The organism is Cupriavidus sp. MEYA8, assembly GCF_059278825.1.
Genome location: NZ_CM181222.1, coordinates 1915789 through 2031131, shown reverse-complemented (window position 1 = coordinate 2031131; position 115343 = coordinate 1915789). Strand labels below are relative to the sequence as shown.

The 115343-nt window shown below is 69.7% G+C and carries 91 protein-coding genes, 2 tRNA genes and 2 pseudogenes (2 of these 95 only partly in view); 46 read left to right on the top strand and 49 right to left on the bottom strand.

Annotated elements, in window-relative coordinates; all coding sequences use genetic code 11:
• Together treZ and treY are read left to right on the top strand one after the other, a co-directional pair.
• Positions 1-923 carry the 3' portion of a malto-oligosyltrehalose trehalohydrolase gene (gene treZ, locus AC5WJ1_RS26295; RefSeq protein WP_494476704.1) on the top strand. Its footprint begins 1075 nt before the window's first position, so only the last 923 of its 1998 coding nucleotides appear in the window; its start codon lies off the left edge, out of view; the stop codon is at positions 921-923.
• Positions 923-3595: a malto-oligosyltrehalose synthase gene (treY, locus tag AC5WJ1_RS26290; RefSeq protein WP_494476703.1), complete on the top strand. Its 2673-nt coding sequence runs from the start codon at positions 923-925 to the stop codon at positions 3593-3595. Before treZ ends, treY begins: the two co-directional genes overlap by 1 nt.
• A 182-nt stretch (positions 3596-3777) precedes the next feature.
• On the opposite strand, the pseudogene AC5WJ1_RS26285 reads toward treY, so the two are convergent.
• Positions 3778-4302: pseudogene (locus tag AC5WJ1_RS26285) on the bottom strand (malto-oligosyltrehalose synthase); the annotation flags it as partial.
• Between the two features lie 492 nt (positions 4303-4794).
• On the opposite strand from AC5WJ1_RS26285, the gene AC5WJ1_RS26280 reads away from it, so the two are divergent.
• Genes AC5WJ1_RS26280 through AC5WJ1_RS26270 form a run of 3 tightly spaced genes read left to right on the top strand, consistent with a single transcriptional unit; the run spans position 4795 to position 5877 of the window.
• Entirely contained in the window at positions 4795-5166 is a 372-nt protein-coding gene (locus AC5WJ1_RS26280; protein WP_133094494.1) for a BON domain-containing protein, read from the top strand.
• A gap of 35 nt (positions 5167-5201) precedes the next feature.
• Positions 5202-5435, top strand: coding sequence for a hypothetical protein (locus tag AC5WJ1_RS26275; protein WP_133094493.1), 234 nt, complete (start codon positions 5202-5204; stop codon positions 5433-5435).
• Positions 5436-5487: 52 nt separating this feature from the next.
• Positions 5488-5877, top strand: coding sequence for a hypothetical protein (locus tag AC5WJ1_RS26270; protein ID WP_494476702.1), 390 nt, complete (start codon positions 5488-5490; stop codon positions 5875-5877).
• Positions 5878-5941: 64 nt separating this feature from the next.
• On the opposite strand, the gene AC5WJ1_RS26265 is transcribed toward AC5WJ1_RS26270, so the two are convergent.
• The 4 genes from AC5WJ1_RS26265 to uvrA all read right to left on the bottom strand — a co-directional run bounded on the left by AC5WJ1_RS26265 (position 5942) and on the right by uvrA (position 14079).
• Positions 5942-6673, bottom strand: coding sequence for a BON domain-containing protein (locus AC5WJ1_RS26265; protein ID WP_494476701.1), 732 nt, complete (start codon positions 6671-6673; stop codon positions 5942-5944).
• A 42-nt stretch (positions 6674-6715) separates the two neighbouring features.
• A complete protein-coding gene (locus tag AC5WJ1_RS26260) occupies positions 6716-7609 on the bottom strand; it encodes an endonuclease/exonuclease/phosphatase family protein (RefSeq protein WP_195427831.1) in 894 nt (297 codons plus the stop codon).
• Positions 7610-7720: 111 nt separating this feature from the next.
• On the bottom strand, positions 7721-8074 hold the full coding sequence (locus tag AC5WJ1_RS26255; RefSeq protein ID WP_133094489.1) for an endonuclease: 354 nt from the start codon (positions 8072-8074) through the stop codon (positions 7721-7723).
• Between the two features lie 107 nt (positions 8075-8181).
• A complete protein-coding gene (gene uvrA / locus AC5WJ1_RS26250; RefSeq protein ID WP_494476700.1) occupies positions 8182-14079 on the bottom strand; it encodes an excinuclease ABC subunit UvrA in 5898 nt (1965 codons plus the stop codon).
• A 323-nt stretch (positions 14080-14402) separates the two neighbouring features.
• Here uvrA and AC5WJ1_RS26245 point away from each other — a divergent pair, with 323 nt between their 5' ends.
• Complete coding sequence (locus tag AC5WJ1_RS26245; RefSeq protein ID WP_494476699.1) at positions 14403-14681, top strand: type II toxin-antitoxin system RelE/ParE family toxin; 279 nt, start codon at positions 14403-14405, stop codon at positions 14679-14681.
• A 10-nt stretch (positions 14682-14691) separates the two neighbouring features.
• A complete protein-coding gene (locus AC5WJ1_RS26240; RefSeq protein ID WP_133094486.1) occupies positions 14692-15021 on the top strand; it encodes a HigA family addiction module antitoxin in 330 nt (109 codons plus the stop codon).
• Between the two features lie 48 nt (positions 15022-15069).
• Here AC5WJ1_RS26240 and AC5WJ1_RS26235 read toward each other — a convergent pair whose 3' ends face one another.
• The 4 genes from AC5WJ1_RS26235 to AC5WJ1_RS26220 form a co-directional block, all read right to left on the bottom strand.
• Positions 15070-16428 (bottom strand): serine hydrolase domain-containing protein, encoded by a 1359-nt coding sequence (locus tag AC5WJ1_RS26235; RefSeq protein WP_135702851.1) that lies wholly within the window; start codon positions 16426-16428, stop codon positions 15070-15072.
• Between the two features lie 50 nt (positions 16429-16478).
• Positions 16479-16961, bottom strand: a complete 483-nt coding sequence (locus AC5WJ1_RS26230) for a MarR family winged helix-turn-helix transcriptional regulator (protein ID WP_133094484.1) — start codon at positions 16959-16961, stop codon at positions 16479-16481.
• Positions 16962-17161: 200 nt separating this feature from the next.
• A complete protein-coding gene (ribA, locus tag AC5WJ1_RS26225; RefSeq protein WP_133094483.1) occupies positions 17162-17758 on the bottom strand; it encodes a GTP cyclohydrolase II in 597 nt (198 codons plus the stop codon).
• Between the two features lie 203 nt (positions 17759-17961).
• Positions 17962-18432 carry an Lrp/AsnC family transcriptional regulator gene (locus tag AC5WJ1_RS26220; protein WP_133094482.1) on the bottom strand — a complete coding sequence of 157 codons (471 nt, stop codon included), beginning with the start codon at positions 18430-18432 and terminating at the stop codon, positions 17962-17964.
• Positions 18433-18584: 152 nt separating this feature from the next.
• On the opposite strand from AC5WJ1_RS26220, the gene AC5WJ1_RS26215 reads away from it, so the two are divergent.
• Positions 18585-18947: an AsnC family transcriptional regulator gene (locus AC5WJ1_RS26215; RefSeq protein WP_494476698.1), complete on the top strand. Its 363-nt coding sequence runs from the start codon at positions 18585-18587 to the stop codon at positions 18945-18947.
• Between the two features lie 9 nt (positions 18948-18956).
• On the opposite strand, the gene AC5WJ1_RS26210 is transcribed toward AC5WJ1_RS26215, so the two are convergent.
• Entirely contained in the window at positions 18957-19874 is a 918-nt protein-coding gene (locus AC5WJ1_RS26210; protein WP_133094480.1) for a LysR family transcriptional regulator, read from the bottom strand.
• 147 nt (positions 19875-20021) lie between these two features.
• On the opposite strand from AC5WJ1_RS26210, the gene metE reads away from it, so the two are divergent.
• Complete coding sequence (gene metE, locus AC5WJ1_RS26205; RefSeq protein ID WP_135702853.1) at positions 20022-22397, top strand: 5-methyltetrahydropteroyltriglutamate--homocysteine S-methyltransferase; 2376 nt, start codon at positions 20022-20024, stop codon at positions 22395-22397.
• A gap of 88 nt (positions 22398-22485) precedes the next feature.
• Here the strand turns inward: metE and AC5WJ1_RS26200 are convergent, their stop codons facing one another.
• Together AC5WJ1_RS26200 and AC5WJ1_RS26195 are read right to left on the bottom strand one after the other, a co-directional pair.
• Positions 22486-23904 (bottom strand): DUF1254 domain-containing protein, encoded by a 1419-nt coding sequence (locus tag AC5WJ1_RS26200; RefSeq protein WP_135702854.1) that lies wholly within the window; start codon positions 23902-23904, stop codon positions 22486-22488.
• A 263-nt stretch (positions 23905-24167) separates the two neighbouring features.
• On the bottom strand, positions 24168-24545 hold the full coding sequence (locus tag AC5WJ1_RS26195; protein ID WP_133094477.1) for a short-chain fatty acid transporter: 378 nt from the start codon (positions 24543-24545) through the stop codon (positions 24168-24170).
• Positions 24546-24770: 225 nt separating this feature from the next.
• On the opposite strand from AC5WJ1_RS26195, the gene AC5WJ1_RS26190 reads away from it, so the two are divergent.
• Both AC5WJ1_RS26190 and AC5WJ1_RS26185 read left to right on the top strand, forming a co-directional pair.
• Positions 24771-26480 carry an MBL fold metallo-hydrolase gene (locus tag AC5WJ1_RS26190; RefSeq protein ID WP_494476697.1) on the top strand — a complete coding sequence of 570 codons (1710 nt, stop codon included), beginning with the start codon at positions 24771-24773 and terminating at the stop codon, positions 26478-26480.
• Between the two features lie 96 nt (positions 26481-26576).
• Positions 26577-26653, top strand: a tRNA-Arg gene (locus tag AC5WJ1_RS26185).
• 102 nt (positions 26654-26755) lie between these two features.
• Here the strand turns inward: AC5WJ1_RS26185 and AC5WJ1_RS26180 are convergent.
• On the bottom strand, positions 26756-27553 hold the full coding sequence (locus AC5WJ1_RS26180; protein WP_434034685.1) for a hydrolase: 798 nt from the start codon (positions 27551-27553) through the stop codon (positions 26756-26758).
• Positions 27554-27979: 426 nt separating this feature from the next.
• Between AC5WJ1_RS26180 and AC5WJ1_RS26175 the strand changes: the two genes are divergently transcribed.
• Entirely contained in the window at positions 27980-28117 is a 138-nt protein-coding gene (locus AC5WJ1_RS26175) for a hypothetical protein (RefSeq protein WP_240745813.1), read from the top strand.
• An 82-nt stretch (positions 28118-28199) separates the two neighbouring features.
• On the top strand, positions 28200-28415 hold the full coding sequence (locus tag AC5WJ1_RS26170) for a diguanylate cyclase domain-containing protein (RefSeq protein WP_255519722.1): 216 nt from the start codon (positions 28200-28202) through the stop codon (positions 28413-28415).
• Between the two features lie 110 nt (positions 28416-28525).
• Here AC5WJ1_RS26170 and AC5WJ1_RS26165 read toward each other — a convergent pair.
• The 7 genes from AC5WJ1_RS26165 to AC5WJ1_RS26135 form a co-directional block, all read right to left on the bottom strand.
• Positions 28526-28612: transfer RNA gene (locus AC5WJ1_RS26165), tRNA-Leu, on the bottom strand.
• Between the two features lie 123 nt (positions 28613-28735).
• Positions 28736-30022, bottom strand: a complete 1287-nt coding sequence (locus AC5WJ1_RS26160; RefSeq protein ID WP_434034567.1) for an amidohydrolase family protein — start codon at positions 30020-30022, stop codon at positions 28736-28738.
• Positions 30023-30123: 101 nt separating this feature from the next.
• The gene (locus AC5WJ1_RS26155; protein ID WP_240745814.1) at positions 30124-30846 is read right to left on the bottom strand and encodes a TetR/AcrR family transcriptional regulator; all 723 of its coding nucleotides are present in this window, start codon (positions 30844-30846) and stop codon (positions 30124-30126) included.
• On the bottom strand, positions 30846-31556 hold the full coding sequence (gene upp, locus AC5WJ1_RS26150) for a uracil phosphoribosyltransferase (protein ID WP_135702858.1): 711 nt from the start codon (positions 31554-31556) through the stop codon (positions 30846-30848). Before upp ends, AC5WJ1_RS26155 begins: the two co-directional genes overlap by 1 nt.
• A gap of 99 nt (positions 31557-31655) precedes the next feature.
• Entirely contained in the window at positions 31656-32945 is a 1290-nt protein-coding gene (locus AC5WJ1_RS26145) for a URC4/urg3 family protein (protein ID WP_240745815.1), read from the bottom strand.
• Between the two features lie 29 nt (positions 32946-32974).
• Entirely contained in the window at positions 32975-34213 is a 1239-nt protein-coding gene (locus tag AC5WJ1_RS26140) for a GTP cyclohydrolase II (RefSeq protein WP_135702860.1), read from the bottom strand.
• A gap of 233 nt (positions 34214-34446) precedes the next feature.
• Positions 34447-35556: an acyltransferase family protein gene (locus AC5WJ1_RS26135; protein ID WP_135702861.1), complete on the bottom strand. Its 1110-nt coding sequence runs from the start codon at positions 35554-35556 to the stop codon at positions 34447-34449.
• 252 nt (positions 35557-35808) lie between these two features.
• Between AC5WJ1_RS26135 and AC5WJ1_RS26130 the strand changes: the two genes are divergently transcribed.
• Positions 35809-36750: an amino acid ABC transporter substrate-binding protein gene (locus AC5WJ1_RS26130; protein WP_195427839.1), complete on the top strand. Its 942-nt coding sequence runs from the start codon at positions 35809-35811 to the stop codon at positions 36748-36750.
• A 194-nt stretch (positions 36751-36944) separates the two neighbouring features.
• Positions 36945-37253, top strand: coding sequence for an amino acid ABC transporter permease (locus AC5WJ1_RS26125; RefSeq protein ID WP_133094468.1), 309 nt, complete (start codon positions 36945-36947; stop codon positions 37251-37253).
• 92 nt (positions 37254-37345) lie between these two features.
• On the opposite strand, the gene AC5WJ1_RS26120 is transcribed toward AC5WJ1_RS26125, so the two are convergent.
• Entirely contained in the window at positions 37346-38251 is a 906-nt protein-coding gene (locus tag AC5WJ1_RS26120) for a hypothetical protein (RefSeq protein ID WP_135702863.1), read from the bottom strand.
• A 199-nt stretch (positions 38252-38450) separates the two neighbouring features.
• Here AC5WJ1_RS26120 and AC5WJ1_RS26115 point away from each other — a divergent pair, with 199 nt between their 5' ends.
• The 8 genes from AC5WJ1_RS26115 (at position 38451) to AC5WJ1_RS26080 (ending at position 46575) form a co-directional block, all read left to right on the top strand.
• Positions 38451-39014 carry an HdeD family acid-resistance protein gene (locus AC5WJ1_RS26115; RefSeq protein ID WP_135702864.1) on the top strand — a complete coding sequence of 188 codons (564 nt, stop codon included), beginning with the start codon at positions 38451-38453 and terminating at the stop codon, positions 39012-39014.
• Positions 39015-39298: 284 nt separating this feature from the next.
• A complete protein-coding gene (locus AC5WJ1_RS26110; protein WP_494476696.1) occupies positions 39299-41038 on the top strand; it encodes a glycosyltransferase family 39 protein in 1740 nt (579 codons plus the stop codon).
• Between the two features lie 19 nt (positions 41039-41057).
• Positions 41058-41429, top strand: coding sequence for an EamA family transporter (locus AC5WJ1_RS26105; RefSeq protein WP_133094463.1), 372 nt, complete (start codon positions 41058-41060; stop codon positions 41427-41429).
• Positions 41430-41531: 102 nt separating this feature from the next.
• Positions 41532-42704 carry a DegT/DnrJ/EryC1/StrS family aminotransferase gene (locus tag AC5WJ1_RS26100; RefSeq protein WP_133094462.1) on the top strand — a complete coding sequence of 391 codons (1173 nt, stop codon included), beginning with the start codon at positions 41532-41534 and terminating at the stop codon, positions 42702-42704.
• Positions 42683-43678 (top strand): glycosyltransferase, encoded by a 996-nt coding sequence (locus AC5WJ1_RS26095; RefSeq protein ID WP_133094461.1) that lies wholly within the window; start codon positions 42683-42685, stop codon positions 43676-43678. Before AC5WJ1_RS26100 ends, AC5WJ1_RS26095 begins: the two co-directional genes overlap by 22 nt.
• On the top strand, positions 43678-44607 hold the full coding sequence (locus AC5WJ1_RS26090) for a formyltransferase (RefSeq protein ID WP_494476983.1): 930 nt from the start codon (positions 43678-43680) through the stop codon (positions 44605-44607). The genes AC5WJ1_RS26095 and AC5WJ1_RS26090 overlap by 1 nt, the downstream gene beginning before the upstream one ends.
• Positions 44604-45656: a bifunctional UDP-4-keto-pentose/UDP-xylose synthase gene (locus AC5WJ1_RS26085; protein ID WP_133094460.1), complete on the top strand. Its 1053-nt coding sequence runs from the start codon at positions 44604-44606 to the stop codon at positions 45654-45656. Before AC5WJ1_RS26090 ends, AC5WJ1_RS26085 begins: the two co-directional genes overlap by 4 nt.
• A 13-nt stretch (positions 45657-45669) precedes the next feature.
• Positions 45670-46575 (top strand): polysaccharide deacetylase family protein, encoded by a 906-nt coding sequence (locus AC5WJ1_RS26080; protein ID WP_195427840.1) that lies wholly within the window; start codon positions 45670-45672, stop codon positions 46573-46575.
• A gap of 72 nt (positions 46576-46647) precedes the next feature.
• Here AC5WJ1_RS26080 and AC5WJ1_RS26075 read toward each other — a convergent pair whose 3' ends face one another.
• A complete protein-coding gene (locus tag AC5WJ1_RS26075) occupies positions 46648-48798 on the bottom strand; it encodes a heavy metal translocating P-type ATPase (RefSeq protein WP_494476695.1) in 2151 nt (716 codons plus the stop codon).
• A 96-nt stretch (positions 48799-48894) separates the two neighbouring features.
• On the opposite strand from AC5WJ1_RS26075, the gene AC5WJ1_RS26070 reads away from it, so the two are divergent.
• Positions 48895-49026: a hypothetical protein gene (locus AC5WJ1_RS26070; protein WP_256376129.1), complete on the top strand. Its 132-nt coding sequence runs from the start codon at positions 48895-48897 to the stop codon at positions 49024-49026.
• Positions 49027-49120: 94 nt separating this feature from the next.
• On the opposite strand, the gene AC5WJ1_RS26065 is transcribed toward AC5WJ1_RS26070, so the two are convergent.
• The 3 genes from AC5WJ1_RS26065 to AC5WJ1_RS26055 all read right to left on the bottom strand — a co-directional run bounded on the left by AC5WJ1_RS26065 (position 49121) and on the right by AC5WJ1_RS26055 (position 51810).
• A complete protein-coding gene (locus AC5WJ1_RS26065) occupies positions 49121-49531 on the bottom strand; it encodes a VOC family protein (protein WP_135702869.1) in 411 nt (136 codons plus the stop codon).
• A 129-nt stretch (positions 49532-49660) separates the two neighbouring features.
• A complete protein-coding gene (locus tag AC5WJ1_RS26060) occupies positions 49661-51112 on the bottom strand; it encodes a heavy metal sensor histidine kinase (RefSeq protein ID WP_135702870.1) in 1452 nt (483 codons plus the stop codon).
• Positions 51109-51810 carry a heavy metal response regulator transcription factor gene (locus AC5WJ1_RS26055; RefSeq protein WP_133094455.1) on the bottom strand — a complete coding sequence of 234 codons (702 nt, stop codon included), beginning with the start codon at positions 51808-51810 and terminating at the stop codon, positions 51109-51111. Before AC5WJ1_RS26055 ends, AC5WJ1_RS26060 begins: the two co-directional genes overlap by 4 nt.
• Positions 51811-52025: 215 nt before the next feature.
• Here AC5WJ1_RS26055 and AC5WJ1_RS26050 point away from each other — a divergent pair, with 215 nt between their 5' ends.
• Entirely contained in the window at positions 52026-52472 is a 447-nt protein-coding gene (locus AC5WJ1_RS26050; protein WP_133094454.1) for a hypothetical protein, read from the top strand.
• Between the two features lie 77 nt (positions 52473-52549).
• Here the strand turns inward: AC5WJ1_RS26050 and AC5WJ1_RS26045 are convergent, their stop codons facing one another.
• Positions 52550-52864 (bottom strand): H-NS family nucleoid-associated regulatory protein, encoded by a 315-nt coding sequence (locus tag AC5WJ1_RS26045; protein ID WP_135702871.1) that lies wholly within the window; start codon positions 52862-52864, stop codon positions 52550-52552.
• Between the two features lie 292 nt (positions 52865-53156).
• On the opposite strand from AC5WJ1_RS26045, the gene AC5WJ1_RS26040 reads away from it, so the two are divergent.
• Complete coding sequence (locus tag AC5WJ1_RS26040) at positions 53157-53432, top strand: hydroxyquinol 1,2-dioxygenase (protein ID WP_133094452.1); 276 nt, start codon at positions 53157-53159, stop codon at positions 53430-53432.
• A gap of 60 nt (positions 53433-53492) precedes the next feature.
• On the opposite strand, the gene AC5WJ1_RS26035 is transcribed toward AC5WJ1_RS26040, so the two are convergent.
• Together AC5WJ1_RS26035 and AC5WJ1_RS26030 are read right to left on the bottom strand one after the other, a co-directional pair.
• On the bottom strand, positions 53493-54380 hold the full coding sequence (locus tag AC5WJ1_RS26035) for a beta-keto acid cleavage family enzyme (protein WP_135702872.1): 888 nt from the start codon (positions 54378-54380) through the stop codon (positions 53493-53495).
• On the bottom strand, positions 54377-55354 hold the full coding sequence (locus tag AC5WJ1_RS26030) for a 3-hydroxyacyl-CoA dehydrogenase family protein (RefSeq protein WP_494476694.1): 978 nt from the start codon (positions 55352-55354) through the stop codon (positions 54377-54379). The genes AC5WJ1_RS26035 and AC5WJ1_RS26030 overlap by 4 nt, the downstream gene beginning before the upstream one ends.
• A gap of 214 nt (positions 55355-55568) precedes the next feature.
• Between AC5WJ1_RS26030 and AC5WJ1_RS26025 the strand changes: the two genes are divergently transcribed.
• Both AC5WJ1_RS26025 and AC5WJ1_RS26020 read left to right on the top strand, forming a co-directional pair.
• Positions 55569-56507 (top strand): LysR family transcriptional regulator, encoded by a 939-nt coding sequence (locus tag AC5WJ1_RS26025; RefSeq protein WP_133094449.1) that lies wholly within the window; start codon positions 55569-55571, stop codon positions 56505-56507.
• The gene (locus AC5WJ1_RS26020) at positions 56504-56626 is read left to right on the top strand and encodes a hypothetical protein (RefSeq protein WP_255519723.1); all 123 of its coding nucleotides are present in this window, start codon (positions 56504-56506) and stop codon (positions 56624-56626) included. The genes AC5WJ1_RS26025 and AC5WJ1_RS26020 overlap by 4 nt, the downstream gene beginning before the upstream one ends.
• A gap of 180 nt (positions 56627-56806) precedes the next feature.
• On the opposite strand, the gene AC5WJ1_RS26015 is transcribed toward AC5WJ1_RS26020, so the two are convergent.
• The 3 genes from AC5WJ1_RS26015 to AC5WJ1_RS26005 form a co-directional block, all read right to left on the bottom strand.
• Positions 56807-56977 carry a hypothetical protein gene (locus AC5WJ1_RS26015; RefSeq protein WP_165971468.1) on the bottom strand — a complete coding sequence of 57 codons (171 nt, stop codon included), beginning with the start codon at positions 56975-56977 and terminating at the stop codon, positions 56807-56809.
• A 166-nt stretch (positions 56978-57143) separates the two neighbouring features.
• Positions 57144-57815 (bottom strand): GntR family transcriptional regulator, encoded by a 672-nt coding sequence (locus tag AC5WJ1_RS26010; RefSeq protein WP_195427843.1) that lies wholly within the window; start codon positions 57813-57815, stop codon positions 57144-57146.
• Positions 57816-57818: 3 nt separating this feature from the next.
• Complete coding sequence (locus tag AC5WJ1_RS26005; RefSeq protein WP_494476693.1) at positions 57819-59573, bottom strand: IlvD/Edd family dehydratase; 1755 nt, start codon at positions 59571-59573, stop codon at positions 57819-57821.
• A 258-nt stretch (positions 59574-59831) separates the two neighbouring features.
• Here AC5WJ1_RS26005 and AC5WJ1_RS26000 point away from each other — a divergent pair, with 258 nt between their 5' ends.
• The 3 genes from AC5WJ1_RS26000 (at position 59832) to AC5WJ1_RS25990 (ending at position 62281) form a co-directional block, all read left to right on the top strand.
• On the top strand, positions 59832-60866 hold the full coding sequence (locus AC5WJ1_RS26000) for a Bug family tripartite tricarboxylate transporter substrate binding protein (protein ID WP_494476692.1): 1035 nt from the start codon (positions 59832-59834) through the stop codon (positions 60864-60866).
• A gap of 65 nt (positions 60867-60931) precedes the next feature.
• The gene (locus AC5WJ1_RS25995; protein ID WP_494476691.1) at positions 60932-61960 is read left to right on the top strand and encodes an NAD(P)-dependent oxidoreductase; all 1029 of its coding nucleotides are present in this window, start codon (positions 60932-60934) and stop codon (positions 61958-61960) included.
• 144 nt (positions 61961-62104) lie between these two features.
• Positions 62105-62281 carry a glycine zipper 2TM domain-containing protein gene (locus AC5WJ1_RS25990; protein ID WP_029046952.1) on the top strand — a complete coding sequence of 59 codons (177 nt, stop codon included), beginning with the start codon at positions 62105-62107 and terminating at the stop codon, positions 62279-62281.
• Positions 62282-62414: 133 nt separating this feature from the next.
• On the opposite strand, the gene AC5WJ1_RS25985 is transcribed toward AC5WJ1_RS25990, so the two are convergent.
• On the bottom strand, positions 62415-63245 hold the full coding sequence (locus AC5WJ1_RS25985) for a glycosyltransferase family 2 protein (RefSeq protein WP_494476690.1): 831 nt from the start codon (positions 63243-63245) through the stop codon (positions 62415-62417).
• 28 nt (positions 63246-63273) lie between these two features.
• Entirely contained in the window at positions 63274-63534 is a 261-nt protein-coding gene (locus AC5WJ1_RS25980; RefSeq protein WP_133094443.1) for a phosphopantetheine-binding protein, read from the bottom strand.
• A gap of 476 nt (positions 63535-64010) precedes the next feature.
• Here AC5WJ1_RS25980 and AC5WJ1_RS25975 point away from each other — a divergent pair, with 476 nt between their 5' ends.
• The 9 genes from AC5WJ1_RS25975 to AC5WJ1_RS25935 are packed head-to-tail and all read left to right on the top strand — an operon-like array spanning position 64011 to position 73930.
• Positions 64011-64592 carry a COG4648 family protein gene (locus AC5WJ1_RS25975; protein WP_494476689.1) on the top strand — a complete coding sequence of 194 codons (582 nt, stop codon included), beginning with the start codon at positions 64011-64013 and terminating at the stop codon, positions 64590-64592.
• A gap of 22 nt (positions 64593-64614) precedes the next feature.
• Entirely contained in the window at positions 64615-66330 is a 1716-nt protein-coding gene (locus AC5WJ1_RS25970) for an AMP-binding protein (RefSeq protein WP_494476688.1), read from the top strand.
• Positions 66324-67301, top strand: coding sequence for a lysophospholipid acyltransferase family protein (locus AC5WJ1_RS25965; protein ID WP_133094441.1), 978 nt, complete (start codon positions 66324-66326; stop codon positions 67299-67301). The genes AC5WJ1_RS25970 and AC5WJ1_RS25965 overlap by 7 nt, the downstream gene beginning before the upstream one ends.
• Positions 67298-67981 (top strand): LolA-related protein, encoded by a 684-nt coding sequence (locus AC5WJ1_RS25960; RefSeq protein ID WP_218959531.1) that lies wholly within the window; start codon positions 67298-67300, stop codon positions 67979-67981. Before AC5WJ1_RS25965 ends, AC5WJ1_RS25960 begins: the two co-directional genes overlap by 4 nt.
• Positions 67982-67995: 14 nt before the next feature.
• Complete coding sequence (locus AC5WJ1_RS25955; RefSeq protein WP_195427847.1) at positions 67996-70482, top strand: MMPL family transporter; 2487 nt, start codon at positions 67996-67998, stop codon at positions 70480-70482.
• Positions 70479-71363: a polysaccharide deacetylase family protein gene (locus AC5WJ1_RS25950; protein WP_195427848.1), complete on the top strand. Its 885-nt coding sequence runs from the start codon at positions 70479-70481 to the stop codon at positions 71361-71363. The genes AC5WJ1_RS25955 and AC5WJ1_RS25950 overlap by 4 nt, the downstream gene beginning before the upstream one ends.
• A gap of 49 nt (positions 71364-71412) precedes the next feature.
• Positions 71413-72615 (top strand): beta-ketoacyl-[acyl-carrier-protein] synthase family protein, encoded by a 1203-nt coding sequence (locus AC5WJ1_RS25945; protein WP_135702881.1) that lies wholly within the window; start codon positions 71413-71415, stop codon positions 72613-72615.
• A gap of 9 nt (positions 72616-72624) precedes the next feature.
• Positions 72625-73449 (top strand): beta-ketoacyl synthase chain length factor, encoded by an 825-nt coding sequence (locus tag AC5WJ1_RS25940; RefSeq protein ID WP_494476687.1) that lies wholly within the window; start codon positions 72625-72627, stop codon positions 73447-73449.
• A gap of 10 nt (positions 73450-73459) precedes the next feature.
• The gene (locus AC5WJ1_RS25935) at positions 73460-73930 is read left to right on the top strand and encodes a hotdog family protein (protein ID WP_494476982.1); all 471 of its coding nucleotides are present in this window, start codon (positions 73460-73462) and stop codon (positions 73928-73930) included.
• A gap of 18 nt (positions 73931-73948) precedes the next feature.
• Here the strand turns inward: AC5WJ1_RS25935 and fahA are convergent, their stop codons facing one another.
• The 4 genes from fahA to AC5WJ1_RS25915 all read right to left on the bottom strand — a co-directional run bounded on the left by fahA (position 73949) and on the right by AC5WJ1_RS25915 (position 79147).
• On the bottom strand, positions 73949-75211 hold the full coding sequence (gene fahA / locus AC5WJ1_RS25930) for a fumarylacetoacetase (protein ID WP_135702883.1): 1263 nt from the start codon (positions 75209-75211) through the stop codon (positions 73949-73951).
• Positions 75212-75236: 25 nt separating this feature from the next.
• Complete coding sequence (gene hmgA, locus AC5WJ1_RS25925; RefSeq protein ID WP_133094435.1) at positions 75237-76556, bottom strand: homogentisate 1,2-dioxygenase; 1320 nt, start codon at positions 76554-76556, stop codon at positions 75237-75239.
• 42 nt (positions 76557-76598) lie between these two features.
• Positions 76599-78308, bottom strand: coding sequence for an FAD-dependent oxidoreductase (locus AC5WJ1_RS25920; protein WP_494476686.1), 1710 nt, complete (start codon positions 78306-78308; stop codon positions 76599-76601).
• Between the two features lie 452 nt (positions 78309-78760).
• Positions 78761-79147, bottom strand: a complete 387-nt coding sequence (locus AC5WJ1_RS25915) for a helix-turn-helix domain-containing protein (RefSeq protein WP_133094433.1) — start codon at positions 79145-79147, stop codon at positions 78761-78763.
• A 337-nt stretch (positions 79148-79484) separates the two neighbouring features.
• Here AC5WJ1_RS25915 and AC5WJ1_RS25910 point away from each other — a divergent pair, with 337 nt between their 5' ends.
• From AC5WJ1_RS25910 to AC5WJ1_RS25900, 3 genes and pseudogenes are all read left to right on the top strand, one after another.
• The gene (locus AC5WJ1_RS25910) at positions 79485-80090 is read left to right on the top strand and encodes a TetR/AcrR family transcriptional regulator (protein WP_494476685.1); all 606 of its coding nucleotides are present in this window, start codon (positions 79485-79487) and stop codon (positions 80088-80090) included.
• Positions 80091-80277: 187 nt separating this feature from the next.
• Positions 80278-81260, top strand: a pseudogene (locus AC5WJ1_RS25905) (alpha/beta fold hydrolase).
• A gap of 14 nt (positions 81261-81274) precedes the next feature.
• Positions 81275-81604, top strand: a complete 330-nt coding sequence (locus tag AC5WJ1_RS25900; RefSeq protein WP_133094430.1) for a DUF2917 domain-containing protein — start codon at positions 81275-81277, stop codon at positions 81602-81604.
• 121 nt (positions 81605-81725) lie between these two features.
• On the opposite strand, the gene AC5WJ1_RS25895 is transcribed toward AC5WJ1_RS25900, so the two are convergent.
• The 8 genes from AC5WJ1_RS25895 to AC5WJ1_RS25860 form a co-directional block, all read right to left on the bottom strand.
• Complete coding sequence (locus AC5WJ1_RS25895) at positions 81726-82067, bottom strand: DUF3325 family protein (protein WP_135702887.1); 342 nt, start codon at positions 82065-82067, stop codon at positions 81726-81728.
• Positions 82051-83673, bottom strand: a complete 1623-nt coding sequence (locus AC5WJ1_RS25890; protein WP_494476684.1) for a PepSY-associated TM helix domain-containing protein — start codon at positions 83671-83673, stop codon at positions 82051-82053. Before AC5WJ1_RS25890 ends, AC5WJ1_RS25895 begins: the two co-directional genes overlap by 17 nt.
• Positions 83670-83993: an iron uptake protein gene (locus AC5WJ1_RS25885; RefSeq protein WP_135702889.1), complete on the bottom strand. Its 324-nt coding sequence runs from the start codon at positions 83991-83993 to the stop codon at positions 83670-83672. The genes AC5WJ1_RS25890 and AC5WJ1_RS25885 overlap by 4 nt, the downstream gene beginning before the upstream one ends.
• Positions 83994-84062: 69 nt before the next feature.
• Positions 84063-86276 carry a TonB-dependent siderophore receptor gene (locus AC5WJ1_RS25880; protein WP_494476683.1) on the bottom strand — a complete coding sequence of 738 codons (2214 nt, stop codon included), beginning with the start codon at positions 86274-86276 and terminating at the stop codon, positions 84063-84065.
• A 161-nt stretch (positions 86277-86437) separates the two neighbouring features.
• Positions 86438-87853 (bottom strand): lysine N(6)-hydroxylase/L-ornithine N(5)-oxygenase family protein, encoded by a 1416-nt coding sequence (locus AC5WJ1_RS25875; protein WP_494476682.1) that lies wholly within the window; start codon positions 87851-87853, stop codon positions 86438-86440.
• 23 nt (positions 87854-87876) lie between these two features.
• A complete protein-coding gene (locus AC5WJ1_RS25870; RefSeq protein ID WP_494476681.1) occupies positions 87877-88959 on the bottom strand; it encodes a GNAT family N-acetyltransferase in 1083 nt (360 codons plus the stop codon).
• A gap of 53 nt (positions 88960-89012) precedes the next feature.
• On the bottom strand, positions 89013-90692 hold the full coding sequence (locus tag AC5WJ1_RS25865; protein WP_494476680.1) for a cyclic peptide export ABC transporter: 1680 nt from the start codon (positions 90690-90692) through the stop codon (positions 89013-89015).
• On the bottom strand, positions 90689-93916 hold the full coding sequence (locus tag AC5WJ1_RS25860) for a non-ribosomal peptide synthetase (protein WP_494476679.1): 3228 nt from the start codon (positions 93914-93916) through the stop codon (positions 90689-90691). The genes AC5WJ1_RS25865 and AC5WJ1_RS25860 overlap by 4 nt, the downstream gene beginning before the upstream one ends.
• Positions 93917-94276: 360 nt before the next feature.
• Here AC5WJ1_RS25860 and fhuF point away from each other — a divergent pair, with 360 nt between their 5' ends.
• Entirely contained in the window at positions 94277-94930 is a 654-nt protein-coding gene (gene fhuF, locus AC5WJ1_RS25855) for a siderophore-iron reductase FhuF (protein WP_167884543.1), read from the top strand.
• 12 nt (positions 94931-94942) lie between these two features.
• Here fhuF and AC5WJ1_RS25850 read toward each other — a convergent pair whose 3' ends face one another.
• The 4 genes from AC5WJ1_RS25850 to AC5WJ1_RS25835 all read right to left on the bottom strand — a co-directional run bounded on the left by AC5WJ1_RS25850 (position 94943) and on the right by AC5WJ1_RS25835 (position 114565).
• On the bottom strand, positions 94943-100996 hold the full coding sequence (locus tag AC5WJ1_RS25850) for an amino acid adenylation domain-containing protein (RefSeq protein ID WP_494476678.1): 6054 nt from the start codon (positions 100994-100996) through the stop codon (positions 94943-94945).
• Between the two features lie 35 nt (positions 100997-101031).
• Complete coding sequence (locus tag AC5WJ1_RS25845) at positions 101032-104109, bottom strand: non-ribosomal peptide synthetase (RefSeq protein ID WP_494476677.1); 3078 nt, start codon at positions 104107-104109, stop codon at positions 101032-101034.
• The gene (locus AC5WJ1_RS25840; protein WP_494476676.1) at positions 104102-113365 is read right to left on the bottom strand and encodes an amino acid adenylation domain-containing protein; all 9264 of its coding nucleotides are present in this window, start codon (positions 113363-113365) and stop codon (positions 104102-104104) included. The genes AC5WJ1_RS25845 and AC5WJ1_RS25840 overlap by 8 nt, the downstream gene beginning before the upstream one ends.
• A 126-nt stretch (positions 113366-113491) precedes the next feature.
• A complete protein-coding gene (locus AC5WJ1_RS25835; protein ID WP_135702898.1) occupies positions 113492-114565 on the bottom strand; it encodes a TauD/TfdA family dioxygenase in 1074 nt (357 codons plus the stop codon).
• Between the two features lie 134 nt (positions 114566-114699).
• Between AC5WJ1_RS25835 and AC5WJ1_RS25830 the strand changes: the two genes are divergently transcribed.
• The gene (locus AC5WJ1_RS25830) at positions 114700-115035 is read left to right on the top strand and encodes an MbtH family protein (protein ID WP_434034543.1); all 336 of its coding nucleotides are present in this window, start codon (positions 114700-114702) and stop codon (positions 115033-115035) included.
• Positions 115032-115343, top strand: the 5' end (the start) of a protein-coding gene (locus AC5WJ1_RS25825) for a thioesterase II family protein (RefSeq protein ID WP_434034542.1). It continues 513 nt past the right edge of the window; only the first 312 of its 825 coding nucleotides appear in the window; the start codon lies at positions 115032-115034; its stop codon lies off the right edge, out of view. The genes AC5WJ1_RS25830 and AC5WJ1_RS25825 overlap by 4 nt, the downstream gene beginning before the upstream one ends.

The window sequence follows — 115343 nt, the reverse complement described above, 5'->3', positions numbered from 1 at the left end:
ACCATGCGCTGCATGTGCTGCTGACCAGCGAGGACGACGGCTACTATCGCGACTACGCCATGCCCGCCGGCACTGTCGCTGCGGTCGATGCACGCGAGCATGGCCAACCCGCGCTGCGCCACCTCGCACGCGTGCTGGCCGAAGGCTTCGCCTACCAGGGCGAGCCGTCGCAGCACCGTTCCGGCGGCGACACCGCCGCCGTCGCCAGCGCCGCCGTGTGCCGCGGCCAGCCCAGCGCGCATTTGCCGCCTACCGCTTTCGTCAGCTTTCTGCAGAACCACGACCAGGCCGGCAACCGCGCCTTCGGCGAACGGCTGACCAGCCTGGCCGACCCGCGTGCGCTGCGCGCCGCGGTGGCGCTGCAGCTGCTTTGCCCGCAGGTGCCGTTGGTGTTCATGGGCGAAGAGACCGGCGCGCGGCAGCCATTCTTCTACTTCACCAGCCATCCGCCGGAGTTGGCCAGGGCCGTGCGCGAGGGCCGCCGCCGCGAATTCGCCGCCAGCGCGGCCTTCGGCGACGAGGCGCGTGCCGCCGCCATCCCCGACCCCAACGACCCGGCCACATTTGAAGCGTCGCGGCCGTCACTGGCGGACGACGCCGACTGGGCCCCCTACTACCGCGAACTGCTGTCGATCCGGCGGCGCGAACTGCTGCACCGGCTGCCGGGCTGCCAGTCTGCCGGCGTCGATATCCTCGGCCCCGCGGCGCTGTGCGCGCGCTGGCGGCTGGTGGACGGCATGGAGCTGAGCCTGTGGCTGAACCTGGGCGACGAAGCGGTGCCCGCCACCCACTCCTGCCGCGACCAGCGCACGGCGCTGCACGAGAGCGCACCGGGCGCCGCCGCGGAACTGTCCGCCGGCATGCTGCCGCCGCTGGCCTGCGTCGCCACCCTGTGCGAGCCCGCCGCGGCGCGCCCAAGGTAATGCCTGACGCGGCAGCCACCGCGCCGGCACCCGCGCGCGGCCTGCCGCGCGCCACCGCCCGGCTGCAGCTGCATCCTGGCTTCACCTTCGCCGATGCCGCCGGCGTGGTCGACTACTACGCCGCGCTTGGGGTCAGCCACCTGTACTTGTCGCCGGTCTGCGAGGCCAGGCCCGGCTCCACGCACGGCTACGACGTCACCGACTTCACCCGCGTGCGCGCGGAACTGGGCGGCGAGGCGGGCCTGAAGGCGCTGGCGGCGCGCGCGCGCAGTGCCGGCCTCGGCCTTATCGCCGATATCGTGCCCAACCACATGGCGGCGGACTGCACCCACAACGGCTGGTGGCGCGACGTGCTGGCGCACGGACGCGCCAGCCCACATGCCGGCTGCTTCGATATCGACTGGACGCCGTGCGACCCGGCGCTGCATGGCAAGGTCCTGCTGCCGATCCTGGGGCAGTCGTACTGGGACACGGTCGTCGCCGGCGAACTGCGGTGGGTGCCGGCCAGCGGCGAACGGCCGGCACACGTACGCTACTTCGACCATGTGCTGCCGCTGGCGCCGGACAGCCTTGACGCGGAAGGCACCGCCAACGCCAACTGGTACGACACCACCCAGCCCGCCGGACGCACCCGGCTGCACGCGCTGCTGGAACGCCAGCACTACCGGCTGGCCTGGTGGCGCACCGCGGCCGCCTCGCTGAACTGGCGCCGCTTTTTCGAGATCAGCGACCTGGTGGGCGTGCGCGAGGAAGACCCGCAGGTCTTTGACGCGGTCCATGCACTGGTCTTCCGCCTGCTGCGCGAAGGCTGGATCGACGGCGTGCGCGTGGATCACGTCGACGGACTGGCCGATCCCGCCGGCTACTGCCGCCGGCTGCGCGCGGAGCTCGACCGGCACGCCGCGGCACGGCCGCCATTGCTGGCGCTGCAGCGCCCGTGGCTCGTGGTCGAGAAGATCCTTGGCAGCGGCGAGCGGCTGCCGCCGGACTGGCAGGTGGATGGCACCACGGGCTACGACTTCATGGACGACGTGGCCGCGGTGCTGCACGACGAGGCAGGCGAAGCCGCGCTGACCGCGCTGTGGGCGATGACCAGCGGCGACGCGCGCCCGTACGCCGCGCACGTACGCGAGGCCCGTTGCCTGGTGCTGCGGCGGCACCTCGTCACCGAATGCGCGGGCGTGACCGCGCGCCTGCACGCCAGCGCACAGCGCGAGCCGGGCACGCGCGACCTCACGCTGGCGGCCCTGCGGCATGCGCTGATGGCGCTGATGGCGGCCGTGCAGGTCTACCGCAGCTACTACGACGCGCAGCCGTCGGCGCGCGACGCCGCCGCCGCGCATGCCGATGACGCCATGGTCGATCAGGCCCTGCAGTCCGCGCGCGGCAGCCTGGCGCCGGACGAGGTGGTGGCGCTGGCATTCATCGCCGGCTGCCTGCGCACGCAGGCGGCACCGGACAGCGACACCGGCGTGCTGCGCCGCCGCCTGCAGCAGCTGATGCCGGCGCTGGCGGCCAAGGCGGGCGAGGACACCGCGTTCTACCGTTATGGCCGGCTGCTGTCGCGCAACGAGGTGGGCAGCGACCCGGCGCAACTGGCCATGCCGCCGGCGCAGTTCCACGCCCGCATGGCGGCGCGCCGGCTGGCCGGCCCGCATGCGATGCTGGCCACAGCGACGCATGACCACAAGCGCGGCGAGGACGCGCGCATGCGGCTGGCCGTGCTCAGCGAGCTGCCGGGCACTTTCGCCGACGCGGTTGCCGCGTGGGAGCGCGACTGCGCGTCACTGGTGGCCACGCTGCCGCGCGCGCCCGACGCGGCCGACCGGCTGATGCTGTACCAGGCGCTGGTCGGGGCATGGCCGATGGATCCGATAGACCATTCCGGCGACGGGGCGCCGGTACCCGAAGCGTTGCTCGCACGGATTTCCGCTTGGCAGGTCAAGGCCATCCGCGAAGCCAAGCGCCACGGCAACTGGACCTGCCCCGATGCCGAATACGAAGCGGCATGCGAGGCCTTCCTGCGCGGGATCGCGGCGGCGTGGCCGCAGGGCGTGCTGGCGCAGATCGGCCGCTTCGCCGGGCGCATTGCCACCGCCGGCGCCGTGAACAGCCTGGCGCAGGTGCTGGTGCAGCTGACCGCCCCCGGCATTCCCGACCGCTACCAGGGCACCGAAGGCTGGGACCTGAGCCTGGTCGATCCGGACAACCGCCGCGCGCCGGACTACGTCCGGCTGCAGGCACGGCTGGCGTGCGGCGCGGGCTGGGCGCACTGGCTGGCACACTGGCACGACGGCAGGCTCAAGCAGCAGCTGGTGCGCCATGTGCTCGCGGCACGCGCCGCCGACCCCGCGCTGTTTGCCGACGGCCAGTACAGCATGCTGGCCGCGCAGGGCGCGCTGGCGCAGCAGGTGCTGGCGTTTGCGCGCAGCATCGACTCGCGCCAGGCCATCACCGTGGTCACGCGGCTGTCGGCGGCGCGGGTCGACCCGGCCGTGCCGCGCATTCCGCCGGCGTGCTGGGGCGACACCACGCTGAACCTTGGCGCGCCGCAGCCCGGCCGCTGGATCGACGCACTGACGGGTCACCGGCTCGATGCGCCCGCCGGGCGCCTGCGCCTGCGCGACGTGCTGGGCGGGCTGCCGGTAGCACTGCTGCTGCGCGAGCCCTGACGCGCGCGTCACAAGCGCGGCAATTGCGGAATCGGGGCTCGCGAAGCGAGCGGGGTCAGCGGCGGGCGCGGGGCGCCCGGCGCCGCATAGGGTCCTGGCAGTTCCTTCGGTCCATGCGGACCCTGCAGCCCGTGCGGCTCATGCGGGACCGCCTGGCCATGATGGAAGGGCTCGGCCCCGGCGGGCGGATCGCGCTGGGCCTGGCTGGGCGAGGCACTGCGGTCCTGCGGCAGGTAGGGCCGGATCACGACGGCGACGTAGTCGTCTTCCTTCGGCGTCACCACGATATAGGCAAGGCCGGACATGACCAGCCCCACTTCGCCCAGTTCGGTGGCAATGCGCGCCACGATAAAGCGCTGCAGCAGCATCGGGTTGACGCTGTCGTCGATCGCAAGTGCCGCAGTGCAGATGGTCAGGAAGCAGCGCTCGACTTCGCGGCAGACCACCACCACTTCATCCAGCGCATAGCCGGAATGGCTGGCACGCACCAGCACCGAGACGCCGGAACTGGGCGCGGCGCGGTGCCAGCCGGGCTTGATCTTGAAACTGGGGAGCGTCAACCCCGAGCCCGTATCCTGCGCGACTGTATTGAAGCGCTGGGCGAAGTCCAGCGGAGTGATCGCGAGCAGCTGGCGTTCGACCGGCGCCGAGGAGACCGACACCGAAGAGGCCAGGACGACGGTGGACAGGATGCTGGCGAAATTCATTTCTACCCTCGCAACAGGATGTGCCGCTCCCCCCGGCCGGCTGCGCTGATGGGCCCGTCGGCATGCGGCAAACGAGGACTGCCGCGGCGTGGGGCCGGCGTGGCGGGTTGTGCTCGGCGGCACATGCCGTACGCCAGTTCTGGCCAGCATTGCTTTCACTATAGACAGGTCCGCACGCAAGCACACGGCACCACGCAAGCGGCGCGCCACCTGTCGCGGTGCCTCCGCCGCGGGCGGCCCCGACGGCACCACCCCGACGGCACCATTTACGCCCGCCAGTGGGACGCATGCACTTTCTGCAGCTACTGTAAAAAGTACGGCGCGCGCCGTCGGCGAAATGCCGCCGCATGGTCTGCCACGCTGCGGCGCAACGTGCACAACCAGCCCTTACGGCCGGCGGGAACGGAGCTTGCAGGTCTTTGGGGGCAGGTGCGGGCAACGTTGCGCAGCCCGCCGCTCATGCAGTACGGTGCGCCGTACAGGAGGATCGCCATGAAATTACGTACTCGCTCCCGCATTCGCCGCCTGGCGCTGCCGCTGGCGGTACTGATTATGGCAGTTGCGCCGGCGGCGCCAGCCGCACCCGCCGATGCGCCAGCGGCTCCATCCTCGACGGGCCGCACCGCCGCGCCGCGCGACACCGAAATCGCCAGCGACCGTGCCATTACCTCGGAAGTCCGTGCGCGCCTGGCGAACGCCCGCACGCTGGACCCGGCGAAGATCCGCGTGTCCACCATGGACGGCGTCGTCAAGCTTGAAGGCTCGGTGCGGGACGACAAGCAGCGCGTCATGGCCATGGAACTGGCGCGCTCGGTGCGCGGCGTGACCGCGGTATCCGACGAACTGCGTGCCGGTACGGACTGACGACGCAGATACGTGAAATTGCCCCTGGAGACACCATGAGCACCCATCGCCAACCCGACCATGACACCACCCGGCGCCGCAGCGAGCCGCGGCCGGACCCGCACAAGGGCGGGCCCGACACCGAGCATGAGCGCGGCAAGCCGGGACGCGACCGCCGCCACGACGTCGAGCGCGAGCACGACATTCCCGACGAGAACGGCGTGCCGCCTTCGGTCAGGCGCCGCAGCGGCAATCCGGAGGAAAGCGAACCCCCGGTGGAGAACACCTGACGGCTGCCGGGAAGCCACACCGGACCGCACAGGAGAGACTAAAGGAGAAAGCATGAGCAAGACCGTACGTACCGGCGCCCGCCACAGGGACCGTGTCGGCAGCACCAGCGGCACGCGGCGCGACGGCGCGCAAGCTTCCGCCGGCGGCGGCCGCCCGCGCGACAAGACCGCGACGGGCGCCGCGCGGGCGCAGGCCGGCAGTATCCCGAGCACGCTGGACCCTGATCTCGAGCAAGAGCCCAGCGACATCGAGAGCGAGATCGAGCAGCGCGACGAAGACGCGCACATGCCGCCGGAAGACGAAATCCCGGAAGAAGAGATTGCCGACGAAGTGGTGCGCGCGGCCGAAGGCCTGCCGGCCGAGGTGCCGGTCGACAAGGCCGACCGTACCGACGACCGCGAAGAGCACCCGCCGAACCCGCCCCGGGTCAACAAGGACTGAAGCGCAGGGCAGGAAAAAGGGCGGCCTTGCCGCCCTTGCCATTCTCCCGAGCTCTCCCCCGCCCCTACTCGGAAGCCAGCAACCCGTAGCGCTGCACGCGGATGTGGTTGATCACGTCCTGCACGCCGAACACGCGCTCCGCAATGTCCTCGATATCGTACTTGGTGCGGCGGTCGTTGACCTTGCCTTCCAGCGTCACCACGCCCTCCTGCACGCGGACTTCGACATCGCTGACATCGAGTTCGTCATCGCGCGCCAGCCGGTTGCAGACATCGTCGTGGATGCGGTCGTCGTCGCGCCGGTAGTTGCGTGGGCCGGCGGGACGGCGCTGCGTGGGGGCGTCCCACTCGTCGCCAAGGTCGCCAAGGTCGCCATAGCCGCGCGCCTCGCGCTCATAGCGCTCGTCCTGCCAGCGCCGGTAGCCATAGCGCTCTGGCTCGCCATAGCCGCCATCGCGCTCATTGCGCTGGTAGCGGCCTCGGCCCGCGCCCGCCGGACTACGCCGCGACCATTCGTCCTCGTAGCGGGCGTCGTCGCCGCCACGGCTGGCATAAGTACGCTCGGCCGGCCGGCGCCATTCCTCGACGTACAGTCCATACCACTCTTCGTCGCCTGGCGTTACGTCCTGGGTCTGGTCGCGGGGAAGACGCTCCGCGGCATTGCCATAGCGGCCGCCGCTGAGTTCTCGCTGGCGCCGGTTGCGCGACTCGGCCGGAATGCCGCTGTAGCCCTGTTCGTTGCCGCCATATTGCTTGTCGGGGCGCCTGCGCAGGTAGTTGTCGTCGCTCTGTCTCATCGTCGTGCTCCTATGTTTGCCGGATGTTTGGCCTCTGTTTGCCTATGCTTCGGCACGGATCTCCGGGCCCGCGGCGGCCGAAGGTGCTTCTGCCAACGGCACTTCGAAGCAGGCCAGCAACGGCAGGTGGTCCGAGGCAACGCGCGCCAGCGGCGAGCGGTGGCTGGCCACCGAGACCAGGTGCGCGCGCGGCGAGACCCAGATCCGGTCCAGCGCGAATATCGGCATGCGCGAAGGAAACGTCGCCGTGTGCGGGGTATGTTCGAAATACGCGTGCAGCCAGCGCAGCGGGCGCCCCCACAAGAACCACTCGTTGACGTCGCCCAGCAGGATGGTGGGCAACGGCGGCGCCGCGGCCACGTAGTTCAGCAATTGCTGCACCTGGTGGCGCCGTTCGCCGGGGCGCAGGCCCAGGTGCGTGGCAATGACGCGCAGCGCGCTGGCGTGCCCCGATGCGGTACAGGCAAGCGTGACGTCGATCGCGCCGCGCGCCTCGCAGCCCTTCACCGTGAGGTCGATCTGGTTGACCGCCTGCGGCGCAAAGCGCGTCAGCAGCGCATTGCCGAAATCCGCATTGCCGCGCACGCGGGTAAAGCCCGACACCACGTGCATGCCGGTGTGCCCGGCCAGGTATTCGAGCGTGTGGTCGTTGCTGCTGCCCGACTCGACTTCCTGCAGCGCGACGATATCGGCGCCCAGTTCTTCCAGCACCGCGGCGATCCGGTCGGGCCGGTAACGGCGGTCGGTACCGACGGCGCGATGGATGTTGTAGCTGACCACCGTCATGCGCGCGAGCCCGGCGGACCGAATGGGTCCGCAGTTCAGCGCCTGGCTGGCATCCGGCACGCTGAACTGGTCGTTGGCCGCTTGCGCGCTGTGGAGTCCGTGCGCTTGCGCAGGAATTACAAGAGGCGGTAAGTCCGGTTGCATTCGCATTTTGCCGCGCGCCTTCCCCGCTGGAAAGGCTGGAAAGGCCGCTGCCGGCGCGGCATGATGCCGCGCACCTGGCAAGCGGCCGTTGCGAAAATCGCAGTCAGGCGATCAACATCAGGCACCGTCCAGGAACTGGCTGCGCGGGCCAAGGCGGCGGCCCAGTTCCGGGCTGACCCAGCGCGTCCCTTCCATGTACGGATCAGCCGTGCGCTGCACAGGCGCGGTGGTCATGCCAGGTTGCGCCGGCACGGTAGAAGGCTGGGCCTCGGGCGCGGGCGCGAGGTCCTGGCGCGTGGGAGCGTTGGCGCCCTGCGTGTATGGATCGAACTTGTCGGTGCTGCGTGCGCCCTGCGAATAAGGATCATAGGTGCCGCGCGGCGTGCCAGGCGTCATCTGCGCCATGGCAGGAATCGCAGCGGCGGCGAGCGCGATGGCGGCGAGGAGCCGGCTGGGTCGGATATGCTTCATGGTTACCTCCGTTCAGGGCGCGATGTGCGCGCCAGCAACCATGAGCAAGCGAAAGGCGTGCCTGTGCCGTGTGGCCCTGGCTACGCCCCTCGCCTGCGGCAAGGAGCTCAGGCCATGCTGACCTTGCCTGGCGCGCCGGCCTGCTCCGTCTCCGCCTTGCCGCGCGCCAGCACCGGCACCAGCGCCGCGCCGGTATGGCTGGCCTGGATCCGCGCCAGCGACTCCGGATCGGCCGCGCCGACGATGGTGCCGCCGCCCGCGCCGCCTTCCGGTCCCAGGTCGATGATCCAGTCGGCCTCGGCGATCACGTCGAGGTCATGCTCGATCACCACCACGCTGTGGCCGCCGTCGGTGAGGCGATGCAGCACGCGGATCAGGCGCGCCACGTCGGCCATGTGCAGGCCGACGGTAGGCTCGTCCAGCACGTACAGCGTGTGCGGCGCCTTCTGGCCGCGGCGGGTGATGTCGTCGCGCACCTTGCTCAGTTCGGTGACCAGCTTGATGCGCTGCGCCTCGCCGCCGGACAGCGTCGGCGATGGCTGGCCCAGTGTCAGGTAGCCCAGCCCCACGTCCTTCATCAGCTGCAGCGGGTGCGCAATATTGGACATCGATGCAAAAAATTCCACTGCCTCATCGATCTCCATGGTCAGCACGTCGCCGATGTTCTTGCCGCGCCAGGTGACGGCGAGCGTCTCGGGATTGAAGCGCTGTCCGTGGCAGACGTCGCATGGCACTTTCACGTCCGGCAGGAAGCTCATGCCGATGGTGCGCACGCCCTGCCCTTCGCACGCGGGACAGCGGCCATCGCCGGTGTTGAAAGAGAAGCGCGACGCGGTATAGCCGCGCGCACGCGCCTCGAGCGTATCGGCGAACAGCCGTCGGATCGTGTCCCATACGCCGATGTACGTCGCCGGGCAGGAACGCGGGGTCTTGCCGATCGGGGTCTGGTCGACTTCGAGCACGCGGTCGATCGATTCCCAGCCGGTGATGGCCTCGCAGCCATACCAGTCGTGTTCGACCTTGAGCGGCTTCCTTGCCGTCGACTTGCTCGTCCTGGCCTCTTCCCTGGCCGCATTGCGCGCGCGGCGCGTGGCCGGCGACGACAGCACCGAGCGGCCCACCGCATCGAGCAGGTTCGTCATCAGCACGTCGCGCGCCAGCGTCGACTTGCCCGAGCCTGACACGCCGGTGATCGCCACCAGCCGCGACAGCGGGATGCGCGCGTTCACGTTGCGCAGGTTGTGCAGCGAAGCGCCGTGCACTGTCAGCCATTCGGCCGGGTCGGCCGGCTTGCCGGCCGCGCCCGGCTGCACCGGGCGGCGCGCCTGCAGCGGGTGGATGATCGGCTGTGCCAGGAACTGGCCGGTGGTGGAAGCCGGCGCCGCGGCAAGCTCTGCCACGCCGCCCTGCGCCACCAGCGTGCCGCCGCGCTTGCCCGCGCCGGGGCCGATGTCGATGATGTGGTCGGCGCGGCGGATGGTGTCTTCGTCATGCTCGACCACCACCAGCGTATTGCCCTTGTCGCCCAGCTTGCGCAGCGCATCGAGCAGGATCTGGTTGTCGCGCGGGTGCAGGCCGATGGTGGGCTCGTCCAGCACGTAGCACACGCCCTGCAGGTTGCTGCCGAGCTGCGCCGCGAGCCGGATGCGCTGCGCCTCGCCGCCGGACAGGCTGGGCGCGGCGCGGTCCAGGCTCAGGTAGCCCAGGCCCACTTCCTCCAGGAACTGCAGGCGGCTGCCGATCTCGCTAACCACGTCGCGCGCGATCTCGGCGTCGCGGCCGGCCAGGCGCAGGCCGTCGACCCAGCGGCGCGTATCGGACACGGTCCATTGCGCCACGTCGACGATGGCCTGCGTGTCGAACGTGACCGCGCGCGCCACCGGGTTCAGGCGCGTGCCATGGCAGTCGGGGCACGGCGCTTCGCCTACGCCTTCCGGTTCCAGCTCCTCCGATGGCAGGCTCTGCTCGCGGCCGCGGTTGTCGTCGGCCAGCACGGTATCGTCGAACGCCGCGCGCTGCTCGCGCGTCAGCGCCAGGCCGGTGCCCACGCAGCTGCCGCACCAGCCGTGCTTGCTGTTGTACGAGAACATGCGCGGGTCGAGTTCCGGATAGCTGGTGCCGCACTCGGGGCAGGCGCGCTTGGTCGAGAACACCTTGACCTCGCCCACGTGCGCGGTGCCGCCGTTGGTCATGGCGTGGCCCAGCCCGTCGAGCGGCGCCAGCAGGTGCATCACGCCCTTGCCCGCTTCCAGGGCCTGCGCCAGCAGTGCGCGCAGTTGCGGCTCGTGCTCCGGCGTGATGACCAGGTCGCCGACCGGCAGCTCGATGGTGTGCTCGCGGAAACGGTCCAGGCGCGGCCACGGATCGACCGGCAGGAACTCGCCATCGACGCGCAGGTGCGTATTGCCGCGCGCCTTGGCCCATTTCGCCAGGTCGGTATAGACGCCCTTGCGGTTGACCACCAGCGGCGCGAGGAAACCAACGTGCTCGCCGCGATGGTCGCGCAGCAACTGCGCGGCGATCGATTCCGGGCTCTGCGACGTCACCGGCGCGCCGTCATGCACGCAGTGCTGGATGCCCAGCTTCACGTACAGCAGGCGCAGGAAGTGCCAGACTTCCGACGTGGTCGCCACCGTGCTCTTGCGGCCGCCGCGCGACAGGCGCTGCTCGATCGCGACGGTGGGCGGGATGCCGTAGACCGCATCGACCTCCGGCCGGCCCGCCGGCTGCACGATCGAGCGCGCATAGGCGTTGAGCGATTCCAGGTAGCGGCGCTGGCCTTCGTGGAACAGGATGTCGAACGCCAGCGTCGACTTGCCCGACCCGGACACGCCGGTGACGACGTTGAACTTGCCGTGCGGGATATCGACGTTGAGCGACTTCAGGTTGTGCTCGTGCGCGTTGACGATGCGCACCACGTCCTCGCCCTCGATCTCGCGGCGCGCGCGGCGGGCCTGCAAGACCGCCTGCAGCGGCACGCCTTCGGACTCGGTGCCGGCGGCACGTTCCGCGGGCAGCATGCCGGCTTCGCCGAGCGCGGCGTCATAGTGGATCAGCGCCTGGCCGGTATGCGACTCGGCGCAGCCTTTCACGTCTTCCGGCGTGCCGGTGCAGACTACCCGGCCGCCGGCATCGCCGCCTTCGGGGCCCAGGTCGACCAGCCAGTCGGCGGCGCGGATCACGTCGAGGTTGTGCTCGATCACGATCAGCGAATGGCCGCTGTCGAGCAGCTTGCCGAAGGCCAGCATCAGCTTGGCGATATCGTCGAAGTGCAAACCCGTGGTCGGCTCGTCGAACATGAACAGCCGGCGCGGCAGTGTATTGCCGCGCGTGCGCGACGGCGTGGCCTGCGCGGCTTCGGCCAGGAAGCCGGCCAGCTTCAGGCGCTGCGCCTCGCCGCCCGACAGCGTCGGCACGGGCTGGCCCAGCTTCATGTATTCGAGCCCGACATCGACAATGGGCTGCAGCACGCGCAGCACCGCGGCATCGCCGGCAAAGTAGGACGCAGCTTCGCTGACGGTCAGCTCCAGCACGTCGGCGATGCTGAGCGCGCGCGGCGGCTGCCCGGCGATGGCGCGCTCGATCTTCACCTCCAGCACTTCGGGGCGATAGCGGGTGCCGTCGCAGTCCGGGCAGCGCAGGTAGACGTCGCTGAGGAACTGCATCTCGACGTGCTCGAAGCCCGAGCCGCCGCAGGTCGGGCAGCGCCCGTCGCCGGAGTTGAAGCTGAAGGTGCCCGCGGTATAGCTGCGCTGCAGCGCCATCGGCGCCCTGGCGAAGATCTTGCGGATCTCGTCGAACGCGCCGACATAGCTGGCCGGGTTGGAGCGCGCGGTCTTGCCGATCGGCGACTGGTCGACGAAGACCACGTCATCGACCAGGTCCGCGCCGCTCAGCTTGTGGTACGCCCCCGGCGCTTCCGTCGCCTTGCCGAAATGCCGAGCCATCGCCGGATGCAGCACGTCCTGCAGCAGCGTGGACTTGCCCGAGCCGGACACGCCGGTCACGCACACCAGCCGCTGCAGCGGGATCTCGACGGTGACGTCCTGCAGGTTGTGCTCGGTCGCGCCTTCCAGCACGATGCGCGGCAGCGCGTGGTCGACGGGGCGGCGTTGCCAGTGCGAGGCATCGGCCACGCGGCGGCGCCCGCCGAGATAGGCACCGGTCAGCGTGTCGGCATTGCGGATATCGGACGGCGTGCCGTCGAAAATGATATTGCCGCCGCGCTCGCCCGGGCCGGGGCCCATGTCGATCAGGCGGTCCGCGGCGAGCATCACCGACGGATCGTGCTCGACCACCACCAGCGTGTTGCCCGCGTCGCGCAGCCGGTGCATGGCCTCGACGATGCGGTTCAGGTCGCGCGGGTGCAGGCCGATGCTGGGCTCGTCCAGCACGAACAGCGTGTTGACCAGCGAGGTGCCGAGTGCGGTGGTCAGGTTGATGCGCTGCACTTCGCCGCCGGACAGCGTGCGGCTCTGGCGGTCCAGCGTCAGGTAGCCAAGGCCGACGTCGCACAGGTACTTCAGCCGCGTGCGCACCTCGGCCAGCAGCAGCTTGAGCGCGTCGTCCAGCATCGCGCTGGGCAGCGTCAGCTCGTCGAAGAAGCGGCGGATGCGCTCGATCGGCAGCAGCATCAGGTCGTGCACGGTCAGGCCAGGCAGCGCTTCGAGCTGCGTTCGGTCCCAGTCCACGCCGCGCGGCAAGAAGCGGCGTCCGGCCGCCAGCACGGCGTCGGCATTGTCCTTCGAGCCCAGGCGCCACAGCAGCGACTCGGTTTTCAGGCGCGCGCCGCCGCAGGTTTCGCACGGGGTGTAGCTGCGGTACTTGGAGAGCAGCACCCGGATGTGCATCTTGTACGCCTTCGACTCCAGGTAGCTGAAGAACCGCATCACGCCGTACCACTGCTTGTTCCACTGGCCGTTCCAGTCGGGCGAGCCATGGACAACCCAGTGGCGCTCGGCCTCGGTCATGTCGGCCCAGGGCGTGTCGCGCGGGATGCCGGCCTTGCCGGCGTAGCGCATCAGGTCGTCCTGGCATTCTTTCCAGGCAGGGGTCTGCATCGGCTTGATCGCGCCTTCGCGCAGCGACTTGCGCGCATCGGGGATGACCAGCCCTAGGTCGACCCCGATCACGCGGCCGAAGCCCCGGCAGGTTTCGCAGGCACCGTAGGCGGAGTTGAACGAGAACAGCGCGGGTTGCGGGTCGGCATAGCGCAGGTCGCTTTCCGGGCTATGCAGGCCGGTGGAGAAGCGCCACACGGGGCCGTCGCGGCCATCGGTCCCATCGGCCAGCACATAGATGTTGACGCGTCCGCCGCCGCGCTTGAGCGAGGCTTCGATCGCCTCCACCACGCGCACTTTTTCGGCATTGCCGATGCGGAAGCGGTCAGCCACCACGTCGAGCAGCTTGCGCGCGCCGGTGGGAGACTGCACCACACGCTGCGCCTGCACGCGCGTGTAGCCGCTGACGGAGAGCCACTGCTGGACCTCTTCGTCGGTGGTCGATTCCGGCAGCTCCACCGGGAACGTCACCACCAGCCGCGCATCGTGGTGCGGCTGCCCTTGCGCCGTGCGCGCCAGCAGCTCGGCGTAGATCGTCTCCGGCGTGTCATGGCGCACCGGCTGCGCGGTCTGCTTGTCGAACAGCTCCGCCGCGCGCGCGTATAGCAGCTTCAGGTGGTCGTTCAGCTCCGTCATCGTGCCGACCGTCGAGCGCGAGCTGCGCACCGGGTTGGTCTGGTCGATGGCGATCGCCGGCGGCACGCCGTCGACGCGCTCCACCTGCGGGCGGTCCATCCGGTCCAGGAACTGGCGCGCGTAGGCGCTGAAGGTCTCGACGTAGCGGCGCTGGCCCTCGGCATAGAGCGTGTCGAACACCAGGCTGGACTTGCCCGATCCCGACGGTCCGGTGACCACGGTCATCTCGCCGGGGCGCAGGTCGAGATCGACATCCTTGAGGTTGTGCTGGCGGGCGCCGCGAATGCGAATCAGCTGCTTGCTCGACACGATTTTTTCTTTCGGATCAATGCGTTAAAGGAGGGACAGGCGTGAACGAGGGGTGCCCAGGGGCCAGGCAGGCCTGGAGCAAAACCACCATAGCACAGGGCCTGGGCAGGTCCCGAGAAGGTGTAGTCCATACACTGTACATCCATACAGTGTAACAGTTTGGAAAAGGATTCGTATCGATTGCGTCGCTCGCTTTCGTCGCTCGCTTTCGTCGCTCGCTTTCAGAGGATTGACGGTGCGGCGCTATGGCGGCGGCGGTTTCATGAAGCCGCCCCTCTGCTCAAATTCGTCGATTTGCCATTTATCGATTATCGATATACGATATGATCCAATCCTTCAGATGTTCCGACACCGCTGCACTGTTCGACGGCCATTACGTCGCCCGCTTTGCGAGCATCGAGTTCGTTGCCCAGCGCAAGCTGGAGATGCTTGATGACGCCGCCACGTTGGGTGCGCTGCGCTTTCCGCCGGGCAACCGCCTGGAAAAACTAGGCGGTGATCGCAAGGGACGCCACAGCCTCCGCATCAACGGCCAGTGGAGAGTCTGCTTCATCTGGACCCATGACGGCCCCGCGGCTGTCGAGATCATCGACTACCACTGAGGACAGCAACATGGCACGCTTTGAAAACCGCATGCGCCCGATCCATCCGGGCGAAATCCTGCGCGAGGAATACCTGGTGCCGCTGGGCATGAGCGCCAATGCGCTGGCGCTGGCGTTGCGCGTGACGCCGGCCCGCATCAACGAGATCGTGCGCGAGCAGCGCGGCGTCACGCCAGACACCGCGTTGCGCCTGGCGCGCTATTTCGGTGGCGATGCGCGTTCGTGGATGAATATGCAGGTGACCTACGACCTGAAGGTCGCGCAGCGGGATCTGGGCGAGCGCATCGCGGCGGAAGTGGTGCCGCGCGAGGGCGCCGGCCAGGAAATTCCGGAAAACTAGGAAAGCAGAATGCCGGGGGCGGCGCAGCCTGCCACCCCCGGCACGCCATTACCGCGACAACGTCTCGGCCAGCGCCCGGAACGCGCGGAACGTGATCGGGTTGTTGGCAGCGTTCCCCGCGACCGGGTGCGACGCATAGCGGACGATCGTCAGCTCGGCCTTGGGGTCGATGTAGATGCGCTGCCCATGGATACCTGCAGCCTGGAACATGCCGTGGCTGTCGTGGGACACCCACCACATGTCGCGATAGCTCCAGCCCGGCAGCACGGGGCCGCTGCCCGAGCGCGCAAACTGCCCGCGGTCGCCGCCGCGGCGGATATCGGCCACGACCGATGCCGGGATGATCTGCTTGCCGTTGAAGCGCCCGTTGCCGCGGATGGTCTCGCCGAAGCGCGCGAGGTCGCGCAGCGTGGTGTTCAGGCCGCCGCCGCCCGATTCCGTGCCGATGCTGTCGACCGTGAAGTAGGCATCCTGCTCGGCGCCCATCGGCTGCCAGATCCGTTCCGACAGCAGCCTGGCCAGCGACTGGCCAGAAGCGCGGCGCACGATCCACGCGAGCACCTCGGCATTTACCGTCTTGTAGGCAAAGACATCATCGTGTCCGCCTTCCTTCTGCAGCGTCTTCAGGAAGTCGTAGAAGGTTGCCGGCCCGTTGTAGGCGGCAGGCCGGGCGAGCATGCCGCCGGCGCGCGCATAGTCCCAGACCTCGGCCTTGGGATTGGCATAGTCCTCCGAATAGCGGACGCCGACGGTCATGTCCATGACCTGGCGCACCGTGGCATCGCCGTAGGCGGTGCCGGCCATCTCCGGCAGGTAGCGCGTCACGGGCGCCGCCGGATCGAGCTTGCCGTCGGCCGCCAGCATTGCCGCCAGCGTGCCAACGAACGACTTCGTCACCGACATGGCGATATGGGGCGTATGGCCGTCCAGTACGCCAAAGTAGCGCTCATAGACGACCTTGCCCTTGTGCATGACCAGGATGCCGTCGGTATAGGTCAGCGCCAGCATCTCTTCGAAGGTCCGGCGGGTGCCGTCCGCATCGCTGAAGGGCACCGAGCCGATATCGCGCTCCGCGCGCGGCAGCGGGCTGGGCGGGCCGTTGCCGCGCCAGACCGACGCGGTCGGCACCAGTTCGCGGATATGCGAGAACAGCCAGCGATTGCGCGGGAATTTCTCGGCGCCCGGCACGTGGGTGATCTGCTTCTCGGGCGGCGGCGGAAAGCCTTGCATCCAGCCGAGCCGGATCGGGTCGCTTTCCAGCGCGGCGACCAGCGCCGGCGCCGCGGGCGCAGTGGGTGCGATGGCGCGGCCCGCGTCCTGGCTCCAGGCCGGCAAGGTGGCGGCGCACAGGGCGCCGCATGCAATGGCGCGCCATTGGCGGCGCGTCCGGGTGTGGTTGGCTGGCATGTCGTCTCCTCGTTGTTATGTGGTCGTGCCGTTTTGCGCTCAGCGCCCTGCTACCCTGCCGGCGGCTCGATACCGAGCTGATGCGCCTCGAGCGCCGCGGTCAGCTTGCCGATGCACCGGTCCAGCGTCTGGACTTCGGCTTCGGACAGGACCGACAGGAACATCTTTTCCAGGACATCGCCGCGCTGGTAGGTCTGCGCGACCAGTGCCGCGCCGGCCTGGGTCAGGAACAGGTTCAGTTGCCGGGCATCGGCCGCGCCTACCTCGCGGCGCAGCAAGCCCCGCTTCGCCAGCGCGGTGACGAGCTTGGACGTCACCGTCTTCTCAAGCAGCACCAGTTCGATCAGGCGCGTCAGCGTCAGGCCGGGCTCCAGTCCGGCAAAACGCAATACGCGCAATTCCCTCAGGCCGATGCCGAATTCCCGCTCATAGAAGCCGGAGGCAGACTCCCTGGTCATTTCGCAAAGACGGTTCAGCCGGAATGTCAGGTATTCCAGGATCGAACCGGTGGTGTTGGCGGCGGAGTCGGGCATCAGGACAAAAAACTTGCGGACGGCCGATAGATTCTAATGGCAATAGTTGCCATTAGCAACCAATCAGGCGCAACATCTCCTGCGCGCTGCCCGCTTGCGGATCAATCCTGGATCATGTGAGGAACAAGCCCGCGCACCTGGTCATGACGAGCCCGTGGGTGGCCGGGCAGTTACCCGGCAGGCCACCCAGCCAGCCGCCGTCAGTCGAGCAGGTGCCCCATGCGCGTGCGCTTGGTCGCCAGGTATTTCTCGTTCTCGGCGTTGGACGGCACGATGTGCCGCAGTTGCTCGTTGACCTTGATGCCGGCCTTTTCCAGCGCGGCGGCCTTGAGCGGGTTATTGCTCATCAGCCGCACCGACGTGACGCCCCATTGGTGCAGCAGGTCGGCCGCAAAGGCGTAGTTGCGCGCGTCGATGGCCTGGCCCAGCGCCAGGTTGGCGTCGACGGTATCGAGCCCGCCATCCTGCAGGCGGTAGGCGCGGATCTTCTCCGCCAGGCCGATGCCGCGGCCTTCGTGGCCGCGCAGGTACAGCAGGATGCCGCGGCCTTCGGCAGCGATCTTTTCCATCGCCAGCTCGAGCTGCGGGCCGCAATCGCAGCGGCAGGAACCGAAGACATCCCCGGTCAGGCATTCGGAATGCATGCGGATCAGCACGTCCTCGCCTGCCACTTCGCCCACGCTCAGGGCCAGATGCTCAATACCCGAGTGGGCGCCCTTGAAGGCGTGTGCCGTGAAGTCGCCAAATCGCGTCGGCAGGCGTGCCGAATCGATCAGCTCAATTTCTGTGTCGTTCATACCGGAATTCTTTTCAATGGGCGCGGGGCGGCCCGGCACCGGCGACATTATGAGCGGAATTGCGCGTTCGCGCTTGATTCGGCAATGGAACGCACCGTTGCGGGTCGCCGGCATATTCCTCCCGCAAGGCGCCGGCTGGTTTACTGACACCACCACCGAAGTGATGTACAAGGCATGATACTCTGGCTGCGCCGGCCGGCGGCTCAGGGTTCGACGGAGGGCTCGCGCTTCAGCGTGCGCAGCACAAAGGTCGAGCGGCTGTGGCGCAGTCCGGGCAGCTTGTACAACTTGTGCCGCAGGAACTCCTCATAGCCCTGTGTGCCGGCCACCGCGACCTTGATCAGGTAGTCGTAGTCGCCGGTGAGCAGATAGGCCTCCATCACTTCCGGCAACTCGGCCAGCGCCTGGCCGAAGCGGTACAGCATGTCGTCGTCGTGACGCTCGAGCGTGACCTCGATCAGGACCGTATCCGGCAAGCCCAGCGCCTTCTGGTTCAGCAGCGCGGCGTAGCCTTCGATGACGCCACTTTCCTCGAGTGCGCGCACCCGGTTCCAGCAGGGTGTGGCGGACAGGCCGACCTGCTCGGCCAGCTTGGCATTGGACAGGCGGCCGTCGCGGCGGAGTTCGCGCAGGATGCGGCGGTCGGTGTCATCGAGCTTGGGAGGTTGCACCATGGCCCCTGAAATCTTTGGAAGAAACTTCTGAAAATTTTGCCATAAGAAGATGCTTCTTTTTCAATTCCACTAATCTTGGAGAAAATTAAGAAGCTCATTTTGCATCCCGGCTGGTACATTGACTACATCAGAAGACCTGCCGGAAACACCACATGCCAGCCACCGTCCTTCCCACCCTGCGCCTTTCCCTGCAACTCGACGGAACCGACCCGTTCGGTGCGATGGAGTGGGTGTTTGCCAGCGCCCGCCGCACCGGCCTGGCGCCTGAGCAGTTGCGCTTCGACTCGACCCGCTTCGAATCCGTTAGTCAGCCAGTGCTCCACGCGACCTTGACCGCCGCCGATGCCAGCCTGCTGTGGCTATTCCTGCGCCGTCTGGAAAGTGGCATCGACATGGCCGTGCTGGGCGCGGACGTCGACGATCCGGACAGCGAGGCGCAAGGCGAGCCGGCTCCCGCTCCGCGCGCCGTTGCCGCGCAGGCCCGCAGTGACGCAGGATTGGCGCTTCCGGCCTAGCCACCCACGCTATGCCGGCAGCAGCTCGATCCCATCGAGCTGCGCCGCGCACGTATCCCGCACGATCGCGACAAAGTCCGCCACATAAGGCCGGCGCGCCAGCGGCGCCGGCACCGTGGCATAGAGCTCGCTCCACAGCCCTTTGGCACCGATCCGCTTGGCCAGCACGTAGTCGTGGTCGACGTAGTTCTTCACGCCCCAGTTGGGCAATGCCGCCACGCCGCGCCGGCTCGCCACCAGTTGCAGCACGGCCACCGTCAGCTCCGCGGTGCGGCGCTGCAGCCGGATACCGGCGGGTTCCAGCACCTCGCGGATCAGGTCGATGCGCTGCTCCGGCACCGGATAGGTGATCAGCGTCTCGCCCGCCAGGTCGGCGGCTTCGATGCGGCGCTTGTTGCGCAGCCGGTGCTCGTTGGCGATGACCGCAAGGATCTCGAAGCGGAACAGCGGCGCCACGTCGAGCCCGCGCCGCACCGCAGGCTGCGAGCCGATCACCATGTCGGCGCGGCCCTCGCTGAGCAGCGAGATCGGGTCGGCATGGAAGCCCGCCACCAGGTCCACCTCCACCTCGGGCCAGCGGCGGCGGAATTCATCCATCACCGGCATCAGCCAGTCGAAGCAGGTATGGCACTCCAGCACCACGCGCAATTCGCCGCGAGTGTCGCCCTTGAGCCGTTCGATATCGCGGTCGGCCGCGCTGACCGCGGCCAGCACCTCGCGCGCCAGAGCCAGCAGGCGTTCGCCCGCCGGCGTGAAGCGCAGCCCCTGGCGGGTCCGGTCGAACAGCGGCAGGCCGTAGTGCGCCTCGATCGCCTTGATCTGGTGTGACAGCGCCGACTGGCTGACATGCACGCGCTCGGCCGCGGTGGCGAGCTTGCCGGATTCGGCAATGGCAACCAGCGAGCGGAAATGGCGGACCTCGATCATGCGCAGTCCGGCGCGCGGGCCCGCCCCGTTGTCGTAGGAGATGTCGTATGAAATCTATTCATATGTTGTTTAAAACTTGTCGCTTGATTCATTTTATGGGGAAACCGACACTGTGCGCCAGTCATCATCTTCCGGAGCAAGTTCCCCATGGCACGCACCCATATCCTCGGCTTTCCCCGCATCGGCGAACGCCGCGAACTGAAATTCGCGCAGGAGGCCTTCTGGCGCGGTGAAAGCAGCGAAGCCGCGCTGCATGAAGTGGCCGCGCAACTGCGCCGCCGCCACTGGCAACTGCAGGCCGAGCGCGGCCTGGACACCGTCGCCACCGGCGACTTCGCCTGGTACGACCAGATGCTCAGCCTGACCGCGCTGCTGGGCGCCTTGCCGCGCCGCTTCGGCTTCGACCCGGCGCAGCTGACGCTGACGCAGTATTTCGAGCTGGCGCGCGGCAACCGCGAACAGCCGGCAATGGAAATGACCAAGTGGTTCGACACCAACTACCACTACCTGGTCCCCGAGCTGGACGCCGACACCACCTTCGACGGCGGCCCGGCGTGGTTCTTCGAGGAAGCCGACGAAGCGCTGGCGCAGGGCCTGCGCGCGCGCCCGGTGCTGGTGGGCCCGGTCACCTACCTGTGGCTGTCCAAGAGCCACGTGGCCGGCTTCGACCGCCTCTCGCTGCTGCCGAAGCTGGTGCAGGCCTACCGCCGCATCCTCGGCCAGCTGAAGGCGCGCGGCATCGAGTGGGTGCAGATCGACGAGCCCGCGCTGTGCCTGGACCTGGAACCCGCTTGGCTCGACGCCTTCGACAGCGCCTACGACGGCCTGCGCGACGCGGGCCCGAAGCTGCTGCTGGCGACGTACTTCGACACCGCCGCCGACCACGCCGCGCGCGCCGCCGCGCTGCCGGTCGACGGCTTCCATATCGACCTGGTGCGCGCACCGGGCCAGTTGGCCGCATGGCAGGCCGCGCTGCCGGCGCATGCCGTGCTGTCCGCCGGCGTCATCGACGGCCGCAATATCTGGCGCACCGACCTGCGCCGCGCGCTCGACACGCTGCGCCCCGTGCAGGCGGCGCTCGGCGACCGCCTGTGGCTGGCGCCGTCGTGCTCGCTGCTGCATGTGCCGGTGTCGCTGGCGCATGAAGTGCGCCTCGATGCCGAGCTGAAGTCATGGCTGGCCTTCGCCACCGAGAAGCTCGGCGAACTGCAGCTGCTGGCACGCGCGCTCAACGAAGGCGATGCCGCGGTCGCCGCGCAGCTGGCCGCGTCCGACGCCGTGCAGGCCTCGCGCCGGCAATCGCGCCGCGTGGTCAACCCGCGCGTGCAGCAACGCCTGGCCGGCGTGACTGCCGGCATGGCCCACCGCGCCAGCCCGTTCGCACAGCGCATCGAGCGCCAGCGCGAGGCGCTGCAGCTGCCGTTGCTGCCCACCACCACGATCGGTTCGTTCCCGCAGACCGCGGCCATCCGCCAGACCCGTGCGGCCTTCAAGCGCGGCGACATCGGCGCGCTTGAATACCTGGAGCGCATCCGCACCGAAATCGCGCTGGCCGTGCGCAAGCAGGAAGAGCTGGGCCTGGACGTGCTGGTCCACGGCGAGGCCGAGCGCAACGACATGGTCGAGTATTTCGGCGAACAGCTGTGCGGCTATGGCTTTACCGAGAACGGTTGGGTGCAGAGCTATGGCTCGCGCTGCGTCAAGCCGCCGGTGATCTACGGCGACGTGTACCGTCCGGAGCCGATGACGGTAGACACCACCCGCTACGCGCAGTCGCTGACCGAGCGGCCGATGAAGGGCATGCTGACCGGTCCGATCACCATGCTGCAATGGTCGTTCGTGCGCGACGACCAGCCGCGCGCCACCACTGCACGCCAGCTCGCGCTGGCCATCCGCGACGAGGTGTGCGACCTCGAACAGGCCGGCATCCGCGTGATCCAGATCGACGAACCGGCGCTGCGCGAAGGCCTGCCGCTGCGCCGCGGCGACTGGGACGCGTACCTGGACTGGGCGGTCACGGCTTTCCGCCTGTCGGCCAGCGGCGTCAGGGACCAGACCCAGATCCACACGCATATGTGCTACGCCGAGTTCAACGACATCCTGCCGTCGATCGCAGCGCTGGATGCCGACGTGATCACCATCGAGACCTCGCGCTCGGCGATGGAACTGCTGGAAGGCTTTGGTGACTTCGACTACCCGAACGAGATCGGGCCCGGCGTCTACGACATCCACTCGCCGCGCGTGCCGTCGGTGCAGGCGATGGAGCGGCTGCTCGACCGTGCCTGCGAGGTGGTGCCGCCGCAGCGACTGTGGGTCAATCCTGACTGCGGCCTGAAGACGCGCGGCTGGGAAGAAACCGAGGCAGCGCTGTCCAACATGGTCAGTGCGGCGCGCGCGCTGCGCGAGCGCTGGTCCGTCCGCGGCGCGATGGCGTGGAAGCGTGTCGGCAAGCCGGCCGGCCATGTCGCCGCGGCGCCTGCGGACGGCAGCGCTTGCACCGCGTGTGCGACGCACGCGCACTGAGCAACTCGCGCAACCCGCGCAACCAAAACCTAAAGGCCGCATGCCCACCAGGCATGCGGCCTTTGTTCCTTGCCAAAGCAGCGCTGCGTCAGTTCACCCGCGTCACCGCGGGCGGCATCCAGCTGCCGTCGAGCAGCGCCTGCTCCGGCCAGTACGCGCGCAACATCATGTTCAGTGCATCGGGCGGGGCCGGCAGCCAGTTGGCGGCCCGGGCTCCCGCCGGGCGTTCGTGCTGGATATAGATGTCGAGCGAGCCGTCGCGGTTGTAGCGCAGCCGGTCGCGGCTGCCGATGGCGTAGCGCTGGATCGGGTTGGGGATAAACGCCTGCCGGTCGTTGTAAAGCGTCAGCGACCAGAACGCCCGCGCCGGCGGCAGCTGGTCCTTGTCGAAATGCAGCACGTAGCGCGCGCCGCCCTGCAGCGGCGTGCCGTTGGCATCGGTGCGTGTCGACGCGTAGATCGCATCCTCCGGCAGGTTGGCGCCCAGCCCCACCCACGCGGTCACCGCGCGGCGGGCGTAGTTGGTGCCATAGTTGCCGAGGTCGCGGTGCATGACCCAGCCGTTGCCCGCATCGGCATTTCCCTTGCGCGCGCCCTGCGCGATCGCCGCCAGCGCCGCGGTCGCGCCCTCCTGCACCGCGCGCGCGGTGGACGGTTCCATCACCGTGGTCTTGAACGGCACGCCGGGGCTGATGCCCATGCGGCGCAGTTTCTCCACCATGGCGCTGTCGGCCGCTGCCGGCGGATTGGCCGGCAGCAGCGCGGCGAAGCGCGTGAAGAAGGCCTGCGCGTCCATCGCCGCGACCTGCTCCACCGGCGAACTCTGCGTGTCGACCGCGGCGGCGCGCGGCGCGGGCCGGTCAGGCACGCGGCGGCCGCCGCCCCACGCGGACAGCGGCGTCAGCCGGTACTGGTCCTGCAGCCGGTGCACGGCCGGGAGGTCCTTCTTGCCGTTGACCTGGGTACGGCCGATCAGCCAGACCATCGACGTCGGCGAGCGGATTTCCTGCACGCCCTTGGGCAGCGTGCCGCGCCAGTCGGGTCCGGTGATGGCGAAATTGCCGCGGCGGGTACCGGTGGTGCGCTTGCCCGGCGATGCAAAGACATTAGTCCACGCATCCATCAGCGGCATCAGGTAATAGCGGCCTTGCGTGTCGGGCACGGACAGGATCACCGGCTCGCGCGACAGGTCCAGCCACGCCGACGAATACAGCGTATCGGCATTGGGACTGACCACGTCGGTGAAGCTGGCGTCCGGGAACGAGCGCTTGTGGCTGAAGGAGTTGACCGGCGTGCGCAGCGTCATCAGCTCGCGCGTCACGTCCATCAGCACCAGCGGATAGGCATAGGTGAAGACCTCGGCCGACAGGGCCTTCATGGCCTGGTCGGACGGCGGCTGTTCCGCGATGGCGGCCTGGACTGTGGCTGAATCCGGCGCGCTGGCGCAGCCGGACAGCATGACGGCGAGCGTGACCGCGCTCGCCATAAGACGAAGTGAAGGCTTCATGACCCCGTTCCCAATTTTCTTGCGACCTGTCCTGGGATTGCGGCTATGACTGCCGGCATGTCGTCCCGGAGGCGCATGTGTTTGCGCATATTGTGCCTGCCCTTGCGCCGTGTCAATTCCTCGCAGGCAGGGAGCGAGGGCGATCACACTTAAGGTGGTGGCTGGCGGCGGAACATGGATGATAAAGCACCTCTACAGCGCGAGGGAATCACCCGATCGGAAACCGGAATCCCCCTCGATACCAAACCCTCAACACCGACTGCTCAATACCGCATCTGTACATCGTCGACCTTGCCCGTGCGCGCGTTGTACAGGCAGGCATAGTGAAAACCGATCGCCGACGAGCTGTCGTCGGGCTCGAACACGCCTTCACCGTTGACCGACGTCTGCGCGTTGGCGCGCTGGTAGTACTGCTCGCGATCGGCCATCAGCATGACGCTGCCCGGCTGCGGATAGCGGCGCTTGAGCGCCTCGGCGACGGCCGGCTCGCAGGCGACAGAAGCCGCCCTGGACACGGTCTGGGCATCGACCGTGATGCGCGTGGTGGCGGGCGGGACCGGGCGCGGCGCGGTTTGCGGCGGCGTCTCGCAGGCCGCCAGCAGGCACGCCAGCGGCAGGCACAGGATTGAAGCTCGGATCACGCGGACCTCCTCCCAGCGGAAGCGCGCACCTGGCGCCCCTCCAAAAAGTGAAGCGGAGCTATCAGATTACTGCCTTCGGGCGGAAAAGCCAAAGCCGGGCCGCCCTACCCCCCCTGCCGCCTCCGGATTTGCCCCGGATTGCGAATCTTTCAACGCGGCTACACTAACGGCTCCCGGCGTCGGCGCGCAGCACGCGGCGCCGCATGACACCACCATGCCGACACAATGACAACCACAGAGACAAGCGGCGCACGCCCTGCCACCACCGCCATTCCCACGCCATTGCTGCGCAATGCCGCCAGCCTGCTGGTCGTGCGCGACGCGCCCGCCGGCATGGAAGTCCTGCTGGTCCGCCGCGTCGAGCGCGCCAACGACCGCAGCAGCGGCGCCTACGTGTTCCCCGGCGGCACGCTCGACGCGGTGCAAGACAGGGCGCTGCATGCGCATGCCCACGGGCTCGACGATATCGCCGCGAGCGAGCGCCTGGGGCTGCCGGCTGGCGGCCTGGACTTCTATGTTGCCGCGCTACGCGAATGCTTCGAAGAAGCCGGCCTGCTGTTCGCCTGCGGCAGCGACGGACGCCTGCTGCCTCCCGCTGCCCTCGACGCCGCACAACAGGCGCTGTTGCGCGCCGCCGTGCAGCGCGGCGGCCCGGGCCTGGCGCATGCATGCGAGCAGCTCGGGCTGCGGCTGGCAGCCGACCGGCTGGCCTACCACAGCTACTGGCTCACGCCGCCGGGGCTGCCCAAGCGCTTCGATACGCGCTTCTTCGTCGCCATCGCGCCGGAAGGCCAGGAGGTAATCGCCGATGGCAACGAGATCGTCGAACACCGCTGGATCCGCCCTGCCGAAGCCGCCGATCCCGCCAGCGGCCTGCCGATGATGCACGTCACGCGCCGCACGCTGGCGGCGATCGCGCAATTCGAGAACGCCGAGGCCTGCTTCGCGTATGCGGCGCAGTTGCGCGGCATCGCCTGCATCATGCCGCGCCTGGCCACCGGCGCCGCGGGCGTGCGGCCGGTGATGCCCAACGAGGCGTGCTACGCCGAGATCGGCCGCATCGATCCCGAAGGCCGGCAGCATGGCCGTTACGAGCTGTCGCCCGGCTTGCCGGTGCAGCTATCCGAGCGCGTCTGGCGCGTGACCGCGAACAACGGCAGCGTGATGACCGGCCCCGGCACCAACACCTACCTGGTCGGCGGCGGCGCGCGCAACGAATGGGCCGTCATCGATCCCGGCCCCGATGACGACGAACACGTGCGCGCCATCCTGGCCGCGGCGCCTGGCCCGGTCCGCTGGATCTTCGCCACGCACACGCACCTCGACCATTCGCCGGCGGCCGCCGCGCTGCAGGCTGCGACCGGCGCAACGGTGCTGGGCCGTGCCGCGCCCGCCGGCCAGTGGCAGGACGCGGGCTTCGCGCCGCAGCGCGAACTCGCGCACTGCGAGCGCATCGCCATCGGCGACGGCTGCACGCTGCGCGTCTGCCATACGCCGGGCCACGCATCGAACCACCTGTGCTACCTGCTCGAAGAGGAAAAGACGCTGTTCACCGGCGACCACGTGATGCAGGGCTCGACGGTCGTGATCGGACCGCCTGACGGAGACATGCGCGCCTACCTCGATTCGCTGGCCGCCTTGCAGGAAGAAGACCTGGAATGGCTCGCCCCCGGGCACGGCTTCCTGATCGCACGGCCGCAGGACGCGATCCGCCTGCTGGTGCGCCACCGGCTGCAGCGTGAAGCCAAGGTCGCGGCCGCGCTGCGCGGACTGGGCCCCGCGCCAATCGAAGCGCTGGTGCTGCGCGTCTATGACGACGTGCCGCCGCGCATGCACCCGGTCGCGCAGCGCTCGCTGCTGGCGCACTTGCTCAAGCTGCGGGATGAAGGCAAGGCGCGCGAAGCGGACGGGGACTGGTCGGAGGTGGCGGAGTAGAGATCGGAGCGAGGTGCCAGCAGGGGCAACCGCAAAAGTTTTTTCTCGGACCCCTTGCGCAATCCCGAAATTCCGCTACAATTCGGCCTCTCGTGTGCGGCTGTAGCTCAGTTGGATAGAGTACTTGGCTACGAACCAAGGGGTCGTGGGTTCGAATCCTGCCAGCCGCGCCACCTATGCAGAAGGGAAAAGGGCTTCCGGAAACGGAAGCCCTTTTTTCATGGCGGCGAGGTTGCGCCCGACCCTGTGCGCAAGCGCTCGCCGGCACTCTGAAACTACCAGCGGTACCTCGCACCGACCGTACCGCCCGGATTGCGCCCCGCCCTCACCTTGAACCACAGCTTCACGCCGGTTGCCGTGTTGCCGTGCGCGCCGATATTGAACGAGAACAGCCCGCGCAGCAGGTCGGCATCGATCTTCGTGCCATTGATGTTGATGCTTTGCTTGCGGCTGTCCTGCCACCAGTCGGCTTCAACGAACGGATAGATGCCGGCCAGGCGTGTCGGCTGCGCGCCATAGAGCCGTACGCCGATGCCGGTGGCACTGGAATCGCCGGGCATGCCCTGCGCCTGCACGCCGCTGACCGGCGACATGCCGGGCTGGTAGGCCAGCTGCAGCCGCGGCTGGATCGTCAGGCCGCCGGCGCGCGGCACCACGGCATCGACCGCCAGCGCCATGGTGCGCACGTGGCTGTCGACAAAGCCGCCAGCGCTGGTGACATCGTCCATGTGCAGCGTCAAGCGGCGCGGGCGCTCGACCACGGCGACGAGATCGCGATCCACGGCGGCCAGCCCCGGCGCGTCGTCGTCCGGCCCCACTCCCATCGCAGGCGGCAATGATGGCGAAGGCTCCGGTGCCCGAGTCGCGTACTCGATGGCGATTGGTTCGGGGACACTACTGAAGAATGCGGGCGCGCCGGCCGGCATGTCGGCGCCGGCCACCAGCGTGTCGGGTGCCTGGGCGACCGGCGCTGGCGCAGCCTGCGCCTGCAGCGGCTGGTCCCAGCCGGAGACGCCCTGGCTGTCGGCTACCCTTTCCGGAACCGCATCATCCGCGTGGGCCAGCGCACACATCAGCACGGCCAGGATGCTGCAGCATTGCAGGTGGTGCAGGATCGGACCCGGATGCGTGGCACACGGGTGCCAACCGGGGCAAATCCCCGCCTCCCTCTCTCTCGATGATGACAAGACCATAGTCATGGCAACCACCTTCGGACGTTATATCAGCCTGCCCGATGAGCTTGAGCATAGGTCAATCCGCCTGCTTGCGTTAGCGGGGAATGTTGGCGTCCGCGCGGTGGCAATGACCGCGTTCCGGACGACGACCGCGGCCGGACAGGCAACGCCGCACCTGGACACGGATAGCGCGGATCAAATCGCCGCGGTCTTTCGATCGCCTGGCGGATCGCGTCCATGTCGCGTTCTGCAAGTGGGTGCGCGGCCAGCTGATCGCACTCCTGCGCCGACACGAATCACCAGTTTTTCGGACAGGGGATGGCGTTGATCGACAGCTTGGTCGCGCAAGGACGCGTGTCGGGCCATTACTCGATGACACCCGAGGAACTGACCAATCGCTACATGCGCACGCTGGAGCCGCTGGAGCGGCTGCTCAGCGGGTCAGTGCCGGCCTGGTGCTGATCGACGTCGATCGCTTCAAGCAGATCAACGACCCCATGGCCACGCGGCCGGCGACGAAGTATTGCGCGAGGTGGCGACGCTGATGCGTGCGCTGGTGCCGCCGGACAGCGTGCTGGCCTGCGTCGGCGGCAAGTCGCTGCACGTGACGGCCAGTTTCGGCGTCGCGATCGGGCACGGCGGGGCACGTCACTGGCAGCAGCTGTTCGCCGCGGCCGATGCGGCGATGTACCGGGCCAAGGCGGAGGGGCGCAATTGCGTGCGCGAAGCGCAGAGCGAGGAAGGGGTACCGGCGGCCTGAGCTTGCCGGCGGGAATTCGATCGGCGGGACCTGCGATCGAGACGCGGGTCGAGATCCGTAAGGGACCCGTAAACGACGAAAGGCTCGCTTGCGCGAGCCTTTCCGAATATTGGTGCCCAGAAGAGGACTCGAACCTCCACAGTGTTGCCACCGCTAGGACCTGAACCTAGTGCGTCTACCAATTCCGCCATCTGGGCTTCGTTTCGCTGCATTGCTGCTGCGATGCGAAGAACGAAATTATGCCGCGCGTACCTGACGCTGTCAACAGCTTCAAGCAAAAATCTTCGCAGGCATGCTGCCGGCATGAGCCCGGCCTAAACCTATTGTGGGCCACCCCTCCGCATGAAATCCACCTGCGCCGGCCGCCCGGGCAATTGCAGGGCCGCCGTCGCCGGCGGCGTGCAGGCGATGGTCTTGCCGGCACGCAGCACGCGCAGCCGCGTGGCGCGCAGCCGGATCGCCTCGACCGGGTCGCGCGCCTGCAGCAGCACCAGGTCGGCCCGGCAGCCCGGCGCGATGCCGTAGCCGTCCAGGCCAAGGATTTGCGCCGGCGTCGCGGTCACCGCGGCAAAGGAGGCCCGCATCGCCTCCTGCCCGGTCATCTGCGCCACATGCAGGCCCATGTGCGCGACTTCGAGCATGTCGCCCGAGCCCAGGCCGTACCACGGGTCCATCACGCAGTCGTGGCCGAAGGCAACCGGCACGCCCGCCGCCAGCAATTCGGGCACGCGCGTCATGCCGCGGCGCCTGGGGTAGCTGTCGTGCCGGCCCTGCAGCGTGATGTTGATCAGCGGGTTGGCGATCGCCGCGACGCCGGCCTCGCGCATCAGCGGGATCAGCTTGGACACGTAGTAGTTGTCCATCGAGTGCATCGAGGTCAGGTGCGAGCCGGCCACGCGGCCATGCAGGCCGAGGCGCACCGTCTCGCTCGCCAGCGTCTCGATATGGCGCGACAGCGGGTCGTCGCTTTCATCGCAATGCATGTCGACGCGCAGCCCGCGCTCGGCCGCAAGCTCGCACAGCAGCCGCACCGACTCCGCGCCCTGCGTCATGGTGCGCTCGAAATGCGGGATGCCGCCGACCACGTCCACGCCCATGTCGAGCGCGCGCGTCAGGTTCTGCATCGCGCCGGGGGCGCGCAGCACGCCGTCCTGCGGAAACGCCACCAGTTGCAGGTCGAGGTAGGGACGCACGCGCTCGCGCACGTGCAGCAGCGCTTCCACCGCGAGCAGGCGCGGATCGCAAACGTCGACATGCGAGCGGATCGCCAGCAGCCCGCGCGCCACGGCCCAGTCGCAGTAGGCCAGCGCGCGTTCGACCAGCGCCTCCTGCGTCAGCATCGGCTTGAGTTCGCCCCACAGCGAAATCCCTTCTAGCAGCGTGCCGGACTGGTTCACGCGCGGCAGCCCGTACGACAGCGTCGAGTCCATATGGAAATGCGCGTCGACGAATGGCGGCGTCACCAATTGGCCGGCGGCATCGATTTCCTCGGCAGCGCGCGCGGCCAGCGCGGGCTCCACCGCGGCGATGCGGCCATCGGCAATGCCGATATCGATGCCGGTGCGCCCGTCGGGCAGGTTGCAGTGCCGCAGGATCAGGTCGAGCATGGCGTGTCTTGACGGGAAAGGTTAGGACAAAAAGCACAGCCGCATGATCGCATGGCCCCGCGGGGCGCAGGTAGCGCGTGCGAACGGTACGGACGATGCGCTCACCCCTGCCCGTCAGCCAGCACCTGCATGGTCATGGCCTCGGGCGCGAGGCCGCAACCGCGCAGCAGCAGCGCCACCAGATGCTCGGTCGCCTGCGCATAGTCCTGCCGCCCCAGCCGGCTCACGCCGAGCACTGCGCAGACCTGCGACTCGAAATCGGCATAGGTCTGCGTTGCGGCCCAGATGGTGAAGAACAGGTGCTGCGGGTCCACCGGCGCCATCTGGCCGCTGTCGATCCATTGCTGGACCACCGCGGCCTTGCGCGCCACCAGTTCGCGCAGCGCATGGCGCAGGATCTCGCCGATCTCCGGCGCGCCGTGCAGCAGCTCGTTGGCAAACACGCGCGAGGCATCGGGATGGCTGGCGGACAACCGCATCTTGGCGCGAATGTACTGCTCCAGCGCCACCTGCGGCGGAAGGTCGGCGCGGATGATGTCGGTCTCCGACAGCCACAGCTGCAGCGTGTGGGCCAGCACCGCGCGGTACAGCGCCTGCTTGGTGCGGAAGTAGTAGTGCAGGTTCGACTTGGGCACGCCGGCGCGCGCCGCGATCTCGGCCATGGTGGCGCCGGCAAACCCCGCGCGCGCGAACACGTGCTCGGCCGCGCGCATGATCATGGCCTGGTTCTCCTGCCGGATGCGGCCGGCGGGACTTTCGTGCGCAAGCTGCGCGCCGCGCATCGACAGCGGCCGGCGCGATGGAGCGCTGGCGCGCGGGTCCATCAGCGTGTGCCGTAGAGGCGGTCGCCGGCATCGCCCAGGCCGGGCACGATATAGCCGTGCTCGTTGAGCGTGTCGTCGATCGCGGCGGTGACGATGCCGACCTCGGGGTGCGCGGCACGCAGCGCGCGCAGACCCGGACGCGAGGCGATCAGGCACACGTATTTCATGGTGGTGACGCCCGCTTCCTTCAGCCGGTTCAGCGCGGCTATGGCCGAGTTGCCGGTGGCCAGCATCGGATCGACCACGATGACCATGCGCTCGTGTATATCTTCCGGCATCTTGAAGTAGTACTCGATCGGCTCAAGCGTCTCGGGGTCGCGGTATAGCCCGATATGGCCGACGCGCGCCGCCGGCAGCAGCTCCAGCATGCCGTCGATGAAGCCATTGCCGGCACGCAGGATCGACACCAGGCACAGCTTCTTGCCCGACAGTATGCGCGACTGCGTCGGCGCGATCGGGGTGCGGATGGCGATGGTCTCCATCGCCAGGTCGCGTGTGGCCTCGTAGGTCAGCAACTGGCTGATCTCGCGCACCAGGCGCCGGAAATTGTCGGTGGTGGTTTCCTCGCTGCGCACCAGCGTGACCTTGTGCTGCACGAGCGGGTGGTCGACGACCAGCACGCCGGGCACGCCGGCAGCGTCGTCGTCGCGGGTGGCTGCAGTGGGAACAGCGGTGGGAACAGCGGCTGGTACAGCGGACATGTCGTTCATGGGGACGCTCCTGATGCCATGTTTGATGCCACGTTATCCAACGCAAACCTTGCCGATTGCGCAAGCAATGGTGGCGGGCGCGCGGGGCGCCCGCCATGCTCAGAACACGGTGCCGTCGCTGATGATGCTGAACGGCGGTGCACCGCCCGGGCGCCGCTTGGCGGCAATGCGCCGGCCCGCGGCCCAGGTGCCGCCCTCCAGCACGCGCGCCAGCGGGAAGCCGGCTTCCGCCAGCCCCAGCGCCTGGCGCACGCCATCGGCCACCAGGTCCAGGCCAGTCACGGTCAGCGCGCGCCATTCGACGATCACGGGCTCGTCCACCGCATGCGGCTCGGCGGCAAAAGACGCATCGCGCGGCACCATCAGTTCGAAGTCGAACAGCAGGCCGCCATTGCGGTATTCGGGCAGCCCGGTCAGCGCATCCAGCCCGGTGACCGTCAGGCCCGCGTCCTCCAGCGGCTCCAGCAGCGAATAGGTCAGCCACTGCGTGAGCTTGTGGAACGGCACCAGCCCGCCGGGCGCGGCCGGATGGCGCCAGCAATCGCCCAGCGACACACCCTCGATCACGATCCGCCCCGGCCACACCGGCCCCAGCCCCACCAGCAGCGTACGCAGCAGGAAGCTGGCATCGAGCCGGTCGTTGACCGCATGCGCCTTCAGGTAGTCGAACAGGTTGCCCAGCCGCGCCGGCCGCCCGAACAGCGCCGGCGTCGCTTCCATCACCTCGCCCAGCCGGCGCAGCAGCCCGGCGCGGCCTTCGAGCCCCACCAGCGGGTTGTGCTGCGCCACCTGGAAGGCGTGGGCGATGCTGTCGGCATCGATGCGCTGCAGCCGCTCGGCATCCGCGCGCAGCGGATCGCCGGGCGCCGCGGAGAAGCCGCCGCGTGCGAACAGGTCGAAGCTGGCCACGCCCAGTCCCTCTGAACGTGTCAGCACCAGGTCGCTGGCCGGATCGCGGTAACGCCAGTCGGGGCCAGCGCCGGCGTCGAGCAGTACGCTCGGGATCACCAGGTCGATACCGATGCGCGCGCGCTCTTCGCGGTGCTCGGGCCCGCTCAGGCCGGCGCGCTCGCACAGCACCTGCCAGCGGTCCGCGCGCTGGTCGACGCCGCCGCTCTCGAAGTGGCGCCAGCGGCTGTGGTAAGGCACCTGCAGGTCCGGATAGCGCTGCCGGATCGTGCTGGCCACGTAATCGGCGATCGCGTGGACACGGTCGGGATGCCAGGTGAACAGCTCGGACGCGCCGCCGGCCACGTGCTCGGTGACCGCCGCGCAATGCGTGCGCACCGCCTCCGCGCACAGCAGCCCGGAAGCGGGGTGCCCTTCCGGCACCGGGCTGAGCCAGCCCGCGCCCGGACGCATTTCCTCGCCTGCTCCCCGACGTTCCATGCCGTCACGATCCTCTTCGGGATACATTGTCATTCGTTCAACCCCCTGCCCTTTGCCAGGGCCAGTTCATCGGCATCCGGCGGCGTGTAGTGCGTAAAGTAGCCCGCCGCCACCTTGGCGTCGATCTCGACACGGGCATCGGCCGGGATCAGGGCTTCGGGGATCGCCACCTGCTCGACCACCTCGATGCCCTGCGCCACCAGCGCGCCATGCTTCATGTTGCTCATCGACGCCCAGCGGTCGATGCGGCGGATGCCCAGCCAGTGGAACACATCCGGCATCAGCTCCTGGAAACGCATGTCCTGCACGCCTGCCACGCATTCGGTGCGGGCAAAGTAAGTCTCGGCCCGGTCGCCGCCCGCCTGCCGCTTGCGAGCGTTATAGACCAGAAACTTGGTCACCTCGCCCAGCGCGCGGCCTTCCTTGCGGTTGTAAACCACCAGCCCGACACCGCCCTGCTGCGCCATCTCGATGCACACCTCGATGCCATGCGCCAGGTAGGGCCGGCAGGTACAGATGTCTGACCCGAACACGTCGGATCCGTTGCATTCATCGTGCACGCGGCAGGCCACTCTTGTTTCTGGCTTGCCGAGTTGACTGACGTCGCCGAAAAAGTACAGCGTCATGCCGCCGATAGGCGGCAGGAACACTTTCAGGTCGGGCCGCGTGACCAGCTCCGGGAACATGCCGCCGGTCTGCTCGAACAGGCCGCGCCGCAACGCGCTTTCCTTGATGCCGAAGCGCGCCGCCAGCCCCGGCAGGTACCAGACCGGATCGACCGCCGCCTTGGTCACGCGCACGTCGCCATTGGCATAGAGGATGCTGCCGTCGGGGGTCAGCCGGCCGGCAGCAATCGCCGAGATCAGCTCGGGCATGTTGATATGGGCGCGCGTGATGGCAATGGTCGGGCGGATGTCCACTCCCGCCGCGATGCGGTCGGCGAAGACGGAGGAAACAAGGTGGCCCCAGGGATCGAGCGAGACGATCTTTTCCGGATCGGCCCATTGCGGGTGCGGGCCGATCGACTCCGCGGGGGCGGTGTCGGTCAGGTCTGGCCGATGGTCGCGCTGCAGCGACCCCGAGGCCACCGCCAGCGCGCGGTATATGGCATAGGCGCCGGCGTGGGTGCCGATCACGTTGCGCTGCGCGGGATTCGCCAGGCTGGCGATCACCGGTCCGCGTTCGGCCGCGGTGGGCGCACCCCAGTGGATCGGCTCGGCCGGCTTGTCGCGGCGCGCGTGCGAAGTGAGGACGATATGGTCGGACATGGCACCCTCGGTTCCCGATGGAATCCTGACCAAATGGTCAGGTTTACGATTCCATACTAGGCAACGTTCATGCCATCGCCCAATGCCGGTTTACGCGAGTTTTGCCGCGCTCTGTATGGCGCCGTACGCAAGCGCAGCGCAGGCATGCACGCAGGGAGTGCCGGCAGCATGACACCGCCGGTGCACGCGCACCAGCAGGAGGCAGCCTGCCGCACGCGCAGGGGTTGCAAGCCTTACACGGTAGGACGGCTCGCCGAGCCGCGCGAGTCAGACAGCCATGCCCTCGCCGCGCGCAGCGCTGCCAGGGGGCTTGCGCTTTCCACGTAGCGATGGAACAGCGCGCCCGCAACGTTGCTCAGCGCCCACGCAGCCGCCATACCCAGCGCGTTCAGCACCGGCTGCCCCGGCGCAAGGTTCGACACCAGCACATTGACCAGCAGGCACACCGGGAAGTGCACCAGGAAAACCGAATAGGAAATGCGGCCAAAGAAACCCACCACATGGCCGCGCGGCCAGCGCTCCATCCAGCCGCCGCGGCGGGCCACCGCCAGCAGCAGCGCGGTGGCCAGCGCTATGGCGATACGCAGGCGGAAATCGACGATCAGCGCCGCCAGCGCCACCGCGCAGAGCACCAGCAGCGGCATCGCCGATCGGCCCGGGTTCGAGGCCCACCATGCCAGCGTGCCCATGCCATAGGCGCCGAAGAAGTACACCGCCCAGATATCCCAGGCGGCATCGCGGTTGAACCAGAACAGCGACGCGACCGCCAGCAGCGCCACCACGCCGATGCCGGCCGCGGCGCCCGCCTGCGCCTGGCGCGGCGCAAAGGCGCGCGCGGCCCACAGCGCCACCAGCAGCAGGCCGAACAGCTGGAGGTCGATCGCGACGTACCAGACTCCGGCCGAGAGGGCCTCGACATCCAGCACGTTATGCAGCAGCGTAAGGTGCGCCAGGAACTGCGTCAGGTGCGCTGGCGCAGGGATCGATTCATGGATCATCCACTGCCGCGCCAGCGCGGCGCCGGCAATGCTCAGCAGCAGCGCCGCGGCGAAGGGCACCACCAGCTTCAGGTAACGGCGCCACAGCATCGCCAGCGGGTGTTCGCGGATTTCCAGCCGGCCGTGCGGCGCCAGGCTGCGCGCCGCGAGGAAGCCGCTGATCACCAGGAACACCTGGACCGCGATGCGGGCATAGTCATACAGCCAGTCCACCAGCCCCGGCGCGAGACGGTATGCGGTGTCGGACATCGGGCCGTAGAAAGCGAGATGGTGCAGCACGATCAGCTGAGAGCTGACCGCCTTGAGCGCGTCGATGCAGGGCAGGCGTGACGGACGGGGGCTCATTGTTCTTTGGAATCTGACAAAGCGCACGAAAGGCGGGATTCTACCTGTTTGCCCTGATTGACATGTGGCGTCATGTCCACAAATTGCGGATTGGTTACACACTGGCAGCGATTGTTTCCGATTGCTTGCCGCGCCATTCATGTCTCACCAGAGAAGCATTTGCTTATGACGACTTTATCCTTCGCCGAGCAAAGACCCGGGTATACCCTAGCGTTTTTGCCGCGCCTGCGGTTAGCTCTCCGGTTTGCTCGAATGTCCGTCCCTGCCCTGTCTTCCCTGCTCGCCCGCTTGTCTAATGCGCGTCGCCCCCTGGCGGCGCTCGCCTTCGGCGTCATGGTCACCGCGCTGGCCCCGGCTGCGGCCCATGCCCAGCCGCAAACCCCCGTGCTCGACAAGATCCGCGATTCCGGCACCATCGTGCTGGGCTATCGCGAATCGGCACTGCCCTTTTCCTTTGCCGACGACAAGGGCCAGCCGGCCGGCTATGCGGTCGACCTGTGCCTGCGCGCTGCCGAAGCCGCGCGCCAGAAGCTGGGCCTGAAAGACCTGAAGGTGCGCTGGATGCCGCTGACGCCGCAAAACCGCATCCCCGCGGTGGTCAACGGCCTGGTCGACCTCGATTGCGCCCCCAACACCAACTCGCTCGAACGTCAGAAGCAGGTGGCCTTCAGCGTCTCGCACTATGTCTCGACCGTGCGCATGCTGGTCCGCGCCGACTCTGGCATCCGCACGTTCGGCGACCTGCGCGGCAAGACCGTGGTCACCAGCGCGGGCTCGACCGGCGACCGCCACGTGCGCCGGCTGAAGGGCCAGTATGGCTACCACGACGTCTACGCCAAGGACCATGGCGAGTCGTTCCTGCTGCTGGAATCCGGCCGCGCCCAGGCCTTCGTGATGGATGACGTGCTGCTGGCCGGCCTGCGCGCGCGCGCCAAGGATCCGTCGCAGTACGTGATCGTGGGCCCGTCCCTGTCGATCGAGCAAAATGCGCTGATGTTGTCCAAGGCCGACCCGGAATGGAAGCGCCTGGTCGACCAGACCCTGGGCGTGGCCTTCACCGGCCAGGACGTGATCGCGCTGCAGAAACGCTGGTTCCAGCAGCCCATCGGCAGCCGCGGCATCAACCTGGCGCTGGCGCCGTCGGGCGAGGTGCGCGCCGCGTGGAAGCACCCGTCGGACGCCGTCACCGAGTAACTCCGGTTCACACCGGGAGAGCCGGAACCGGAACCGGTCCGGGGCCGCAATTCAGGATTTCCATGAGAGTGCCGCGCCGGGCAAGCCCCAAGTTGACAGCGACGAACGATGTTGGCGACACTGGCCCGAGCCGTCCCCGTGTGGGACAGGCCACATACACGACCGCCCGACGGCGGCATTTCTCAGGAGAAATCATGAACAAGTTTGTCGCGACCGCGATCGCGCTCTGCCTCGGCGCTGCCTCGCTGGCTGTCCACGCGCAGGGTACCGGCAAGAAGCAGTTCGATCCGTATTCCCAGGGTGCCAAGTCGGGCGAGAAGTTCGACCCGTACTCCCAGGGTGCCAAGTCCGGCGACAAGTTCGACCCGTACAGCCAGGGCGCGAACAAGAGCACGCGCAGCGACCTGAACCCCGCCGCACCGGCCACCGAGCAGAAGCCGGCCAAGAAGTCGTCCAAGAAGTCGTCCAAGAAGAAGGCCGCTCCGGCGCAGGCTGCCAGCTGAACCGCAACGGCTCCGACGAAAAAACCCGCCGAGGCGGGTTTTTTTGCGCCCTGCGCAGGCCAAAGCCTGCTCAAAGCCGTTCCGAAGCCCGTTCAAGGCATCTGCGTGTCGCGCTCCAGCGCGGTGACGTCGATGCGCTGCACCTTGCCATCCTGCCTCACCTCGGTGCGCAGCACGAAGGCATCGGACGGGCAGTACCAGTCGGTCACATGCATCACCGAAGGCTCGACCTGCACCACTTCCTCGCCCACCAGCACAGGCCCCAGCGACGTGCGCTTCTCATAGGTGATCGGCAGGCACTCCTTGCGCCCCATGACGGTCTCGATCATCTGGCGGCGGCCAACCTGGCGCGAGCCGATGTGGATCGACGCATGCAGCGCGCGCATGGTGCTGACCACTTCGCCGGAGCCGAGCGGGTAGACCTTGAGCGATACGCTGGACTGGAACGTCTCGCCGTCGAGCGTGCTGCCTTCGCGCAACTCCAGGCCGGCGTAGTTGAAGACGCCCTTGCCCCGGAACGAGGCTTCGCCGTACATGCGCGCATAGCGGGCCCGGGCGTTGATGATGGCATGCTGGCTTTCGATGCTGGTCTCGTCATTCGGCGTGCGCCGGTCGATCACGACCTCATGCACCTGCTCCATGATCACCGGCGGCCCCATCAGCGCCGACATCGCGGACTTGGAGCTGACCGTCAGCTGCGCGCGGCATCCGGATGCGCTGCGGCCGACGTCGCGCAGCGTCATGCGGATCGACATCGGCAGGGCGCCGTCGCCCTCCATCTGCACATGCGAGCCGGAACGGAACCAGGGCGCGTTGCAGAGCACCGCCGCTGCCGACGCGGCCATCTGCGTGGCGGCCACCTGCGCCGCGGCGCTGACCGCGGTCGCGGCGGCAGCGCCGGCGGGCGCGGCCGGCTGTGCCGCCGCCGGCATGGCCAGACACAGGCCTGCCAGCGCGGCAAGATTTGCAAGCCGGTATTGCTGCGCCTTTGTCTTCACATGAATCCCTGTCTAGAATGTCTTGGCGCCCCCGATAGCGCCCGGCCTGCCAGACGACCGCCTGGTCACTCAGATTATTCGTGTTTTTCGTGCAAGTGGCTATCTCGCTGATAACTTATCGGCGGCCCGCACCACCGTCCGCGATCGCCGGGCTGTTTCCGTGCACCGGCCCCCCGCGCGCGGGCCCAGAGGAGGTTCCATGCTTCAGTACTACGCGAAACTATGGTGGGTGGTCGCCCTGCGCGGCCTGTTTGCGCTGGTATTCGGCGTCTGCGCGTTCTTCGCGCCGATCGCCACGCTGGCCGCGCTGGTGATCGTGTTCGGCGCGTTTGCCGCGGCCGACGGGCTGATGGCGCTGGTCATGGCCATCTCCGGCAAGGACCGCGAGACCAGCGACCGCTGGATCCTTGCGCTGCAGGGCCTGCTCGGTCTCGGCGTGGGCGCGCTGACGTGGTTCAGCCCGGCCATCACCGCGCTGTCGCTGCTGGTCTATATCGCGGTATGGTCGCTGGCCACCGGCGTGCTGCAGATCGTCGCGGCGATCCGGCTGCGCAAGGAGATTCCCAACGAATGGTGGCTGATCCTGACCGGGCTGGTCAGCATCGCCTTTGCCTTCCTGGTGCTGTGGCAGCCGCTGGCGGGGGCGCTGGCGGTGCTGTGGATGATCGGCGCCTGGGCCATCGTGTGCGGCGTCCTGCTGCTCGGCGTCGCGTTCCGCCTGCGCCGCGCGCGTCCTGCCGCGGCAGGCATCCAGGCGGCCTGAACGCCATCCGGCGGGCCCACCGGCCCGCCCGCCGCTGGCTTTGCGACTGACGGGTCACCCCGACACCGTGCTACCATTGCCCGCCGCGCGTGCCCACGCGGCGGCTCTGGCCTCCCATGCGCCTGGCAGCCGCATCGGCGCGGCCATCCCGCATGACTTGCGGCTGGTTCTGAAAAAGCCGCCAGCGCCTGTCCACCAACGGACCGCGCAATGCGTTGTGATGGCTTGCCGTCGTCGTGCACCCACGCAAGACCATCCCAATCCGTCGTTTTTCCAGGAGCTCCATGCGTAGTTCATCGACCTCGCGGTATGCCGGGCTGTCAGTAGGTGCCACCACCACCAGTGCCGTCGTGCTGGTCAGCCTCGCCATCCTGCTGGTCTGGTTCGGCACGCTCGATATGCGCCACCTGCTGCGCTCGGACGAGGGCCGCTACGCCGAAATCGCGCGCGAGATGTTTGTCACCGGCGACTGGGTGACGATCCGCTACCACGAGCTCAAGTACTTCGAGAAGCCGCCCTTCCACCTGTGGGTGACCACGCTGGCCTATACGCTGTTCGGCGTCGGCGACTGGCAGGCGCGCCTGTGCGTGGCGTTGTCCGGCCTGCTTGGCCTGGGCGCAACCATGCTGGCCGCGGCGCGGTGGTATGGGCAGCGCGTGGCGCTGCTGGCCGGGCTGGCGCTGGTGGCGGCGCCGATGTGGAATGTCGCCGGGCATTTCAATTCGCTGGACATGACCCTGGCGGGAGCGATGGCGTGCGTGCTGGCCTGCATGCTGATTGCGCAGCACCCGCACGCCACGCCCGCCGCGCGCCGCAACTGGATGCTGGCTTGCTGGGCCGCCATGGGCGTGGCGGTGCTGGTCAAGGGGCTGGTCGGGCTGGCGCTGCCCGGCCTGGTGCTGGTGATCTATACCGTCGCCACGCGCGATTTTGGCCTGTGGCGCAGGCTCCATGTGCTGGCCGGCATGGCGGTGCTGCTCGCGGTCACCGTGCCGTGGTTCTGGCTGGTGTCGGTGCGCAACCCTGAGTTCCCGCATTTCTTCTTTATCCACGAGCACTGGCAGCGCTACACCTCGAACGTTCACCAGCGCGAAGGCAAGATCTGGTTCTTCGTGCCGCTGCTGCTGGCCGGATTCCTGCCCTGGCTGGGGCTGGCGCCACAGATGTGGCAGGCGGTGCGCGAGCGCGCCGGCGTCGCGCGCGGCACTACGCCGCGGCCGTTCCAGCCCGCGCTGCTGGCGGCGCTGTGGGCCGCGGCGATCTTCGTGTTCTTCAGCCTGTCCGGCTCCAAGCTGCCGGGCTATATCGTGCCGATCTTCCCGGCGCTGGCGCTGCTGGCGGGCGTGGCGCTGGACACGGTCACGGAACGCGCGTGGCGCTGGCAGGTCAATGCCGTGATTGCGCTGGCGGTCATCGGGCTGCTGGCGTGCCCCTTCGTCGCCATGCTGGACAAGCCAAGCACGCCCAATGCCGTGTACCGCGAATTCACCCTGTGGATCGCCATTGCCTTTGCCATCATGCTGGCCGGGGCCATCGCTGCGCGGCGGCTGTTGCGCACGCGCGGCGTATTTCCCAGCATTGTGGTGTACGCGCTGGCGATGTTCGCCTGCTGCACGGTGGCGCTGCGTGGCCACGAGGCGATGGGGCGGCCCGGCTCCGGCGCGGACCTGGCGCCGGCGATCAATGCAGTGCTGACGCCGCAGATGCCGCTGTACAGCGTCGGCATGCTGGACCATACGCTGCCGTTTTACCTGCGCCGCACTGCCATCATGGTCGCGCATCAGGACGAACTGGAATTCGGCATCGGCCAGGAGCCGCAGAAGTGGATCCCCACCATCGACGGCTTTATCTCGCGCTGGCAGGACGGCCAGCGCGCCGTGGCGATCATGATGCCCGAGACCTACAAGATGCTGGCGGCGCGCGGCGTGCCGATGCACCGGATCGGCGGCGATCGCCGGCGCGTGGCGGTCGCCAACTTCGCCCTGCCGGGCGAAGGCCCGCACGCGCCATCCCAAGGACAGTAACTTTGCACCACCCGGCGCCATGACGCTCTCGACTTTCCTGTTTATCGTTACCGGCGTGCTGCTCAACGCAGCCGCCCAACTGCTGCTCAAGGCCGGCGTCAACACCATCGGCGCGATCACGCTGGATCGCGGCACGCTGCTCGTCACGGCACTGCGCGTGCTGACCCAATGGCCGGTGCTGGCCGGCCTGACGCTGTACGTGGTCAGCGTCGGCGTGTGGATCGTGGGGCTGTCGCGCGTGGACGTGTCGGTCGCCTACCCGATGCTATCGCTCGGCTACGTGGTCAACGCGCTCGCCGCCTGGTGGCTGTTCGGCGAGATGATCGGTCCCTTGCGCGTGGCCGGCATCCTGCTGATACTGGCTGGCGTCTTCCTGATCGCCCGTTCGTGACCGGGCTGTCCTGGCTTGCCTGGCCTGGCTTGCCTGGCCGGACTTGCCTGCCTGACTTGCCGACCGGAACCGATTCTTCGCGGATTTTTCGTTTTTTAGCCCATGACTGCTCCCGCTTCCGAGTTCCTGCCCTTTGTCCGGCCTGAAATCGATGCCGCCGCCATTGCCGATGTCGGCAGGGTGCTGGCGTCCGGCTGGATCACCTCCGGGCCGAAGATGCAGGCCTTCGAGGCCGCGCTGTCTGACCTGTTCGGCGGACGCCCGGTGCGCACCTTCGCCAACGGCTCGGCGACGATGGAAATCGCGCTGCGCATTGCGGATATCGGCCCTGGCGATGAAGTCATCACTACCCCGATCACCTGGGTCGCCACCGCCAACGTGGTGATCGCGGTCGGCGCGCGCCCGGTGTTCGTCGACATCGACCCGCGCACGCGCAACCTGGACCTGGACGCGGTCGAGGCGGCCATCACGCCGCGCACGCGCGCGATCATGCCGGTGTACCTGTCGGGCCTGCCGGTCGACATGGACCGCCTCTACGCCATCGCATCGAAGCATGGCCTGCGCGTGATCGAAGACGCCGCCCAGGCGATCGACTCGCGCTGGCGGGGCCAGCGCATCGGCGCGTTCGGCGACCTGGTCAGCTTCAGCTTCCAGGCCAACAAGAACATCACCACCATCGAGGGCGGCTGCCTGGTGATGAACACGCCGGAAGAAGCGGTGCGCGCCGAGCGCCTGCGGCTGCAGGGCGTGATCCGCACCGGCATGGACGGCATGGACGTGGAAGAACCCGGCGGCAAGTTCAACCTGACCGACGTCAATGCCGCAGTCGGCCTGGCCCAGCTCGAAAAGCTCGACACCATTACCGCACGCCGCGCCGAACTGGCCGAGGCCTACTTCCGCTGCGCCGCCGACCATGGCCTCGCCGGCCTGGGCATCGAGCTGCCGCAGCCGCTCGATGCCCAGGCCGCCACCACCAACTGGCACATGTTCCAGGTGGTGCTGCCGACCGAACGCCTGCAGGGCGGTCCGGCGCAGGCGCGCCGGCAGGTCATGGAAGCCCTGCGCGAGCGTGGCATCGGCACCGGCGTGCACTACCCGCCCATCCATCTTTTTACCTACTACCGCTCGCTCGGCTGGCGCGAGGGCATGCTGCCGCATGCCGAACGCATCGGGCGCGGCATCGTCACGCTGCCGCTGTTCCCCGCGATGCAAGCCGCCGACGTCGAGCGGGTCTGCGCAACCCTCAGCGAAACATGCAAACGTCTCTCCACATGAGCCCGGTCGAAGTCTCGGTAGTCATTCCGGTCTACAACGAAGAAGACGGGCTGCAAGCCCTGTTCGACCGCCTCTATCCGGCGCTGGATGGCCTCGGCGACTCTTACGAGATCATCTTCATCAACGACGGCAGCACCGACCGCTCTGCGGCGCTGCTGGCCACGCAGTTCCACAAGCGCCCGGACGTGACCCGGGTGGTGCTGTTCAACGGCAACTTCGGCCAGCATATGGCGATCCTGGCGGGCTTCGAGCATACCCGCGGCAGGATCGTGATCACCCTCGACGCCGACCTGCAGAACCCGCCGGAAGAAATCCCGCGCCTGGTCGAAGCGATGCGCGCCGGCCATGACTACGTCGGCACCATCCGCCGCCAGCGCAACGACACCGCATTCCGCCGCTACGCGTCGCGCGCGATGAACCGGCTGCGCGAGCGCATCACCAAGATCCGCATGACGGACCAGGGCTGCATGCTGCGCGCCTATGACCGCAACGTGATCGACACCATCAACGCGTGCCGCGAGGTCAACACCTTCATCCCCGCGCTGGCCTACACCTTCGCGTCGAATCCCATCGAGATCGAGGTCGGCCACGAGCAGCGCCATGCGGGTGAATCGAAATATTCGCTGTACCAGCTGATCCGCCTGAATTTCGACCTGGTGACCGGCTTCTCGATCGTGCCGCTGCAGTGGTTCTCGGCGATCGGCACGATCCTGTCGCTGTTCTCCGGCGTGCTGTTCGTGATGCTGCTGGTGCGCCGCTTTGTACTCGGCTCGGAAGTGCAGGGGGTGTTCACGCTGTTCGCCATGAACTTCTTCCTGATCGGCATCCTGCTGTTCGGCGTGGGCCTGCTGGGCGAGTACGTCGGCCGCATCTACCAGGAAGTGCGCGGCCGCCCGCGCTACCGCATCCAGGCGGTGCTGGAAAAGGCCGACCCGGCGCACGCCGCACTGGGCCGCAAGGGCCGGGAGCCATGATGCGCGCTGTCGTCTTCGGCTACCACAATGTCGGCGACCGCTGCCTGCGCGTGCTGCATGCGCGCGGCGTGGAAGTGGCGCTGGTCATCACGCACCGCGACCGTCCCGACGAGAACATCTGGTTCCGCCGTGTCGCGGACACCGCCGCGGAGCTAGGCCTTCCCTTTATCTACGGCGAGGATCCTGCCGATCCCGCGATCGCGCAGGCAGTGCGCGACGCGCGCCCGGACGTGATCTTTTCCTTTTACTACCGCGCGATGATTCCGGCGGCAGTGCTGGCGCTGGCTCCTGGCGGCGCCTTCAACATGCACGGCTCGCTGCTGCCGAAGTACCGCGGCCGCGTGCCGGTGAACTGGGCGGTGCTGCACGGCGAGACCGAAACCGGCGCAACGCTGCATGCAATGGAATCGAGGCCGGATGCGGGCTATATCGTCGACCAGACCGCCGTGCCGATCCTGCCGGACGACACCGCCGGCGAAGTCTTCGAAAAGGTCACGGTGGCCGCCGAACAGACCCTGTGGCGCGCGTTGCCGGCGATGATCGCCGGGCAGACGCCGCAGCGGCCCAACCGGCTTGCGGAAGGCAGCTATTTCTCCGGGCGCAGGCCGGAAGACGGCCGCATCGACTGGAGCCAGCCGGCTGCGAGCGTCTACAACCTCATCCGCGCGGTCGCGCCGCCCTACCCCGGCGCATTCACCGAGGTGGCCGGACAGCGCTTTATCGTGGCGCGGGCGCGCCGCCTCCAGGCCGGCAGCGCACCCGCCGGCTTGCCGCCCGGCCTGCACGTGCAGGACGGCAGGCTGCTTGGCCTGTGCGGCGATGGCGGTGCGGTGCTCGTGACCGAATTGCTGGCGCATGACGGGGCGCTGGTCACGCCCGATACCTTTTCCCAGATTCTCAGAAAACAAACCAACGAGGAAAACCGATGAAAAAGGTCCTGATTCTCGGCGTCAACGGCTTCATCGGCCATCACCTGACGCGCCGCATCCTGGAAACCACGCCGTGGGAGGTCTACGGCATGGACATGAACACGGACCGCCTGGGCGACCTCGTCGATCACCCGCGCATGCACTTCTTCGAAGGTGACATCACCATCAACAAGGAGTGGATCGAGTACAACATCCGCAAGTGCGACGTGGTGCTGCCGCTGGTCGCCATCGCCACGCCGGCCACCTACGTGCGCCAGCCGCTGCGCGTGTTCGAGCTGGATTTCGAGGCCAACCTGCCGATCGTGCGCGCCGCGGTCAAGTACGGCAAGCACCTGGTGTTCCCGTCGACCTCGGAGGTCTACGGCATGTGCAGCGACGAGGAGTTCGACCCGGAAGCCTCGCCGCTGGTCTACGGCCCGATCAACAAGCCGCGCTGGATCTATGCCTGCTCCAAGCAACTGATGGACCGCGTGATCCACGCCTACGGCATGGAGCAAGGGCTGAACTACACGCTGTTCCGCCCCTTTAACTGGATCGGCGCGGGCCTGGACTCGATCTTCGAGTCGAAGGAAGGCTCGTCGCGCGTGGTGACGCAGTTCCTCGGCCATATCGTGCGCGGCGAGCCGATCAGGCTGGTCGACGGCGGCGCGCAGAAGCGCGCGTTTGCCGATATCTCGGACGGCATCGGCGCGCTGATGCGCATCATCGAGAACCCGAGCGGCATCGCCAGCGGCAAGATCTTCAATATCGGCAATCCGGCCAACATCCATTCGGTGCGCGAGCTGGCCGAGATGATGCTGAAGATGGCCGCGGACTACCCCGAATACGCCGAGGAGGCGCGCAAGACGCAGATCGTCGAAACCTCGTCGGGCGACTTCTACGGCAAGGGCTACCAGGACGTGCAGCACCGCGTGCCGAAGATCGACAACACCGTCGAAGAGCTGGGCTGGAAGCCCGAGGTCACGATGGAGCAGTCGCTGCGCCGCATCTTCGAGGCGTATCGCTGCAAGGTGGTCGAGGCCCGCACGCTGGTCGACTCGGCCAACTGAGCGCGCACCGCAGATGGCACGCATTGCCCTGAAGGTCGACGTCGACACGCTGCGCGGCACGCGCGAAGGCGTGCCGAAGCTGCTGTCGATGCTGGACGCCGCGCAGGCACAGGCCACCTTCCTGTTCAGCCTCGGGCCTGACCATACCGGCTGGGCGCTGCGGCGCGTCTTCCGGCCGGGCTTCCTGAAGAAGGTGTCGCGCACCTCGGTGGTATCCAACTATGGCTTGCGCACGCTGATGTACGGCGTGCTGCTGCCGGGCCCGGATATCGGGCGCAAGGGCGCGGCGGAAATGCGCGCGGCCCGCGCCGCCGGCCACGAGTGCGGCATCCACACCTGGGACCACGTCTACTGGCAGGACAACGTGCGCGAGCGCGATGCGGCCTGGACCCGGCGCCAGATGCAGCAGGCGTTTGCGCGCTACACCGAGGTCTTCGGCGAACCGCCGGCGACGCATGGCGCAGCGGGCTGGCAGATGAACGAGGATGCGTTCCGCCAGATCGACGACTGGGGCATGGCCTATGCGTCGGACGGGCGCGGCACGGCGCCCTATATCCCCACCATCGACGGCGTGCCGTGCCGGCACGTGCAGATGCCGACCACGCTGCCGACGCTGGACGAGCTGATCGGCACCGGCGGGCTGACCGAAGACAATGTCCATACTGCGCTGCTGAAGCTGACCGAAGGCGCGGGGGACCATGTCTTTACGCTGCATACCGAACTGGAAGGCGGCAAGCTGGCGCCGGTGTTCGAGCGGCTGCTGGCGGGATGGCGCGCGCAGGGGCACGAACTGGTGTCGATGGCGGCGTGGTATCGCGGGCTGGAGCGCAGCGGGCTGCCACAGTTGCCGGTGACGTGGGGGGAGATTCCCGGGCGGAGCGGGGAATTGATTGTGCAGCCCGAAGTGTTATCGCGCTGAGCCGCAGCCAACGCCGTCTGAACCAGGCTCCCCTCTCCCGCAAGCGGGAGGGGAGCAAACCCGTGGCAATACTCAGTCCCTGCGGCTGGCTGCCCCCACGCGCAGCCCATTAAACACCACCAGCAGGCTCGCCCCCATATCGGCGAACACCGCCATCCACATCGTCCCCATCCCCATCACAGTCAGCGCCAGGAACACCGCCTTGATGCCCAGCGCCAGCGTGATGTTCTGCACCAGGATGCGCGAGGTGCGGCGCGACAGCCGGACGAACTCCGGAATCTTGCGCAGGTCGTCGTCCATCAGCGCCACGTCGGCGGTTTCGATGGCGGCGTCGGTGCCGGCCGCGCCCATGGCGAAGCCGATATCGGCGCGCGCCAGCGCCGGCGCATCGTTGATGCCATCGCCGACCATGCCGATGCGGCCGCCGCGCGCATGCGCGGCGTCGGCCAGCGCGGCGATGCCGTCGGCCTTGTCCTGCGGCAACTGGTTGCCGCGCGCCTCGTCGATGCCGACCTCGGCCGCGATGGCCTGCGCGGTATGCGGGTTGTCGCCCGACAACATCAGCGTCTTCACGCCCAGCGCATGCAGTCCGGCGATCGCCTGCCGGCTGGTCTGGCGTACCGTGTCGGCCACCGCAAAGAGCGCCAGCGCGGTCGCGGCGCCGTTGCCTTCGACGCGCACCAGCAGCACCACGGTCTTGCCTTCGCGCTCGATCGCTTCCAGGCGTGCCTCCAGCGCCGGCGAGCAGGCGCCCAGGTCATGCACCAGCCGGTGATTGCCAAGCCGGTATTCCACGCCCTGCACCGTGCCACGCGTGCCGCTCCCCGCGAGCGCCTCGAAATCGTCCACCGGCAGCGTCGCAATGCCTTCGCCCGCCGCGGCGGCGGCCACCGCGCGCGACACCGGGTGGTCCGAGCGAGCGGCCAGGCTGGCGGCAATGGCGCGCACCTGCGGCGGCGCGTCGGCCAGCAGCGCATGGTCGGTTTGCACCGGCTTGCCGTGCGTGATCGTGCCGGTCTTGTCCAGCGCCACCCAGGCCAGGTGCCGGCCCTGCTCCAGGTAGACCCCGCCCTTGACCAGGATGCCCCGGCGCGCGGCCGCGGCCAGGCCGCTGACGATGGTCACCGGCGTGGAAATCACCAGCGCGCACGGGCAGGCGATCACCAGCAGCACCAGCGCCTTGTAGATCCAGTCGGCCCAGCCACCGCCAGCCAGCAGCGGCGGCACCACCGCCACCGCCACGGCAATGGCGAACACGGTGGGAGTGTAGATGCGCGCGAACTGGTCGACGAAGCGTTGCGTCGGCGCGCGGCTGCCCTGCGCGGCTTCCACCGCGTGGATGATGCGCGCCAGCGTGGAGTCGCCGGCGGGCGCGGTCACGGTGTATTCCAGCTCGCCCGACTGGTTGATCGAGCCGGCGAAAAGCGGATCGCCTTCGGCCTTGTCGACCGGCACGCTTTCACCGGTGATCGGTGCCTGGTCCAGCGCCGACTGGCCGCGCACGACCTTGCCGTCCAGCGCCACGCGCTCGCCGGGGCGCAGCCGCACCAGCGCGCCGACGGCGACGCTGGCCGCGGACACGGCTTCCCAGCTGCCGTCGTCGCGGCGCACCGTCGCCTGCTCCGGCGCCATCGCCATCAGCCCGCGGATGGCATTGCGGGCGCGGTCGAGCGACGCTGCCTCGATGCGCTCGGCCAGCGCGAACAGCACCATCACCATCGCCGCTTCGGGCCATTGCCGCAGCAGCAGCGCGCCGGTGACGGCGATGCTCATCAACGCATTGATATTCAGGTTGCCGTTGCGCAGCGCGATCCAGCCCTTGCGGTAGGTGGTGAGGCCACCCAGCGCCACCGCCGCCAGCGCCAGCGCGGCCGGCAGCCACGGCAGGCCGAACGCCAGCCATTCGGTCGCTTCCGCGCCGACCGCGGCCACGCCGGCCAGCACCAGCGGCCACCACGGCTTGCGTGCGGTGGTCTCGGGCAGGACCTGCTGCGCGGCTTCGGCATCCAGCGGCACCGCCTGCATGCCGAGGCTGCGGATGGCCGCGACCACCGGCTCCGGCGACGGCAGCGTATGGTGGAGCGTCAGCACCCGCTGGATCAGGTTGAACTCCAGCGCCGCCACGCCCGCCATATTGCCCAGCTTGTTGCGGATCAGCGTTTCCTCGGTGGGGCAGTCCATCGCGTCGATGCGATAGGCGGCGGTGCGGGTTCCGGCCGGCACCTCGACGGGCGCGGCCGGCGTCAGCGCAATCGTTGACGAGCAGCCACCGCCACAGCAAGAGGGCGCCGCGGCGTCCGGGGCGGCCTGCGAATGTGCATGCCCGTGATTGTGGCCATGAGCATGGCCAGGACCGTGATCATGGACGTGATCGTGGCCATGTTCATGGCGGCGTCCGGAGTGATCGTGCCCCGGGCCGGCATGATCCCGGGGCAGTGCGTCTTCAGGTGACGTGCGAGCCATCTCTTGTTGTTCGCGTGGTTTGACCTGATGACATTGAAGACCCTGTAGCGGCTACAGAGTCAAGCAGGCTTCAAGCGGACCCTTAGTGCTCGCAATTGACCATCCACGACATGCCGAAGCGATCCACCAGCATGCCGAAGCCTTCGGCCCAGAACGTCTTCTGGTACGGCACCACCACCTGCCCGCCTTCGGCCAGTCCGTTGAAAATGCGCTCACCCTCTTCCTTGCCGACCGCGCCGACCGACAGGCTGAAGCCGCTGAAGGCCGGCCGCTCGCCCGGGCGGCCATCGGACGCCATCAGCTGGGTCTCGCCGAACTGGATATTGGCGTGCATCACCTTGTCCTTCCAGTCTTCCGGGATCTGCATGCCCTGGTCCGGCGGCGCCTCCTTGTAGCGCATCGCGAATGTCACCTGCGCGCCCAGCACCTTGCCGTAGAACGCCACGGCTTCGTCGAAGCGGCCGCCAAAATCCAGATAGGGTTGCACCTGCATGTCACTCTCCTTGTGGGTTGTGATCCTGGTTGCGTGTGGATGCGCCGGCCGGAGTTGCCTTGCCGGCACGCGCGCCATTATGCGCGCGTGCCGGGCACATGCAAGCGCAGCGGTCCGCTGCCGATCGCTTCAGGCCACCGTGGCGGGAGCCTGCGTCGCCGCGGCCGAGGTTTCGGCCGGGAATTGCAGCGAGAACACCGTTTCGCCGTCGGCGCTGCGCACGGTCACGCTGCCGCCGTGCAGCCGCATGATGGTGTCGACGATTGCCAGCCCGAGGCCGGTCGAAGTGGCCGAATTGCGGCGCGACGGGTCCGCGCGGTAGAAGCGGCCGAAGATATGCGGCAGGGTGTCCGGCGGGATCGCCGGTCCCGCGTTGCTGACGCGGATGCAGGTGTTGGCCGCCCCACCCGGCGCGGGAACGCGCGTGGCATCCAGCCGCACCGTGGTTCCCTCGGGCGCGTGGCGCAGCGCGTTGTCGAGCAGGTTGGTGACCGCGCGCCGCAGCAGCGCCTGGTCGGCCTGCACCAGCGCGTGTCCGCCAACCGCCAGCGTGACGTCGCGGTCGGCCGCGACCGCCTCGAAATACTCGGCCATCTTGTCGAGCTCTTCACGCGCATCCAGCGTGCGCACGCCCAGCGCCACCTGCGCATGGTCGGCGCGCGCGAGGAACAGCATGTTCTCGATCATGCGCGCCAGCCGTTCGTATTCTTCCAGGTTCGATTCGAGCAGCGCCTCGTATTCCGCCGCGCCGCGGCTTTGCGCCAGCGTTACCTGGGTCTGGCCGATCAGGTTGCTGATCGGGGTGCGGAAATCGTGCGCGAGGTCCGCCGAGAACTCGGACAGCCGCGAGAAGCTGTCCTGCAGCCGCGCCAGCATGTCGTTGAGCGCGGCCGCCAGCTCGCGCAGCTCGGCGGGCGCACTGCCCACATCGAGCCGCGTGGCAAGCCGGCTGGTGGTCACCGCGGCCGCGTCGGTTGCCATGCGCCGCAGCGGCTGCAGACCGCGCCGCGCCAGCACGAAACCGAGCCCGGCCGCCGCGGCCGCGCCGCACAGCGTCGCCCACAGCAACCGGTAGCGGTATTCGCGGATCAGCGCCACGCGGTAGCCGGCATCGCGCAGCACCACGATCTCGACGGCCTTGTCGGAATCCCCGAGCTGGCCGAGCGCGGCAATGCCGCGCGAAGGCACGCCGTTGCGCGGATACCAGGTCTGCAGCATGTCTTTCTCCGGCTGCATGCCGGCCGGCAGCACGCGCAGCGGCGGCACGGACTCGTTGCGCGGATTGAGCGTGACCAGCGGCTCGCCCTGGCGCGAGCGCACCACCAGGATCAGCCCCTCATGGCCCATGGCGATATCGGCGAACCGGTGCGTATCGGCGCGGATCTCAGCCTCGCTGCGCACTTCGCGCAGCAGGTGGCGCACCAGCAGCACTTCGCCGACCAGTTCGCTCTCGTCGCGGCCCTGCAGCTGCGCCGACAGCGCGCTGGACAGGTAGGCTGCCACGCTGACCAGGATCGCGGCCGTGGCCAGCCCGTACGCCAGCGCCAGCCGCGTGGTCAGGGACGACGGCAGCCGCATCATGCCGCGCCGGGCCCGAAGCCATCGCTGTCTTCGCCGTCATCCAGCACATAGCCCATGCCGCGCCGGGTATGGATCAGCTTGCGCGCAAACGGGTCGTCGACCTTGGCGCGCAGGCGCCGGATCGATACGTCGACCACATTGGTGTTGCTGTCGAAGTTGACGTCCCACACCTGCGACGCGATCAGCGAGCGCGACAGCACCTCGCCGCGGCGGCGCGCCAGCAGGTACAGCAGCGCAAACTCCTTGGAGGTCAGGTCGATCTTCTGGCCGGCGCGCACCACGCGACGGCGGATGGCATCGATCTGCAGGTCGGCCACTTCGATGAATTCGCTCTCGCGCAGCGGCCCGCGGCGCAGGATGGTGCGGATGCGCAGCACCAGCTCCGCGAAGGCGAACGGCTTGACCATGTAGTCGTCGGCGCCAAGCTCCAGGCCCTTGAGGCGGTCCGACAGCTCGTCACGCGCGGTCAGGAACAGCACGGGCGTGTCGCGCTCGCGGCGCAGCTCGCGCAGCACCTGCCAGCCGTCAAGGTTGGGCAGCATCACGTCCAGCACGATCAGGTCGTAGGGGTGCTCGCGCGCGTGGGCCAGGCCGTCGACACCGTCGCGCGCCAGGTCCACCACGAAGCCGGATTCGGTGAGGCCCTTGAGCAGGTAGTCGCCCGCCTTGGGTTCGTCCTCGACAATCAGGATACGCATGTGTCAGTCACTTTCCGGCGGCACCAGTGCCGCCATGGCGTAACGCTAGCCGAGGATGGCGGGAAATGGGCAAAGATTTCAGAAATGTCATGGCAAAGACGGCTTTCTGCGGGGAAATGCCAGTAAAATGCGCGGTGACCGCCGGCCCGGCCGATGGTTCCCCCCGCGCTCCGCGCGATTTCGATTACCTGTCCGCTTAGCCTTCGCCCGCCTTGATGAAACGCCTGCCGCGCCTGTCGAACTCCCTGCTGCTGTCGCTTGCACTGCTCGCGCCGGTATCCGGTGCCCTGGCGGCCGTGACGACCGTATGCAGCGCGGTGCAGGCCGCGGGGCTGTCGCTGCCGGAACGGCACGCAGCGGCCAAGATGGAAGCCGAAGCCGCACTGGGTGGCGGCAGCGAAGGCAGCTGCCGCGGCGCCGCCGTGCAGGTCATGGTGGAACCCGGCGGACAAGGCGTGCCGCTGCAACTGCAGGACGGGTCGCCGCAGCCGTCGGACGACGACACGGCAACGCTGCCGGGCCAACCTGCCGCCGCCGCGGGCGAACTGCCGGAACTGCCGCCCGAGGTGATGGCCCACTGGGCGCATGCGGCCCCGATGGCGACACCGGCGGTATTCAACGACCTGCTGCCCGACCTGCTGCCTTTTGCCTCGCGCTGCTGAAGCGCAACGCCGCGCCTGGCGGCGTTCCTGACTGCTACCCGCTTATTGCCGCAAGCCGCTGGCGCTGCGCGTGCGGCTTATTCGACGCGGAAGAACTCGATCGATTGCCCCGCATTGACCGCGCGCTGCAGCCAGTCGGGGTATTCGCCCTCGCCGTCCCAGCTTTGCCCCAGGGCATTGCGGTAGAGCGGACGCGGTGCGCCATTGGATTTGGCGCTGGCAACATCGGCGCCGGCCTCGGGCGCGGCCTTGCGTGAGGGTTCCACAGCGCGCGCCGGGACCTTGTCGAAGCATCCCGCGGCGACCAGGTCGTCAAGCGTCAGCGCATGACGGTCCATTTGCTCGTGGATCCACGCCACCGCAGCGAGTTTGGCTGAATCAGACTCGGACATGACTATCGTGAGAGGCCCGCTGCATTTCCGCGGGCAATGAGGACCGGCGATGGAACCGCAGGCCGGTCGGATAGCCATGATTCTACAGCCTTTGCCGGTGCTGCCGGCGTTTGCGCGCGACGGCGCGGCGCATTTCCTTGCATTTCCCTGCATTTGCCGTGCGCTTGCCGCGCAGGGCAAATGCTGCATGACGGCAATGTCATGTCGGCGTCATGCTGGCGTGGATGGCCAGTGCCTAGACTTCTCTCTACCGCCACCCGTACCGGGCTGGCACTCTTACGGAGAAGCATCCATGCAAGCACTCAGGCAAGTCTTTGTCGCCACCGCACTGGTTGCGGCCGCGGTCGGCACCGCGCAGGCAGCACCGCGCAGCGTCGATCCGTTCAGCGACGGCGCGCGCAGCGTCACCGGCACGCGCAGCTCGTTCACCGACGGCGCGCATACGGCCACCGGTACCCGCAGCAGCTTTACCGATGGCGCACACACCGCCACCGGCACCCGCAGCACCTTCACCGACGGCGCACACAACCCGAACGGTCCGCGCGACAGCTTCAGCGACGGCGCCTGACCTCGGCCGCCCGCCGCGCGGCCACCATTGTGCCCACCACGGCGCGCACGCGGGACCGCATCAGCGCACCGCGCCGTAGATCCGGCGCGCATCCGCGGCGTCGGCGATCGGCCGGCCCAGCGTGAGTCCGCCCTGCACGGCCTGCGCCACCAGCGCGGCGTTGCCGGGCGCGCGGCTGCCGTCGCGCAGCAGCAGGTTGTTCTCGAAGCCCACCCGCACATGGCCGCCGAACGCGGCGGCCGCGGTCACGCAGGCATTCTCTTCGCGGCCAAAGGCGCAGATCGCCCACGGCAGCGCATCGTCGCTTTCCGCGGCCACCTGCAGGAACGGCAGCAGGTCGTGCGGCGACGAGACCTGCCCCGCCGAATAGCGCCCCAGCACATACAGCAGCGACCACGCACCCGCCGGCACCAGTCCGCGCGCGCGCAGCGCATGCCAGCGGCGCACGTCGGCCGCGTCGTACAGGATGACCTGCGTCATCACGCGTTCGCGCGCCAGCCAGGCGAAGAACGCGGCCAGCTCGCTTTCCGGGATCTCCGGCACGGCCACCTCGCGCAAACCCACCGACACGGCTTCGGGCCGCAGCTCGCGCACCATCGCCATCTGCGCGGGGGCCTTGTACACGCCGGCGGCTTCGCTGGTCACCTGCACCAGCAGCGAATCGCCGACGGCCTGCTTCACGGCGGCCAGCGCGTCGCGGTAGGCCTGCGCGTCGAGCGAATGGCGGCCCTGCGCATCGCGCACGTGCATATGCATCATGGCGGCGCCGGCATCGAGGCAGGCGCGCGCTTCCTGTGCCAGCGCCGCGGCGGTCAGCGGCACCGCGGGGTGGTCGGCAGCCTGCTTGTAGGCGCCGTTGGGCGCGACCGTGACGATCAGCGGGGAATCGGCAAGCGCCGCGCGGGCCGCGGCGGCTTGTGTCGAGGCAGACGGATTGGCTTGGGTCATGGCTGGATCTCGGGCAATTCAGGAGCGATCAGGTCGAGGCCGGCGCGCAGCAGGCGGTCGTAGCGCGCGCGCTCGGCGGCAATGGCTGCGGGGCTCCAGACATAGAAGCCCTCGCCGCGCTTCATGCCGTGGCGGCCGTCGGCGGCGCGCTCGGCCAGGCAGCGCGCGGGATGGTCGTCGTTGCACAAGCTCGGGTACATGGTGGCGCCGGCGGCGGCGTGCACGTCGATGCCGGCATGGTCGCGCTGCAGCACCGGGCCAGCCGCCAGAAAGCGGAAGCCGAAGCCGAAGCGCACCGCCGCATCCACGTCCTCGGGCGAGGCAATGCCGCGGTCGATCAGGTTGAAGGCCTCGCGCGACAGCGCGTGCTGCAGCCGGTTCGCAAGGAAGCCGGGCAGGTCCTTGCGCACTTTCACCGGCACCATCGCGCAGCGGCGCATGAACGCGATCAGCGCGTCGGCGCGGCCTTCGTCGCTGTCTTCGCCCATCACCACTTCGACCAGCGGCACCAGGTGCGCCGGCATGAAGAAATGCAGGCCCAGCATGCGCTCGCGCGACTCCAGCCCGGCGCCGATCGCGCTGATCGGGAAGCTGGAGCTGTTGCTGGCGAGCACCGTGTCCGCCCGCGCGCGGCGGACCAGGTCGGCAAACAATTGCTGCTTGAGTTCCAGGCGCTCGGGGATGCATTCGATCACCAGGTCGACGGTGGCCCATTCCACCTGGTCCAGCGTGGCGGCCACGGACAGGCATGCGGCGCCGTCGGCGCGGCCGATGGCGGCCAGGTTGTCGCGCACCCGCCCGGGCAGCGCGGCGCCGCGCGTGGCGTCAGGCTCGATCACGGTGGTGCGGCACAGGGCGCGGGTCAGCACCACGGCGACGTCGGCGCCCATGGTGCCGCCGCCCACCACCACCGCATGGGCGGCGCCGGGACGGCCCAGTGGGCTGGCAGTGACCGCTTCGGTCGGGTTCGGCATAGGTTCTCCGGGGAAGTCCTGCGGGATTGGTGCCGCCCCGGGGGCCGCAGTGGCGCGCCGGGCAACGGAATCCCGGCAGTGTAGAGAACTCGCTTTGATTGATGAAGTCGATTCTCTGGATAAAATGATCCACAAATCAGATCAATCGCACGATCCGACCGCTCGTGCCGCTCATGTCTTCCGCGGCGCACACCGCGCCCGCCACTGCCTGACCATGAAAATCAACCTGTCGATGCGGGACATCGAGACCACGCTGGTGCTCGGCCGCACGCTCAATTACCGCCAGGCCGCCACCCAGCTGCACCTGTCCCAGTCCGCCCTGTCCACGCAGATCCTGCGTATCGAGGAATCGCTCGGCGTGCGCCTGTTCGACCGCACCACCCGCACCGTGCGCCTGACCGCCGCGGGCCAGGTCTTTATGCAGCAGGCCGCGCTGCTGCAGGCCGCCTTCCGCGGCGCCATCGACGCCGTTACCGGCATTGCCAGCGCCGAGCGCGGCCAGGTGGCCGTGGCGGCGCTGCCGTCGCTGGCGGCGCGCATGCTGCCGCGCGTGCTGATGGCCTACCACCGGGCGCGCCCGGAAGTGGCGCTGAAGGTGATCGACACGCTTTCGGGCCCGGCCTTCGACCTGGTGCGCGCGGGCGAGGTGGACTTTGCGCTGACGGCGGCCGATCCGCAGCAGGCCGACCTGCATTACGAGCCGCTGCTGTCCGACCGCTTCGTGCTGCTGATCCCCTCGGCGCACCCGCTGGCGCGCAGCAGCGGCCCGTTGCGCTGGGCCGATACCGCCACCGCGCCGCACGTATCGATGACGCATCCCAGCAGCGTGCGCCAGTACGCCGAATGGGCCTTCCTGCAGAACAAGATCCGCTTCCAGCCGGTGTTCGAGGCCGAGCACCTGGCCACCATCGCGGCCATGGTCGAATGCGGCTTCGGCGTGGCGGCGCTGCCAGAGATTGCGGCCGGCACGGTGCGCCAGGCCGGCATCGTCGAGCGGTTACTGACCGCGCCAGTGACCGAGCGCTCGATCGGGCTGGTGACCTCGCGCAACCGCTCGCTGTCCCCCGCCGCCGCCGAACTTGCCGCGGCGGTGCGCGCGCAGCTGGCGCATCCCGCCGCTGCCGGCGCCGGCGCCATGGAGGCCAGCGCATGAGCATCATCGTCGATATCCTGATCCTGGCCGGCGCGCTGCCGGCCATCGTCGCGGTGGTGCAGTGGTCGCGGTGGTCTGCGCCGGCCTTATGGCCAGCGCGCTCGGGCCGACGCGCCTGAACCCGCCGAACTGGCGCCACCTGCGCATGATGTGGGAGCTCGCGATGCCGCGCACCATTACCCGCACGGCATCGAGCCGGGCTCGCGACCGGCCGCTGGCGCGCGCTGGCCGATCGCTTCGGGCTGCCGATCCGCCGCCGCCGTCAGGACAGGCCCGGCACGGAGCCGGGCCCGCAGGCTTCAGGAAGGGTCTTTGGTACGCGTGCGCGAGACGGCCATCATGATGCCGACGCCGAGCACGATCAGGCAGGCGATGCCGATATAAACGGTCGCGAGGCCGGCCGTTGACATCGCCCAGGCGATGCCGCCGACCAGGACCAGCAAGCCAATGATGTATAGCGCGAATGACATGAATCGGCTCCTTGCGGTGGTGACGCTGCTTCCAATGTAGGCAGCGTCACGCGCGCAAGGGATAGGACGATGGCGGACGGCGGCGTAGGCGGGTTCTGACTTCGCTGTGATGCCGCTGCCACAGGGCGGTGGCCGCAATGCGGCCCGCCGGGGCTGTCCGCAGGGTTCAGGCAGCGCCCCGGGCCTGCGCCGCGGCGAGATAGGCATCGCGCGACGGCAGCAGGTGGCGGCGGCACAGTTCCACCAGCGCCTCGCGGTTGCCCTGCTGCAGCGCCTCGATCATGGCCCAATGCTCCTGCCGAGCGCGCTCGCGATAGGCCGCGGCCGCGAGCGTGCCGAACCGGATCGGGTGGGTGCGGCGCGCATAGTCGCCGATGGCCTGCTGCAGCACGGCATTGCCGGTCAGCGCGAACAGCTCGCGGTGAAAGGCCTGGTTGATGCGGAACACCGCGCGCGCATCGCCCGCGGCCACGGCGGCGTCATGCTGCTTCTGCACCGCGGCCAGCGGCGCCAGCCGCGCCGGCGGCACCGGCAGGTCGATCTGCGCGGCGGCATGGCATTCCAGCACTTCGCGCAGTGCGTATAGTTCCAGCACCTCGCGCGCGGAGAACGCGCGCACCACCGCGCCGACATTGCGCTTGCGCTCGACCACGCCGATCGCCTCCAGCCCCGCCAGCACCTGCCGCACCACATGCCGCTTGAGGGCGAAGCGCGCCATCAGGTCGTCCTCGGTCAGCCGCTCGCGCGGATGCAGGCGGCCGAAGACGATGTCCTCCTCCAGCGTATCGACGGCCTGCTGCATGGCGCCGGCTTCGGACTGTGGGGTGATGTCCGGCATGGCTCAGCGCTGGTGCGGCACGGTATCGACGGTCTGCGTCGCGCGCAGGAAGTCGAAGTCGACGCCCTGGTCGGCCTGCGTCACGGTCTCGAGGAACAGCTTGCGGTAGCCGCGCTCGGCGCGCGGGCGCTCCACCGGCTGCGCCGCGGCGCGGCGGGCCAGTTCGGCGTCGTCGACCAGCAGCGTCAGGTCGCGCTCGCGCACCGAAAGGCGGATGCGGTCGCCGCTGCGCACCAGCGCCAGCGGACCGCCGATGGCCGCTTCGGGCGTCACGTGCAGCACGATGGTGCCTGCCGCGGTGCCGCTCATGCGGCCGTCCGAGATGCGCACCATGTCCTTGACCCCGGCGCGCGCCAGCTTGCGCGGGATCGGCATGTAGCCCGCTTCGGGCATGCCGGGCGCGCCGGTGGGCCCGATGCGCTTGAGCACCAGGATATCGTCGGCCTTGACGTCGAGCGCTTCGTCGTCGATGCGCAGCGCCATGTCCTCGGCGTTCTCGAATACCACGGCGCGGCCCTCGTGCTCCATCAGCACCGGATCGGCCGCGGACTGCTTGATGATGGCGCCGCCCGGCGCCAGGTTGCCGCGCAGCACGGCCAGGCCGCCGGCCGGGTAGATCGGGTCGGCCGCTCTGCGGATCACGTCCTGCTCGAACGGCGGCGGCGCGGCGTCAAGCTCTTCGCCAAGCGTGCGGCCGGACACGGTCAGCGTGTCCAGGTGCAGCAGCGGACGCAGCTCGCGCAGCAGCATGGTCATGCCGCCGGCCTTGTGGAAGTCCTCCATGTAGTGCTGGCCGGAGGGCTTGAGGTCGACCAGCACCGGCGTCTCGCGGCTCATGCGGTCCAGGCCCGCCAGGTCGATATCGATGCCGAGGCGGCCGGCAATGGCGGTCAGGTGCACGATGCCGTTGGTCGAGCCGCCGATCGCCAGCAGCACGCGCAGTGCGTTCTCGAAAGCCTTGCCGGTCAGGATGCGGTCCGGCGTCAGGCGCGCCTTGGCCATCGCCACCGCCGTGGTGCCGGTGCGCTCGGCCACGCGGATGCGGTCGGCCGTCACCGCGGGCGCCGAGGCACCGCCGGCCACCATCATGCCAAGCGCCTCGGTCACGCACGCCATGGTGCTGGCCGTGCCCATCACCGAACAGGTGCCGACGCTGGCCACCAGCTGGTTGTTGACGTCGGCGATCTCGGCGGCATCGATCTCTTCGGCACGATAGCGGCCCCAGTAGCGGCGGCAGTCAGTGCAGGCGCCCACGCGCTCGCCACGATGCGCGCCGGTGAGCATCGAACCGGTTACCAGCTGGATCGCCGGCACCCCGGCCGAGGCCGCGCCCATCAGCTGCGCCGGCACGGTCTTGTCGCAGCCGCCGATCAGCACTACCGCGTCCATGGGCTGCGCGCGGATCATTTCCTCGGTGTCCATCGACATCAGGTTGCGCAGGTACATGCTGGTCGGCGCGGAAAAGCTCTCGTGCACCGAGATGGTCGGGAAATCCACCGGCAGGCCGCCGGCCAGCATCACGCCGCGCCGGACCGCGTCGATCAGCTGCGGCGCGTTGCCGTGGCAGGGGTTGTAGCTGCTGCCGGTGTTGACGATGCCGATCACCGGCCGCGACAGCGCGTCGTCGGTATAGCCGGCGCCCTTGATAAAGGCCTTGCGCAGGAACAGCGAGAAGCCGGTGTCGCCGTAGTTGGTCAGGCCCTTGGCCAGGCCTTGCGGTCGGGTGGCGTCGGGCTTGCTGGGGTCGTTGGCGGACATGAGGGCTATCTCCAATGAAATTATTGATAATCGATGGCCGGAAGCTTAGCGGCCAATGCTGGCGTAGCGCAAGCCCGGCATTGCACCGCATTAATTGATTCAATCCAGAGATCAGTCGATAGAAAAATACGGATTCATCAATCAAGCGGCCCGGCCTACACTTGGCCCCGATAACGAGCCGGGCGTCATCCGCCGGCGGCCACCCGCCGCCCGCCGATCCATTCCCATTCCAACGATTTCCCGGCACAGGAGACCCACATGCCTGGCATTTCGCCCACTGCCGCCCGCGCCACCACAGCGGCGCGGCGCACCCCTCGCCGCTCCATCCTGGTCGCTTCTCTCGCATTTGCCGGCATGCTGCTCGCCCCGGCTTGGGGCATGGCCGCGGACGCCTATCCCGCCAAGCCGATCCGGCTGGTCGTGCCCTACCCGCCCGGCGGCGCCACCGACGTGATCGGCCGCACGCTGGCCCAGCGCCTGTCCACCACGCTCGGCCAGCAGGTGGTGGTCGACAACCGCGCCGGCGCCGCGGGCAATATCGGCGCCGAGCTGGTGGCCAAGTCGCCCGCCGACGGCTATACCCTGCTGCTGGGCGCGCTCACCAGCCACGCCATCAACGCCGCGCTGTACAAGAGCCGCGTGCCTTACGACCTGGAGAAGAGCTTCGCGCCGGTGTCGATCGTCGGCACCGTGCCGCTGGTGTTCGTGGTCAATCCGTCGGTCAGCGCCAGCAGCCTGCCGCAACTGGTCTCGCTGGCAAAATCCAGGCCCGGCGCCATCACCTTCGCCTCGGCCGGCAACGGTTCTCCGCAGCACCTGGCCGGCGAGATGTTCAAGCGCATGGCCGGCGTGGAGATGCTGCACGTGCCATACAAGGGCAGCGGCCCGGCCATGACCGACCTGATCGGCGGTCAGGTGCTGAGCATGGTCGAGACCGTTCCCGCGGCCCAGGCCTACGTCAAGACCGGCAAGATCCGCGCCCTGGCGGTGGCCTCGTCCGAGCGCGTCAGTGCGCTGCCCGACGTGCCGACCGCCACCGAAGCCGGACTGAAAGACTTCGAAGTCAGCTCGATGTTCGGCATCGTCGCTCCGGCGGGCACGCCGGCGCCGGTGATCGACCGGCTCAGCGGCGACCTGAAGAAGATCCTGGCCGAGCCGGAAGTCCAGGCCACGCTGCTCAAGCAAGGGGCGATTGCCACGTGGACGACGCCGGCGCAGGCGAGTGCGCGGATCAAGGCCGAGGTCGGCAAGTGGACTACGGTGATCCGGGAGGCGGGGGTGAAGCCGGAGTAGTCATTGGATGCAGTCCGAATACCCAGGACATGGGTTTTTCCGGGTTAGCAGTGACATGGGTATGAATGCCTCCCTCGTCACTCTGTTATGCCCCGCATTCCGCCCTGCTGTATCTGTGCCCCGCCTGCTCCCGCCCGTATACTCTGGGGCCGGGCGCGGCCCTAGCCCCGCGCCCTCACCGATTCCACAAACAGATCAAGCAACGGAGCAGCAGCATGCGTGTCGCATTTCTCGGCCTGGGCGTCATGGGTTTCCACATGGCCGGCCACCTCGCCGCCAAAGGGCACGAGGTCACGGTCTACAACCGCACCGCCGCCAGGGCGCAGGCCTGGGTCGGGCAGTTCGGCGGCAAGGCGGCAGCGACGCCGGCACTGGCGGTGCGCGACGCACAGGTGGTGTGCTCCTGCGTCGGCAATGACGACGACCTGCGCGCGGTGCTGACCGGCCCCGATGGCGCCTTCTTCGGCGCGCCGAGCGGCTGCATTTTCGTCGACCACACCACGGCCAGCGCCAATGTCGCGCGCGAGCTCTATGCCGCGGCCGGCGAGCGCGGCCTGCACTTTGTCGACGGCCCGGTCTCGGGCGGCGAAGTCGGCGCGGAAAAAGGCATCCTGACCATCATGTGCGGCGGCGATGCCGACGTCTACGCGCGCGCCGAGCCGGTCATCGCCGCCTATGCCCGCGCGGTGACCCGCATCGGCGAGGCCGGCGCCGGGCAACTGGCCAAGATGGTCAACCAGATCAGCATTGCCGGCCTGATCCAGGGCCTGTCAGAGGCCATCGCCTTCGGCGAGCGCGCCGGGCTGGACATGCGGCTGGTGCTGGATGTCATCAGCAAGGGCGCCGCCGGCTCCTGGCAGCTGGAAAACCGCGGCCCCACCATGATCGACAACAAGTTCGATTTCGGCTTCGCGGTGGACTGGATGCGCAAGGACCTGGGCCTGTGCCTGGACGAGTCGCGCCGCAACGGCGCCGCTCTGCCGGTGACGGCGCTGGTCGACCAGTTCTATGCCGACCTGCAGCAGATGGGATGCGGCCGCGCCGACACCTCGTCGCTGATCAAGCGCCTGCGCCAGCACGCGAAGGACGCCTGAGGTAGCGCCAGCACTACCTCCCGTCGTCCGATTCCTACAGCGATTTCGGCGCGTGCCTGAAAGGCCGCCGGCCGGACCGTGCCTAAGCTGGACGCATGGGCCGGTCCACCCGGGCCAGTCCGGCAATGATGCAGGAGACCCATCATGTGGAAACTCGCAGGCGCACTCCTGATAGGCGCAAGCATGGCGCTGGCTGGTTGTACCGCAGCGGGCGCAGTGGCCGGCGGCGTGGCCGGCCATGAACTGACCGACGGCAGCACGGCCGGTACCATCGGCGGTGCCGTGGTTGGCGGCGTGATCGGGCACGAACTGGGCAAATAACTGGGCAAGTAACTGGCCAAGTAATAGTCGCCAGTTTCGCGCGGATCGCTGATCGGACACGCGCAGGAACGGAAAGGCAGGAAGGCCGCATTGCGCGGCCTTCTTTGCTTTGGCCATTGGCCGGCGGCCGTGCTCAGCGCAGATGCCGGGGCGCCGCCTTGCCGGCAAGGCGCAAGCGCCGCCACAGCAGCACCGGCAGCCGCACCGCGCAACCCGCCAGCAGCCGCAGGTGCATCCCGGTCAGCAGCAGGTTGTCACGCAGGTAGCGGAAGTGCGAGACACCGCCTTCGCCCCGTGCAAAGTAGCGCACCGGTGCCGCCACATTGATGGGGCGAACACCGCGCCAGCACAGGCGGACCGCCGCTTCGGGATCGAAATCGAAGCGCCGCATCCAGCGCGTCTCGCGCATCACCGCGCGCAGCGGCGCGATCGGGTAGACGCGGAAGCCATAGAGGGAATCGCCGATCCCGGCCCAGAGGGTCTCGACATCGGCCCAGAAATTGGACATGCGCCGCCAGTAGACCCTTTCGCGGGGCGCGCTGGCGTCGAAAACCGGCCGGCCCAGCACCATCGCGTCCGGCTCGCGCTGCGACAGGGCCATGAACTCCGCAATCAGGTGGGCCGGATGCTGGCCGTCCGAATCCATGACCAGCACATGGGTGAAGCCCTCGGCCGCCGCGGCTTCGATGCCGTGCAGCACAGCAGCGCCCTTGCCCTGGTTGGTGGGCAGCGTCAGCACGCGCAGCGCCGGGTCGGTGGCGGCTTCGGCCCGCAGCCAGCGTTCGCTGCCATCGGTGCTGCCGTCGACCACGACCCATACCGGCGCCCACGCCGCGCGCGCCGCCTGCAGCGTGCCGTGCAGGCGGGTGCCGGGGTTGTAGCTGGGGATCAGCACCAGGTGGGAACGGTGCGCTGCGTCGGCGCCCGGCTCGGGCGCAGGGAGTGGCGTGGCATGCTGGGGCATGTCGCGCTCCGGTTCCCGGGTGGCGGGGTTAGCTGGCGCGCTGCGCCGCGACGTAGCCGGCAAGGCTGCCGAGCGACGCGAAAATGGTCTTGTTGTCGGGGTTGTCCGAACGCAGTTCGACCCCGTACTTGCGCGACACCAGCAGGGCAATCTCCAGGATGTCGATGGAGTCCAGCCCGAAGCCTTCGCCGTACAGCGGCGTGTCGGCGGTGACCTCTTCCAGTCGCAGGTCTGCGATGTCGAGTTCGTCGATGATCAGGCGGGCGAGTTCGGTTTCAAGTTCGGTCATGTTGAAGCAGAGGGGCCGCCGCGGCACGCAGCCGGTCCGGATCGTCCCGGCGCGCCGTGGGGGCCAGCCGATGCTACCAAAGGCCCCGATGGCGGGCTAGCCGAGAGAAGTTTGGTAACAACATCAACAGGGCTTTGGGGAATCCTGGCACCGCGTAGGGGGTCTTTTAAGGTATAAAGCGTTCGCTTCGCAGTCTGGCGCACACTCGCGGACTTTGGATTTCGCCGGTTTTCGGCCTCAGCCTGAAGCGCCGCTTGCTACACATGATAACGACACAAATGATGTCCTCGAGCCAATCGTCTTCCCTCCCCGCCCGTGCCCGGCCCGTCCAGGACGCACGGGTCGAATCCGCGAGTACGCCGCACGCCTCGGCCATCGGCGGCGGCCGTGGATGGCTCGTCGGGGTCGCCGGGTTCGTGATCTATGAATGCGCGCTGCATTATGCCGCGCATCGGCCGGGAGCAGAAGTCGTCGCATTGCTCCTGGGGATCCTCCCGGTCCTGGCGCTCGGTTTCCTGGCCGTGCTGCGCACCGCCGGACGCAAGCCGGCACTGTTCGCACTGGTCGCGGCATGCGTGGCGCTCTGGCTCTGGCGAGTGCCGCTGTCGCACCATTTTGGCTGGACATACCTGTTGCAGCACGCCGGCGTCAACGTGGCGCTTGGCGTGATGTTCGGCCTGACCTTGCGCGACGGCCACACCCCGCTGTGCGCACAGATCGCCACGGCCCTCCATGGCGAGCTGACGCCGGCGCACGCCCGCTATGCGCGGCGCGTGACGCAGGCCTGGACCCTGTTCTTCGCGGCCGTGGCCGGCGCCTCCACGCTGCTGTTCGTGCTGGCTCCAGTGGCGGCGTGGTCGAACTTCGCCAACCTCGCCACCCCTTTGCTGATCGCCGCGATGTTCGCTGCCGAAGCGGCATGCCGCCGCATCGCCTTCCCTGGCATGCGCCACGGAGGCCTGCTCGATGCGGTGCACGGTTACCGCGCCGTGATGGCTGCCCGGGCAGCCCGGGCCGCGCGCGCAGTGACGCCGGCCGCCACCGCCATGCCGCGCTGACGCGCGCCGCATCGCATCCGCCATGACTGCGATCCCGCTCGTCGCGCACGCCTCCCCTGCCGCCACCCTCGCGTGGGTGCAGGGCCGGCCGGTCACCGTAGGCAGGTTCCTGGCCGACGTGGCGCAGCTTGCCGCCGCGCTGCCGGCCGGCGGCCATGTCTTCAACGCCTGTACCGACCGCTATCGCTTCACCGTCGGGCTGTGCGCGGCGCTGCTGCGGGGCAAGGCTACACTTCTGCCGTCGTCGCAAACCCCCGAGACGGTGCGCCAGCTGTGCGCATTTGCACCGGATGCCTTCTGCCTGCAGGACCAGCCGGCCGCGCCGATGGCAATGCCGGTGTTCGACTACCACCAGGGCGTCGCTGCGGCCCCGGATGCGGCCGAATTCACCGACGTGCCGTCGTTTCCTGCCGACCGCGTGCTGGCCTACGTCTTCACCTCCGGTTCGACCGGCACCCCGGTGCCACACCGCAAGACCTGGGGCGCGATGGCCCGGGGAGCGCGCGCCGCCGCGCAACGGCTGGGCCTGTGCGACGGGCGCGCATGGACGCTGGTCGGCACGGTGCCGCCGCAGCATATGTTCGGCCTGGAGGCCACCGTCATGCTGGCACTGCAGGGCGGCGCCGCTCTGGCGTCGGCACCGGCGTTCTACCCGGCCGACGTCCGCGACGCACTGGCCGGAGTGCCCGCGCCGCGCGCGCTGGTCAGCTCGCCGGTACACCTGCGCACGCTGGTGCACGCGGACATGGCCATGCCCGCCGCCGACCTGCTGTTGTGCGCCACTGCCCCGCTCGGCCGCGATCTGGCTGCCGCTGCGGAAGCGCTGTTCCACGGCCCGTTGCGTGAAATCTACGGCAGCACCGAGACCGGCCAGCTTGCCACCCGCCGCACCGCGCAGGAAGACATCTGGACGCTGGTGCCCGGCGTCCGGCTGCAGCCGCGTACGGCGGACGGCGCAGCAGACACCATGACCTGGGCCGAGGGCGGGCATATCGAGCAACCGGTGGCGCTCGGCGATGCCATCGAACCGCTGGATGCGGGGCACTTCCTGCTGCACGGCCGCAAGGGCGACCTGCTCAATATCGCCGGCAAGCGCACCTCGCTGGCCTACCTTGACCACCAGCTCAATGCCATCGACGGCGTGCAGGACGGCGCCTTCTTCATGCCCGGCGACAGCCACGAAGGCGATGCACAGGGACACGTGGTGCGGCTGGTGGCAGTCGTCGTGGCGCCGGGCGTGACCCCGGCGGCGATCCTGCAGGCGCTGCGCGAGCGCATCGACCCCGCCTTCCTGCCGCGCCCGCTGCTGTTCGCCGAACGCCTGCCGCGCAATGCCGCCGGCAAGCTGCCGCGCGACACGCTGGCGGCGCTGGTGGCGCAGTTGTCCCGCGCGCGGGATGTCGCAGCGGCCCTGCCCGCCTTTGTCATCGACGCCGGCCACCCCGCCATGGCCGGCCATTTCCCCGGCAATCCGATCGTGCCCGGCGTAGTGCTGCTCGACCACGCCTTGCTCGCGCTCGGGTCCGCACTTGAGCGGCCGCTGGTGCCCACGCAGGCCGGGACGATCAAGTTCCTCAGCCCCGTGCGCCCCGGAGAACGGGTCGAAATCGAACACGACGCCGAGCCGGCCACGGACGGCAGCGAACGCTTGCGCATCACGCTGCGCAGCGCGGGACGCGAAGTGGCCAGCGGCACGCTGCAACTGCGCGCCGCTACTTCGGAGGGCGGGCCATGCTGACCTGGCTGTGGAAGCGGCAAGCGCCGGTGGAGGCCGCCGACTGGTCCCGGCACAAAGAGCGCAGCAACATCCCGCTGCTGCGCGTCATGACGTGGATCTCGCTGGCGCTGGGACGTCCGGCCGGGCGCGTGGTGCTGCGCCTGATCGCGGCCTATTTCACGCTGTTCTCGCCAGCGGCGCGCCATGCCTCGCGCGCCTACCTGGACCGCGCGCTGGGCCGCGAGGCCAACTGGATCGACGGCTACCGGCATGTGCTGACCTTTGCCTCGACCATCCACGACCGCATCTACCTGCTCAACGGCCGCTTCGACCTGTTCGACATCCGCCTCCACGGCGAAGACCTGCTCGAAGCCGCCATGGCGCGCGGCCGCGGCGCGATCCTGCTGGGCGCGCACCTGGGCAGCTTCGAGGTCGTGCGCGCGCTCGGCCGCCAGCATCCGGACATGGAAGTGGCCATCACCATGTACGAGGAAAACGCGCACAAGCTCAACGACGTGCTGCAGTCGATCAACCCCGCCATGCGCCAGGACGTGATCGCACTGGGCCGCTTCGATACCATGCTGCGCGTGCGCGACTACCTCGACCGCGGCTACATGATCGGCATGCTGGCCGACCGCACCCTGTCGCAGCGTGCCACCGATCCGGTGCAGCAATGCGATTTCCTCGGCGCGCCCACCGGGTTCCCGACCGGGCCGTTGCGCATGGCCGCCATGCTGCGCCGGCCGGTGTTCTTCATCACCGGGCTGTATCGCGGCGGCAACCGCTACGATGTCCATTTCGTGCCGCTGGCGGACTTCTCGCAGACCGCGCGCGGCCAGCGCGAAGCCGCGGTGCAGTCGGCACTGGACGGTTATGTGCGGCTGCTGGAGAAATTCAGCCGCAAGGCGCCGTACAACTGGTTCAACTTCTATGACTTCTGGCACGCCGGCCCGCCGCTCTCCGAGCAGCCGCCACCGGGAAACGAGCCATGAGCCATGACCTCCCGAGCGTTGTGAAAGCCTTCGACACTGATCCGATCTGTTCCGCCAGGCGCGTTGTCCGCCGGTTGCTGCCGCTGCTGCTGGCAGGCGTTGCGTTCGGCATCGCGGTGCCAGGCAGCGCAGCCGCACCGCCCGCGCCTGCCGCAGCACAGGCCGCGCCCGCCTTCGGCGTCGACCAGCTGATGTCCACGCTGGCGCAGCGCAAGTCAGGCCGGGTCCGCTTCACCGAGACCAAGTACCTGGCGATGCTGGCCAAGCCGGTGCAGTCTTCCGGCGAACTGCTTTTCACCGCGCCCGACCACCTGGAGAAGCGCACCGTATCGCCCAAGGCAGAAAACATGGTGCTCGACGGCGACATGCTGACGGTGGAGCGCGACGGCAAGCGCTTTACCATGCCGCTGCAGAACTACCCCGAGCTGGCGGCCTTTATCGAAAGCATCCGCGGCACGCTCGCCGGCAACCGCCACACGCTGGAACGCTACTACAAGCTCGGCCTGGAAGGCCGCGCCAGCCGCTGGACGCTGACGCTGACGCCGGCGGACTCGCGCATGGCGGCAGTCGTCAGCCAGGTGCGCATCGACGGCAGCAAGGACGCGCTGGACCGTGTCGAGATCCGCCAGGCCGACGGCGACCGCTCCGTCATGACGATCCGGCCCGCCGGCCGCCCATGAGCGCAGCCTCCGGCATGCCCCCCTCGTCCCCCACGCCACCCACGCGCCCCTCGGCCCCGCGGCGCTTCACGCTGCCCGGCGCGCGCCTGGCGCTGGCGCTGTGGCTGGTCGCGCTGCTGGCGTGCGCGGCGGTGGTCAGCCGCACCAGCTTCACCGCCGACCTGTCCGCCTTCCTGCCGCGGCTGCCGAGCGCCGAGCAGCAGTTGCTGGTCAGCCAGTTGCGCGACGGGCTGGTCTCGCGGCTGATCCTGGTCGGCATCGAAGGCGGCGACGCCGATGGCCGCGCGGCGGTCTCGCGCGCGATGGCGGCGCAGTTGCGGCGCGATCCGCGCTTCACCGCGATCCAGAACGGCGAGCCGTTGAACCAGGACGCCGACCGCAAATACGTCTACGAACACCGCTACCTGCTCAGCCCGACAGTCACGCCGGAGCGTTTCAGCGAGCACGGCCTGGCGCATGCCGTGAACGATTCGTTCGAGCTGCTGGCCTCGTCGGCCGGCCTCTTCACCAAGGCACTGCTGCCCCGCGACCCCACCGGCGAGGTCGCCGCGCTGCTGACTCAGCTCGACGCCGGCCAGCGCCCCCAGCTGCATGCCGGCGCCTGGACCTCGCGCGACGGCAAGCGCGCGGTGCTGCTGGCGCAGAGCGCGGCCTCGGGTTCGGATACGGACGCGCAGGCGCAGGCCATCGACGCAATCCGCGATGCCTTTGCCAAGGCCGCGGCAAACGGCCCCTATCAGCTCGCGATGACCGGCCCCGGAGTCTTCTCCGTCAAGTCGCGCGACACCATCCGGCACGACGTCGAGCGCCTGTCGACCATCGGCGTGGCCATCATCGTCACGCTGCTGCTGGCGGTCTACCGTTCGGTGCCGCTGCTGGTGCTGGGGCTGGTGCCGGTACTGAGCGGCGCGCTGGCCGGCATCGCGGCGGTGAGCCTGGGTTTTGGCGGCACCGTGCACGGGCTGACGCTGGGCTTCGGCACCACGCTGATCGGCGAGGCGGTCGACTATTCGATCTACCTGTTCGTGCAGTCGGCGCAATACACGCGCAACGGCCAGCGCGACAACCGTGCCTGGCTGGGCGGGTTCTGGCCCACGGTGCGGCTGGGCGTGCTGACCTCGGTGTGCGGTTTTGCCTCGCTGCTGCTGTCGGGCTTTCCGGGACTGGCGCAGCTTGGGCTGTATTCGATCGCAGGGCTCGCGACGGCGGCGCTGGTGACGCGCTTCGTGCTGCCGCAGCTGGTGCCCGCCACGCTGCACCTGCGCGACGTGACGCCGCTGGGACGCCGCCTGGCATGGCTGGCCGAGCGTGCCCACCGGCTGCGCTGGCTGGTGCTCGTACTGGTGGTCGCGGCAAGCACCGTGCTGGCGATGCATCGCGGCACGCTGTGGGGCCGCGAGCTGGCCGGGCTGAGCCCGGTGCCCGCGAGCGAACAGGCCCTCGACGCCTCGCTGCGCGCCGACCTGGGCGCGCCCGACGTGCGCTTCCTGGTGGTGCTGTCCGGGCCCGACCAGGAAAGCGTGCTGCAGGGCGCGGAGCGCGTGGCCCACGAACTCGACCCGCTGGTGGCGCAGAACTTCATCGGCGGCTATGAAAGCCCCGCGCGCTACCTGCCCAGCGACGCGACCCAGCGCGCGCGCCAGGCCAGCCTGCCGCCGCCCGCCGAGCTGGCGCAGCGGCTGCGCGCGGCCGTCGCCGGCCAGCCGGTGCGCGCCGACCTGTTCGCACCGTTCCTGGCCGAAGCCGAGCAAGCGCGCGCGGGCCCGCTGCTGCGGCGCGAAGACCTGCGCGGCACGTCGATGGCGCTGGCGGTCGATGCGCTGCTGACGCATCGCGACGGGCGCTGGAGCGCGACGCTGCCGCTGCGCGCCCCGGCCACGGCAAATGCCGCCAAGGGTAGCGGCGGCGGCGACGGCGTCGACAGTGCCGCGGTGCGCGCCGCCGTTGCCCGCGCCGACGTGCCCGATACGCTGTTCGTCGACCTCAAGGGCGAGTCCGACCGCCTCTACGCCGGCTACCTGCGCGAGGCGCTGCTGCTGTCGCTGGCGGGCCTGCTGGCGATCGTGGCGCTGCTGGCGATCGCGCTGCGCTCGCCGCGCCGCGTGGCGGCCACGGTACTGCCGCTGGCGGCCGCCGCGGTGGTCGTGCTGGGCGGGCTGGCCGCACTGGGCCAGCCGCTGACGCTGCTGCACCTGGTGGGCCTGTTGCTGCTGGTGGCAGTCGGCTCGAACTACGCGCTATTCTTCAATGGCGCTTCAGCGGGCCAGCCTGGCGCGGCCCATTCGCCGCACACGCTGGTCTCCCTGCTGCTCGCAAACCTGACGACGGTGTCCGCCTTCGGCCTGCTGGCGCTGTCGAGCCTGCCATTGCTGCGGGCGTTCGGCCTGACAGTCGGCCCCGGCGCCATCCTGGCGCTGTGGTTCTCGGCGATCCTGGCGCGGCCCGCCACCTCCGGCAATGCCGGAAATGCCGGGACCGGTCAGGCCGGGAGTACGACATGAACCGCTTTTCCGCATCCGGCGGCGCCTGGCACGACACGCCGCCAAGCCGCCCGTGGCGCCCCAGCCCGCTGCTGTACGGCGCAGCCGCGGTCCACGTGGCCGGCATCGGCGCCATGCTCACGCATCCCGGCAGCATCGTCCCCGCATTGGCAGGCATTGCCGCCTCCCACGCGGCGATGTGCGCCGGCGGCTTGTGGCCGCGCAGCACGTGGCTGGGGCCAAACCTGCTGCGGCTGCCGCCGTCGGCACAGGATTGCGTAGCGCTGACCTTCGACGATGGTCCCAATCCGGCGCTGACGCCGCGCGTGCTCGACCTGCTCGACCAGCACGGCGCGCGCGCCACCTTCTTCTGCGTCGGCGAGCGCGCCGCGGCGCATCCGGCGCTGGTGCGCGAGATCGTGCGCCGCGGCCATGCGGTGGAAAACCACAGCATGCATCACCGCCTGCATTTCTCCGTTTTCGGACCGGGCCGGATGCTGCGCGACATCGGCGCGGCGCAGCAGGTGCTGGGCGACCTCACCGGGCAGGCGCCGCGCTTCTTCCGCGCGCCGGCCGGGCTGCGCAACCCGTTCCTGGAACCGGTGCTGTGCCGCCTCGGGCTCCAGCTGGCGGCGTGGACGCGACGCGGCTTCGATACCCGCTCCGGCGACATCGCGGCGCGCGTGGAACAACGCCTGACCGGCAAACTCGCGGGCCGCGACATCCTGCTGCTGCATGACGGCAATCCCGGCTTCGATCCGGCCGGCAATCCGCACTGCACGACGGTGCTGCCGCCCCTGCTTGCCGCCATCGACCGGGCGGGCCTGCGCTGCGTGACGCTGTGCGCAGCGATGGAATCAGGGCATGCCGACAGCGGTACCGGACAGTCGCCGACAAACTGACCGGCCCCGGCTTGTTACAATTAGACCACCCCCAAGATTCCGCAAAGCCTTGTCTCCGCTACTGTTTTCCCACTTCACGGCCACCAGCTGCATCGGTACCGGCGCAGACGCGACTTTGTCGGCACTGCGCGCGCGGCGTGGCGGCCTGGCTCCGTGCCAGTTTGGCGACGTGCGCCTGGACACCTATGTCGGTGAAGTACCCGGACTGGATGCGGTGACGCTGCCTGCGCACCTGTCGCACTTCGACTGCCGCAACAACCGCCTGGCATGGCTTGGGCTGGAAGCAGACCATTTCGCCGAACGCGTACGCGAGGCCGCGGCGCGCTATGGCGCGGACCGCATCGGTGTCTTTCTCGGCACCAGCACCGCCGGCGTGCTGCAGACGGAACTGGGCTATCGGCAGCGCGATCCAGATACCGGTGCGCTGCCGGCGGGCTTCCACTACGGCGGCACGCACAACCCCTATTCCCTGCCGGGCTTCGTGCGGGAGTACCTCGGCGTTGGCGGCCCGGCAGCGGCGGTTTCGTCGGCATGCTCGTCCGGCGCCAAGGTCTTCAGCTCGGCCCGGCGCATGATCGAAGCAGGATTGATCGACGCGGCCGTCGTCGGCGGCGTCGATTCGCTGTGCCACACCACGCTGTATGGCTTCAATTCGCTGGAGCTGCTGTCGGCGCAGCCGTGCCGCCCGTACGACGTCGCGCGCAACGGCATCTCGATTGGCGAGGGCGCGGCCTTCGGGCTGCTCGAGCGCGCCCCGGATGCGCCGGATGCCGATGCCATCCTGCTGGCCGGCATCGGCGAGTCGAGCGACGCCCACCATATGTCGACCCCGCACCCGGAAGGACTCGGTGCCCGCCTGGCGATGGAACAGGCGCTGGCCAGCGCCGGCATCGCTGCCGCACAGGTCGGCTACGTCAACCTGCATGGCACCGCCACGCGCAGCAACGACGCCGCCGAGGCGCTGGCCATGGCCGCGGTGCTGCCCGGTACGCCATGCAGTTCGACCAAGGGCGCGACCGGCCATGCGCTTGGCGCCGCCGGCGCACTGGAGGCCGTGATCTGCGCCCTGGCATTGCGCCATGGCCTGCTGCCGGCCGGCATCAACACCACGCAGCCGGATCCGGCGCTGGGCGTGAACTACCAGCTTATGAGCCGCGACGCGCCGCTGCGCTATGCCATGAGCAATGCATTCGGCTTCGGCGGTTCCAACTGCAGCCTGCTGTTCGCGCGCGCGGACGCGGCGTTTCACTGAGCCAGCGCCATGCCGCAACCCGCTTTGCACCCCGTTTTTATCGAAAGCATCGGCCTGCTCGGCCCGGGCATGAGTGGCTGGGACGCAGCGCGCGAAGTGCTGGCGGGCCGCGCGTCCTACACGCACGCGCCGACCGAACTGCCGCCGCCCGCAGGGCTGCCGCCCGCGGAGCGCCGGCGCACCGGCCCGACCGTGCGCCTGGCGCTGGGCGTGGGCCAGCAGGCCGTCGCCACCACCGGCCGCGATGCCGCGCAGCTGCCGACGATCTTTACCTCGTCGAGCGCCGACGGCCACAATTTCCACGCGATCTGCGAAGCGCTGGCCGAGCCGGATCCGCTGATGTCGCCGACGCGCTTCCACAACTCCGTCCACAACGCCACCGCCGGCTACTGGGCGATCGCGGCCGGGGCGATGCGCACCTCCAACGTGCTGTGCGCGATGGACGGCAGCTTCGGCGCCGGCCTGCTCGAATGCGCGCTGCAGGTGGCGGGCGATGCCGAGCCCTGCCTGCTGATTGCCTACGACACCGGCTACCCCGAGCCGCTGCACAGCCATCGGCCCATCCCCGACCCGTTCGGTGTGGCGCTGCTGATGACGCCGCAGCCCACGCCGCAGACGCTGGCGCAGATCGAGGTCTCGCTGACGCAGGCCGGCGCCGATACGATGCCGGATGCCGCGCTGGAAGCGCTGCGCAAGTCGGCACCGGCCGCGCGCGCGCTGCCGCTGCTGGCCGCCATCGCACGCGGCGACACCGGGACGGTGGTGCTCGATTACCTCGACAGGCTGCAGATCCGGGCCAATGTGGCCAGCCTCGGCACCGTGACCAGGGCCTGACGCCGTGAAGCTGCCCGCCTTCGTGCGCGACCGCGACTGGATTGCGGCGCGCATTCCGCACCAGGGCACGATGTGCCTGCTCGACGGTGTGCTGGACTGGGATGAAAACGTGGTGCGCTGCGTGTCCGGCACGCATGCGCGGGCGGACAACCCGCTGCGGGCGCAGGGACGGCTCGCGGCGGTCTGCGGCATCGAATACGCGGCACAGGCGATGGCCGTGCACGGCGCGCTGCTGGCGGCGCAGGAAGACAGCCCTTCGCGCCCGCGCTCCGGCTACCTGGCGTCGGTGCGCAAGCTCGAACTGCTGGTGGAGAGGCTGGACGATATCGGCGCGCCGCTGCTGGTCGAAGCGCGGCGCGTCAGCGGCGAAGGCGCCAGCGTGCTGTACGCCTTCACCGTCAGCGCGGACGGGCGGAGCTTGCTGTCAGGCCGGGCAGCGGTCATTCTCGATGCCGCCCGGCATGGCTCGCACGCCGGCTGAAGTGCCGGCAGACGACCCTTAGCGAGCGGGCAGGATCTTGCCCGAGACCGTGCCGAAGCCGACGCGGTAGCCCTCGCCCTGGCAGTAGCCGGTCATGATCACGCTGTCGCCGTCCTGCAGGAAGCCGCGCTGGCTGCCGTCGGCCAGCGTCACCGGCTCGGCGCCATTGCGGGTCAGCTCCAGCATGCTGCCGTAGGAGTCCGGCGTGGTACCCGAGATCGTGCCCGAGCCCATCAGGTCGCCCACGCGCACATTGCAGCCCGACACCGTGTGGTGCGCCAGCTGCTGTGCCATGGTCCAGTACATCGCCTTGAAGTTGGTGCGGCAGATCGTGCTCGGCGCGGGCGCTCCTTCCGGCTGCAGCGAGACTTCCAGCGCAATGTCATAGGCGTTCTTGTCCTGCTGCTGCAGGTACGCCAGCGGCTGCGGCGATTGCTCGGGATTGTCGCGGCGGAACGGTTCCAGCGCGTCCATCGTCACCACCCACGGCGAGATCGAAGTGCCGAAGCCCTTGCTGTTGAACGGCCCCAGCGGCACGTATTCCCACTGCTGGATATCGCGCGCGCTCCAGTCATTGAGCAGCACCATGCCGAACATATGCGCCGGCGCGTCGGCCGTGCTGACGGGCTCGCCCAGCGCCGACTCCTTGCCGACGATAAAGCCCATCTCCAGTTCGAAATCCAGCTTGCGGCAGGCGCTGAACACCGGGCGCGCTTCGTTCGGCAGCTTGATCTGGCCGTTCGGGCGATGCAGCGGCGTGCCGCTCACCACCACCGAACTGGCGCGGCCGTTATAGCCGATGGGGATTTCCAGCCAGTTGGGCAGCAGCGCGTTGTCCGGGTCGCGGAACATGCGGCCGACGTTGGTGGCGTGTTCCTTCGACGAATAGAAGTCGGTGTAGCCGGGGATGTCGACCGGCAGGTGCAGCGCCGCGGCGGACATCGGCACCAGCGCCTTGTCGCGCAGCGCTGCGTTGTCGCGCAGCGCTGCGTCTTCGCCGGACAGCAGCGCGGTCAGGCGCTTGCGGGTTTCGGTCCAGGCGGGCTTGCCGAGGGCGATGAAGCGGTTCAGGGTCGTTCCGGCGAAAGTGCCCTTTGCTGCGGCGGGCAGAAGGCCGGCATCATCGAGCGCGGCCAGGTCGACGATCTGGTCGCCGATGGCGACGCCGACGCGCGGCGACTGGCCTTTGACGGAGAACACGCCGTAGGGCAGGTTCTGCAGCGGGAAGTGGGTCTGGCCGTCGTTGGCGCTGTCGATCCAGCTGGTTTGGGGGGCGGTCATTGGTTCACTCCAGGATTTGTCGGGTTCAGCGGACGTTCGGGTTGAAATGCTTCTTCAGGCCTTGCCAGCAGGTGTAGTACTCCTGCTGCAGCGAGGCCGACTGCGCCGCGTACGGCGTCGGGCGGATCACGCCCGGCGTCTCGAACATGAACGCCATGGTGTTCTCGATGTGGTGCGGCGTCGAGGTATCGGCGGCGCTGGCCTTCTCGAAGGTCTCGGCATCGGGCCCGTGGCCGCTCATGCAGTTGTGCAGGCTGGCGCCGCCCGGTGCGAAGCCCTCGGCCTTGGCGTCGTAGACGCCGGTGATCAGGCCCATGAATTCGCTGGCGATATTGCGGTGGAACCAGGGCGGGCGGAACGAATCCTGCATCGCCAGCCAGCGCGGCCCGAAGATGACAAAGTCGATGGTGTCCACGCCCGGGGTGTCCGACGGCGATTGCAGCACCAAAAAGATCGACGGGTCCGGGTGGTCGAAGCTGATCGAACCGATGGTGTTGAAGCGGCGCAGGTCGTACTTGTACGGCGCGTAGTTGCCGTGCCAGGCCACCACGTCCAGCGGCGAATGGCCGATCGCGGCGCGCCACAGGTTGCCCTGGAACTTCGCCACCAGCTCGAAATCGCCCTCGCGGTCTTCATAGCTGGCCACCGGCGACAGGAAGTCGCGCGGGTTGGCCAGGCCGTTGGAGCCGATCACGCCCAGGTCGGGCAGCTTGAACAGTGCGCCGTAGTTCTCGCAGATATAGCCGCGCGCCTCGCCATCCGGCAGCTCTACGCGGAAACGCACGCCGCGCGGGATCACGACGATCTCCTGCGGTTCCACTTCCAGGCGGCCCAGCTCGGTCACCATCAGCAGGCGCCCTTGCTGCGGCACGATCAGCATCTCGCCGTCGGCGTTGTAGAAGAAGCGGTCCTGCATCGACTGGTTGGCCAGGTACAGGTGGATGCCGCAGCCGCTCATCGCTTCCGGGCCGCCGTTGCCGGCCATGGTGACGATGCCGTCGACGAAGTCGGTCGGCACCGACGGCATCGCGGGCGGGCTCCAGCGCATCTGGTTGGGCGACGGCGGCACCTGGTCGAAACGGCTCAGGAAACGCGACTGCTCGACCAGCGTGAACGGCTGGTGCATCGACGCCGGGCGGATGCGGTACAGCCACGAGCGGCGGTTGTGCGCGCGCGGCGCGGTGAAGGCGCTGCCGGACAGCTGCTCGGCATAGAGGCCATAGGGCGCGCGCTGCGGCGAATTCTGGCCCACGGGCAGCGCACCGGGCAGCGCCTCGGTGGCGAATTCGTTGGCGAAGCCGGACATGTAGCCGTGCTCGGCGAGCTGGGTGTGCGTGAGGTTCATGGTGTCGTCAGCGTTGCGGTGTCGGTCGGGGTTCAGGGACTTCTAGTGCATCCGGCCGTTGGCTGGCAGGCAGAGGGCGCGCAACAGCGCGGCCTGCACGGCTTCGGCATCAAAGGTTCGCCAGCGGGCGCAGACGTGCTGGTCGGGACGGATCAGGTAGCAGGTGCCCGGGCGGCCGTCGTAGCGGCGCGCAGCCAGGCCTTCGGCGTCGCTCACATGGCGCGGGCCATCGGGCGGTGCAGCCGGCTGGCCCGGCGGCACCACGAACAGCAGGCGCACCGGCACCGCGGCCATTGCCAGCCGGCGGCGCGCATCGTCCGGGATCTCGCTGCCGTCGCCAAAGACCAGCAGCGTGAAGGCGTTGCCCAGTTCGCCCAGTTCGCCGAGCAGCCAGCCCGGCTGCGCCTCGCCGTGGCGCCGCAGCGGCGCATCCGCGCACGGCGCACCGGGCACCATCGCGCCCGCGAACACATCGCGATCCGGCGTGTTGAGCGGCGAATCCGCCAGCACCGTGGGCAGCGACAGCCGGCCGCTATTGACCAGCTGGCGCGCAAACGCGTGACGGCGCGCGAGGCGCAGCACGGCATCGCGGAAGGTGCGGCTCACGGCGCTCTTGGGCGTGATGAAATCGGTGGAACGCGTCGAGTGGCGGATGTTCTCGTCGGCGGCGGCCTCGCGCTCGCTGGCATAACTGTCGAGCAAGGCGTCGCCAGCGCGGCCGGCCAGCACCAGTGCCAGTTTCCACGCCAGGTTCTCGGCATCCTGAACGCCGCTGTTGGCGCCGCGCGCGCCGAACGGCGAGACGCGGTGCGCGGCATCGCCGGCGAACAGCACGCGGCCGTGGCGGAAGGCATCCATGCGCTGGCAGCAGAAGGTATAGACGCTGACCCATTCCAGCGTGAAGGCCACGCCATCGCCCAGCATGGCGCGGATGCGCGGGATCACGCGCCCGGGCTGCTTCTCGGTTTCGGGGTCGGCGTCCCAGTCCAGCTGGAAATCGAGCCGCCAGACATCGTCGGGCTGCCGGTGCAGCAGCGCGGAGCGGCCCGGGTTGAACGGCGGGTCGAACCAGAACCAGCGCTCGGCCGGGAACGGCGCCGCCATCTTCACATCGGCGATCAGGAAACGGTCGTGGAACACGCGGCCCTTGCTTTCCAGGCCAAGGCCCTGGCGCACCGCGCTGTGGGCGCCATCGGCGGCCACCACATAGCGCGCTTGCAGCACGTAGTCCCCATCAGGCGTCGAGACCGTCAGCGCGACGTTGTCCTGGGCTGGCGCAACGCCGGTGACGCGATGCCGCCAGCGGAGTTCAATGCCGGGCAGTTCGGCGGCGCGTTCGACCAGGAAGCTTTCCAGGTAGTACTGCTGCAGGTTGACGAAGGCCGGCCGGCGATGGCCGGCCTCTGGCAGCAGGTCGAAGCGGTACACCTGCTCGTCGCCGAAGAACACCTTGCCGACATGCCAGCTGACGCCCTTGGCCGCGACCCGTTCGCCGCAGCCGAGGCGGTCCAGGATATCCAGCGTGCGCTTGGCAAAGCAGATGGCGCGCGAGCCGGCGGCGAGCGTGTCGTCGTCATCCAGCACGACCACGGGAACGCCGCGCTGCGCCAGGTCGATCGCCGCGGTGAGTCCGACCGGCCCGGCGCCCACCACCGCGACGGGACGGATCGCATGCGCAGCCGCCGGCTGCGAGCGTTGCTCGGCGCCAGGCTGGTACGCGAAGGTGCGTTGCGGGTTGGTGGTGGTATCCACGGCGTCTCCATGCGGCGCTGCGCTGGCGCCCCGGGGACCCTTTGGCGGGCCCTGCCGGTCTGGGTGAGTTCGGTACGGAATTACGTAATCCGTAATTGATTTACCATATCGTAATCTCGCAAGACAGGCGTGTCAAACCCGTCTCGGCGAATGCGCAAGGTGGCGCACCCACTGGAGTTGTAGGCCGGAACCGGAAAAATGGAAAAGTGTGGCCTTCAACGCGCGTCAGGCTTGGACGCGGCAGTTAATGAAGTCGGGTAGAAAAATGCAGGCAATTACCGCGCGCAGGACCGCGGCGGCGTGATAGAGGCGCCGGGCGGCGCTAGCAGCGCCCGGTCGATGACAACCGGCGCGGAGCGAGGGCCGCGCCGCGCCGGTTGCGGGATGGTGGTCTGGAACGCCATCCGCCTGCGCCGGCCCGTGCAGACGTGGCCGGCCAGGCAGCGGCCGGTTCAGACCGGCTTGTGGCCTTCGCCCGTGCCGGAGCCGAAGCCGCCGCCCTGCGCCGGTGCCGCGGCGGGTGCCTGCGCACCGCCGGCGGCCGGCTGGCCGGCCATCGAGGCTGCCGTCACGCCGCCATTGCGGCTGGCGATAAAGGCGTTGACATCTGCTGCGAGATGCTGCGGGGCCAGCACCACTTCCAGGCCCAGCGCCTCGCAGGCAGCGAGGAATGTCGACATGCGGGGATCGGCTTGCCCCGATTCTGCCCGCAGGTAGGCTTCCCGCGAGATGCCCGCTTTTCGGGCGACGTCCTCTTGCTTGAGCTTGCGCGCGCGGCGCAGCGCCCGCAGTTGCCGGAACGGTTCGCTAGCGCCTCTTGGCACGGCTGTACTGTTCATGTCGGTCTCCAGTCACCAGTGAAAAAAAGTGCGCGGACGTGCATTCGAGTATAGAGCACGCAAAGCGTTCCGTATGTAACCGCCGAAACACTTTGTGCAGATTTCTTCCAAGTCCGCAATTCGCCTCTTGCCCCGGCCGGCAAACGGAAGGCAAAAGGCCGCATCCTGCACAACATCGTCGCAACGCAGGGAGACTAACGACCCTTGGCGGTTTGCGTTGACGTCACACGCTCTGTGTACGACGTTATGGCCTTCGCTGCACAACTTCGCAAGTCGGGGCAACTACCATGCATCCGGTTTCGTTGACAAACCGACCGGTCGTGCTATTCTCCACTGCATGCAAAAGGGACAACTCACCCGCCACGCCATCATCCAGCAGGCGCTCGATACCGCAACCAAGGTCGGCTTCGAGCAGCTCTCGCTGGCCACGCTTGCCGCGGACACCAATATGTCCAAGAGCGGCCTGTATGCGCACTTCAAGTCCAAGGAGGCGTTGCAGCAGGCGGTGCTGGACCTCGCCATCGAACGCTTCGGCGAAATCGTGGTGCGGCCGGCAATGCGCCACCCGCGCGGCATGCCGCGGCTGCAGGCCATGTTCGCGGGCTACCTGGAGTGGCTGGGCGGGACGGTGACGCAGGGCCGCTGCCTGTTCATGGCGCTGGGGCAGGAATACCGGGACCGGCCGGGCACGATCCGGGACCTGGTGGTGCAATCGCTGAAAGACTGGCACAGCACCGTGGCACGCATGGCGGCCGATGCGATCGACGAAGGCCAGTTCGGCACGAGCGTGGAGCCGCGGCAATTTGCCTTCGAACTGTCCGGCATCGGCATGGCGTTCCAGCAGTCGTTCAAGCTGCTCGGCCGCGCCGACGCCGAAGCCATGGCGCGGCGTGCGTTTGGCGCCCTGGTGGCACGCGCCACCGAGGGCGCGACGCAGGTCTGAACGGAAACACCACGAAACGACATTGGCGCCGGCACTATCCAGCCGGCGGGCAACAACCTTCCGGCCGCTTTTTTTATACCAAAAAAAGCACGACTGGTCGGTCCTAAAAATGCGCGCGGAAAGCCGCCGGCTGGCACCGGCTCCGATGATGCCGCGCCAATCCAGCAACCGATTGGAGGTGCAGGTCGTGACGCAAGCAGTCTCTTCCCCTTCCCCGGCGACTTCCGCCGCCGCTGCCCCCAATGCCAGGCCAGCGGGTAACGTACCCGCCGCTCTACCCGGCTGGCAGCGGCTGCGCTGGCAGGCGGGCAGCCTGGTATCGCCATCCGCGACCGCGCGTGCGCTCGAGCGCCTCTGGTTCTCGCCGCCGCGCGCCGCCCTGACGTCGGCGGCCCGCCGCTTCCTGGACAGCGCCCGCAGCGACTGGGCCCTGGTGACCGGTCACGGGCCCAGCCGCAGGGTGCGCGTCTACCGCTGGGGCGACTCCGGTCCGGTGGTATTGCTCGCCCACGGCTGGGGCGGCCATGCCGGGCAATGGCATGCGGTGGCCGACAGCCTGGTCGCAGCCGGAATGCGCGTGGTGGCCTTCGATGCGCTGTCGCATGGCGCTTCCGATGCGGGCACGCGCGGCGCGGCGCAGACCTCGGTGCCGGAAATGTCGCGTTCGTTGCTTGCCGCCGCCTGGCATCCGGGCCGGTTCACGCCGTGGTGGCGCATTCGCTCGGCGGCGCGGCCACGGCGCTGGCGCTGCGCGAGGGCCTGCCGGCACGCGCGGCGGTGCTGGTCGGTTCGCCCGCCGATATGCACGCCGCGTGCGCGGCGCTGGCCTGGCAGCTCGGCATTGCGCCAGCGGTCCTGGCACGCATGCAGCGGCAGAGCGAGCGCTGGCTCGGCATGCCGTGGTCGGCGTTCAACGTACCGGAGATCGGGCGTTCGCGACCGGTGCCGCCGACGCTGGTGATCCACGACCGCGGCGACAAGGAGGTGCGCTGGGAAGACGGGGCCGCAATCGCCGGCGCCTGGCCCGGCGCCGAGCTGGTCACCACCGACGGGCTCGGCCATCGCCGCATCCTGCAGGACTCCGCCGTGATCGACCGGATCGCCGCCTTTGTCCGGCCCAGGGCCGCGGGCACAGTGACAGCCCCGGCGGCCGCCCTCGCAGTGAACTGAATCCGGAGGACATCATGTTCCTGGTAAGCAACGATATGACCGCCACCCTGCCCGCACGCAGTTCGCTGCGGCTGGTGGCCGATCCGGGCGAGCACGTCGCGGTGCGCTGCACCGAGGGCGAGCTATGGCTGATCCGTGACGGCGATCCGAAAGACACTTCCCTCGCCGCCAGCGAATCGTTTACGGTGCCGGAGGCTGGCACCGTAGATCTCTACGCCATCACCCGGGCCAGCGTGCGTGTCACGCGCTGCAGGACGGGAGCGGCCGGTGCGCGCGGCTGGCGGCACTGGCTTGCTCGTTTCCTGCCGATGCAACGTACCGCCTATTCGGGTACACACCGCTGAGCCCTGGACCATTCGTTGCCGGCAGGCACGCGCTTGCGCGCTGGCGGATGGTACGGATTTCAGGCGGTTAATTGCATTATTACCGACGGGTGACGTAGCGCCGCCCGCATCCAGCCCCGGCTCAGATCCGCAGCCTTGCCAGCACCGCGCGCGCGACCGGCTGCAGCCAGCCGCGCCGCCACGTGAGCGTGAAAGCGACCGCCATCGCACCGGCCATCATCGCCAGCGCCCACAGCAGCACGCCAAAGCCTGCGCCGTTGGCCGGCAGCGCGGCCGCGGCGCCCAGGGCCACCAGCGCCCAGGCCGCGCCGCGCAGGCGCCGGCGCGACCGATCCGGCAAATCGCCGCCCTGCCCCGACAGCTCGTTCCAGTGCCGCTCGGTGGCGCAGGCAAACAGCACGAAGGCGCCATACGCGCACAGCGCCAGCGCGATCAGCAACAGGTGGTCAAGCGCGTTCGGCATGCTCTGCCTCCTTCAGGTCTGATGCAGCCGCCGACCGGGCCGCTTCCACTTGCCTGACGCGGCGTGCCGTCGTCAGGGCGAGCGCGCCGGTCAGCAGCAGCGCGATATCGACACCCGCCACGGCAAACTGCCCGCGGGCCAGCGCCAGCGGCAGCCAGTCGCCGGTGGTCAGGCCGTTGCACACCGGCGCCGCCAGCGCCAGCACGGCGATCGCCAGGCATTGCTGCCGCCACGGCACCAGCGTGCGGCTGCCTGGCCGCATCGCCACGCGCGCGTGGATGGCCGTGGCCAGCCAGACCAGGAAGAACAACCCCGCCTCGATGAACTCGCGCGACGGCAGCGTCATCGGCAGCAGGCGATTGGCCACCATCATCGCCAGCATCGCGATCACCAGCCCGGTCGTCATGGCCGCGGTGACCGCGGCGGCCAGGCGCACGCCGCGCTCGCCATGGCGCGCATGGCGCTTGTCGAGCCAGTACAGCTGCCCCGTGCCAATCAGCACGCAACCGGCCAGACCGCCAAGGAAATACAGCCAGCGCAGCGGCCAGTGGTCGAAGGCGATAAAGTGCATGCCGGTCAGGAAGCGCTGCGTAGTCGCCGCGGGCTGCAGCGGCACGTGGTGCAGCAGCGCCCCGCTGGCGCCGTCGAAGTAGGCCGCGTCGTCCGCCAGGCTGACGCGGTCGCCCACCGAGCGGCTGACCTTGACCACCGCGTTGGCGTCGCCCGGGTTCCAGACGCGGATCGCCGCCGGCGCCGCCCCGCCCCAGCGTGCTCGCGCGGCCTCGACCATCGGCCCGAGCGGCGCCATCGGCGCGGCCACGCCCGCAGCCGGCCGCGAATAGCCCGATACGGCCTGTTCGTAGAAGGCATTGGGCTGCTGGTACAGCGCGTCGATGCCGGCCGGGATCAGGATCATGTAGACGATGCAGATGCCGGAGAAGGAAATCACCGCATGGAACGGCAGCGCCAGCACGCCGGTCAGGTTGTGCAGGTCGAGCAGGCTGCGCTGCAATTGCTTGCGCGGCCGGAAGGTGAAGAAATCGCGGAAGATGCGCACATGCACGATCACGCCGGACACGATCGCCGCCAGCATCGCCATCGCCGCCAGCCCCACCAGCCAATAGCCGATGTTCCACACGCGCAGGTGCAGGTTGTAGTGCAGCGGATAGAAGAAGGACGATGCCCCCAGCGTGCCGACATCCGGCAGCAGCGCGCCGGTGCGCGGGTCGGCCAGGCGGATCTGCCCGCCGGCCGCGGCATAGCGCACGCGCGCGATCATCACCGGCGTGCGCGCCTCGGGCAGCGTCACGGCCCATTCGCGCAGCGGCTTGCCCGCAGCCAGCGCGTCCACGGCGCGCGGCACCACGGTGTCGATATCGATGACGGGCGGCGCGGCCTCGATGCGCGTGGCCGGCATCATCCAGCGGTCGATTTCCCGGTCGAATACCGCGACCGACCCCATGAAAAAGGCCACCATCAGCACGCCGCCGAGCAGCACGCCGATCCAGGTATGCGCCCAGGTCATCGCCTGGCGCAGCCCGCCTTCGTGGGCGGCGGTCTTCTTCGCCGCGGCGCGGCCATTGTTCTTGCGTAGGGTCTTGCTCACGCCAGCCGCTCCCCGAGCCATTGCGCCACGCCCGCGCCGATGCCCGCGCCCGCCAGCAGCACCAGCCACGTGCGCCACAGCCGCCGCGTCACCAGCGCCCACAGCGACATCATCGGGAACAGCAGGAAGGCGAACATCGAAAACCAGAGCACCGCTTCGCTGCGCGCCAAACCGAGGCGCCAGCCAAGCACGGCGCCACCGGCGGTGACGCCCCAGGTAAATGCGTAGCTGCCGGCCAGCGCGGCCAGCGCGCGGGCGGTCATCGCCAGCGCCGGGACCATGGCGCCGCGCGACGGCAGGGATGAGGGACTATTGGTCATTGGAATATCCTGCAACACGCGGCCGGCGTAGGGGTGAGGGCCTGCCGCAACGCCACGCCGGCATTGCGCTTACATCTTCATGCGCACGGTGAACATCGCCGCGCGCGGCTGGCCCCAGATGTTGCCTTCGCGCGGGTTGTTGATCCGCGCGTAGTAGCTGCGGTCGAACAGGTTGGTCAGGTTCAGATCGGCCGAGACATGCTTGTTGAAGTCATAGCCAATTGCCGCATCGAAGGTCGCATAGCCGCCACGGCGCAGCGTGACCGCGCCGATCGGTGCCGGGAACAGCGCGGTGTTCTGCACGTGGCTGACCGCGGTCATGCCGCCGCCGATGCGCCAGCGCTTGAAGTCGCCAGGCAGGCGGTACTGCGTCCACAGCTTGAACAGGTGCTTGGGCGCGATCGCCGAGAACGCCGTGTTGAGCTGGCCGGTGCGGTCCTGCAGGTCGGTCGTGACGTTGAAGGTATAGCCGGCGTAGACGGTCCAGTTCGGCGTGATGCGGCCGCTGGCCTCCAGCTCGAAGCCCTGGCTCTTGGTCTCGCCCTGCGAAACGTAGAACGGGTTGCTCGGGTTGGTGGTGTTGACGTAGTCGACCGTGGCGCGGCCGGTCTCGCGCACCTGGAACAGCGCCACCGAGGTGTTCAGCGCGCCTTCGAAGAACTCGCCCTTCAGGCCCACTTCATACTGCTTGCCCTTGATCGGATCGACCAGGTTGCCGCTGGCGGTGAAATACTCGTCCTGCGGCTGGAAGATCTCGGCGTAGCTCGCGTAGGCCGACCAGTGCTCGGTAAAGTCGTAGATCAGCCCGGCGAACGGGGTGAACTTGGCGTTGATGTTGTCTTGCTTGGTCACGCTGGCGGTCGGCGTGTACTGGCGCGCATTGATATCCCACCAGCTCAGGCGCCCGCCCAGCACCAGCGTCACCGGATCCAGCAGCGAGAAGCGGGCGTCGCCGTAGACGCCATATTGCCGGGTGCTGGTCGTGGTGCCCGAGCCATTGGGCGTGAAGACCGGCTTGGCGAAGTCGCTGCGCGGGCTGAAGATGTTCACGACCTGCGAGAACGGTGTCGACGAGTACCGCGGGTCGCGCCGCTCCGAATCCGAGAAATTGAAGCCGATCAGCGCCTTGTGCCGGCGCCCGAACAGCGAGAACGGACCGTTGGCATAGACGTCGAAGCTGGTCTGCTCCTGCGTATAGGTCTGCTTGGCCGCGAACAGCGTGGTGGTGTTCACGCCCGGGATGACCGGCGCGTACGCATACGCCTGCTCGCGATGCATCTGGTTGTTGAGGTAGCGCAGCGCGCCCTTGACCTGCCAGCCGCTGTCGAACTTATGCTCCAGCTCGGCAAAGGCCGAGGTGGTATAGAAGTGGTCGCTGTTCCAGTCGGCACCGAGGTAGGTCGAGCGCGGCACGTCGAGCAGGCTCGCCTGGCGCGTGACCGGGTTGTAGTAGGCCGGCAGCGTCCAAGGCTGGCGGCCTTCCGAGTCCTGGTAGTTCGCGCCCACCGTCACCATGGTGCTGGGCGTGATGTCGTATTCGACCACGCCATAGAGCGCGCCGGTGCGCATATTGGCCTTGTCGATGAACGAGTCCTTGTCCTGGAACGCGCCGGTCAGGCGCGCGCGCAGCGTGCCGTCGGCGTTCAGCGCACCGCCGGCGTCGATCTCGGCGCGGTAGTTGTTCCACGACCCCACCGACAGCGCCCCCTGCACCTGCGTCTCGCGCGTGGGCTTCTTGCGCACCAGGTTGATCGCGCCGCCGGTCTTGCCGGCGCCGGACAGCAGGCCGGACGGTCCCTTCAGCACTTCGACGCGGTCGATCATCGACAGGTCGGGCTGCACGGTGTTGCGCCAGTCATACTTGGTCGGCACGCCGTCCAGCAGGAAGGTGTCGATCTCCAGGCCGCGCGAATAGTAGATGGTGCGTTCCTGATCGCGCTTCTCCACGAACACGCCGGTGGCCTGCGCCAGCGCATCTTCCAGCGTCACCAGGTTCTGTTCCCGGATGCGCTCGCTGTTGACCACGGTCACCGACTGCGGGACTTCGCGCGCGGTCAGCGGCACCTTGCTGCCGGCCGTGGTCGGCGGGTTGATCGGGTTTTCGCGCGCGCCGTTGACTGTCACCGCGGGCAGTGCGGGCTCTACCGGGCGTGCGGCGCTGCCCGTGGCGGCAGCGGCGGTGGCAGGCGTGGTCCCCGTGGTGGCTTCCTGCCCCAAAGCCGATGCGCTGAAGACCAGGCCGACCGCGGCCGGGATCCAGCGCATGGCGGTGCAGCACGACATTGCGGCCCCGTTCCGTGCTGCCCGCGCGCGTGCGTTCGCGCGTCTGTTGCTGTGTTTCATGCCCTTCTTACTCCCCTGCTCTGTTGTGTTAAAGAAACTGGCCATGCGCACCGGCCGGCGGACGAATGGCCCGCCGCCGCTGCGCGCTCTTGTTCTTGTATTCAGTGCGCGCCGGCATGCGCCACCCGCGCGGGGCGGCTTCGCGGCGGCTCCGGCGCCATCACGCGTGCTTCGCCCTCGCCAGTGCCGAGCACCGCCGCGACAATCTCCTGCGCGCGCACGGCCAGCACCGACAGCAACGTGTCCGACAGCCCGTGCGTGGCTTCGCAGCAGCCCTGCAGGAACACGCCGGCCTGGCAGCCCGGCGCCATCTGCAGCCGGTAGTCGCGGTCGGCCTGGAAGCCCCTGGCGTCGTCCAGGTAAGACGCCAGCGGCGCCAGCAGCGACTGGTGCAGCTCGCGCCGGTAGCCCGTGGCGAGGATCACCGCGTCATAGCGCTGCAGCTGGTGCGCGCCGTCGTCGCGGCGCGCGATGTCGAGCCGCACGCCGTCGGCGTCGGCCTCGGCGTGGCGCGCCTCGCAGCCGGCCAGCAGGCGGTGGCGCACCTTGCCGGTGACCTTCTGCTGGTACAGCACTTCATAGATGGCTTCAATCAGGTCGGTATCGACCACCGCGTAGTTGGTGTTGCCGAATTCGTTCAGCAGCTGCTCGCGCTCGTTGGGCGCGCGCGAGAACAGGTAGTCGATATAGCGCGGGTTGAAGATCTCGTTGACGAACGGGCTGTCATCGGCCGGCTTGAGCGCCGGCGCCCGGCTGACCAGGTCGACCTCGATACTGCCTTCGCGGCCGTGCAGGTCGAGGAAGATCTCGGCGGCGCTCTGCCCCGAGCCGATCACCGCGACCCGCCGCACCGGTCCCGACTGCCCGAGCCGCTCCAGCGACTCCAGGTAGTTCGACGAATGGAACACACGCGCATGCCCGCGCAGCGGCACGAAGGTATCGGGAATGCTGGGCGCGCCGCCCACGCTGACCACCACGTTGCGCGCGCGGCGCACCGTCAGCGCGCCGTCCGCCGCGCGAGAGGTCACGCGCAGGCATGCCAGTGCGCCATTGCCGCTATTCGCGCCGGCGCTCTCGGGCTCGACCGACACCACTTCCTCGCCATAGTGGCAGCTGTCGGCAAAGTCAGCCGCCACCCACGACAGGTAGTCGTTGAACTCGTAGCGGCTCGGGTAGAAGGTGCGCGTGTTGATAAAATCCAGCAGCCGCTCGCGCTCGTGCAGGTAGTTGATGAAGGTGTAGCGGCTGGCCGGGTTGCGCATCGTGACCAGGTCCTTCAGGAACGAGATCTGCATGCGGCTGTTGTCGAGCAGCATGTTGCCGTGCCAGACAAAGCCGGGCTTCTTCTCGATAAAGCCGAAGCGGAACGGCGCCTGCTGCGGCAGCATCTCGCGCAGCGCAACGGCCAGCGCCAGGTTGGACGGGCCGAAGCCGATGCCGAGCAGGTCGAGCACAGGCGGTGTGCCGGTATCCACGCGGGCACCGTTCGCGGCGAAGGTCGAAGCTGGGTAGAGCATTGGGGTCTCCTTGCGCGGCGGGTTCAGGCAGCCAGTGCTGCAAGTGCTGCGCAGGCTTGCGCCGGCGCCTCTTCCTGCGGCACCCACAGGCGCTCGCCGAAGAAGCGTTCGCGCAGCAGCATCACCAGCATGGCGCGCTTGTGCGGGAAGTCGAAGGCCTTGACCTTGGCAAAGCCGGAGCGGTCCAGGTTGCGGATCTGCTGCACATGGTCGATGCGCGGCTCGCCGACGATGCGCTGCGTGCGCGGATCGTCGAGGAAGATGTAGTGCATCAGCGACGGCAGCCAGGCGCTGATATACGCCTTGCCGCGGATCGCGCCGTCGCCGATCAGCACGTGCCAGCCGCGGTCGAAGTCGTCGGCGTCGTAGTAAGGGCCGATGCGGTTTTCGCGGGCCCAGTACACCTCGAAGTAGGCGAAGGGCTTGCCGTCCAGGCAGCCGATCAGCGGGATGGTGTGCGGGTCGTCGAGCTGCGCCTGCAGGTAGCCGCGATGCCTGGCGAGGTCGCCCGCCTCCTGCCAGAACACCGCCACGCGCGGGTCGTTCATCCAGCCATGGAAGCACTGCAGGTCGGCATCGAGGTCGGCTACCCGCATCGAGAACACCTGGTTTAGCCAGGGAATATGGCGCGCATAGACCTGGCCGCCCGGCTTGGGCGCGCGCAGCGGATGGCGCTTGCCCGCGCTCATGGCGTACTGCAGCGGGAAATCGCGGCCCGAGGTGCCGGTGTGCCACAGCGCCGGCAGCTGCCACAACTGCTCGACGCGCGAAACCAGCTGGCTGTTGGCATCGCGTACGGCGCTGCCTTCGCGCAGCATCGCGGCGGCCAGGGCGTCGGGTACGTCCAGCGCGATCGCTTCGGCGGCAGGCGTGCGCGCCAGCGCTGCTTCGCAGGCGGCGAAGGTGGCGGCGCGTGCCAGCGGGTGGTCCGGCGCGGTGCCGGCAAGCGCGATGCGGGGCTGCGCGCCCGGCGTGAACTGCCACGCCTGCAGCGGCGCGCCGTGCAGGCTGAGCTGTAGCGTCGCACCGTCCCAGCGGCTTTGCAGGATGGCGGAGGCTGCTGTGGAATCGGACGACCACGGCTGGCCGGCGACGGCGTGGGTCATCGAAGACGCGTTGCTTTGCATTTGAGCTGACTCCCTCTGAATGTTGGCGCGCGTCATGCGGCGGCCTGTTGTTGGTTGTTGCCGGCGTCGATGCCGGCGCTGGCGCTGTCGGCGCGGATCACGCCGCTGTCGCAGCGGATCACGCGGTCGGCCACGTGGAAATAGCGGTCGTCGTGGCTGACCGCGACGATGGTCTTGCCGCTGCGCTTGAGTTCCGGCAGCAGCGATTCATAGAAGTAGGCGCGGAATACCGGGTCCTGGTCGGCGGCCCATTCGTCCAGCAGCAGCACCGGCCGTGCCTCGACGTAGGCCGCCAGCAGCGCCAGCCGCTTGCGCTGGCCCTGCGACAGCTGCGTGGTCGACAGCAGGTCGTCGCGGATCGCGACCTTGTGGTCCATGTGCAGCCGCTTCAGGAAGGCATTGGCCACCGCGGCATCGAACTTGCCGTCCGGACCCACCAGCCGCGCGAACAGGTGCGCGTTGGAGAACACCGTGGCGAAATGGCTGCGATACCAGGGCAGTTGCGCCGCACCCACTGCCGCGCCGGCCAGCGAGACACTGCCGTCCGTGGGCTGGTACAGGCCCGCCAGCAGCTTCATCAGCGTCGATTTGCCGCTGCCGTTGCCGCCGACGATGAACACGGTCTCGCCGGCGGCCAGCGTCAGCGACACCGGGCCCAGCCGGAAGCCGCGCTCGTCGCCTTGCCCGGGGTAGTCGTAGCGCACGTCCTGCAGCGCCAGCAGCGGCATGCCCGGAGCCGGCACCGTCGCGTTGTGGCTGGCATGCAGCAGCGCGAAGTCTTCCGTGTACGGCGCCAGCCGCAGCGTGTCGATCTTGCGCAGCGCGACGTTGCCGGTCATCAGGATCGGCAGCGTGCCGACGAGGTCATTCAGCGGCATGCGCAGGAACATCAGCACCAGCACGAAGGCGGTGATGCGCTCGCGGGCAATGCCCAGCGCATCGCCCGCGATAAAGATCGCGCAGGCCAGACCCAGGATCAGCGCCGCGGTGAACGACAGGCTCAGCACCCAGTAGCGGTCGGCGCGCACTTCATGCGCGCGCGCAAACTCGGCGGCGGGCTCGAAGTCGCGCTGGTAGAAGCCCTGCTTGCGCCAGGCATTCAGCGCAAGTTCATAGCGGCCGTCGATGGCGCCCTGGTAGCCGGCGTAGAGGCGGTCGTCGGTGTCGCGCACGGCCTTCATCAGGCCGCGCATGCGCAGCACCCAGCGCTGCGCCAGCAGGACGCCGCCGCCCAGCACCGCGGCGCCGAGCACGAACAGTTGCCACGACAGCCACCCCAGGTACAGCAGCCCGCCCGCCACCAGCACGCCGTTGTAGAACACGAACGGCACGCGATTGAAGGCCATGCCGATCGAGGCGATGTCCTTGGTCAGCGTGGCATAGACGGTGGGGCCGCCGATCGCTTCCAGGCGCTCGACATCGGTATCGAGCACGCGCTTGAGCATGCGCATGCGCATGTCGTAGACCACGCGGTGGCCCAGCGCGGTCAGCAGCGCCTGCGAGCCGAAGCCGCAGCCGAACAGCACCGCCAGCAGGCCGAGCAGGATGCCGATGCGGCCGGCCTCCATGACTTCCAGCCCTGCCGGCGCGGCAATCATGCGGTTGATCCCGGCGATCAGCGCGATGCCGGCGAACGCGCTGCAGGTACCCGCGGCCAGCGCCAGCAACAGCAGGCCGCCGAAGCGGCGGCGCAATGACAGGAACAGGTTCACAGGGTCTCCAGCAGGTCGTTCATGAAGGCCAGGTCGGCATCGGCATCGCGCCGGCCGGCCTGGTCGATCGCCGCGGCCATGTCGCGCAGCGCCGGCGCGGCGAACAGCGCCGGCAGCGCCAGCTCGCACGCCATCTGCTCGCGGATGCGGGTCTGCAGCCGCACCAGCAGCAGCGAGTGGCCGCCCAGCAGGAAGAAGTCGTCATCGGCGCCGGCTTCGGTCACGCCCAGCACCGCGCACCACAGCCCGGCCAGCGCGTGCTCGGTCGGCGTCGACAGCGCGGCCGCGGCGCGCGGCGCTGCCGGCTCCGGCAGCGCCTGGCGGTCGACCTTGCCGTTGGCGTTGAGCGGCAGCGCGTCGAGGCGCGTCAGGCTGGACGGCACCATGTAGCCGGGCAGTTGCTCGCGCAGGCGGGCCAGGATGGCGTCGTCGGTCGCGTGCGCCCCCGCCACGTAGTAGGCGCACAGCCGCGCCATGCCATCGGGGCCGGGGCGGGCCACGCACACGGCGTGCCGCACGCCCGGGCAGGCGGCCAGCACCGCCTCGACCTCGCCTGGCTCGACGCGGAAGCCGCGCACCTTGACCTGGTGGTCGCGGCGGCCGAGGAACTCGACGATGCCGTCGGCACGCTTGCGCGCCAGGTCGCCGGTGCGGTAGAGGCGGTCGCCCGCCATGGCGCCGGGCGAGCCTTGATGGAACGGGTTGGGCACGAACGCCGCGGCGGTGCGCGACGGATCGGCGGCATAGCCGCGCGCCAGCCCGGCGCCGCCGATGTAGAGCTCGCCGGCCACGCCTGCGGGCACCGGCTCCAGGCGCGCGTCCAGCACGTAAAGCTGGTTGTTGGCGATCGGATGCCCGACCGGCGCCACCGCCCACGCGGGCATGCCTGCGCCCTCGCCCGCCAGCGCATGCGCGGCGGACCAGACCGTGGTCTCGGTCGGGCCGTAGACGTTGCAGACCTCGGCGCCGCGCGCCAGCAGCGCAGTCGCCAGCTCGCGCCCCAGCGCCTCGCCGCCGCACAGCACGCGCAGGCCCTGCCACGCGGGCGTGGCCTGCGTGACCAGCATCTGCCAGGTGGCGGGCGTGGCCTGCATCACGGTGATGCCATAGGCGGACATCAGCGCCGCCAGCCGCGCCGGATCGCGCGCGTCGTCGCGCGTGGCGATTACCACGCGGGCGCCGCTGGCCAGCGGCAGGAACAGTTCCAGCCCCGCGATATCGAAGCCCAGCGTGGTCACCGCCAGCAGGCGGTCGTTGCCGTCCATCGGCACCACCGGCGTCATCGCGCGCAGGAAGTTGGCAAAGGCCGCGCGCGAGATCTGCACGCCCTTGGGCGTGCCGGTCGAACCGGAGGTGTAGAGCGTGTAGGCGAGCTGCGCCGGATGGCAATCCAGCGCCGGGGCGATTGCAGGCGCCGCATGCCACGGCGGCGTGTCGCCGTCGACCAGCACCACGCCGGCACTGTCGCCCAGCGCGGCACGCGTGCCTGCCGCCGCCAGGATCAGGCGCGGGCTGGCGTGGCGCAGGATGTGGGCGTTCCGCGCGGGCGGATGATGCGCGTCGATCGGCAGGTAGGCGGCGCCCGCCCTGAGGATGCCGAGCAGCACCGCCACCAGCGCCGGCGTGCGCGGCAGGCAGACGCCGACCAGGGTATCTGTGCGCACCTGCTGCCCGGCAAGCCAGTGCGCGATGCAGTTGGCGCCGGCTTCCAGCTCCGCATAGGTCAGGCTGGCACTGCCGTCGGTGATGGCGATGGCATCCGGCGTGGCCGCGGCGGCGCGGGCGATGCGGGCCACCACGTCGTCGGCGGCGTCGAGGGCCAGGCCAGTGTCGTTGGCGCTAGCCAGCGTCCGGGCGCGCTCGCCTGCGTCCATCAGCGGCAGCGCGCCGAGCGGCACGTCGGGAGCCGCCAGCATCGCGCCGAGCAGCTGCTCGTAGTGCCGGGCCATGCGTTGCGCCGTCGCTTCGGCGAACAGCTCGGCATCGAATTCGAGCGTGGCCAGCACGCGCGTCGCGCTGGCCTGCAGGTCGAGCGTAACGTCGAACTTGGCGCTGTCGTCGGGCACCGGCAGTGCGCTCGCCTGCAGGCCGGGCAGCGCAAGCGACGCGGCTTCGCCCATCTGCAGGTTGAACAGCGCCTGGAATACCGGCGTGCGGCTGGGGTCGCGCGCCGGTGCGAGCTTGTCGACCAGCAATTCGAACGGCAGGTCGGCATGGTCGAGCGCGGCGCGGGCGTCGTCGCGCACCTGCTGGCACAGCGCGCGGCCGGTCAGGCCAGGCGCCAGCCGCGCGCGATAGACCTGGGTGTTGATAAAGCAGCCGACCAGTTCGTCGAGTTCTTCGTGGGTGCGCGCGGCGTTGGGCACGCCGACCGCGAAATCGGACTGGCCGCTGTAGCGCGCCAGCAGCGCTTGCCAGGCCGCCAGCAGCACGGCGAACGGCGTGGTGCGGCCGCCGCCGGCGGTGCCGCTGCAGTAGTCCCGCAGCGCCGCCGCCACGCCATCCGACAGCGTCCAGCGGATGCGCCCGCCCTTGCCGGCCGGGCGCGCCGGACGCGGCGCGTCGAGCGGCAGTTCCAGCGCGGGAATGGCCGTGCCCAGCCGCTGCGCGCAGCGAGCCAGCGCGGCGTCGAGCGCGGGGCCGGCCAGGCGCTCGCGCTGCCAGGCGGCATAGTCCGCGTATTGCACGGGCAACGGTGTCCAGCCCGGGTCGGTGCCATCCAGCGCGGCGCCATAAGCGCATGCCAGGTCGCGCGCCAGGATCGGATTGGACCAGCCGTCGGAAACGATGTGGTGCATGGCCATGACCAGCACATGGGCGCCGTCATCCAGCCGGGCCACGGTGACCCGGAAAGGCGCGGCGGCGTGCAGGTCGAACACGCGCGCGGCTTCACTGCGCAGCAGCGCGTCGACCTCGCCTGCCGGCAGGTCGAGCCACTGCACGGGTGGCGCCATATTCGCCATATCGCTGACCAGCTGGCACGGCTCGCCGTCGCCGGACGAGAATCGGGTACGCAGCACGGCGTGGCGCGACGTCACCAGCGCCAGCGCCCGCTCCAGCGCCGGCGCCGATAGAGGCCCGTGCAGGCGCCACGCGCGCACCAGGTTGTAGGCGGTGCTGTCCGGCGCGTAGCGCTGCAGGAACCACAGCCGCTGCTGGGCGAAGGAGAGCGGCGCCGGGCCGTGCGCGGCGCGCGCTCGAATCGTCAAATCGGGCTGCGTCATCGGGTCTTCTCCGGAGCGGCGATGCAGGCGCCGGTGGCCTGGCTGCCTCGACCCGCGCTGGCCCGCCGTGGACCCGGCATGGCCGCAAGCGCTTCGCCACCGCCGCGCTGCCACGGCTGCCGGTCAGGAAAGCGCCCGGGTACGGGGTTGTCTCTACAAATGCAATTGCGAATATACCTGATAATCATTCTCATCTTCAACTTGAAAGATGGCGTTGGATGCACAAATACAACGCCGTTCAGGGCTGCCTCTTGTCTGCTCTACTACCGCTACCGCTGTTGCTTGAACTGTTTCCGGGGCCGTTGCGGCAATACGCCGAAGCCGTGGCGGCCGGCCCGCCCGCGCCTGCGGACATCGCCATTGCCGCGCTCGGCTCCTCGCCCGCCGGCCCCCCTCGCGCGTGCGCTGCAGCTCAGCGCCGCGCACCACGGCAGCATCGACTCGCGCGTGACCGGCTCGGTCTGGGCGCGGCATGGCTTCTCGTCGCTGCTGCCCGGCGTGGTGGCCGCCGCCGCGCTGGCGCACCACGTGCTGCCGCTGCGCGACGCCGCGATCCGGGCCGACCGGCGCGGCCGCGCCGTGACGCTGTTGTTGCCGCATGGCGGCGAGGCGCTGCACCGGGCGCCGCCGCACCAGCGCTACGGCCCGCTGCTGGACGACCTGCTGGCGCCGCTGGTGCAGGCGCTCGCCGCGGCCAGCGGCGCGTCGCCGCGGCTGCTGTGGGCCAATGCCGGTGCCGTCGTCGCCGAGGTGTTCCGCCACGCGCCCGCCCTGCTGCAGCCGGGCCTGCCGGCCACCGAGGCGACGCTGGCGCAAGATGCCGCGTGGCTGATGGACACCCGCACGCGCCCCGACGGCCGCGACAACCCGCTGCATGCGCCGATGCGCGCGCACCGCGTCACCCGCGACGGCACCACCACCACGCTGTGGCTGCGCCGGCTGTGCTGCCTGCGCTACCGGCTGCACGGCTTCCCGCTGTGCGGGGACTGCCCGCGCCGCCTGCTGCCGAGCTGAAACCATCTCCGCCTATGCAGCCAGCGCACTCGCCCCGCCCTCGCTGGCGCTGGCTACGCGTGCCGGCAGTTCGGCCAGCGTGGCATCGGCCAGTGCGGGCAGCGCGAGCAGCAGCGCCAGGCAATGCCGCGCGAACTCCCGCGCCGCGGCGTCGTCAAGCGCGGCCGTGTCGTATTCCACGCGCAATGTCAGCGTTTCGCGGGGGATCACGATGGCGGTCACCGGATAGCTCATCTGGCCGCGGTTGCCCACGTCGCTGAAGCGCAGCGCGCCGCGCTCGGTTTGGCGCAGCGTGCTGTCGACCGGGTAGTTCTCGTAGATCAGCATGGTGTCGAACGGCGCCTGCGCCGTGTCGTCGCTGCCGGCCGCCCAGGACTGCAGCCACGCCGGCGGCGCGTGCTCGGTTTCGCGCAGGGCCAGGTTGTCCGCCTGCAGCGCCGGTAGCCAGTCGGCCACTCGCAGCGTGTCGGGCAGGTCCTGCACCAGCGGCAGCGTGCTGGCCAGCAGGCCCATGATGTCTTCGATGCCGGGCAGCTCCGCCGAGCGCCCCGAACCGACCACCGCCATGCCGACGGTGCGGGCACCGGTGGCCTGGCGCAGTGCCAGCAGCCAGGCGGCCTGCACCAGCGTGTTGACAGTGACATGCTGGCGGCTGGCAAAGGCGGCCAGCGTGCGCAGCGCGCCGGCTTGCACCACATGCTCGACGGCGCCCATATGCTGGCCGCGCTGGCCGCGCTGCGCCGGCGCGATCTCGCGCGTGATCCGTACCGGCTGACGCTGCAGCGGCGCGAGCCGCGTGTGCCAATGCTCGTCCGCGCCGGGCTGCGCCCGCTGCCACGCCACGTAGCGGCGCAGCGACGATGCCGCCTGGGCGGGCAGTTCCCCGTCGTAGCCACGCAGCACTTCACCCAGCAGCCGCGACATGCTCCAGCCATCGAGCAGCAAGTGGTGCCAGGTCCAGAGGAAGCGCCAGGCATCGTCGGCGATGCGCACCAGCGTCAGCCGCATCAGCGGTGCGCGGCACAGGTCGAACGGTTGGCGGAATTCAGCCTCGCACAGCGCCTGCCATTCCATATCGTCGGCGGCGGACTGCGCCGGGCTGCTGCGGCCGCGCCAGTCATGGCGGGTGACAGGCAGTTGCGCCTGCGCCGGCACCACCAGCAGGGGCTCGGCCTCGCCGGGCGTTGGCAGCCAGGCCACGCGCGCGCGCAGCACCGGATGGCGCCGCAGCGCGGCCCGCCATGCCGCGATCATGCGCTCGGCGTCGAGCCCGTCCATGGTCGCCTGCACCTGCACCATGTACGCCGGCGAGCCCGGATGGCGCGTGCCATGGCGCACCATGCCGCGCTGCATCGGCGTCGGCCGCCAGATGTCCTCGATCTCGTCTGCGGACAGCGCCAGCGCGTCCAGCTGCGCCTGCGACAGGCCGCTGGCCGGCATGTCCGACGGCGTCAGCCGCACGGCGGATTGCGCCACGCAATGCGATGCCACGTCGCGAAGGGCCTGGGCGATGCGCGCCAGCAGCGCCTCGATGGTGGCCTCGCGGAACTGGCCGCCGCGATACGTGCAGCGGAATTGCAGGCAGCCATGCTGGACCCGGCCGTCGAAGGCCAGCGGTGCCGGCAACGGGATCGCGGCGGACACGCCGCTGCCGGTGTCCTCCGCCGCCACCTGCCAGCCGCCCGCCCCGGCGCGCAGGCTGCCGTCGAACTGGCCCAGGTAGTTGAACAGCACCTGCGGCGCCGCCACGGCGGTCCCGAGCACGCCATAGCCCAGTCCTCGCCGCGGCACCGCGCGCAGGGCTTCCTTGACGCCGGCGATGGTGTCGCCAAGGTTATCGACGCTGGCCAGGCGCAGCGGCCAGATGCTGGTGAACCACCCCACCGTGCGGCTGAGGTCTAGCGCCGTGCCGGCTGCCTCGGCTTCGCGCCCGTGCCCTTCGACATGGATGCGGATCTCGTCGCAGCCGGTGAAAGCGCACAACGCGCGCGCAAAAGCTGCCAGCAGCAGGTCGTTGACGCCGGTGCGGTAGGCAGCGTGGGCGCGCCGCAGCAATGCGTCGGTAGTGGCCGCGTCGAGGGCGAAACTGGCCGTGCAGGCGCCATCCGGGCGAGGCTCCGAAGCGTCGAACACATCGCCCGGCAGATCCAGGCCGCCTTCAGCCACTGCCTGCCAGTAGGCGCCTTCGCCGGCAAACACGGCGCGCGCCGGGCCAGCCAGCGTGCGGCTCCATGCGGCATAGCTGGCGCCCACCGGTGCCAGCGCCGGCGCCTGCCCGGCCAGCCGCGCGGCATATGCCGCCTGCAGGTCTTCCAGCACGATGCGCCACGACACGCCATCCACCACCAGGTGATGGCAGACCAGGAAGAGGCGCTCGCTGCCATCCGCGACGCGTAGCTGAAGTGCGCGCAGCAGCGGGCCCTGCTCGATATCCAGCTTTCCCTGCTCGGCGTCGCACGCAGCGGTGATGGCCGCTGCATCGGGCGCTTCGGCCGTCGTCAACACGAACGCGTCGGCGGCCTTCACAACGGCCTGCTGGTGCCAGCCGTCATCGGCATGGCTGAAGCGGAAGCGCAGCGCTGCGTGGTGGCCAACCACGTCCGCCAGCGCGGCTGTCAACGCCGCCGTGTCGATGGCCGAACCGGACCGCAACAGTACCGACTGGTTGAAGCGGTTGCGCGCGGCCGCGGCCAGCGGTTGGCCAAGGAAAGCCCGCTGCACCGGCGTCAGCGGCGCCGCGCCATGTTCCGCCGCGTCATTGGCGGCATCCTCCGCCGCCACGTCCACGCGCTGTGCCACCTGCGCCAGCGCGGCCACGGTCTGGTGCTCGAACACCTGCCGCGGCGTCAGCCGCCAGCCCTGCAGGCGGGCACGCGCGACGATCTGCAGGCTGAGGATCGAGTCGCCGCCGAGCGCGAAGAAGTTGTCGTGCAAGCCCACCTGCGCGATGCCGAGCACGTCGGCCCACACCGCCGCCAGCATCCGCTCCGGCGCCGACACCGGCGCGGCGTAGGCGGCCTCGGCCTGCCACTGCGGCTCGGGCAGCGCGCGCCGGTCGAGCTTGCCGTTGGGCGTGACCGGCAGGCTGTCGAGGCGCAGGACCGCGGCCGGCACCATGTAGTCGGGCAAGGCCGCGGCGAGCGCGCTGCGCAGCGCTTCGGCGTGCACGGTGGCCGGCGCGGCCACGTAGCCAACCAGCCGCGTGCCGGCCGGCGTCTCGTGCGGCAGCACCACCGCCTGGCGCACGCCGGGCTGGGCCAGCAGGTGCGCCTCGATCTCGCCCAGTTCGATGCGGAAGCCGCGGATCTTGACCTGGTGGTCCTGCCGGCCGAGATATTCGATGCAGCCATCCGGGCGCCAGCGCACCAGGTCGCCGGTACGATACAGGCGCGCGCCGGGCGCGCCGAAGGGATCCGGAATGAAGCGGTCGGCGGTCATGCCGGCGCGGCCGAGGTAGCCGCGCGCCAGCCCTTCGCCGCCGAGGTACAGCTCGCCCGGCACGCCGACGGGCACCGGCTCGAGCCGGCTGTCCAGCACGTGCGCGCTGCGCGTGCCGACCGGCCTGCCGATCGGCGCATAGGCGCCGCTCACCTGCGCGGCGGCTTCGTCCGCTGCGGCCTTCCACACCAGCGGCGTCACCACGGTTTCGGTCGGGCCATAGCCGTTGATGATGTGCTGCGGCCGCAGCGCCTGCGTCAGCCGTTCCACGCCCGCGCGCGGCATGGCCTCGCCGCCGAAGGAGTAGAGCCACAGTGGCGGCGGGTCGCCTTGCGCCTCGGCCCACGCGGCCAGCTGGTGCAGGTAGCGCGGCGGAAAGCCCGCGTGCGTGACGGCGTGGCGGCGCAGCGCGGCGTAGGTCTGCTCGACGCTCCACAGCGTGTCGTCGCGCAGCACGATGCTGGCGCCGCTGGCGAGCGGCACCATCCAGCGCTCATGCGCGCCGTCAAAGCTGAACGAGAGGAAATGGAGTTCGCGGCTGGCCGCGGTGATGTCGTAGCACGCGGCGGTGGTGACCACGTGCATCGCCAGCGGCCCGTGTGCCACGGCCACGCCCTTGGGCCGGCCGGTCGAGCCGGAGGTGTAGATCACGTAGGCCAGCTGCCCGGCATGGATCGTCACGGCTGGGTCGTGGTCGGGCCACGAGGCATCGTCGCCGTCGTCCAAGAGCAGCACTGGCAGGTCCGGCGCGACCGGGAAGGCATCGCGCAGCGCGCGCTCGGTCAGCAGCAGCCGCGGCGCAGCGTCTTGCTGCATGTCGAGCAGGCGCCGTGCCGGATAGGCGGGATCGAACGGCACGAAGCAGGCGCCGGCCTTGAGCACCGCCATCAGCGCCACCAGCATGCGCGGTGAACGGTTCAGCGCCACGCCGACGCGGCATTCGGCACCGATGCCTTGCGCGATCAGCCGGTGCGCAAGCCGGTTTGCCTGGCGTTCAAGCTCGCCATAAGTCAGGACGTCGTCGCCATACAGCACTGCTGGCGCAGCGGGCGCGCGGCGCGCGTGCGCGGCCACCTGCGCATGCACGGCCACGAACGGCGTTGCCGGGCAGTCGGGCTGGCTCCAGCGTGCCAGCGCGGCGCGCTCGGCGTCGGCGAGCAGCACCGCGGTGCCGGGCGTGGTCGCAGGATCGGCCGCGAAGGCCTGCAGCAGGCGCACATAATGCCCCGCCATGCGCGCGACCGTGGCGGCATCGAACAGGTCGGCGGCGTAGGCGATGCGGCCGCACAGGCTGCCATCGGCCAGCTCGGCCGTGGCCAGGCTCAGCTCGAAGCGCGCGGTGGTGACCGGCAGTTCCAGCGGCGTCACGCGCAGCCCCGCCAGTTGCGGCAGAGCCGCCGCGCTGGCGGTGCGATGGTCGAAGGTGACGTTGAACAATGCGGGCTGGCCGAGACTGCGGTCGGGCTGCAGCGCCTCGACCAGCAGGTCGAACGGCAGCGACTGGTGCTCCTGGTCCGCGGCGGCCTGCGCGGCGAGCCGCGCCAGCAGGTCGGCGAACGGCTGCTCCGGGTCGACCTCCGCCCGCATCACCTGCATGTTGACGAAGCAGCCGATCAGCGCCCCGGTCTCGCTGCGCTGGCGGTTCGCCACCGGCACGCCGATGCGCAGGTCGGACTGGCCGGTATAGCGGCCCAGCAGCACCGCGTAGGCGGCCAGCAGGGCCATGTTCAGCGTTGCATGGCGCGAGGCGGCAAGCGCGCGCAACGTTGCGGCCACAGCGGCGGGGATGGTGAACACGTGCTCGGCGCCCTCGCCGCTGCGCGCGGCGCGGCGCGGGCGGTCGGCGGGCAGGTCGAGCGCCGCGCCCGCGCTGTCGCCCAGGCGTTCGCGCCAGTAGCCGAGCAGGCGCTCGGCCTCGCCGGCCTCCATCCAGTTGCGCTGCCAGGCGGCATAGTCGGCGTACTGGACCGGCAATGGCGGCAGGCCGGCTTGCGTGCCGGCTTGCGTGCCGGCATAGCAGGCGGCCAGTTCGGCGACGAGGCGGACGATCGACGCGCCGTCGGCGACGATATGGTGCAGCACCACCACCAGCACGTGCGACTGCGCGCTCTCGCGGATCAGCGCGACACGCCACAGCGGTCCGGCGGCGAGATCGAACGGCTCATGGACTACGCGCGCGACGGTGGCGTCGAGGCCGTCCGGATCGGCGTCGATGGCGTTGATGGCATCAAAGGCCGGTGGCAGGTCTTCATGCACCTGCTGGCAGGCGACACCGGCAGCATCGATCGGATACGTGGTGCGCAGCACTTCATGGCGCGCGCCGACCTGCGCGAACGCGCGGCGCAGCGCCGCGGCGTCGAGCGGGCCTTCGAGCCGGTACACCCCCGGCATGTGATAGGCGGTGCTGGCGGGCTCCAGCTGCTGCAGGAACCACAGGCGCTGCTGCGCGTACGACAGCGGCAGCGCGCCAGTGCGCGGCGCGGGCACGATGGGCAGCGTGGAAAACGCCACGCCTTTGCCGTGCAGCGCGGCCAGGAAGGCGGCGCGCTGCGCCGGCTCCAGCCGGGCGAAGCGCTCGGCGACTTGCGCGGCGACTTGCGCGTGCGCGGTACTCAATGCGTCTGACATGGGGGCGGGACCTGTCAATGGATTTCAGGGAGCGATTACGCCGGCACCACGGCCTGCGCATGCGGTGCAGCAGCGGCCAGTGCCATGTGCGCCAGCTTGTCGAGGTCATCGTCCGCAGCTTCCTGCCTGACGGCAGCGGCCAGCGCATGCGCGGTCGGATGGTCGAACAACAGGCCGGGGGCAATCTCCACCTGCAGCCGGCGGCGCAGCCGCGCGACCAGCTTGATCACCAGCAGCGAATGGCCGCCGAGGGCAAAGAAATCGGCATGCGGGTCGACCTGGCCCTGTTCCAGCAACCCGGCCATCAACGCGCACACCAGGGCTTCCACCGCGTCCGATGCCGGCGCTGCGACGGGAGCTGGCGCACTGTCGGCGGGAACCAGTCCGCGCAGCGCGACGCGGTCGGTCTTGCCATTGGGCAGGCGCGGCAGCGCGGGCAGCGGGACGAAGCGCGCCGGCACCATCGCGTCAGGCAGCATCGCGGCCAGCGTGTGGCGCAGCGCGGCGGCGTCGATGCCGCTGCCGGCTGCCGGCACGAGGAAGGCACACAGCACAGCCTCGCCGCCGGGTCCCGCCACTGCGCACACCGCTGCCTGCGCGACCGCCGGCTGCGCCAGCAGCGCGGCTTCGACCTCCGCGGGCTCGACGCGGATGCCGCGGATCTTGACCTGCTGGTCGGCGCGGCCCAGCAGTTGCAGCCCGGCGGGCGTGGCGCGCGCGAGATCGCCGGTGCGGTACAGCCGTTCGCCGGCAACGAAGGGATCGTCGACGAACGCCGCCGCATCGAGGTCCGCCCGGCCCAAGTAGCCGTGTGCGAGTTGCGGGCCGCCGACGTAAAGCTGCCCGGCTACACCGGCCGGCACCGGCCGCAGCGCATCGTCGAGCAGGCGCACGCGGGTCGCACCCAGCGCGCGGCTAAGCGGTGCGTTGCCGCCTGCCCAAGCCGGCATGACTGCGCCCAGCGCATGGACCATCACGCCGATGGTGGTTTCGGTCGGGCCGTAGTGGTTGAAGATGCGGCAGCCGGGCGCGTGGCGGCGCAGCGTGCCGACCAGGCTGGCCGACAGCGGCTCGCCGCCAAGGATGACGGTGGCCGGCACCGCGGGCGCTTCCGTTTCCAGCAGCGCCGCCAGGTGCGACGGCACGATCTTGATGGCATCGACCGCGCGGCCGCGCAGGTAGCGGGCAAAGGCCGCGGGGTGGGCCATGTCGTCATCGCCGGCCACCACCAGGCAGCGCCCCTGCCACAGCGCGGCGAACAGCGTGGTGTTGCCGAGGTCCGCGGCTACCGACGACGTCAGGCCGAAGCGCTGGCACGACGACAGCGACAGCGCATCGCAAGCCGCCGCGGTGTAGTGGCTGATCTGCGCGTGGCCAATCACCACGCCCTTGGGTTCGCCGGTGGAGCCGGAAGTGAACAGCACGTAGGCGGCGGCACCGGGATCGACAGTCACAGCAGCCTCTGCTGCTGACGCCGCCGTGGCCAGCAACGCATCGGCACTGACCACGGTCTCGTCGTCCGCCGACGCCTGCTGCGCGATCGTCAGCACCGGCGCTGCCTGCGCCAGCACGCTGCGGCGCCGCGCCTGCGGCCAGGCCGGATCGAGCGGTACATAGGCGCCGCCGGCGGCCCATACCGCCAGCAGGCTGGCCACCAGCGCGCCACTGCGCGGCAATGCCAGCGCCACGCGCGTGCCGGGGCCGACGCCGAGCGCGCGCAGCCGTTGCGCGGCGGCGTGCACCGTGCGCTGCAGGCCGGCATAGTCGAGTGCGAGATCGGCGGCATCCAGCGCGGGCGCCGCCGGCGTGTTGCGTGCATGCTCTGCGATGTGGTGCAGCAGCGAGTCGCCCGCCGTTGCCGGCATGTCGCCGGTCCAGCATTGCGGCACGCGCAAGGTATCGTCGGACGGCCACCACAGCGACGGCAGCGGCGCATCCAGTGCGGCGGGCAGCGCGCCGATCAGCGCGGCGATATGGGACAGCAGCCATGGCGCCACGCGCGGATGCAGCGCGCCGGCTTGCGCATGCAGCGCCAGCGCGGCCATGCCCTGACCGTCGTCCAGTGCCTCGCACACCAGGTCGAAGCCCGGCCACGCCGGGCTGGCCAGCGCGATCCCGTCGGCGGGCAATGGCGATACCGCAAACCCGATGCGCGGGCCGGCATCACCGGGCAGCCACGCTTCCTGCCACGCGGCGTGGCCATCCAGCGTCGACAGCCACGCCTGCCAGTGGCTGCGCAGGCTGGCTTCGTCATCCCATTGCACGCCAAGCGGCAGCGCCTTGACGAACACGCCGGCGGCGCCGGCCATCACGCCGTAATCGCGGCGGCAGTCGTGCAGCCATGTGGCGCTGAATGCCGGCTGCGCGCACAGGCGCGCCAGCATGCTCCACCATGCGGCGTGCAGCACGCGCTCGGGCGTGCTGCCGAGCTGGCGCGCGGTCGCGTCCAGCGCCTGGCGGTGCGCGGCGTGCAGCGTGTGGCGCCAGCTTTCGGCGGGCGTGGCTGAGGCAGCGAGCGCGTCGGGCAAGCGCAGCGGCGCGGGCAGCCCGGCCGCCTGAGCTTGCCAGTAGCGGCGGCCGGCGTCGCCGGTACCGTCCTCGCCCAGGCACGCGCCCGCCTGCCAGTCGGCATACTGGGCGTATTGCAGCGGCGGCTCGGCGTCGTCCGCGGCGGTGGTTTCCAGGGCGGCGCGCAGGGCTTCGGCGAGGCGCAGCACGCTGCTTCGGTCTGCCGCCAGCGGGCTGGCCAGCAGCCACAGCGTGGCACCGCCGCTGGCCAGCGGGCACAGGCAGGCGCGCAGCACGTCGCCCCGCGCCGGATCGAGCGCCGGCAGCGCCAGCGCGTCGCCGTCCGCGACGATGATGGCGGCCGCGCCGTTGGCGCCCTGCGGCACGCATGCCACCGGCTGGCTGCCATCGTCGATATAAGCCATGCACAGCACGTCATGGCGTTTGCGCAGCACGGCCAGCGCGGCGTCCACCGCGGCTGGCTCTGGCTGGCAAGCCAGCGCGATGCGCGCCACGTGCGCGTGCGGCGCGGGCGCATTGCGCCATTGCCGCCAGGCGGCCTGTTGTTCGGGAGTCGGACTCCAGGCGTCGTGCATCTCAGGCATCCACGTTCTCCTGCGGGCGCGCGGCGACAAGCTGGGCGTCCGGCTGCTTGCGGTCGAACATGTCGCCCATCGCCACCACGATCTTGCGCGGGCCTTCATAGGGATCGCGCGCATGCGCGGCCAGCATGTTGTCAAGCATCACCACATCGCCGCGCTGCCAGTCGAAGCGCACGGCGCAGGCTTCATACAGCTCGCCGATCAGCGCCATGGCCTCGTCGGGAATCGGCGTGCCGTCGCCGAACATCACGTGGCGCGGCATGCGCTCCAGGCCGACCATCTCGAGCAGGTCTTCGCGCACGTCGGCCTCCAGGCACGAGACGTGGTGCAGTTGCACCTGGTTGAAGAAGCTGCGCTCGCCGGTGACCGGGTGGCTGACGATGGCCGGGCATACGGTGCGCGTCTGCAACACGTCGCCGTCCAGCCAGCGGCAGTCGATGCCGGCGGCGCGGCAGCGCGCCTCGACCTCGGCGCGGTCCCCGGTCTTGTAGAAGTCGCGCCAGTCCACGTCCAGCCGCGGCGTGAAGGTGCGCACGTACATCAGCTGCTTGCTGGCGAACTCCTCGGCCAGCGCGGGCGGCAGGCGGCGCAGCAGTTCGCGGCAGTCGACGATCGGCGTGGCGCCGCCCACGGCAGAGGGCAGCTCGCAGAAGAACCACTGCTTGCGCGGCCAGCGCTCGAGGTGCGCGCTTTCGTTGTGGTACAGGATCATCTGGCGCTCGGGGTAAGGCGTGGAGCGGTAGGTGTTGCGCCCGCCCTCCTTCTTGGGCAGGTCGCCGTAGCTGCCATACAGGCCCGGGTGCATGGCTTCGGCGAAGGCTTCGAAGGCCTGCGGGTTGGGCAGGTCGAAGCCGCGGAAGACAATGCCGGCGTGCCGGTGCAGCGTCGCGCCGACCAGCTCGCGCGAGCGCGCGGCCCACGCCACCGGGTCCAGGCCCGGCACTACCGGCTCGATCACGATGGGGAAGACTTCGCCTGCGCGCAGCGGGCGCAGCCGCACCTGGCTGGCGGGGTCGGCAACGGCCGCCTCTGGCACAGCGGCCGCAGCCGGGCGCGGCCGGGCCAGCGACTTGAGCTGGTCGAGCTTGGCCGCCATGCGTTGGCTGGTTTCCATGGTTCGGGACTCCTCGGGTTTCGGTTGGGACAGGCGCGCGGCGCCCGGGGCGTGTGCGCTGACGCGGTCGGCGGGCTGGTCCGGCGCGCGCAGCAGCGCTGCCAGCGTGGCCAGCCATTCGGCGGCAAAGCGCGCCACGGTGGCGGATTCGAACAGCGCGCTGGCAAAGACCCAGTCGCCGCGCAGCGGCGCCGCTTCCTGTTCGCTCTCGGGCTCCAGGAACAGCGCCATGTCGAACTTCGACGTGCGCTCGATGGGCGGCAGCATGCCGGCCTCCACGCCAGGCATGCCCAACTGTCCGGCCGGCGTGTTCTGCAGCACAAACAGCGCCTGCACCAGCGGGTTGCGGCTGCGGTCGCGCTGCACGCCCGCCGCCTCGACGATGCGGTCGAACGGCAAGCCCTCATGCTCGAACGCGGCCAGCACGTCGCGCCGGCATGCCGCCAGCACGTCGCGGAAGCTGGCGCCGGCGATGCGGCGCGAGCGCAGCGGCAGCACGTTGACGAAGAAGCCGATCAGCGGCTCGAGCGCGGCGTCGTGCCGGCCGGCGACGTCGGTGCCGAGCAACAGGTCGTCCATGCCGGTCGCGCGGTGCAGCCAGCACTGGAAGCTCGCCAGCAGCACGATGAAAGGCGTGACCTGCTCGGCGCGCGCCAGCGCATGCACCTGCGCCATGCGCCCGCCGTCGATCCGCAGCGCGACGGCGTCGCCTTCCATGCGCGCCACTGGCGGGCGGGCGTGATCGGCCGGCAATGCCAGCGCCGCCGGTGCGCCGGCAAGCGCGCCGCGCCAGTAAGCGGTGAGCCGCTCCAGCGCGGCGCCGCGCAGCCAGTCGCGTTGCCACGCGGCATAGTCGGCGTATTGCAGCGCCAGCGGCGGCAGCGGCGCGAGCTGTTCCGGCGCCAGCGCGTGCCGGTAGCCGCGGGTGATCTCGTTGACCAGCAGGCCGACCGACCAGCCGTCCGACACCAGATGGTGCATGGCGACCAGCAGCACGTGTTCCCGCGGCGCGCAGCGCAGCAGCGTGGTGCGCCACAGCGGCGCGTGGCCGAGGTCGAACGGGCGCGCTGCGTGCTCCCGCATGGCCTCGCGCAGTGCCGCTTCGCGCGCTTCGGGCGCGAGCGCCTGCAGGTCGATCAGGGACAGGCCGATGTCGGCGGCGGCATCGATGCGTGCGTAGGGCTCGCCATCGTCGTCGGGATAGGCGGTGCGCAGGATCTCGTGGCGCGCCGCCACCGCTGCCAGCGCCTGGCGCAGCGCGGCCAGGTCCAGCGGCCCGCGCAGGCGCAGCGCCCCGGCCATGTTGTAGGCCGCTGCGGCGTTGCCCTGCAGGCGTTCGACCAGCCACAGCCGCTGCTGCGCCAGCGACACCGGCATGCGCGCGGAGCGCGGTACTGGAACCAGCGCGGGCATCACCACCGCTGGCGTGGCGCCATCCAGCCGTGCGGCGAAGTCGCGCAGCACCGGCGCCTCGAAGACATCGCGCAGCGTGGCCTGCGCATGGCCGGCGGCGCGCAGCCGCGCCACCACGCGCGTGGCGATCAGCGAATGGCCGCCCAGGCGGAAGAAATCGCTGTCGCGGCCGACGCGCGCGCCCGGCAGCAGCGCTTCCCAGATGCCGGCGACGGTTTGCTCGGCGGGCGTGGCAGGCGGTGCGCCCTCCTGCGCCACGACCTGCGGCGCGGGCAGCGCCTTGCGGTCGATCTTGCCGTTCGCATTGAGCGGCCACGACGGCATGCACACCCATGCGGACGGCACCATGTACGCGGGCAACCGCGCGGCGACGCTGGCAGACAACTCGGCTTCCAGGACGCCATGCGCGGACTGCGCGCGGCCGGCTTGGGGCTGCCAGTACGCGGTCAGCCATTCGGTGCCGGCGGCACGGTGCACCGTCACCAGCGCGTGGCGCACCGCCAGATGCGCGGCGAGCACGGCTTCGATCTCCCCCAGCTCGATGCGGTAGCCGCGCAGCTTGACCTGGAAGTCCTTGCGGCCGATGTATTCGAGCACGCCGTCTTCGCGCCAGCGGCCGAGGTCGCCGGTCAGGTAGCGGCGGCTGCCCGGCGCGCCGGTCGGATCGGGCACAAAGGCCGCCGCGGTGCGGCGCGGGTCGGCCAGGTAGCCGCGGCCGACGCCGGCACCGGCCACCGCGATCTCGCCCACCATGCCGGGCGCGGCAAGATTGCCGTCGGCATCGAGCACCTGCAGCACGGCATTGGCGGTGGGGCGGCCGATCGGCACGGTATCGGTGGCTTGTGCCGCCTGCGCCAGCGCGCCGGCGCGCAGGGGGTGGAACGCCACGTCATCCGAGCATTCCGCCGGCCCGTAGGCGTTCATCATCGGCACGCCCGGATAGCGGCGCAGCCAGGCAAGCGCGGTGGCAGGCGGCAGCGCCTCGCCGGTAGGCAACACCCAGCGCAGCGCGGGCAGCGGCGCCGCGCGGCCCTCGGCGTCCTGGCAGTCGAGCATGGCCTGCAGTAGCGACGGCACCGGCTCGAACAGCGTCACGCCACGCTGCGCCAGCAGTGCGGTGAGTGCGGCCGGATCGCGCACCACGTCGTCGCCGATGATCTCCACGCCTGCGCCGAACACCGGCGCGGCCAGCGCCTGCCAGACCGAGATGTCGAAGCAAGGCGGCGCGGTCTGGGCGATCACGTCGCCCTCGCCCAGCCCCAGCGGCACGGCCTTGGCCAGCATGTTGTTGAGCATGCCGGTGCGCGTGACCATCGCGCCCTTGGGCACGCCGGTCGAGCCGGAGGTGAACAGCACGTACGCGAGCTGCGCGGGATGCGCGGGCAGGTCGGGCGCAGGCGCCGCCCCGGCTTCCAATGCGGGCAGCGTCGTGGCGCCGGCAATGCCGGCGGCGGCCAGCGCGGCCACGCCGGATGCATCCGTCAGGACCTGTGCTGCCTTGGCCTGCGCCAGCACCTGCTGCCAGCGTGCCGCGGGATGGCTGACATCGAGCGGCACCCACGCCGCGCCGGCGCGCAGGATGCCGGCCAGCGCGACCAGCCAGTCCAGCCCGCGCGGCAGCAGCACCGCGATGAGATCGTCCGGGCGCACGCCGGCGGCGCGCAGGCCGCTGGCGACGCGGCCGGCGCGCTCCCACCAGTCGCCATAGGTCAGCGTCCCGGCGCCGCAGCGGGCCAGCACACGCCGCGGATGCGCAGCCACCTGGCGCGCGACCCGCCGCACGTAGTCGTCCTGCAAGGCGGCAAGCGTCACGCTGGTGTCGTCGCTCGCGCTCCATGCCTGCAGCCTGGCGCGCGTGGCGCCATCGAGCATGTCGGCGGCGCCCACGTGCGCGATGCCGGCGGCCAGCGACGCCAGCACGGCGGCGTAGGCGTCCATCCATTGCGCCAGCCGGTGCGCCTGCACACGCGAGGCATCGCAGGTGAAGCGGATGGTGAAGCGGCTGTCGGGCATGACCTCCAGCGTCAGGCCGTAGTGGGTCTGCTCGATGTTGTCATGCTGGCGCAGGCGCAGGCCGGCCACCTCGCGCGCGCGGTCGCCCAGGTCGGGCAGGTTCTGGAACACCATCAGCGTATCGAACAGGGCTCCGCCGATGCCGGACTCAGCCTGGATCTCCGCGAGCGCGGCGTGCTCGAACTCGCGCATCGCCACGGCGGCGTGCTGGGTCGCCTGCAGGTAGTCCGCCACCGCCAGCGCGCCTTGCGGACGCAGCCGCAACGGCAGCGTGTTGATGAACACGCCCAGCATGCGCTCGGCGCCTTCCAGGCCCGCGGGGCGGCCGGCCGAGGTCACGCCGAAGACGATATCGTCGCTGCCGGCGTGGCGCGACAGCACGATGCCCCACGCGGCCTGCATCACGGTGTTGAGCGTGACGCGGTGCGCCGCGGCCAGCGCGCGCAGGCTGGCGTCGAGGCCGGCCGGCAGGACCAGGTCACGGCAAAGCGGCGCGGTTTTCCCGTGGGCGCTGGCGGGTGCGATGCCCGGCAGCACTGTCGGGCCGGCCAGGCCGGCGAATGCAGCGCGCCAGAAGGCCTGCCGCGCGGATGCGGGCTGTGCCGCGAGCCAGGCGATGTAGTCGCGGTACGGCCGGCGCGGCGTCGGGGCATGTGCCGGATCGGCATAGCGGGCCAGCGCCTCGTCGAGCAACTGCACCGAGCCCCAGCCGTCGACGATCAGGTGGTGCCGGCTCCAGACCAACCACCAGCCCGCGTCGCCGGTGCGCAGCAGCGCCAGCCGCATCAGCGGCAGCTCGGCGGGATCGAAGCCGCGCGAGCGGTCGGCATGGCACCACTCCGCCAGCCGCGCCGCCTGCGCGCCGGCCCCGCGCCAGTCTTCCACTGTCACGGGTAGCTTTGCGCGCGCATGCACGCATTGCAGCGCGCGGTCGCCGCCCGCTTCGCCTGCCGCGGCAAAGGTGGTACGCAAGATCGGGTGGTCGTCCAGCAGCGCCTGCCAGGCGGCGGCCATGCGTTCGGTGTCGAGCGGACCCTCGACCTGCAGCACCAGCTGGTTGACGTAGGCACCGTTGCCGCCATCGCGCAGGTGGTGGAACAGCAGGCCTTCCTGCAGGGGCGACAGCGGATAGGCATCTTGGATGTCGCCCGCTTGGCTGCGCAGACGCTCCAGCGCCTGCGTGTCGCAGCCGCTCAGCGCAAAGGGCTGCGCAGCCGCTGGCGTTGCGGCTGCGCTGGCAGTTTTCTCGTGCGCGGCGAGATGGACCGCCAGGCGTGCCAGCGTCGGGTGCGCGAACAGGTCCTTAAGCGCGAGCACCAGCTGCTGCGCGCGCGCCCTGGCGACGATGTGCAGCGCCAGGATGGAATCGCCGCCGAGCGCGAAGAAATCCGCATCGCGGTCGATCTGCTCGCGTTGCAGGATTTCGCGCCACAGTCCCGCCAGCATCTGTTCGATGGCGGCCGCCTGTGCGGCGGCTGGCGCCGCGTTCGCACGCAGCACGGCAGCCAGCGCCGCCGGCGTGGGATGCGCGAACAGCAGCCTGGGCGTCAGCGGCAGGCCCGCCTTGCGCGCCTGCGCGACCAGTTGCAGTCCAAGAATGGAATCGCCGCCGAGCGCGAAGAAGTTGCCGTCGGCGCCCACGCTTTCGCGTCCGAGCACGCCTGCCCACAGGCGCGCCAGCGTCGCCTCGGTCTCGTCGCCCGGTGCCGGTTGCGCCGGTGCCGCGGCCTCGCCGGGCACGGGCGGCAGCGCCTTGCGATCGACCTTGCCGTTGCGCAGCCGCGCGAAGGCGTCGCACGCAACGAACGCGGCAGGCAGCATCGGCGCCGGCAACGCGGCGGACATGGTGGTGCGCAGGGTATCGAGATCCAGGCCGGCGTCGGCCACCAGGTAGGCGACCAGCCGCAGCCCCTCGCCCGCCGGCGACGGCAGCGCCAGCACCACGGCATCGCGCACGCCCGGCGCCTGGCGCAGCCATGCTTCGACTTCGCCCGGCTCGACGCGGAAGCCGCGGATCTTGACCTGTGCGTCGGCGCGGCCGAGGAAGACGATGGCGCCGTCTTCGTCCATGCGTACGCGGTCGCCGGTCCGGTACAAGCGGCCGCCCGGCTGGAACGGGTCCGGCACAAAACGCTCGGCGGTCAGCGCGGGGCGGCGCAGGTAGCCGCTGGCGACGCCGGCGCCGCCGATATAGAGCTCGCCCACCGCGCCACGCGGCACGCGGTTCAGGTGGCGGTCGAGCACGCAGGCGCTGACGCCGGCAAGCGGCTGGCCGACGGGAATTGGACCCGCCACAGCGGCGTCAGGCACCGCATGCGTCAGGCACCCCACCGTGGCTTCTGTGGGGCCGTAGTGATTGACCACGCGGCATGCCGGGCGCAGCGCCTGCACGCGCGCCAACAGCGCCGCGTCGAGCGCCTCGCCGCCGAACACCAGGCACTGGCGCGGCACCAGCCGCACGGGATCGGCCACCGCCAGCAGCGCGCGCAGGTGCGACGGGACGATCTTCAGGCAATCGACCGGCCGCGCTGCCAGGGCTTCGGCAAGCGCTTCGGGGTCTTCCGCCAGCGCGTCGTCCAGCACGCGCAGCGTGTGGCCGCCGAGCAGCGCGCCGAACCATGCGGTGTGGCCGAGGTCGGCCGTCACCGAGGACAGCGACGCCAGCGACGACCCTGCCGGCAGCGCCAGCGCGCGCAGCACGCCGGCGGCGTAATGCGCGAGGTTGCCTTGCGTGACCACCACGGCCTTGGGCGTGCCGGTCGAGCCGGAGGTGTAGATCAGGTAGGCGGGCTGTGCCGGAGCGGCGGCGGGCCATGCGGCAGCGCCGGTTGTGTCCTCGCTCGCGAGCGAGGCGACATGCCAGGCTGCGCCCGGCGTGGATTGCGCCAGCCACTGCGGCCGCTCGCCCTCGCCCTCGCCCACAACGGCGGCAAGGCACGCATCGGCGGCCAGTTGCGCCAGCCGCGCGGCGGGCATGCCGGCGTCCAGGCACAGGAAGGCGGCGCCGGCCTTCCATGCGCCAAGCATGGCGGCAGCCATGCGCGCGCCGCGCGGCAGCAGCAGGCCGACCACATCGCCGGGCCGGACGCCACCGTCGCGCAGGCTTGCGGCGAGCGCGGTCGCGGCGCGATCGAGCGCGGCGTAGCTGCACTGCGCATCGGCGGCATCGACGGCGAGCCGTCCGGGATGCGCGCGCACGCCGGCCTCGAAGGCCGCCAGCGCGGTGGCGTGCCGCTCGATGCGGCCAGCGCGCATATCGGAGAGCACCGCCGCCTCATACAGCGGCAGGTCCCCGACACGCGCGTCGGCGTTGTCGAGCACAGCATCCACCGCAGCGCGCAGCGTGGCGATCAGGCGCTGGACGGACTGCGCGTCGAACCGGTCGGCGTCATAGCGCCATTGCCCGCGCAGGCGATCGCCCTCGTCCTGCCAGCGCAGGTTCATGTCGTTGGCTGCGCCGCGCTGGGTGGCGAGGTATTCGCGCACCAGGTAGCGGCCCAGCACGTTGCGCGGCCCCACCGGCACGAAGGTGGTCATATGCCGGAACAGCGGCCCCTCCCCGCCCATGCGCGCCAGCGGATATTGCTGGTGGCGCAGCGCGCCGCGCATCTGCCGGGCGCAGTCGCGCACCACCGCGGCAAAGGCCGGATTGGCGGAGAAGTCTGCGCGCAGCGGCACCGTGTTCAGCGTAAAGCCGATCAGGTCGGCGGACTGTGCGCCTGATCGCCCCGCCGTCGGCGTGCCGATCAGGAAATCGTCCTCGCCACTGGCGCGGTGCACGACCGTCTTGAACAGCGCCAGCATCACCACGAAGAGGCTGACTTCCAGCTGCGTTGCCAGGTCGCGCAGGCCTGCCGTCTGCTGCGGCGTGAGGCGGAATTCGAGTTCGGCGCCGCGGTGGCGCGATTCCGCGTCCAGCGTGCCGGGCATCGCCGGCGCCGCGGGCGCGTCTTCAAGCACGCCTTCCCAGTACGCGCGCAGCGAAGCGCCGCGCGGGCCTGCCAGCAGTTGCCGCTGGCGCGCAAGCCAGTCGCGGTAGCGGCCGCTTTGCGACGCCATCGGCGCTGCGCCGGCGCACAGCGCCTCGTAGGTGGCGAAGATCTGGTCGCAGACCAGCTCGAACCCGAGGTAGTCGCCGGCGATATGGTGCATGCCCGCGCACATCCACATGCGGTCGGCGCCGCCCGGCTGGCGCGAGACGAGGAAGCGGAAACGGCAGACCTGCCCCGCATCGGGGTCGAACGGTTCGTCGGCTTCGCGCTCGAACCAGGCGTGCAGGCCCGCTTCATCGAGGCCGTCGGCACGCGTCAGCGACACCTCCGCGGCAAAGCCCGCGGGGCGTGCCATCACGATCTCGCCGTCTTCCTCGATAAAGCCGCTATGCAGCGCCTCATGGCAGTCCACCACGTGGCGCACCGCCTGTTCGAGCAGCTCGAAGCGCAGGCCAGCCGGCACCTCGATCGCGAACACCATGTTGTAGGCGGCGCTGTGCGGATGGCGGCGATGAAACGCCAGCAGCGCGAGCTGGCCGGGGCCGGCGGGATAGCGGTCGAAGTAGCCGGGATGCGCGGCCAGCCACGCATCGGCCTCGGCGGCGCGGGTTGCCAGCAGCCCGGCCGCGGCCTGCTGCGCATCGGTGCCGGCCGCGCTGTCGCCAGCCACGCGCCAGCGCCCGTCATGCAGGCGCAGGCGCACGCCTTCGGCGCGCAGGGTTCGCATCAGGGCGCCAGTTTCGGCCGGCAAGGGAGCTTCGGAAGACGACATGGCGAAAGCGTTGGAGATGACAGGTCCCCGCCGGGCAGGCGCAGCCAGCCCGGCCAGGAGTGATCAGACGGGAAACGCGCCTCAGCCCAGTCCGGGCGGCGCGGGCTCGGCCATGGCGACGATCACGCGGCGCGCGCCGGTGAAGGTGCCGCGCCCGTGGGCGGCGAGCATGTTGTCGAGCATCAGCACGTCGCCCTGCTGCCAGGGAAAGCGCACCGTGCATTGGTCCAGCGTGGCGCGGATCGAGGCCAGCGCATCGTCTTCCAGCGGTGCGCCGTCGCCGTAGACGACGTTGCGCGGCAGTTCGTCGACGCTGCCGACCACGTCCAGCAAGGTCTCGCGCACGTGCGGCGCCAGGTTGGACACATGGAACAGGTGGGCCTGGTTGAACCACACCATCTCGCCGGTCACGGGATGGCGCGCGACCGCCTGGCACAGCTGGCGCGTGCGCAGCTCGCCGTCGGGCTTCCATTCGAACTCGATCCGCTGCGCGCGGCAGAAGCGCTCCACCTGCGCGCGGTCTTCGGTGTTGAAGGCGCGCTGCCAGCTCAGGTCGAGGCCGTTGCCGTAGTTGCGCACGTACATCAGCCGGCGTTGCGCAAAGCGCTCGCGGATGGCTGGGTCGAGGCGCTGGTAGACCAGGCGGCTGTCGGCGATCGGCGTTTCGCCGCCGGATTCGCTCGGCTGCACGCAGTGGAACCAGATCTTCATCGGCCACTGCAGCGTGTACGACTGCTCGTTATGCAGCGGGATCACCTGGTGCGCCGGGTATTCGGTCGAGGTGTAGACGCCCTCCCTGACCTGCGAGCGCGGCGTGGAGCCGAACTCGTAGCTCAGCAGCGGATGGCCGAAGGCGCTGGCGAAGGCGCGGAACGCGGTGTCGTCATCGAAATGAAAGCCACGGAACAGCACGCCGCCGACGCGCGGCAACTGCTCGGCGGCAATCGCCGCCATGGCATGGAACTGGCCGCGCCAGTCGGTGCCGCCGTCCGGCTTGACCACCAGCGGCAGCGCGCCTTGCGCGGACAGCGGGGCGATACGCAGTCCGCCTGCCCCGGCGTTGCTTGCCGAGGTGGCTGAGGTTGCGGCGGTAGCCACGCCGGCAGCGGCGCGGTGGTCCGCCCTGAGGTCGGCGATGGTACTGGTCGTGTCCATATCCCTGTTGCCTCTACGGGTGCGTTCGCGAGGCCGGTTGCGGCCTGGGAGTCAATGGAGGCCAACGGGGGCAGCCTCGCGAACCATGTCTGCACATTGAAAGTGTGAAGCGAGTGTAGCGGAATAATTTACGAATGGAAATACAAATCATTATCATTTACGATATTGACCGACGAATCATCGCGACCGTTCGCGACGCCATCGCGGCGGACTTGCTTGCCTGCGCCGCGATGGCGTTTCCACACCACCAGAGGAGCATTGCCATGAGCTGGGACCACCCCGACACGCGTTTCCACGTCGTCCGCAATGAAGAAGGCCAGTACTCGATCTGGCCCGACTACAAGCCCGTCCCGGCAGGATGGAAAAGCACCGGATTCCAGGGCAATCGCGACGAGTGCCTGACCCATATCGACACGGTCTGGACCGACATGCGCCCGCTCAGCCTGCAGCGCGCGCTGGCTGGCGCATGAGCGCGCCGCAGCCTGGGCGCGAGCGCTGGTTTGCCGTGATGCCCGGACGGGCAGGCGATGCCACGAATGCAGAGGCTACGCGCGTGCGCCTGTACTGCCTGCCCTATGCGGGCGCCGGCCATACCGCGTACCACGGGTGGCGCGACGCGCTGCCCGCGCAGGTGGAGCTGGCGCCGGTATGCCTGCCCGGACGCGGCATGCGCACGGCCGAGGCGCATGCGGCTTCGATCGAGGAACTGGCCGCGGCGCTGGCGGCGGCGATCGCACGCGCGGCGCGCACCAAGGCGCCGCGCTTTGCGCTGTTCGGG

Excerpts from the sequence above, each read along its gene's own strand:
- hmgA (WP_133094435.1), bottom strand. The coding sequence starts at position 76,556 with ATGAACCTCACGCACACCCAGCTCGCCGAGCACGGCTACATGTCCGGC.
- AC5WJ1_RS25875 (WP_494476682.1), bottom strand. The coding sequence starts at position 87,853 with ATGCTCTACCCAGCTTCGACCTTCGCCGCGAACGGTGCCCGCGTGGAT.
- AC5WJ1_RS25835 (WP_135702898.1), bottom strand. The coding sequence starts at position 114,565 with ATGGACACGACCAGTACCATCGCCGACCTCAGGGCGGACCACCGCGCC.
- AC5WJ1_RS26005 (WP_494476693.1), bottom strand. The coding sequence starts at position 59,573 with ATGTCCGCCAACGACCCCAGCAAGCCCGACGCCACCCGACCGCAAGGC.
- AC5WJ1_RS25965 (WP_133094441.1), top strand. The coding sequence starts at position 66,324 with ATGCTGACCTGGCTGTGGAAGCGGCAAGCGCCGGTGGAGGCCGCCGAC.
- AC5WJ1_RS25880 (WP_494476683.1), bottom strand. The coding sequence starts at position 86,276 with ATGTCGTGCTGCACCGCCATGCGCTGGATCCCGGCCGCGGTCGGCCTG.
- AC5WJ1_RS26080 (WP_195427840.1), top strand. The coding sequence starts at position 45,670 with ATGGCACGCATTGCCCTGAAGGTCGACGTCGACACGCTGCGCGGCACG.
- AC5WJ1_RS25830 (WP_434034543.1), top strand. The coding sequence starts at position 114,700 with ATGGAAATACAAATCATTATCATTTACGATATTGACCGACGAATCATC.
- AC5WJ1_RS26145 (WP_240745815.1), bottom strand. The coding sequence starts at position 32,945 with ATGGAACGTCGGGGAGCAGGCGAGGAAATGCGTCCGGGCGCGGGCTGG.
- AC5WJ1_RS26170 (WP_255519722.1), top strand. The coding sequence starts at position 28,200 with ATGCGTGCGCTGGTGCCGCCGGACAGCGTGCTGGCCTGCGTCGGCGGC.
- AC5WJ1_RS26235 (WP_135702851.1), bottom strand. The coding sequence starts at position 16,428 with ATGCCAGCCAACCACACCCGGACGCGCCGCCAATGGCGCGCCATTGCA.
- AC5WJ1_RS26140 (WP_135702860.1), bottom strand. The coding sequence starts at position 34,213 with ATGTCCGACCATATCGTCCTCACTTCGCACGCGCGCCGCGACAAGCCG.
- AC5WJ1_RS25940 (WP_494476687.1), top strand. The coding sequence starts at position 72,625 with ATGCCGCAACCCGCTTTGCACCCCGTTTTTATCGAAAGCATCGGCCTG.
- AC5WJ1_RS26085 (WP_133094460.1), top strand. The coding sequence starts at position 44,604 with ATGAAAAAGGTCCTGATTCTCGGCGTCAACGGCTTCATCGGCCATCAC.
- AC5WJ1_RS25850 (WP_494476678.1), bottom strand. The coding sequence starts at position 100,996 with ATGTCAGACGCATTGAGTACCGCGCACGCGCAAGTCGCCGCGCAAGTC.
- AC5WJ1_RS26060 (WP_135702870.1), bottom strand. The coding sequence starts at position 51,112 with ATGATGCGGCTGCCGTCGTCCCTGACCACGCGGCTGGCGCTGGCGTAC.
- AC5WJ1_RS25950 (WP_195427848.1), top strand. The coding sequence starts at position 70,479 with ATGAACCGCTTTTCCGCATCCGGCGGCGCCTGGCACGACACGCCGCCA.
- treY (WP_494476703.1), top strand. The coding sequence starts at position 923 with ATGCCTGACGCGGCAGCCACCGCGCCGGCACCCGCGCGCGGCCTGCCG.
- AC5WJ1_RS26180 (WP_434034685.1), bottom strand. The coding sequence starts at position 27,553 with ATGTGTGCGCTGGCCCACGCGGATGATGCGGTTCCGGAAAGGGTAGCC.
- AC5WJ1_RS26270 (WP_494476702.1), top strand. The coding sequence starts at position 5,488 with ATGAGCAAGACCGTACGTACCGGCGCCCGCCACAGGGACCGTGTCGGC.
- AC5WJ1_RS25995 (WP_494476691.1), top strand. The coding sequence starts at position 60,932 with ATGCCTCCCTCGTCACTCTGTTATGCCCCGCATTCCGCCCTGCTGTAT.
- AC5WJ1_RS25910 (WP_494476685.1), top strand. The coding sequence starts at position 79,485 with ATGCAAAAGGGACAACTCACCCGCCACGCCATCATCCAGCAGGCGCTC.
- AC5WJ1_RS26130 (WP_195427839.1), top strand. The coding sequence starts at position 35,809 with ATGTCCGTCCCTGCCCTGTCTTCCCTGCTCGCCCGCTTGTCTAATGCG.
- AC5WJ1_RS26065 (WP_135702869.1), bottom strand. The coding sequence starts at position 49,531 with ATGCAGGTGCAACCCTATCTGGATTTTGGCGGCCGCTTCGACGAAGCC.
- AC5WJ1_RS26055 (WP_133094455.1), bottom strand. The coding sequence starts at position 51,810 with ATGCGTATCCTGATTGTCGAGGACGAACCCAAGGCGGGCGACTACCTG.
- AC5WJ1_RS26280 (WP_133094494.1), top strand. The coding sequence starts at position 4,795 with ATGAAATTACGTACTCGCTCCCGCATTCGCCGCCTGGCGCTGCCGCTG.
- AC5WJ1_RS26090 (WP_494476983.1), top strand. The coding sequence starts at position 43,678 with ATGCGCGCTGTCGTCTTCGGCTACCACAATGTCGGCGACCGCTGCCTG.
- AC5WJ1_RS26030 (WP_494476694.1), bottom strand. The coding sequence starts at position 55,354 with ATGCCGAACCCGACCGAAGCGGTCACTGCCAGCCCACTGGGCCGTCCC.
- AC5WJ1_RS26105 (WP_133094463.1), top strand. The coding sequence starts at position 41,058 with ATGACGCTCTCGACTTTCCTGTTTATCGTTACCGGCGTGCTGCTCAAC.
- AC5WJ1_RS26035 (WP_135702872.1), bottom strand. The coding sequence starts at position 54,380 with ATGACCCAAGCCAATCCGTCTGCCTCGACACAAGCCGCCGCGGCCCGC.
- fahA (WP_135702883.1), bottom strand. The coding sequence starts at position 75,211 with ATGACCGCCCCCCAAACCAGCTGGATCGACAGCGCCAACGACGGCCAG.
- ribA (WP_133094483.1), bottom strand. The coding sequence starts at position 17,758 with ATGAACGACACAGAAATTGAGCTGATCGATTCGGCACGCCTGCCGACG.
- AC5WJ1_RS26020 (WP_255519723.1), top strand. The coding sequence starts at position 56,504 with ATGAGCATCATCGTCGATATCCTGATCCTGGCCGGCGCGCTGCCGGCC.
- AC5WJ1_RS25970 (WP_494476688.1), top strand. The coding sequence starts at position 64,615 with ATGACTGCGATCCCGCTCGTCGCGCACGCCTCCCCTGCCGCCACCCTC.
- AC5WJ1_RS26095 (WP_133094461.1), top strand. The coding sequence starts at position 42,683 with ATGCAAACGTCTCTCCACATGAGCCCGGTCGAAGTCTCGGTAGTCATT.
- AC5WJ1_RS26215 (WP_494476698.1), top strand. The coding sequence starts at position 18,585 with ATGCCAGCCACCGTCCTTCCCACCCTGCGCCTTTCCCTGCAACTCGAC.
- upp (WP_135702858.1), bottom strand. The coding sequence starts at position 31,556 with ATGAACGACATGTCCGCTGTACCAGCCGCTGTTCCCACCGCTGTTCCC.
- AC5WJ1_RS25895 (WP_135702887.1), bottom strand. The coding sequence starts at position 82,067 with ATGCCGAACGCGCTTGACCACCTGTTGCTGATCGCGCTGGCGCTGTGC.
- AC5WJ1_RS26100 (WP_133094462.1), top strand. The coding sequence starts at position 41,532 with ATGACTGCTCCCGCTTCCGAGTTCCTGCCCTTTGTCCGGCCTGAAATC.
- AC5WJ1_RS26115 (WP_135702864.1), top strand. The coding sequence starts at position 38,451 with ATGCTTCAGTACTACGCGAAACTATGGTGGGTGGTCGCCCTGCGCGGC.
- AC5WJ1_RS25985 (WP_494476690.1), bottom strand. The coding sequence starts at position 63,245 with ATGCCCCAGCATGCCACGCCACTCCCTGCGCCCGAGCCGGGCGCCGAC.
- AC5WJ1_RS26155 (WP_240745814.1), bottom strand. The coding sequence starts at position 30,846 with ATGGACCCGCGCGCCAGCGCTCCATCGCGCCGGCCGCTGTCGATGCGC.
- AC5WJ1_RS25900 (WP_133094430.1), top strand. The coding sequence starts at position 81,275 with ATGTTCCTGGTAAGCAACGATATGACCGCCACCCTGCCCGCACGCAGT.
- AC5WJ1_RS26255 (WP_133094489.1), bottom strand. The coding sequence starts at position 8,074 with ATGAAGCATATCCGACCCAGCCGGCTCCTCGCCGCCATCGCGCTCGCC.
- AC5WJ1_RS26210 (WP_133094480.1), bottom strand. The coding sequence starts at position 19,874 with ATGATCGAGGTCCGCCATTTCCGCTCGCTGGTTGCCATTGCCGAATCC.
- AC5WJ1_RS25885 (WP_135702889.1), bottom strand. The coding sequence starts at position 83,993 with ATGACCAATAGTCCCTCATCCCTGCCGTCGCGCGGCGCCATGGTCCCG.
- AC5WJ1_RS26025 (WP_133094449.1), top strand. The coding sequence starts at position 55,569 with ATGAAAATCAACCTGTCGATGCGGGACATCGAGACCACGCTGGTGCTC.
- AC5WJ1_RS25845 (WP_494476677.1), bottom strand. The coding sequence starts at position 104,109 with ATGCCTGAGATGCACGACGCCTGGAGTCCGACTCCCGAACAACAGGCC.
- AC5WJ1_RS26245 (WP_494476699.1), top strand. The coding sequence starts at position 14,403 with ATGATCCAATCCTTCAGATGTTCCGACACCGCTGCACTGTTCGACGGC.
- AC5WJ1_RS26200 (WP_135702854.1), bottom strand. The coding sequence starts at position 23,904 with ATGAAGCCTTCACTTCGTCTTATGGCGAGCGCGGTCACGCTCGCCGTC.
- AC5WJ1_RS25870 (WP_494476681.1), bottom strand. The coding sequence starts at position 88,959 with ATGACCCACGCCGTCGCCGGCCAGCCGTGGTCGTCCGATTCCACAGCA.
- AC5WJ1_RS25990 (WP_029046952.1), top strand. The coding sequence starts at position 62,105 with ATGTGGAAACTCGCAGGCGCACTCCTGATAGGCGCAAGCATGGCGCTG.
- AC5WJ1_RS26190 (WP_494476697.1), top strand. The coding sequence starts at position 24,771 with ATGACAACCACAGAGACAAGCGGCGCACGCCCTGCCACCACCGCCATT.
- AC5WJ1_RS26070 (WP_256376129.1), top strand. The coding sequence starts at position 48,895 with ATGCCCGTGATTGTGGCCATGAGCATGGCCAGGACCGTGATCATGGAC.
- AC5WJ1_RS26015 (WP_165971468.1), bottom strand. The coding sequence starts at position 56,977 with ATGTCATTCGCGCTATACATCATTGGCTTGCTGGTCCTGGTCGGCGGC.
- AC5WJ1_RS26275 (WP_133094493.1), top strand. The coding sequence starts at position 5,202 with ATGAGCACCCATCGCCAACCCGACCATGACACCACCCGGCGCCGCAGC.
- AC5WJ1_RS26000 (WP_494476692.1), top strand. The coding sequence starts at position 59,832 with ATGCCTGGCATTTCGCCCACTGCCGCCCGCGCCACCACAGCGGCGCGG.
- AC5WJ1_RS25980 (WP_133094443.1), bottom strand. The coding sequence starts at position 63,534 with ATGACCGAACTTGAAACCGAACTCGCCCGCCTGATCATCGACGAACTC.
- AC5WJ1_RS26110 (WP_494476696.1), top strand. The coding sequence starts at position 39,299 with ATGCGTAGTTCATCGACCTCGCGGTATGCCGGGCTGTCAGTAGGTGCC.
- AC5WJ1_RS26230 (WP_133094484.1), bottom strand. The coding sequence starts at position 16,961 with ATGCCCGACTCCGCCGCCAACACCACCGGTTCGATCCTGGAATACCTG.
- AC5WJ1_RS26040 (WP_133094452.1), top strand. The coding sequence starts at position 53,157 with ATGCAAGCACTCAGGCAAGTCTTTGTCGCCACCGCACTGGTTGCGGCC.
- AC5WJ1_RS26220 (WP_133094482.1), bottom strand. The coding sequence starts at position 18,432 with ATGGTGCAACCTCCCAAGCTCGATGACACCGACCGCCGCATCCTGCGC.
- AC5WJ1_RS26240 (WP_133094486.1), top strand. The coding sequence starts at position 14,692 with ATGGCACGCTTTGAAAACCGCATGCGCCCGATCCATCCGGGCGAAATC.
- AC5WJ1_RS25840 (WP_494476676.1), bottom strand. The coding sequence starts at position 113,365 with ATGCGAACCCTGCGCGCCGAAGGCGTGCGCCTGCGCCTGCATGACGGG.
- AC5WJ1_RS26260 (WP_195427831.1), bottom strand. The coding sequence starts at position 7,609 with ATGCGAATGCAACCGGACTTACCGCCTCTTGTAATTCCTGCGCAAGCG.
- AC5WJ1_RS26010 (WP_195427843.1), bottom strand. The coding sequence starts at position 57,815 with ATGCCGGACATCACCCCACAGTCCGAAGCCGGCGCCATGCAGCAGGCC.
- AC5WJ1_RS26125 (WP_133094468.1), top strand. The coding sequence starts at position 36,945 with ATGAACAAGTTTGTCGCGACCGCGATCGCGCTCTGCCTCGGCGCTGCC.
- AC5WJ1_RS26160 (WP_434034567.1), bottom strand. The coding sequence starts at position 30,022 with ATGCTCGACCTGATCCTGCGGCACTGCAACCTGCCCGACGGGCGCACC.
- AC5WJ1_RS26135 (WP_135702861.1), bottom strand. The coding sequence starts at position 35,556 with ATGAGCCCCCGTCCGTCACGCCTGCCCTGCATCGACGCGCTCAAGGCG.
- AC5WJ1_RS26265 (WP_494476701.1), bottom strand. The coding sequence starts at position 6,673 with ATGAGACAGAGCGACGACAACTACCTGCGCAGGCGCCCCGACAAGCAA.
- AC5WJ1_RS26050 (WP_133094454.1), top strand. The coding sequence starts at position 52,026 with ATGAAACGCCTGCCGCGCCTGTCGAACTCCCTGCTGCTGTCGCTTGCA.
- metE (WP_135702853.1), top strand. The coding sequence starts at position 20,022 with ATGGCACGCACCCATATCCTCGGCTTTCCCCGCATCGGCGAACGCCGC.
- AC5WJ1_RS25960 (WP_218959531.1), top strand. The coding sequence starts at position 67,298 with ATGAGCCATGACCTCCCGAGCGTTGTGAAAGCCTTCGACACTGATCCG.
- AC5WJ1_RS25955 (WP_195427847.1), top strand. The coding sequence starts at position 67,996 with ATGCCCCCCTCGTCCCCCACGCCACCCACGCGCCCCTCGGCCCCGCGG.
- AC5WJ1_RS25860 (WP_494476679.1), bottom strand. The coding sequence starts at position 93,916 with ATGACGCAGCCCGATTTGACGATTCGAGCGCGCGCCGCGCACGGCCCG.
- AC5WJ1_RS25915 (WP_133094433.1), bottom strand. The coding sequence starts at position 79,147 with ATGAACAGTACAGCCGTGCCAAGAGGCGCTAGCGAACCGTTCCGGCAA.
- AC5WJ1_RS26045 (WP_135702871.1), bottom strand. The coding sequence starts at position 52,864 with ATGTCCGAGTCTGATTCAGCCAAACTCGCTGCGGTGGCGTGGATCCAC.